Annotated in this window: 99 protein-coding genes, 3 tRNA genes, 3 rRNA genes and 1 riboswitch (2 of these 106 only partly in view); of the genes, 53 read left to right on the top strand and 52 right to left on the bottom strand. The window is 60.1% G+C overall.

The annotated features are described in order from the left end of the window. On the bottom strand, positions 1–1135 hold the 5' portion of the coding sequence (gene gpmM / locus EDY99_RS20850; RefSeq protein ID WP_123062046.1) for a 2,3-bisphosphoglycerate-independent phosphoglycerate mutase. It extends 410 nt beyond the left edge of the window; only the first 1135 of its 1545 coding nucleotides appear in the window; its start codon is at positions 1133–1135; the stop codon falls past the left edge of the window. 297 nt (positions 1136–1432) lie between these two features. Between gpmM and EDY99_RS20845 the strand changes: the two genes are divergently transcribed. From EDY99_RS20845 to cysE, 5 genes are all read left to right on the top strand, one after another. Next, complete coding sequence (locus tag EDY99_RS20845; protein ID WP_033645201.1) at positions 1433–1867, top strand: rhodanese-like domain-containing protein; 435 nt, start codon at positions 1433–1435, stop codon at positions 1865–1867. 28 nt (positions 1868–1895) lie between these two features. Continuing rightward, entirely contained in the window at positions 1896–2144 is a 249-nt protein-coding gene (gene grxC / locus EDY99_RS20840) for a glutaredoxin 3 (RefSeq protein WP_004931142.1), read from the top strand. A gap of 57 nt (positions 2145–2201) precedes the next feature. After that, complete coding sequence (secB, locus tag EDY99_RS20835) at positions 2202–2672, top strand: protein-export chaperone SecB (RefSeq protein ID WP_004931139.1); 471 nt, start codon at positions 2202–2204, stop codon at positions 2670–2672. Then, positions 2672–3691 (top strand): NAD(P)H-dependent glycerol-3-phosphate dehydrogenase, encoded by a 1020-nt coding sequence (gene gpsA, locus EDY99_RS20830; RefSeq protein WP_123062045.1) that lies wholly within the window; start codon positions 2672–2674, stop codon positions 3689–3691. The genes secB and gpsA overlap by 1 nt, the downstream gene beginning before the upstream one ends. 106 nt (positions 3692–3797) lie before the next feature. Then, positions 3798–4619: a serine O-acetyltransferase gene (gene cysE, locus EDY99_RS20825; protein WP_025304676.1), complete on the top strand. Its 822-nt coding sequence runs from the start codon at positions 3798–3800 to the stop codon at positions 4617–4619. A gap of 61 nt (positions 4620–4680) precedes the next feature. Here cysE and EDY99_RS20820 read toward each other — a convergent pair whose 3' ends face one another. The 5 genes from EDY99_RS20820 to cpxR all read right to left on the bottom strand — a co-directional run bounded on the left by EDY99_RS20820 (position 4681) and on the right by cpxR (position 8898). After that, positions 4681–5352: a DUF3313 domain-containing protein gene (locus EDY99_RS20820; protein ID WP_123062044.1), complete on the bottom strand. Its 672-nt coding sequence runs from the start codon at positions 5350–5352 to the stop codon at positions 4681–4683. 104 nt (positions 5353–5456) lie between these two features. Then, positions 5457–6230 carry a CHAD domain-containing protein gene (locus EDY99_RS20815; protein WP_123062043.1) on the bottom strand — a complete coding sequence of 258 codons (774 nt, stop codon included), beginning with the start codon at positions 6228–6230 and terminating at the stop codon, positions 5457–5459. A gap of 61 nt (positions 6231–6291) precedes the next feature. Beyond that, positions 6292–6765, bottom strand: a complete 474-nt coding sequence (gene trmL / locus EDY99_RS20810) for a tRNA (uridine(34)/cytosine(34)/5-carboxymethylaminomethyluridine(34)-2'-O)-methyltransferase TrmL (protein WP_033645205.1) — start codon at positions 6763–6765, stop codon at positions 6292–6294. Between the two features lie 43 nt (positions 6766–6808). Beyond that, a complete protein-coding gene (cpxA, locus tag EDY99_RS20805) occupies positions 6809–8203 on the bottom strand; it encodes an envelope stress sensor histidine kinase CpxA (RefSeq protein WP_015379421.1) in 1395 nt (464 codons plus the stop codon). Next, positions 8200–8898, bottom strand: a complete 699-nt coding sequence (gene cpxR / locus EDY99_RS20800) for an envelope stress response regulator transcription factor CpxR (protein ID WP_004931124.1) — start codon at positions 8896–8898, stop codon at positions 8200–8202. Before cpxR ends, cpxA begins: the two co-directional genes overlap by 4 nt. 148 nt (positions 8899–9046) lie before the next feature. On the opposite strand from cpxR, the gene cpxP reads away from it, so the two are divergent. From cpxP to EDY99_RS20780, 4 genes are all read left to right on the top strand, one after another. After that, positions 9047–9526 carry a cell-envelope stress modulator CpxP gene (gene cpxP / locus EDY99_RS20795; RefSeq protein WP_004931122.1) on the top strand — a complete coding sequence of 160 codons (480 nt, stop codon included), beginning with the start codon at positions 9047–9049 and terminating at the stop codon, positions 9524–9526. 131 nt (positions 9527–9657) lie between these two features. After that, positions 9658–10560 (top strand): CDF family cation-efflux transporter FieF, encoded by a 903-nt coding sequence (fieF, locus tag EDY99_RS20790; RefSeq protein ID WP_033631333.1) that lies wholly within the window; start codon positions 9658–9660, stop codon positions 10558–10560. A 231-nt stretch (positions 10561–10791) separates the two neighbouring features. After that, positions 10792–11754 (top strand): 6-phosphofructokinase, encoded by a 963-nt coding sequence (gene pfkA / locus EDY99_RS20785; protein ID WP_004931116.1) that lies wholly within the window; start codon positions 10792–10794, stop codon positions 11752–11754. 183 nt (positions 11755–11937) lie between these two features. Beyond that, positions 11938–12927: a sulfate ABC transporter substrate-binding protein gene (locus tag EDY99_RS20780; protein ID WP_033645235.1), complete on the top strand. Its 990-nt coding sequence runs from the start codon at positions 11938–11940 to the stop codon at positions 12925–12927. Positions 12928–12992: 65 nt separating this feature from the next. On the opposite strand, the gene tpiA is transcribed toward EDY99_RS20780, so the two are convergent. Together tpiA and EDY99_RS20770 are read right to left on the bottom strand one after the other, a co-directional pair. Further along, entirely contained in the window at positions 12993–13760 is a 768-nt protein-coding gene (gene tpiA / locus EDY99_RS20775) for a triose-phosphate isomerase (protein WP_033652212.1), read from the bottom strand. A 127-nt stretch (positions 13761–13887) separates the two neighbouring features. Next, complete coding sequence (locus EDY99_RS20770) at positions 13888–14472, bottom strand: DUF1454 family protein (RefSeq protein ID WP_033652211.1); 585 nt, start codon at positions 14470–14472, stop codon at positions 13888–13890. Positions 14473–14671: 199 nt separating this feature from the next. Between EDY99_RS20770 and EDY99_RS20765 the strand changes: the two genes are divergently transcribed. After that, on the top strand, positions 14672–15091 hold the full coding sequence (locus tag EDY99_RS20765) for a DUF805 domain-containing protein (RefSeq protein WP_016929710.1): 420 nt from the start codon (positions 14672–14674) through the stop codon (positions 15089–15091). Positions 15092–15102: 11 nt separating this feature from the next. On the opposite strand, the gene fpr is transcribed toward EDY99_RS20765, so the two are convergent. Continuing rightward, positions 15103–15849, bottom strand: coding sequence for a ferredoxin--NADP(+) reductase (fpr, locus tag EDY99_RS20760; RefSeq protein WP_033645208.1), 747 nt, complete (start codon positions 15847–15849; stop codon positions 15103–15105). Between the two features lie 3 nt (positions 15850–15852). Beyond that, positions 15853–16464 (bottom strand): metalloregulator ArsR/SmtB family transcription factor, encoded by a 612-nt coding sequence (locus tag EDY99_RS20755; RefSeq protein ID WP_123062042.1) that lies wholly within the window; start codon positions 16462–16464, stop codon positions 15853–15855. 298 nt (positions 16465–16762) lie between these two features. Between EDY99_RS20755 and emrD the strand changes: the two genes are divergently transcribed. Continuing rightward, a complete protein-coding gene (gene emrD / locus EDY99_RS20750) occupies positions 16763–17947 on the top strand; it encodes a multidrug efflux MFS transporter EmrD (RefSeq protein WP_033645209.1) in 1185 nt (394 codons plus the stop codon). A 192-nt stretch (positions 17948–18139) separates the two neighbouring features. Here emrD and glpX read toward each other — a convergent pair whose 3' ends face one another. From glpX to EDY99_RS20735, 3 genes are all read right to left on the bottom strand, one after another. Then, positions 18140–19150: a class II fructose-bisphosphatase gene (gene glpX / locus EDY99_RS20745; RefSeq protein WP_033645210.1), complete on the bottom strand. Its 1011-nt coding sequence runs from the start codon at positions 19148–19150 to the stop codon at positions 18140–18142. Positions 19151–19278: 128 nt separating this feature from the next. Continuing rightward, positions 19279–20787, bottom strand: coding sequence for a glycerol kinase GlpK (gene glpK, locus EDY99_RS20740; protein ID WP_025304664.1), 1509 nt, complete (start codon positions 20785–20787; stop codon positions 19279–19281). Between the two features lie 42 nt (positions 20788–20829). Then, on the bottom strand, positions 20830–21675 hold the full coding sequence (locus EDY99_RS20735; RefSeq protein ID WP_004931095.1) for an MIP/aquaporin family protein: 846 nt from the start codon (positions 21673–21675) through the stop codon (positions 20830–20832). A 524-nt stretch (positions 21676–22199) separates the two neighbouring features. Between EDY99_RS20735 and zapB the strand changes: the two genes are divergently transcribed. Next, positions 22200–22439, top strand: coding sequence for a septal ring assembly protein ZapB (zapB, locus tag EDY99_RS20730; protein ID WP_004931092.1), 240 nt, complete (start codon positions 22200–22202; stop codon positions 22437–22439). Positions 22440–22499: 60 nt separating this feature from the next. Here zapB and rraA read toward each other — a convergent pair whose 3' ends face one another. The 7 genes from rraA to priA form a co-directional block, all read right to left on the bottom strand. Further along, complete coding sequence (rraA, locus tag EDY99_RS20725; RefSeq protein WP_004931090.1) at positions 22500–22985, bottom strand: ribonuclease E activity regulator RraA; 486 nt, start codon at positions 22983–22985, stop codon at positions 22500–22502. Positions 22986–23060: 75 nt separating this feature from the next. Beyond that, positions 23061–23978, bottom strand: a complete 918-nt coding sequence (locus EDY99_RS20720; RefSeq protein ID WP_046687964.1) for a 1,4-dihydroxy-2-naphthoate polyprenyltransferase — start codon at positions 23976–23978, stop codon at positions 23061–23063. 96 nt (positions 23979–24074) lie between these two features. After that, a complete protein-coding gene (gene hslU, locus EDY99_RS20715) occupies positions 24075–25409 on the bottom strand; it encodes an HslU--HslV peptidase ATPase subunit (RefSeq protein WP_033645212.1) in 1335 nt (444 codons plus the stop codon). A 12-nt stretch (positions 25410–25421) separates the two neighbouring features. Next, positions 25422–25952, bottom strand: a complete 531-nt coding sequence (gene hslV, locus EDY99_RS20710; protein ID WP_004931085.1) for an ATP-dependent protease subunit HslV — start codon at positions 25950–25952, stop codon at positions 25422–25424. 102 nt (positions 25953–26054) lie between these two features. Further along, positions 26055–26987: a cell division protein FtsN gene (gene ftsN / locus EDY99_RS20705; protein ID WP_033645213.1), complete on the bottom strand. Its 933-nt coding sequence runs from the start codon at positions 26985–26987 to the stop codon at positions 26055–26057. A 65-nt stretch (positions 26988–27052) separates the two neighbouring features. Continuing rightward, on the bottom strand, positions 27053–28081 hold the full coding sequence (gene cytR / locus EDY99_RS20700) for a DNA-binding transcriptional regulator CytR (RefSeq protein ID WP_025304661.1): 1029 nt from the start codon (positions 28079–28081) through the stop codon (positions 27053–27055). A gap of 291 nt (positions 28082–28372) precedes the next feature. Further along, complete coding sequence (gene priA / locus EDY99_RS20695) at positions 28373–30568, bottom strand: primosomal protein N' (RefSeq protein ID WP_047573319.1); 2196 nt, start codon at positions 30566–30568, stop codon at positions 28373–28375. Positions 30569–30768: 200 nt separating this feature from the next. On the opposite strand from priA, the gene rpmE reads away from it, so the two are divergent. Further along, on the top strand, positions 30769–30984 hold the full coding sequence (gene rpmE / locus EDY99_RS20690; RefSeq protein WP_004931078.1) for a 50S ribosomal protein L31: 216 nt from the start codon (positions 30769–30771) through the stop codon (positions 30982–30984). A gap of 77 nt (positions 30985–31061) precedes the next feature. Here rpmE and metJ read toward each other — a convergent pair whose 3' ends face one another. Continuing rightward, on the bottom strand, positions 31062–31379 hold the full coding sequence (gene metJ / locus EDY99_RS20685; RefSeq protein ID WP_004931076.1) for a met regulon transcriptional regulator MetJ: 318 nt from the start codon (positions 31377–31379) through the stop codon (positions 31062–31064). 304 nt (positions 31380–31683) lie between these two features. Between metJ and metB the strand changes: the two genes are divergently transcribed. The 3 genes from metB (at position 31684) to metF (ending at position 36407) form a co-directional block, all read left to right on the top strand. Beyond that, positions 31684–32844 (top strand): cystathionine gamma-synthase, encoded by a 1161-nt coding sequence (gene metB, locus EDY99_RS20680; RefSeq protein ID WP_033645215.1) that lies wholly within the window; start codon positions 31684–31686, stop codon positions 32842–32844. A gap of 2 nt (positions 32845–32846) precedes the next feature. Beyond that, on the top strand, positions 32847–35282 hold the full coding sequence (locus EDY99_RS20675) for a bifunctional aspartate kinase/homoserine dehydrogenase II (RefSeq protein WP_033645216.1): 2436 nt from the start codon (positions 32847–32849) through the stop codon (positions 35280–35282). Positions 35283–35510: 228 nt separating this feature from the next. Then, the gene (metF, locus tag EDY99_RS20670) at positions 35511–36407 is read left to right on the top strand and encodes a methylenetetrahydrofolate reductase (protein ID WP_033645217.1); all 897 of its coding nucleotides are present in this window, start codon (positions 35511–35513) and stop codon (positions 36405–36407) included. 104 nt (positions 36408–36511) lie between these two features. Here metF and ppc read toward each other — a convergent pair whose 3' ends face one another. After that, positions 36512–39148: a phosphoenolpyruvate carboxylase gene (gene ppc, locus EDY99_RS20665; RefSeq protein WP_089195300.1), complete on the bottom strand. Its 2637-nt coding sequence runs from the start codon at positions 39146–39148 to the stop codon at positions 36512–36514. Positions 39149–39409: 261 nt separating this feature from the next. Further along, positions 39410–40555 (bottom strand): acetylornithine deacetylase, encoded by a 1146-nt coding sequence (gene argE, locus EDY99_RS20660; RefSeq protein WP_015379410.1) that lies wholly within the window; start codon positions 40553–40555, stop codon positions 39410–39412. Positions 40556–40771: 216 nt separating this feature from the next. On the opposite strand from argE, the gene argC reads away from it, so the two are divergent. From argC to argH, 4 genes are all read left to right on the top strand, one after another. After that, entirely contained in the window at positions 40772–41776 is a 1005-nt protein-coding gene (gene argC / locus EDY99_RS20655; protein ID WP_047025846.1) for an N-acetyl-gamma-glutamyl-phosphate reductase, read from the top strand. A gap of 20 nt (positions 41777–41796) precedes the next feature. Further along, positions 41797–42570: an acetylglutamate kinase gene (argB, locus tag EDY99_RS20650; RefSeq protein ID WP_033645219.1), complete on the top strand. Its 774-nt coding sequence runs from the start codon at positions 41797–41799 to the stop codon at positions 42568–42570. A gap of 25 nt (positions 42571–42595) precedes the next feature. Further along, a complete protein-coding gene (locus tag EDY99_RS20645; RefSeq protein ID WP_123062041.1) occupies positions 42596–43816 on the top strand; it encodes an argininosuccinate synthase in 1221 nt (406 codons plus the stop codon). Between the two features lie 69 nt (positions 43817–43885). After that, positions 43886–45259 carry an argininosuccinate lyase gene (argH, locus tag EDY99_RS20640; protein WP_123062040.1) on the top strand — a complete coding sequence of 458 codons (1374 nt, stop codon included), beginning with the start codon at positions 43886–43888 and terminating at the stop codon, positions 45257–45259. 33 nt (positions 45260–45292) lie between these two features. Here the strand turns inward: argH and EDY99_RS20635 are convergent, their stop codons facing one another. The 4 genes from EDY99_RS20635 to EDY99_RS20620 form a co-directional block, all read right to left on the bottom strand. Further along, positions 45293–45619 carry a type II toxin-antitoxin system HicB family antitoxin gene (locus EDY99_RS20635; RefSeq protein ID WP_033652204.1) on the bottom strand — a complete coding sequence of 109 codons (327 nt, stop codon included), beginning with the start codon at positions 45617–45619 and terminating at the stop codon, positions 45293–45295. Continuing rightward, positions 45606–45866 carry a toxin HicA gene (locus EDY99_RS20630; protein ID WP_033652203.1) on the bottom strand — a complete coding sequence of 87 codons (261 nt, stop codon included), beginning with the start codon at positions 45864–45866 and terminating at the stop codon, positions 45606–45608. Before EDY99_RS20630 ends, EDY99_RS20635 begins: the two co-directional genes overlap by 14 nt. 162 nt (positions 45867–46028) lie before the next feature. Further along, a complete protein-coding gene (locus EDY99_RS20625; protein ID WP_123062039.1) occupies positions 46029–47477 on the bottom strand; it encodes a dihydrolipoyl dehydrogenase in 1449 nt (482 codons plus the stop codon). A gap of 72 nt (positions 47478–47549) precedes the next feature. Further along, positions 47550–48281 carry a glutathione peroxidase gene (locus EDY99_RS20620; RefSeq protein ID WP_019452251.1) on the bottom strand — a complete coding sequence of 244 codons (732 nt, stop codon included), beginning with the start codon at positions 48279–48281 and terminating at the stop codon, positions 47550–47552. 151 nt (positions 48282–48432) lie between these two features. Between EDY99_RS20620 and oxyR the strand changes: the two genes are divergently transcribed. Next, the gene (gene oxyR, locus EDY99_RS20615) at positions 48433–49350 is read left to right on the top strand and encodes a DNA-binding transcriptional regulator OxyR (protein ID WP_033652202.1); all 918 of its coding nucleotides are present in this window, start codon (positions 48433–48435) and stop codon (positions 49348–49350) included. Here the strand turns inward: oxyR and sthA are convergent. Beyond that, positions 49333–50730, bottom strand: coding sequence for a Si-specific NAD(P)(+) transhydrogenase (gene sthA / locus EDY99_RS20610; protein WP_004931047.1), 1398 nt, complete (start codon positions 50728–50730; stop codon positions 49333–49335). The genes oxyR and sthA overlap by 18 nt on opposite strands. Positions 50731–50948: 218 nt before the next feature. Between sthA and fabR the strand changes: the two genes are divergently transcribed. Further along, complete coding sequence (gene fabR / locus EDY99_RS20605; protein WP_004931044.1) at positions 50949–51581, top strand: HTH-type transcriptional repressor FabR; 633 nt, start codon at positions 50949–50951, stop codon at positions 51579–51581. 15 nt (positions 51582–51596) lie between these two features. Next, on the top strand, positions 51597–51968 hold the full coding sequence (locus EDY99_RS20600; protein WP_042785555.1) for a YijD family membrane protein: 372 nt from the start codon (positions 51597–51599) through the stop codon (positions 51966–51968). A 34-nt stretch (positions 51969–52002) separates the two neighbouring features. Here EDY99_RS20600 and trmA read toward each other — a convergent pair whose 3' ends face one another. Then, complete coding sequence (gene trmA, locus EDY99_RS20595) at positions 52003–53106, bottom strand: tRNA (uridine(54)-C5)-methyltransferase TrmA (RefSeq protein WP_123062038.1); 1104 nt, start codon at positions 53104–53106, stop codon at positions 52003–52005. A 122-nt stretch (positions 53107–53228) separates the two neighbouring features. Then, a riboswitch (cobalamin riboswitch) is annotated at positions 53229–53442 on the top strand. A 68-nt stretch (positions 53443–53510) separates the two neighbouring features. Here trmA and btuB point away from each other — a divergent pair. The 8 genes from btuB (at position 53511) to EDY99_RS20555 (ending at position 61929) form a co-directional block, all read left to right on the top strand. After that, complete coding sequence (gene btuB, locus EDY99_RS20590; RefSeq protein ID WP_033645223.1) at positions 53511–55382, top strand: TonB-dependent vitamin B12 receptor BtuB; 1872 nt, start codon at positions 53511–53513, stop codon at positions 55380–55382. Further along, positions 55327–56190 carry a glutamate racemase gene (gene murI, locus EDY99_RS20585; RefSeq protein WP_025921004.1) on the top strand — a complete coding sequence of 288 codons (864 nt, stop codon included), beginning with the start codon at positions 55327–55329 and terminating at the stop codon, positions 56188–56190. The genes btuB and murI overlap by 56 nt, the downstream gene beginning before the upstream one ends. Before the next feature lie 373 nt (positions 56191–56563). Further along, positions 56564–58105: ribosomal RNA gene (locus EDY99_RS20580) — 16S ribosomal RNA — on the top strand. Between the two features lie 88 nt (positions 58106–58193). Next, positions 58194–58269, top strand: a tRNA-Glu gene (locus tag EDY99_RS20575). Between the two features lie 239 nt (positions 58270–58508). Then, a 23S ribosomal RNA gene (locus EDY99_RS20570) occupies positions 58509–61416 on the top strand. A 99-nt stretch (positions 61417–61515) separates the two neighbouring features. After that, positions 61516–61631, top strand: a 5S ribosomal RNA gene (gene rrf, locus EDY99_RS20565). Together the 16S, 23S and 5S rRNA genes with 3 tRNA genes alongside form the textbook arrangement of a ribosomal RNA operon. A 94-nt stretch (positions 61632–61725) precedes the next feature. Then, positions 61726–61802 (top strand) — tRNA-Asp (locus EDY99_RS20560). Positions 61803–61853: 51 nt separating this feature from the next. After that, a tRNA-Trp gene (locus tag EDY99_RS20555) sits at positions 61854–61929 on the top strand. A gap of 269 nt (positions 61930–62198) precedes the next feature. Here EDY99_RS20555 and hdfR read toward each other — a convergent pair. Then, entirely contained in the window at positions 62199–63026 is an 828-nt protein-coding gene (gene hdfR / locus EDY99_RS20550; RefSeq protein WP_033645382.1) for an HTH-type transcriptional regulator HdfR, read from the bottom strand. Between the two features lie 119 nt (positions 63027–63145). Here hdfR and EDY99_RS20545 point away from each other — a divergent pair, with 119 nt between their 5' ends. Beyond that, on the top strand, positions 63146–63484 hold the full coding sequence (locus EDY99_RS20545) for a DUF413 domain-containing protein (protein WP_004929946.1): 339 nt from the start codon (positions 63146–63148) through the stop codon (positions 63482–63484). A gap of 28 nt (positions 63485–63512) precedes the next feature. On the opposite strand, the gene EDY99_RS20540 is transcribed toward EDY99_RS20545, so the two are convergent. Next, positions 63513–65036 carry a YifB family Mg chelatase-like AAA ATPase gene (locus tag EDY99_RS20540; protein ID WP_101452725.1) on the bottom strand — a complete coding sequence of 508 codons (1524 nt, stop codon included), beginning with the start codon at positions 65034–65036 and terminating at the stop codon, positions 63513–63515. A gap of 341 nt (positions 65037–65377) precedes the next feature. Between EDY99_RS20540 and EDY99_RS20535 the strand changes: the two genes are divergently transcribed. The 9 genes from EDY99_RS20535 (at position 65378) to EDY99_RS20495 (ending at position 74653) form a co-directional block, all read left to right on the top strand. Then, on the top strand, positions 65378–66610 hold the full coding sequence (locus EDY99_RS20535) for an MFS transporter (RefSeq protein WP_089195298.1): 1233 nt from the start codon (positions 65378–65380) through the stop codon (positions 66608–66610). A 133-nt stretch (positions 66611–66743) separates the two neighbouring features. Next, positions 66744–66842, top strand: coding sequence for an ilv operon leader peptide (ilvL, locus tag EDY99_RS20530; RefSeq protein ID WP_013814970.1), 99 nt, complete (start codon positions 66744–66746; stop codon positions 66840–66842). Between the two features lie 142 nt (positions 66843–66984). Beyond that, a complete protein-coding gene (ilvG, locus tag EDY99_RS20525) occupies positions 66985–68631 on the top strand; it encodes an acetolactate synthase 2 catalytic subunit (protein WP_033645379.1) in 1647 nt (548 codons plus the stop codon). Next, positions 68628–68885, top strand: a complete 258-nt coding sequence (gene ilvM / locus EDY99_RS20520; protein WP_004929955.1) for an acetolactate synthase 2 small subunit — start codon at positions 68628–68630, stop codon at positions 68883–68885. Before ilvG ends, ilvM begins: the two co-directional genes overlap by 4 nt. 23 nt (positions 68886–68908) lie before the next feature. Next, positions 68909–69835, top strand: coding sequence for a branched-chain amino acid transaminase (locus EDY99_RS20515; RefSeq protein WP_033645378.1), 927 nt, complete (start codon positions 68909–68911; stop codon positions 69833–69835). 107 nt (positions 69836–69942) lie between these two features. Beyond that, positions 69943–71793, top strand: a complete 1851-nt coding sequence (gene ilvD / locus EDY99_RS20510) for a dihydroxy-acid dehydratase (protein ID WP_015379395.1) — start codon at positions 69943–69945, stop codon at positions 71791–71793. Positions 71794–71798: 5 nt separating this feature from the next. Continuing rightward, positions 71799–73343, top strand: a complete 1545-nt coding sequence (ilvA, locus tag EDY99_RS20505) for a threonine ammonia-lyase, biosynthetic (protein ID WP_123062037.1) — start codon at positions 71799–71801, stop codon at positions 73341–73343. A gap of 53 nt (positions 73344–73396) precedes the next feature. Further along, on the top strand, positions 73397–73930 hold the full coding sequence (locus tag EDY99_RS20500; RefSeq protein WP_050594465.1) for a hypothetical protein: 534 nt from the start codon (positions 73397–73399) through the stop codon (positions 73928–73930). A gap of 21 nt (positions 73931–73951) precedes the next feature. Continuing rightward, positions 73952–74653, top strand: a complete 702-nt coding sequence (locus EDY99_RS20495; protein ID WP_033645375.1) for a DUF2461 domain-containing protein — start codon at positions 73952–73954, stop codon at positions 74651–74653. Positions 74654–74663: 10 nt separating this feature from the next. On the opposite strand, the gene ilvY is transcribed toward EDY99_RS20495, so the two are convergent. Then, positions 74664–75554, bottom strand: coding sequence for an HTH-type transcriptional activator IlvY (gene ilvY, locus EDY99_RS20490; protein ID WP_123062036.1), 891 nt, complete (start codon positions 75552–75554; stop codon positions 74664–74666). Positions 75555–75722: 168 nt separating this feature from the next. On the opposite strand from ilvY, the gene ilvC reads away from it, so the two are divergent. After that, positions 75723–77198 (top strand): ketol-acid reductoisomerase, encoded by a 1476-nt coding sequence (gene ilvC, locus EDY99_RS20485; protein WP_033645374.1) that lies wholly within the window; start codon positions 75723–75725, stop codon positions 77196–77198. A 54-nt stretch (positions 77199–77252) separates the two neighbouring features. On the opposite strand, the gene EDY99_RS20480 is transcribed toward ilvC, so the two are convergent. After that, a complete protein-coding gene (locus EDY99_RS20480; RefSeq protein WP_033652696.1) occupies positions 77253–78188 on the bottom strand; it encodes a sugar kinase in 936 nt (311 codons plus the stop codon). Between the two features lie 236 nt (positions 78189–78424). On the opposite strand from EDY99_RS20480, the gene pdeH reads away from it, so the two are divergent. Continuing rightward, a complete protein-coding gene (pdeH, locus tag EDY99_RS20475; protein ID WP_069100633.1) occupies positions 78425–79216 on the top strand; it encodes a cyclic-guanylate-specific phosphodiesterase in 792 nt (263 codons plus the stop codon). Between the two features lie 91 nt (positions 79217–79307). After that, positions 79308–81347, top strand: a complete 2040-nt coding sequence (locus tag EDY99_RS20470; protein ID WP_123062035.1) for an AsmA family protein — start codon at positions 79308–79310, stop codon at positions 81345–81347. On the opposite strand, the gene EDY99_RS20465 is transcribed toward EDY99_RS20470, so the two are convergent. The 3 genes from EDY99_RS20465 to yhjD all read right to left on the bottom strand — a co-directional run bounded on the left by EDY99_RS20465 (position 81348) and on the right by yhjD (position 84887). Further along, entirely contained in the window at positions 81348–82115 is a 768-nt protein-coding gene (locus EDY99_RS20465) for a CDP-diacylglycerol diphosphatase (RefSeq protein ID WP_060660144.1), read from the bottom strand. Between the two features lie 100 nt (positions 82116–82215). Then, positions 82216–83538 carry an MFS transporter gene (locus EDY99_RS20460; RefSeq protein WP_016930463.1) on the bottom strand — a complete coding sequence of 441 codons (1323 nt, stop codon included), beginning with the start codon at positions 83536–83538 and terminating at the stop codon, positions 82216–82218. A 329-nt stretch (positions 83539–83867) separates the two neighbouring features. Beyond that, positions 83868–84887, bottom strand: coding sequence for an inner membrane protein YhjD (yhjD, locus tag EDY99_RS20455; protein ID WP_021505224.1), 1020 nt, complete (start codon positions 84885–84887; stop codon positions 83868–83870). Between the two features lie 341 nt (positions 84888–85228). Here yhjD and EDY99_RS20450 point away from each other — a divergent pair, with 341 nt between their 5' ends. Next, positions 85229–86095, top strand: a complete 867-nt coding sequence (locus EDY99_RS20450) for a crotonase/enoyl-CoA hydratase family protein (protein WP_033652699.1) — start codon at positions 85229–85231, stop codon at positions 86093–86095. Positions 86096–86111: 16 nt separating this feature from the next. Here the strand turns inward: EDY99_RS20450 and pdeR are convergent, their stop codons facing one another. After that, positions 86112–88106: a cyclic di-GMP phosphodiesterase gene (gene pdeR / locus EDY99_RS20445; protein ID WP_033645368.1), complete on the bottom strand. Its 1995-nt coding sequence runs from the start codon at positions 88104–88106 to the stop codon at positions 86112–86114. 542 nt (positions 88107–88648) lie between these two features. Between pdeR and spy the strand changes: the two genes are divergently transcribed. Then, positions 88649–89140 (top strand): ATP-independent periplasmic protein-refolding chaperone Spy, encoded by a 492-nt coding sequence (gene spy, locus EDY99_RS20440; RefSeq protein WP_033645367.1) that lies wholly within the window; start codon positions 88649–88651, stop codon positions 89138–89140. A gap of 91 nt (positions 89141–89231) precedes the next feature. On the opposite strand, the gene EDY99_RS20435 is transcribed toward spy, so the two are convergent. Continuing rightward, complete coding sequence (locus tag EDY99_RS20435) at positions 89232–90449, bottom strand: Tm-1-like ATP-binding domain-containing protein (RefSeq protein ID WP_123062034.1); 1218 nt, start codon at positions 90447–90449, stop codon at positions 89232–89234. A gap of 263 nt (positions 90450–90712) precedes the next feature. Here EDY99_RS20435 and EDY99_RS20430 point away from each other — a divergent pair, with 263 nt between their 5' ends. From EDY99_RS20430 to EDY99_RS20420, 3 genes are all read left to right on the top strand, one after another. Next, positions 90713–91351 (top strand): TetR/AcrR family transcriptional regulator, encoded by a 639-nt coding sequence (locus tag EDY99_RS20430; protein WP_033645365.1) that lies wholly within the window; start codon positions 90713–90715, stop codon positions 91349–91351. A 480-nt stretch (positions 91352–91831) separates the two neighbouring features. Then, positions 91832–94855 carry an autotransporter serine protease gene (locus EDY99_RS20425; RefSeq protein WP_123062033.1) on the top strand — a complete coding sequence of 1008 codons (3024 nt, stop codon included), beginning with the start codon at positions 91832–91834 and terminating at the stop codon, positions 94853–94855. Positions 94856–95311: 456 nt separating this feature from the next. Further along, positions 95312–96163: a helix-turn-helix domain-containing protein gene (locus EDY99_RS20420; protein WP_033645361.1), complete on the top strand. Its 852-nt coding sequence runs from the start codon at positions 95312–95314 to the stop codon at positions 96161–96163. Here EDY99_RS20420 and EDY99_RS20415 read toward each other — a convergent pair. The 4 genes from EDY99_RS20415 to EDY99_RS20400 all read right to left on the bottom strand — a co-directional run bounded on the left by EDY99_RS20415 (position 96153) and on the right by EDY99_RS20400 (position 100914). Then, positions 96153–97937 carry an ATP-binding protein gene (locus EDY99_RS20415; protein WP_116286893.1) on the bottom strand — a complete coding sequence of 595 codons (1785 nt, stop codon included), beginning with the start codon at positions 97935–97937 and terminating at the stop codon, positions 96153–96155. The genes EDY99_RS20420 and EDY99_RS20415 overlap by 11 nt on opposite strands. After that, positions 97934–98428: a molybdopterin-dependent oxidoreductase gene (locus EDY99_RS20410; protein ID WP_033645359.1), complete on the bottom strand. Its 495-nt coding sequence runs from the start codon at positions 98426–98428 to the stop codon at positions 97934–97936. Before EDY99_RS20410 ends, EDY99_RS20415 begins: the two co-directional genes overlap by 4 nt. Positions 98429–98588: 160 nt before the next feature. Next, a complete protein-coding gene (gorA, locus tag EDY99_RS20405) occupies positions 98589–99941 on the bottom strand; it encodes a glutathione-disulfide reductase (protein ID WP_033645358.1) in 1353 nt (450 codons plus the stop codon). A 130-nt stretch (positions 99942–100071) separates the two neighbouring features. Continuing rightward, positions 100072–100914: a 23S rRNA (adenine(2030)-N(6))-methyltransferase RlmJ gene (locus EDY99_RS20400; protein WP_033636386.1), complete on the bottom strand. Its 843-nt coding sequence runs from the start codon at positions 100912–100914 to the stop codon at positions 100072–100074. Positions 100915–101049: 135 nt separating this feature from the next. Here EDY99_RS20400 and EDY99_RS20395 point away from each other — a divergent pair, with 135 nt between their 5' ends. The 4 genes from EDY99_RS20395 to rsmJ all read left to right on the top strand — a co-directional run bounded on the left by EDY99_RS20395 (position 101050) and on the right by rsmJ (position 104848). Further along, complete coding sequence (locus EDY99_RS20395) at positions 101050–101454, top strand: ASCH domain-containing protein (protein WP_025304616.1); 405 nt, start codon at positions 101050–101052, stop codon at positions 101452–101454. Between the two features lie 16 nt (positions 101455–101470). After that, entirely contained in the window at positions 101471–101932 is a 462-nt protein-coding gene (locus EDY99_RS20390) for an HIT family protein (protein ID WP_033651785.1), read from the top strand. Between the two features lie 118 nt (positions 101933–102050). Continuing rightward, positions 102051–104093, top strand: a complete 2043-nt coding sequence (prlC, locus tag EDY99_RS20385) for an oligopeptidase A (RefSeq protein ID WP_033645356.1) — start codon at positions 102051–102053, stop codon at positions 104091–104093. Between the two features lie 8 nt (positions 104094–104101). After that, positions 104102–104848 carry a 16S rRNA (guanine(1516)-N(2))-methyltransferase RsmJ gene (gene rsmJ, locus EDY99_RS20380; protein WP_033645355.1) on the top strand — a complete coding sequence of 249 codons (747 nt, stop codon included), beginning with the start codon at positions 104102–104104 and terminating at the stop codon, positions 104846–104848. A 28-nt stretch (positions 104849–104876) separates the two neighbouring features. Here rsmJ and EDY99_RS20375 read toward each other — a convergent pair whose 3' ends face one another. The 10 genes from EDY99_RS20375 to EDY99_RS20330 form a co-directional block, all read right to left on the bottom strand. Continuing rightward, positions 104877–105476 carry an SIS domain-containing protein gene (locus EDY99_RS20375; RefSeq protein ID WP_033645354.1) on the bottom strand — a complete coding sequence of 200 codons (600 nt, stop codon included), beginning with the start codon at positions 105474–105476 and terminating at the stop codon, positions 104877–104879. Beyond that, positions 105476–107113, bottom strand: a complete 1638-nt coding sequence (locus tag EDY99_RS20370) for an FGGY-family carbohydrate kinase (RefSeq protein WP_004931001.1) — start codon at positions 107111–107113, stop codon at positions 105476–105478. Before EDY99_RS20370 ends, EDY99_RS20375 begins: the two co-directional genes overlap by 1 nt. A gap of 10 nt (positions 107114–107123) precedes the next feature. Next, complete coding sequence (locus tag EDY99_RS20365; protein WP_016930441.1) at positions 107124–108077, bottom strand: ABC transporter permease; 954 nt, start codon at positions 108075–108077, stop codon at positions 107124–107126. Between the two features lies 1 nt (position 108078). Then, complete coding sequence (locus tag EDY99_RS20360; RefSeq protein WP_015379367.1) at positions 108079–109068, bottom strand: ABC transporter permease; 990 nt, start codon at positions 109066–109068, stop codon at positions 108079–108081. Continuing rightward, positions 109061–110560: a sugar ABC transporter ATP-binding protein gene (locus tag EDY99_RS20355; RefSeq protein WP_123062032.1), complete on the bottom strand. Its 1500-nt coding sequence runs from the start codon at positions 110558–110560 to the stop codon at positions 109061–109063. The genes EDY99_RS20360 and EDY99_RS20355 overlap by 8 nt, the downstream gene beginning before the upstream one ends. A gap of 105 nt (positions 110561–110665) precedes the next feature. Then, positions 110666–111652: an autoinducer 2 ABC transporter substrate-binding protein gene (locus tag EDY99_RS20350; RefSeq protein ID WP_033636379.1), complete on the bottom strand. Its 987-nt coding sequence runs from the start codon at positions 111650–111652 to the stop codon at positions 110666–110668. Positions 111653–111981: 329 nt separating this feature from the next. Then, complete coding sequence (gene gdhA / locus EDY99_RS20345) at positions 111982–113325, bottom strand: NADP-specific glutamate dehydrogenase (protein ID WP_021505207.1); 1344 nt, start codon at positions 113323–113325, stop codon at positions 111982–111984. A 200-nt stretch (positions 113326–113525) separates the two neighbouring features. After that, positions 113526–113963, bottom strand: a complete 438-nt coding sequence (gene uspA / locus EDY99_RS20340) for a universal stress protein UspA (protein WP_004930988.1) — start codon at positions 113961–113963, stop codon at positions 113526–113528. 267 nt (positions 113964–114230) lie between these two features. Next, positions 114231–115139, bottom strand: a complete 909-nt coding sequence (locus EDY99_RS20335; RefSeq protein WP_042785536.1) for a LysR family transcriptional regulator — start codon at positions 115137–115139, stop codon at positions 114231–114233. A 104-nt stretch (positions 115140–115243) separates the two neighbouring features. Then, positions 115244–115343, bottom strand: the end of a protein-coding gene (locus EDY99_RS20330; RefSeq protein ID WP_033651782.1) for an SDR family oxidoreductase. It continues 674 nt past the right edge of the window; the window shows 100 of its 774 coding nt (coding positions 675–774); the start codon falls outside the window, past its right edge; its stop codon occupies positions 115244–115246.

Genomic DNA, 115343 nt, shown 5'->3' with positions numbered 1-115343 from the left:
CGGCGGCGCTCATCTCAGGCTGCAAATCGTAGGTGGCGACCTTCGGCGAATTGACCAGCACGCGGTCTTCCCCTTTGAACGGCGCTTCCACGCCGCCGTTATAGAAGAAGGTGACGTGGGCGTATTTTTCGGTTTCCGAGATGCGCAGCTGGGTTTTGTCGTGCTTCATCAGCCATTCGCCGAAGGTGTTGGCCAGCGACGCCGGCGGATAGGCGCAGGCGGTGTCGATGTCGGCGGCGTACTCGGTCAGCATCACGAAATCGCCGAACTGCACCTGTTTGGCGCGTGGGAAACCGTCGAAATCTGCGTTCACGAAGGCGCGGGTGATCTGGCGCGCGCGGTCAGCGCGGAAGTTCATGAAGATCAACGCATCGCCGTCCTGCATCGCGGCATCGGCCTCGCCGGCGGCGCGAATGACGGTCGGTTTGACGAACTCGTCGTTTTCACCGCGCTGGTAGGCGGCCTGCAAACCGGCTACCGCATCGTCGGCCACGTAGTCGCCTTTGGCCGCGGTCAGCAGGTCATAGGCCAGCTGCACGCGATCCCAACGGTTGTCGCGATCCATGGCGTAGTAGCGCCCAATGAGTGAAGCGATGCGCCCGACGCCCAGCGTGGCGAAGGCCTCGCGGCAGCGCTGCAACGGGGCTTCGGCGCTGCGCGGCGGCGTGTCGCGTCCGTCGAGGAAGGCATGCAGATAGACGGCTTTGGCGCCGCGCCGGGCGGCCAGTTTAATCATGGCCAGGATGTGCTCGTCGTGGCTGTGCACGCCGCCCGGCGACAGCAGGCCCATGATATGCACCGCTTTGCCGGCCGCCACGGCCTTATCGACGGCGGCGGTCAGGACTGGATTGGCGAAGAAGTCGCCGTCGGCGATCGCTTTGTCCAGCCGGGTCAGATCCTGGTATACGATGCGCCCGGCGCCCAGGTTGACGTGGCCGACTTCGGAGTTGCCCATTTGGCCGTCGGGCAGGCCGACATCCAGCCCTGAAGCGGCGATCAGCGTATGCGGCTGCTCCCGCCACAGGCGATCCATCACCGGGGTGCCGGCGTTCAGGATCGCGTTGTCCTGCCGCTCTTCACGGTGGCCGTAACCGTCCAGGATCACCAGTACCATCGGTTTTTTGTTACTCGACATTGCATTGACCTCTTATGAACTTTTTAAGCTGCGAATAGCCATGCGCCCGCCGGAAGCATGGCTGTTCGCCCTCGAAAAACCGGCTGATTTTACACCGCCGCCGGCGATAAATAGCCCAAAGAGATCAAGGTTGCGGCGAATCGCGCGGGCTTTTATGCTCTGACCTCGGGAATTTCTCAGCGCAGCCCGCAGTTTCTACAATCGCGCTTGCTTATTGGCTGTATTTGCCGCACTCGGCAGGTATACTCTGGAACCTTGACTTATTTATCCCTTAACTGACGGGAGTTGTTACACCCCATGCTGCAAGAAATTATGCCATTCGTAAGCAGACACCCTATTCTGAGCCTGGCTTGGATCGCTCTGCTGGTCGCCGTGATCGTCATGACCTTCAAAAGCCGTTTCTCCAAGGTCAAAGAGATCGCTCGCGGTGAAGCTATCCGCCTGATCAACAAAGAAGATGCCGTGGTGGTTGACACCCGCAGCCGCGACGATTTTCGCCGTGGTCACCTGGCCAGCGCCATCAACCTGACCGCCAGCGAAATCAAAAGCGGCAGCCTGGGCGAGCTGGAAAAACACAAAGCGCAGCCGATCATCGTCGTGTGCGCCAACGGCACCGCCTCCCGCGAACCGGCGGAGAACCTGAGCAAGGCCGGTTTTGAAAAGGTGACGATGCTGAAAGACGGCATCGCCGGCTGGAGCGGAGAAAACCTGCCGCTGGTGCGCGGCAAGTAACCGTTAAACCTATTTGAGGTGGCAATCCATGGCTAACATTGATATCTACACCAAAGCGACTTGCCCGTTCTGCCATCGCGCCAAGGCGCTGTTGAACAGCAAGGGCGCGGCGTTTAACGAGATCGCCATCGACGGCGATAACGCCAAGCGCGAAGTGATGATCGAGCGCAGCGGGCGCACCACCGTGCCGCAGATTTTCATCGACGGCCGGCATATCGGCGGCTGTGATGATTTATATGAACTCGATGCTCGCGGCGGCCTGGATCCGCTGCTTTAAGCAGCTTGCCGGTTCACCGAGTGTCAATAAGGACGTTTAACCAAGGGTATTACTCACATGTCAGAACAAAACAGCACTGAAATGGCTTTCCAGATCCAACGTATTTATACCAAGGACATCTCCTTCGAAGCGCCGAACGCGCCGCAGGTTTTCCAGCAGGAATGGCAGCCGGAAGTTAAACTTGATCTGGATACCGCGTCCAGCCAACTGGCTGACGAAGTGTATGAAGTGGTACTGCGCGTAACCGTGACGGCGACCCTGGGCGAAGAGACGGCGTTCCTGTGCGAAGTGCAACAGGCGGGCATCTTCTCGGTAGCAGGCATCGAAGGCACGCAGCTGGCGCATTGCCTGGGCGCATACTGCCCGAACATCTTGTTCCCGTATGCGCGCGAGTGCATCACCAGCCTGGTTTCCCGCGGCACATTCCCGCAGCTGAACCTGGCACCGGTCAACTTTGACGCGCTGTTCATGAACTATCTGCAGCAGCAGGCGGAAGGCGAAGGTGCCGCACCACATCAGGATGCCTGATGAACACCGTCAATGCTTCAATGACTGTCATCGGTGCCGGCTCGTACGGCACCGCATTGGCCATCACGCTGGCGCGTAACGGCCACACCGTGGTGTTGTGGGGGCATAACCCCGCGCAAATTCAAACGTTGCAGTGCGATCGCTGCAATCAGGCGTTTCTGCCCGACGTTCCTTTCCCCGATACCCTGCTGCTTGAAGCCGATTTGGCGCGTGCGCTGGCTGCCAGCCGCGACGTGCTGGTGGTGGTGCCGAGCCATGTGTTCGGCGACGTGTTGCGCCAGCTGAAGCCGCATCTGCGCCCTGACGCCCGCATCGTGTGGGCCACCAAGGGGTTGGAGGCCGAAACCGGCCGGTTGCTGCAGGACGTGGCGCGTGAGGCGTTGGGCGAGGCGATCCCGCTGGCGGTGCTCTCCGGGCCGACGTTCGCCAAAGAGCTGGCCGCCGGCTTGCCGACGGCGATTGCGCTGGCGGCGACCGATGCGCAGTTCGCCGACGATCTGCAACAGCTGCTGCACTGCGGCAAGAGCTTCCGCGTCTACAGCAATCCCGACTTCATCGGCGTTCAGCTTGGCGGCGCGGTGAAGAACGTGATCGCCATCGGCGCCGGCATGTCCGACGGCATCGGTTTCGGCGCCAACGCCCGCACCGCGTTGATTACGCGTGGGCTGGCGGAAATGAGCCGTCTGGGTTCTGCGCTGGGCGCCGATCCTTCGACGTTCATGGGCATGGCGGGGCTGGGGGATCTGGTGCTAACCTGCACGGACAACCAGTCGCGCAACCGCCGCTTCGGCATTATGCTGGGGCAGGGCAAAGGCGTGCAGGAAGCGCAGGACAGCATCGGTCAGGTGGTCGAGGGCTATCGCAATACCAAAGAGGTGTTGGCGTTGGCGCAGCGGCACGGCGTGGAAATGCCGATCACCGAACAGATCTATCAGGTGCTTTACTGCCACAAGGACGCCCGCGAAGCGGCGCTGAGCCTGCTGGGGCGAGCCCGAAAGGACGAAAAACCCAGCGCGTGACATAAAAAGATATGTCGGGGCAGCGGAATGCTGACCCCGCAAATGACCTGGGCCGCTCCGCGCCACCGTGTGAAGCGGCCCGTTTGGCAAGGCAAAGGGGTATGTGATGTCGTCAGAAGAGTTGGAACAGGTCTGGAACAGCATTAAATCAGAAGCGCGAGCACTGGCTGATTGTGAACCGATGCTGGCCAGCTTTTTCCATGCGACGTTGCTCAAGCATGAGAACCTGGGCAGCGCGCTCAGCTATATGTTGGCCAACAAGCTGGCGACGCCGATCATGCCCGCCATCGCGGTGCGCGAGGTGGTGGAAGAGGCCTACAAGTCCGACAATCAGATGATCGTTTCGGCGGCGCGCGATATTCTCGCGGTGCGGCTGCGTGACCCGGCGGTCGATAAATACTCCACGCCGCTGCTTTACCTGAAAGGGTTCCACGCGCTGCAGGCTTACCGCATCGGCCACTGGCTGTGGCAGCAAGGGCGGCAAGCGCTGGCGATCTACCTGCAAAATCAAATTTCCGTCGCCTTCGGCGTAGACATCCACCCGGCGGCGACCATCGGCTGCGGCATCATGCTCGACCACGCCACCGGCATCGTGATTGGTGAAACGGCGGTGGTGGAAAACAACGTCTCTATTCTGCAGTCGGTCACCCTGGGCGGTACCGGTAAAACCAGCGGCGACCGTCACCCGAAAATTCGCGAAGGGGTGATGATTGGCGCCGGCGCCAAAATTCTCGGCAATATCGAAGTGGGCAAGGGCGCCAAGATTGGCGCGGGCTCGGTGGTCTTGCAGGCGGTGCCGCCGCATACCACTGCCGCCGGCGTACCGGCGCGTATCGTCGGGCGCCCGGAGAGCGATACGCCGTCGATGGATATGGATCAATACTTCAACGGCACCAACCACGGATTCGAGTACGGCGACGGCATCTAAGCCGTGCCTGCGGGTCCATTCAGGGGGAGCTTCGGCTCCCCCTGTGTTTTTCAAGCGGCGGTCAGCCCTGTTTCGGGAACTGGGTGATATCGGTAACGATATCGTCGATCGCCGCCTTGACGTCATCCGCCGTGACCGGCGTGCTGTCGTTGTTGACGGTTTTACCGTAGGCCTTGCGCACCACTTCCATCACCGTTTTACCGGTATCCTGGTCGATCAACTCGCCTTCGATATACAGCGCGGTATTTTGCGTCCGGTGCCCGGTAGCCGCCATGGTGCTGGCAACCACCGCAGCGACCGGCACCACCTCATAGAACTTCATGTCTTCGTTTTCGGCCGAAACGGCGGTGATGGCGAGTTTGGCCACCAGCACGCGCGAGCCCGCCGGGCTTGGCAGAATGGTAAAGCGGTTCTGCAGCGCGGTTTTGATCCGCTGGGTCGCGTAGGCCTTAATCTTGTTCAACGTGTCCTGGCTGACGCGCGCCGTGGGTTTCTCCGCCGGGAAATAGACCACCGGTTGGAAATAGATGCCGCGATAGTTGGATTCCTTGTAGCTCGGATCTACCCAGCGCAGCGTTTTATGACCGCTTGGCGAGGTGGTTTCCTGCAGTTTGCTGTAATCGGACAAGAAGCCCGAATATTGCGACGTTTGGGTGACTTTGGACGAACAGCTCGCCAGCAACAGGCCCGCTGCCAGAACGGCCATGGCAACGCTCAAGCGTTGTTTTTTCATGTGGTTTCCTATGATGAGTGGTGATTACCCTTACAAAACATAGCGCATTATCTGCGGCGTAGCGGGCATTTTCGGGGCCGGGCGTGCCCTGTCGCGGCCTTTTTTCAGGATCGTGATGCGCCGCCGGTTTTTGTCGCCAGCGTCGGTGATAAGGCGGCGAGTGAGGCATCCGCTCTGGCCAGCGTCAGGCGTAGCTCAGCTTGCCACTGTGGCAACAATGGCCAGAGATCCGCCTGATGTTCGGCTTGCAGGCACCAAACCTCCCGGTCGTGCCAATCACCGAGGGCATTTTGCGCCGCTTTCAGGCTCGCTATCGCGGCGGGAGAAAGGGGAAGGCGTTGCGGGTAGGCTTCGGCCGCGTAACGCAGGCGTTTAACCAGCAGCCGCAGACGGTGGCGATCGTAGCCGGTATCAGCCAACGCCCGGCGCAATTGCCGTTGCTGGCGCTGCAGGCGTCGGTTCGCACGGTGTTTGGCGGCGCGTTGCGCGGTGCGGCGAAAGCGGTGCGGCCAGGCGTGCAATAGCGAAGGGAAGCGGATGAGCTGCGGGTTGGCGAGCAGTTGGCGGCAGCGGGCCTGAAAATCGCTCTGGCGCACGTTGGTCTGCCAATCCAGATGATGGTGCGCCAGTTCGGCGATCAGCACCTCGAGATCGCGCAGCGGCGTCGTGAGCCTGCCCAACTGGGCGGCGGCCCGATCGAGCCGCGTTGCGCCGGGGCAACCGTGCAACGGGCGGAGCAGGCTGCGGATACGGCGCAGACTGACGCGCAAATCGTGCAGCGCTTCACTGTCCGGCGCCTGTTGCAGCCGCTGTAGCGCCTCGTTCAGCGCCGACTCGAGCCGGCGAAGCTGGGTGACAATATCCTCGACGAAAGCCATGTGCCGTTCCTGGAGAGAGCATCGCAACGATGCCTCCTTCAGTATGGCGCGTCGTTGTGGATTACGCCTTGATCAGCGCGCCGGCATAGTCCAACTGCCGCCAGGCTTCATAAACCACCACCGCGACGGCATTCGACAGGTTCATGCTGCGGCTTTGCGCCTGCATCGGGATGCGGATTTTTTGCTGCGCGGGCAGTGCATCGAGGATGTCGGCGGGCAACCCGCGCGTTTCCGGGCCGAACAGCAGGTAGTCGCCGGCCTGATAGCTGACGGCGCTGTGCGCCGGCGTGCCTTTGGTCGTGAGAGCAAACAGCCGTTGCGGATCCTCGGCGGCGAGAAAAGCGGCGTAGTCGGCATGACGGTGGACGCGGGTGAACTCATGGTAATCCAGCCCGGCGCGGCGCAGACGCTTGTCGTCCCACGGAAAACCCAGCGGTTCGATCAGATGCAGATTAAAGCCGGTATTGGCGCACAGGCGGATGATATTGCCGGTATTGGGTGGAATCTCGGGTTCAAATAAAACGATGTTCAGCATGTTGCAGGCCCCTCGTGAACGAGGGGCGCAGGATAGCAAACTCTTACTGTTCTGTCTTAGACGATAGGCGTTGATGATGCAGCGGCAGCCACAGCACCAGCCGCAGGCCGCCGAGCGGGCTGTCTTCGGCCTTCACCCAGCCGCGATGCTGATTGACCGCCGCCTCGACGATCGCCAGACCAAGGCCGGTGCCGCCGGACTCACGGTCGCGCGCCTCATCGGTGCGGTAGAACGGGCGGAAAATCTGCTCGCGATCTTCGGCGCTGACGCCGGGGCCGTCGTCGTCAACCTGGATGGTCACGCCCTGATTGTCGGCGCTGAACGCCACGGCGATGCGGGTGTGCGAATAACGCAGGGCGTTGCGCACGATGTTTTCCAACGCGCTGTCCAGCGCGCTCGCGTTGCCGAACAGCGTCCACGGGCCGGGCGGCGCAGCGATCTCCAGCTGCTTGCCCATCTGTTCCGCTTCGAAACGGGCGTTGTCCAGCACGTCGGCCCACAGTTCGTTGGCCTTCAACTGCTCGCGCGCCAGCTCGCCCTTCTGCTGCCCGCGCGACAGCGCCAGCAGATCGTTGATCATCGAATCCAGCCGCTGCGCTTCGGTTTCGATGCGCGCCAGTTCGTGGCCTTCGCCGTGGCGGCGGCGCATCAGCGCGGTGGCCAACTGCAGGCGAGTCAGCGGCGTGCGCAGCTCGTGCGAGATGTCCGAGATCAGCCGCTGCTGCGCGTTCATCATGCGCTCCAGCGCGCTGACCATTTGGTTGAAGCTGGCACCGGTAGCCAGGAACTCCTGCGGACCGGCCTCCAGCTCCGGATGCTGCTTCAGGTTGCCGCGCGCCACGTCATCGGCGGCGTTCTTCAGCTTGCGCGCCGGCTTCGCCAGGCTCCAGGCCAGCCACAGCAGCAGCGGGGCGCTGATCAGCATGGTGACGATCAGCAGCAGCAGCGGCCGGTCGAACATCAGGTTGATGAAATCGGATTGCGGGCTGTTGGCGGGACGGATCAGGTACAGCTGGTAGTTGTCTTCGCCGTCGCGCACCGCGAACGGCCCGACCAGCTCGACGCGGCCGTATTTTTTCTTCTTCGGATGATCCGAGTTATCGGATTGGCCGATGAAGTTGCGGACGATCTGCATTTCGTTGCGCTGCGCGCCGATCACCCGGCCTTCGCTGGTGACCAGCAGCAGGCGTTGGCCCGGCGGTGCCCATTTGTCGATGGCGCGGAACAGGCGGCGCCACCACATCAGATCGTTGGCCGGATCGTTTTGCAGCTCGGCCTCGACGTGCTGTTCCAGCATCAACCCCTGCCGCTGCTCGCTGTCGAGCAGCGAGGTCATTTGGCGGGAGTCGAGCTTGGGCACCATCAGCACCAGCATTAGCACCAGGGCTAACGTGAACCAGAAAATGGCGAAGATGCGTGCCGTCAAACTGTTGATCATGTTGCAGATACCATCAAATAACCACGCCCGCGCAGGGTTTTGAACCACGGATGCCCGTCTTTGCGATCCGGCAGCTTACGCCGCAGGTTGGAGATGTGCATGTCGATAGCGCGATCGAACGGAGTCAGGCGTTTGCCCAGCACTTCCTGGCTCAGCAGTTCGCGCGACACCACCTGGCCGAGATGCTGCGCCAGCAGATACAGCAGGGTGAACTCGGTGCCGGTCAGATCCAGCACCTGGCCGTCGAAGCTGGCCTCCTGGCGGCCGGGGTTCAGCTGCAGGCCATCGACATCCAGCGTCGGGGCGCCGCTGTCGACCTGTTGCTGCTGTTCGCTCCAGTTAGAACGGCGCAGAATGGCGCGAATGCGCGCGACCAGCTCGCGATCGTTGAAGGGTTTCGGCAGGTAATCATCGGCGCCCAGCTCCAGGCCCAGCACGCGGTCCAGCTCGCTGCCGCGCGCGGTCAGCATGATGACCGGCGTTTGGTGATGTTGGCGCAGTTCTTTCAGCGTATCGATGCCGTTTTTCTTCGGCATCATGATGTCGAGCAGCAGCAGATCGACGGAGCTGTCCAGCAGCGACAACGCCTGCTCGCCATCGTGCGCGACGACGATATTAAAACCTTCCATTTCAAGCAGTTCTTTTAACAGCGAGGTCAACTCGCGGTCGTCGTCAACTAACAGAATCTTGTTCATTATGATTTACCTCCAGACGCAAAATACGTCATCAACTGTTGCCATTCCATGACTTTACGTAGTTTTACATGCACTGACGCAGGTTTTCAGGTGTGGCGGTACACTGCTCCTCGTTGATTCGCAAAGTGAGAAAGCTTGAGGAGTTGAAATGCGTAAGGTGACCGCATTAGTTATGGCATCACTGCTGGCAATTGGTTCGACCGCTGCCTTCGCTGCCGACACTATACCGGACACAGCCCAACCTCCCGGCAACGACGCGATGACCCGAATACCCGGCCAGCACCATATGTTCGACGGTGTCAGCCTCAGCGAACAGCAGCGCCAGCAAATGCGCGATTTGATGCGCCAGGCCCGGCACGATCTGCCTGGTGTCAATGTAGCTGAAATGGAAGCCATGCATAAACTGGTGACCGCAGAGAAATTTGACGAAGCCGCCGTGTACGCCCAGGCGGAAAAGATGGCCCAACAGCAGGTCAAGCGCCAGGTCGAAATGGCCCGGGTGCGCAACCAAATGTATAACCTGCTGACGCCAGAGCAAAAAAGTGTTTTAGACCAGAAACATCAGCAGCGCATGCAGCAGATGGAGCAACAAATTTCTGGTTTGCAGCAAGCTTCTGCCCAGAAGTGAAGTACGACTGAGTAGTCCCCTGTTTTTCCTTGCCATAGACACCATCCCTGTCTTCCCCGCCATGATGGCGGGGTTTTTTTTATCCGACATTTCGCTATATTGAGCGCCACACCTTTTGGCCGGGACCCCTTATGGAACAGCGCTATGCACGCCTGGTAAAGTCCGCCGCGTTGGCCGCAACCGCGCTGGCGTCGTCGCTGCTGTTGATTAAAATCGTCGCCTGGTACCACACCGGTTCGGTCAGCCTGTTGGCGGCGCTGGTGGATTCGTTGGTCGATATCGCCGCCTCGCTGACCAACCTTCTGGTGGTGCGCTATTCGCTACAGCCGGCCGATGCCGAGCACACCTTCGGCCACGGCAAAGCGGAATCTCTGGCGGCGCTGGCGCAAAGCATGTTTATTTCCGGCTCCGCCCTGTTTTTGTTCCTCACCGGCTTCCAGCACCTGTATGCGCCGCAAACGCTGCGCGATCCCGGCGTCGGGGTCGTGGTGACGGTGATCGCGTTGGTCAGCACGCTGATTCTGGTCACCTATCAACGCTGGGTGGTCAGAAAAACGCGCAGTCAGGCCGTACGCGCAGATATGCTGCATTATCAGTCAGATGTCATGATGAATGGTGCTATTCTTATCGCTCTTGGGCTAAGCTGGTACGGCTTCCAACGGGCGGATGCGTTGTTCGCGCTGGGCATCGGCGTTTACATCCTCTATAGCGCGTTGCGCATGGGCTATGAAGCGGTGCAGTCGCTGTTGGATCGGGCGTTGCCGGATGACGAGCGCCAGGCGATTATCGCCGTGGTTTCCTCCTGGCCCGGCGTGAAAGGCGCACACGATCTGCGCACGCGTCAGTCGGGGCCGACGCGTTTCATCCAGCTGCATCTGGAGATGGAGGACACGCTGCCGCTGCGCGAGGCGCACCGGTTGGCCGATCAGGTGGAACAAGCCCTGCGGCAACGTTTTGCGGGGGCGGACGTCATCATTCACCTGGATCCGTGCTCCGTGGTGCCGCCGGGTAGGCAGGGGCATTGGGAGCTATAATCATATAGAGGCATAGCGCAACGTATTATCATGAATATCTGAGTTAGCTCAGCGTGCCATGCGGTGTTTTAACCGTTATATTGCGTGACTTGAATCAATTCAGCTGGGTGTTTTTGATATAATATCCAGCAATAAGCCGTAAAGCTGGTTTTCTGCAGCCGGAGAGGTTTCAAGACGATCGGCGGAGACAGAATTCTTAAGAAATTGCATCTACACAGTTCAGAGGTAGTCATGATCAAGAAAATCGGTGTACTGACGAGCGGCGGTGATTCGCCGGGTATGAACGCTGCAATCCGCGGCGTTGTGCGTTCTGCGCTTTCAGAAGGTCTGGAAGTTTTTGGTATTTACGATGGCTACCTTGGCTTGTACGAAGATCGCATGGAGCAGCTGGACCGCTATAGCGTGTCCGACATGATCAATCGCGGCGGCACCTTCCTCGGCTCTGCCCGCTTCCCGGAATTCAGGGATGAAAACGTGCGCGCCAAGGCGATTGAAAACCTGAAGAATCGCGGTATCGACGCGCTGGTGGTGATCGGCGGCGACGGTTCCTACATGGGCGCCAAACGCCTGACGGAAGAAGGCTTCCCGTGCATCGGCCTGCCAGGCACCATCGATAACGATGTCGCCGGTACCGACTACACCATCGGTTACTTCACCGCGCTGGAAACCGTGGTGGAAGCGATCGACCGCCTGCGCGATACCTCCTCGTCGCACCAGCGCATCTCTATCGTGGAAGTGATGGGCCGTTACTGCGGCGATCTGACGCTGGCGGCGGCGATTGCCGGCGGCTGCGAATTCATCGTGCTGCCTGAAATCGAATTTAATCGCGAAGATCTGGTGTGCGAAATCAAGGCCGGTATCGCCAAGGGCAAAAAGCACGCCATCGTAGCGATAACCGAGCACATCTGCGACATCGATGAGTTGGCGCGCCACATCGAGCAGGAAACCAAGCGTGAAACCCGCGCTACCGTGCTGGGCCACATTCAACGCGGCGGTTCACCGGTCGCCTATGACCGCATCCTGGCCTCGCGCATGGGCGCCTACGCCATCGAACTGCTGCTGCAGGGTTACGGCGGCCGCTGCGTCGGTATCCAGAACGAAAAGATGGTGCATCACGACATCATCGACGCGATCGAAAACATGAAGCGTCCGTTCAAGGGCGACTGGCTGGAAACGGCGAAAAAGCTGTACTGATTCGCCGCTCACCGCGCGCCGAAAGCCTCCGCTTGCGGGGGCTTTTTTATGCTCGCCGGTGACATATTCCAGAATCATCTAGCCCAAAATTTTTTATTCTTTAATTGCCGGGAAAGTTTCTGGCAGGCTCTGATGCTAAATCAACCGATTGAGGTTGCGTTAATTTTCTGGGAGAGCCTGTCGATGCGTAAATGGGGTGTAGGTCTGACATTGGTGCTGTTGGCGTCCGGCGCCATGGCGAAGGATATTCAGTTGCTGAACGTGTCATACGATCCGACGCGTGAGTTCTATCAGGCTTACAACACGGCATTCAGCAAGCACTACCAGGCGGAAACCGGCGACAAGGTGACGGTGCGTCAGTCGCACGGCGGCTCCGGCAAACAGGCGACTTCGGTGATCAACGGCATCGAGGCCGACGTGGTGACGCTGGCGTTGGCATATGACGTCGACGCCATCGCCGAACGCGGGCGCATTGAGAAAGACTGGATAAAACGCCTGCCGGACAACTCGGCGCCTTACACGTCGACCATCGTCTTCCTGGTGCGCAAAGGCAACCCGAAACAAATTCATGACTGGCCTGACTTGATCAAGCCGGGCGTGTCGGTGATCACCCCGAATCCGAAAACCTCCGGCGGCGCCCGCTGGAACTACCTCGCCGCCTGGGGCTACGCGTTGCATCACAACAACAACGATAAGGCCAAGGCGCAGGCGTTCGTCAAAGACCTGTACAAGAACGTAGAAGTGCTGGATTCCGGCGCGCGCGGCTCGACCAACACCTTCGTTGAGCGCGGCATCGGCGACGTGCTGATCGCCTGGGAAAACGAAGCGCTGCTGGCGGAGAAAGAGCTGGGCAAAGACAAGTTCGAGATCATCACCCCGAGCGAATCGATTCTGGCCGAACCGACGGTGTCGGTGGTGGATAAGGTGGTCGATAAACGCGGCACCCGCGACGTGGCGACCGCCTACCTGAAGTATCTGTATTCGCCGGAAGGGCAGACTATTGCGGCGCAGCACTATTATCGCCCGCGCGATGCGGCGGTGGCGGCCAAGTTCGCCGGTCAGTTCCCGCAGCTGAAGCTGTTCACCGTGGATGACACCTTCGGCGGTTGGACCGAAGCGCAGAAGGTGCACTTCGCCACCGGCGGCGTCTTCGACGAGATAAGCAAACGCTGATCCCGTTTGAGCGGCAATAAAAAACCCCGGCTTGCCGGGGTTTTTTTATGGCAAGCCTAAGACAATCAGGCTTTTTTCGCTGCGGCAGCGGCTTTGACGATCACGGCGAAAGCGTCGGCTTTCAGCGAGGCGCCGCCCACCAGCGCGCCGTCGATGTCCGGCTGGGAGAACAGCTCTGCGGCGTTCTTGTCGTTCACCGAACCGCCGTACTGGATGATGATTTCAGCGGCGACCGCGGCATCGTGTTTGGCGATGTGATCGCGGATAAATTTGTGCACGGCCTGCGCTTGCGCAGGGGTGGCGGATTTGCCGGTACCGATGGCCCAGACCGGCTCATAGGCGATCACGGTGCCTTTCATCGCCGGTGCGCCCAGCGTTTTCAGTACGGCGTCGATCTGGCGCGCACACACTTCTTCGGTTTTGCCCGCTGCGTTTTCCGCTTCGGTTTCACCGATGCACAGCACCGGGATCAGACCGGCTTCTTTCAGCACGGCGAATTTCTCGGCGATCACTTCGTCGCTTTCTTTGTGGTAGGTGCGACGCTCGGAGTGGCCGATGATGATGTATTGAGCGCCGACGTCTTTCAGCATGTTGGCGGAAACTTCACCGGTGAAGGCGCCGGACAGGTTAACGTCCACGTTCTGCGCGCCCAGCGCGATGCGGCTGCCGGCCAGCGCGTGCTTGGCCTGATCCAGATACATCACCGGCGGGGCGATGGCGACGCCACAGCCGTCAACGCTGCTCAGCTCACTGCGCAGACCGGCGATCAGTTCGTTGACCATGTGGGTGCTGCCGTTAAGCTTCCAGTTACCCATAACTAATGGATGACGCATGTTTTTTCCTCCAACTAGGGAACGCGAGAGTCGAAATGACAACTGCCGGACCGGCAGTTTACCTGCCCAACAGTATAGAGATCATTAAGCGCGAAGGCTTTGCTTTTCGTCATTAAATGCCGCGCCGTTACGGCTCGGAAAGCGCCAGCTTAATCGGTTCAACCGCGAAGGTGACCCCTTTATCGCCGTTGTCCGAGACGACATAGCGAATGGCGCCGACTTGCTGTTGGTAAAAACGCGATCCTTTGCCTTTTTCCAGCAGGCTGTTCACCTTGTTCTGACTCTGTTCCACCGTCAGCGCCGGTTCGAACTGACGCATCAGCGCCGCCATGTAGTTGATGGCGATGGTGCGCGCGGCTTTTTCTTCATTGGCCTGCTGCAGCGGCAGATGTGTGATCTGCAACGTTTTGATTTTACCGGTACCTTTCTCCAGTGCGGTGGAGGCGTACAGGTTTTCGTTAAGTTTACTGGCGGCGCGCGTCAGCAGCGGCGAATCGTCTTCGGCGGCGGGAATGGCGCGGAATTCGCCAATCGGCAGCTTCGGGTTATCGCGGTTGTACTTTTCACGGAATTTAATCACCGTCAGGTCGAACGTCGGCGCGCCGGCCAGCAGGTAAGGCGCGGTCGGTTTCGCTTCGGCGGCGGGCGGTTCGGCCCAGGCGCTGGCGGCGGCCTGCAGCAGGCAGGCGATGGCGAGGGTTTTTCTCAGCATGGCGTATGGCATCAAGGACAAAGATGGCTCCGATTAAAGCGATAACCCGCAGGCCTTGTCAAAGATCCCACGCCATTATCGGTTCGCTGACGAGAAAGCTGTGCGGCGCGCCGCGTTATGCGAGGCGGAAAACTCGGCCCGGCAGCGCCTATGTTACACTGCGGCGCAGAATATGGGCAGGCTTAGAGCGCAGGAATCGATGACGTTACAACAGTGGTGTTTTTCTTTTAAGGGCCGCATCGGGCGGCGCGACTTCTGGATCTGGATGGGGCTGTGGCTGGTGCTGATGGCGGCGGCGTTTACGCTGGCCAACTATCAGCTGATCGCCATCCAATCCATCGCTTTCTTTATCGTGGCGCTGCTGTGGCCGACGGCGGCGGTGCTGGTCAAGCGCCTGCACGATCGCAACAAGGCCGGCTGGTGGGCGCTGCTGCTGATCCTGGCGTGGATGCTGGCGGCGGGGAACTGGCAGATGCTGGCGCCGATCTGGCAATGGGGCGTCGGGCGTTTCATTCCGACGCTGATTATCGTGATGATGATGATCGATTTGGGTGCCTTCGTCGGCACGCCGGGAGACAATCGGTTCGGCCCGGAAGCCGAACCGGTGAAGTTCCGCTGATCCCCGCCGGGTTACCAGTAGTGTTCGCTGGTGATATGGCCCGGCTTGCGGCGCAGGTGCTTGCGCATCTGGCGTTGGTCTTTCAGCGTTTGCTGCGTATCTCGCACCATTTGCGGGTTGCCGCACAGCATCACGTGGCTGGTTTCGGCGTCGATGGTTAAGCCGATCGCCGCTTCCAGTCGGCCGTCCTCGATCAGCGCCGGCACGCGGCCGGTCAGTGAGCCGGGCGTCTCTTCACGGCTGACGACGGTCTGGATGCGCAGCTTGCCGTTGTAGCGTTGCTGCAGTTGCTGCATCAGCGGCAGGTAGCTCAGGTCGCGCGCAAAACGCGCGGCGTGCACCAGCACCAGGTTGTTAAAGCGCTCAAGGCCGGCGCCTTGCTGCAGAATCGATAAATAGGGGCCAATGGCGGTGCCGGTCGCCAGCATCCACAGCGTGTCGCAGTCGGGCACCTCGTCCAGCACGAAGAAGCCGGCGGCTTCTTTGGTCACCATCAGGTCCGATCCCGGCTGCAGCTGATTGAGGCGCGGGCTCAGTTTACCTTCCGGCACCGTGACCAGATAGAACTCCAGGTTGGCGTCATCGGGGGCATTGACGTAGGAGTAGGCGCGCTGCACCCGTTCACCGTCGATCTCCAGCGCCAGCTTGGCGAATTGCCCGGCGGTGAAAGGATCGATGGGGGCATTGACCACCAGGCTGAACAGCCCGTCGGTCCATTGTTTTACCTGCGTAACCTTGCCGTTTACCCATTCAGCCATACTCTAAAGCTCCCGTGGTCGAATCAAATAAGCACAATGTCGTGAGCCGGAAATGGCGTGCGCGGTGCGCTCTACCCGGTAGTCGTTGCCGAACAGCCGGTGAAACAGCTGCAGCTCGGAATTGCACAGGCTGCTGCAGTTGGAACCGGCCACGCCGATCGGACAGTGGTTTTCCACCAGCAGCGCACCGTGCGGATGATCGAGCAATTCGGCCATGTAACCGTCGTGTTGCCGCAGGCGAACCAGGCGGGTTAGCCGATCCTGATGGCTGCGCTCGGCGGACAGCTCTTCGGCATAGCGCAGATAAAGCTGCTCTTCGCGCGCGATGAGCAACGGTTCCACGCCGGCGCCGCCAAACAGCTGCAGCGCGGATTCCCGCAGTCGCTCCTGATCGTCGGCCGTGTAGGCGTGCCCCCGCTCGGTCAGCGACCAGTAGCGCGTCGGGCGGCCGACCTTGCTGCGCGCTTCTTCGTAACAAACCAGCTCACGTTTTTCCAGGAATTGCAGATGTTGTCGGATGCCCATCGGCGTGATGTCCAGACGCTCCGCCAGCATTTTGGCGGAGTGCGGGCCGAGAACCTTTAACTGCAATAAAATCAGCTCAGGTGTTTTCATGAACCAAATCCCTATGGTGTTATTTTATTTCAAGTTGATGAAAATAATTATCGATTAAATGCTAAAGCGCAGCTACTGCAAACGCGCTAATTTTTACCCCCAAAGCGTTAGACGTACAGTTTAATTTACGAGCCTGGTCGGGTTTGCTGCCAGTGTGACCTGGATCAATATTTGTCTGAAACTCGATAAAAAAATCAGATTTGATTAGCTTATGCCGCCATAGAGGGCTGCTCGCCGTTCTGGCTGCTGCAACGGCCATACCGGGACGCTGTGACGAGTTGAAACGTTAACGAAGATAATGAGAAAACTAGAGAACTTTCACCTGCTGGTGATGCTTATCCTGTTGGTCGCCGTCGGTCAGATGGCGCAAACCATTTATGTTCCCGTCATTGCTGACATCGCTCACGATCTGTCGGTGCGCACCGGCGCCGTGCAGCGGGTGATGGCGGCGTATCTGCTGACCTACGGTTTCTCCCAGCTGATTTACGGGCCGATATCGGATCGTATCGGGCGTCGTCCGGTGATCCTGACCGGCATGATGATCTTCCTGGTGGGGGCGCTGGGCGCGCTGCTGTCCACCAACCTGACGATGCTGGTCGCCGCCAGCGCCATCCAGGGCATGGGCACCGGCGTGGCGGGCGTGATGGCGCGCACCATGCCGCGCGATCTGTATGCCGGCACCGCGCTGCGCTATGCCAACAGCCTGCTGAATATGGGGATTTTGGTCAGCCCGCTGTTGGCGCCGGTGATCGGCGGCGCGCTGGCGATGGTGTTCGGCTGGCGAGCCTGTTACGCCTTCCTGCTGGCGCTGTGCGCCTGCGTCGCCTTCGCGATGTTCCGCTGGCTGCCGGAGACCCGTCCGGTCCAGACAGAAAAACGCCGCATGCTGGCCAGTTTCCGCCAGCTGTTGAGCGACAGCACCTTCAGTTGCTATCTGGTGATGCTGATCGGCGCGCTGGCGGGGATTGCGGTATTTGAAGCCAGCTGCGGCGTGTTGATGGGCGGTGTGTTGGGGCTGAGCGGCCTGACCGTCAGCATCCTGTTCATTCTGCCGATCCCGGCGGCGTTTTTCGGCGCCTGGTACGCCGGGCGCGACGGCAAGACCTTCCACACCCTGATGTGGCATTCGGTGATTAGCTGCCTGCTGGCGGGAGCGATGATGTGGATCCCGGGCTGGTTCGGCGTAATGAACATCTGGACGCTGATCGTGCCGGCTGCATTGTTCTTCTTCGGCGCCGGCATGCTGTTCCCGCTGGCGACCACCGGGGCGATGGAGCCGTTCCCTTACCTGGCCGGCGCGGCGGGCGCGTTGGTGGGCGGCATGCAGAACATGGGCTCCGGTCTGGCGACCTGGCTTTCCGCCATGCTGCCGCAAACCGGGCAGTTTAGCCTCGGCTTGCTGATGTTCGCGATGGCGGTGCTGATCCTGCTTTGCTGGTGGCCGCTGTCCAACCGGATGCAGCATCAGGGACACACCGCATAACGACAGGGCGCTTCGGCGCCCTCATACCGTTGACAAAGGGGAGAAAAAGCGTGGTTTTTCCCCCCTTTGCGGGGATCAGCCGAAAATCAATGAATTGATTTTCCTTGTTTTCTATTCGCTGCTCTCTGCCAACCCGGCAAGGGCATGAGGTTTGTCATCAATCATCAGGGCGCCCTTCGGCGCCCTGTTTCGTTACAGCAGAAACTCGTGCAGCGCCGGGTCTTTGCGATCCAGATAGTGGGTCGAACGGATACGGCGAAGGGTGCGCGACTTGCCGCGGATCAGTAACGTTTCGGTCGTGGCCATGTTGCCCTTGCGGCTGATGCCCTCCAGCAAATCGCCCTTGGTGATGCCGGTGGCGGAGAAGATGACGTTGTCGTTGCGCGCCATCTGGTCCAGGCGCAAGACCTGACCGGCCTCGATGCCCATCTCACGGCAGCGCGCCAGCTCCTGCTCGCCGAGGCGGCGGTTCTCGGGGCTGTCGCCTTTCACTTCATGGCGTGGCAGCAAACGCGCCTGCATGTCGCCGTCCAGCGCGCGGATCACCGCGGCGGAGATCACCCCTTCCGGCGCGCCGCCGATGCCGTACATCACATCGACCTCGCTTTCCGGCATGCAGGTGAGAATGGAGGCCGCCACGTCGCCGTCAGGAATGGCGAACACCCGCACGCCCAACTGCTGCATCTGCGCGATGACGCCGTCGTGGCGCGGTTTGGCCAACACGATGACCGTCAGCTGTGACAAGGGTTTGTCCAGCCGCGCGGCGACGTTCCGCAGGTTCTCCGCCAGCGGCAGATTGAGATCGATGGCGCCGCGCGCCGCCGGGCCGACCACCAGCTTCTCCATGTACATGTCCGGCGCGTGCAGGAAGGTGCCGCGATCGCCCACCGCCAAGACCGCCAGCGCGTTGGACTGGCCCATGGCGGTCATGCGGGTGCCTTCGATCGGATCGACCGCGATGTCGACCGCGTCGCCCTGGCCGCTGCCGACCTGCTCGCCGATATACAGCATCGGCGCTTCGTCGATCTCGCCTTCGCCAATCACGATGCGGCCATCGATATCCACCTTGTTGAGCATGATGCGCATGGCGTGGACCGCCGCGCCGTCGGCGGCGTTCTTGTCGCCGCGTCCCAGCCATTTGTAGCCCGCCAGCGCGGCGGCTTCGGTAACGCGGGAAAATTCGATGGCTAATTCACGTTTCATGGCAAACCTGTCTGTGAGAAAGGGAAGAAAATATCGGCAAAGTCTATCACAGCGCGGCGGGGCGGGGCGGGGCAAAAAAAAGCGCCGCCCGCAGGCAGCGCAATTTTGGGGTAACGGCAAGGCTGGGTTTAGTCGTGATCTTCCCACGCCTGCGCGCGAGCCACCGCTTTTTTCCAGCCGCTGTAGCGGTAGTTGCGTTCGGTAGTTTCGATGCTTGGACGGAATTCACGCTCAATCACCGCTTTGCTCTTCACTTCATCCAGATCGTTCCAGTAGCCGATGGCCAGGCCCGCCAGGAACGCGGCGCCCAACGCCGTCGATTCACGCACTTCAGGGCGCTCTACGCGGGTGCCGAGGATATCGGACTGGAACTGCATCAGGAAGTTGTTGGCGACCGCGCCGCCGTCCACGCGCAGCGATTGCAGGCGGGTGTTGGCGTCGGCCTGCATGGCGTCCAGCACGTCGCGCGTCTGGAAGGCGATGGATTCCAGCGTGGCGCGGATGATGTGGTTGCTGTTGGCACCGCGGGTCAGGCCGAAGATGGCGCCGCGGGCATACGGATCCCAGTAGGGCGCGCCCAGGCCGGTGAAGGCCGGCACCACATAGACGCCGTTGCTGTCTTTCACCTTGGTGGCGAAATATTCGGAGTCGGCGGCGTCGCTGATCAGTTTCAGCTCGTCGCGCAGCCACTGGATAGACGCACCGCCGATGAACACCGCGCCTTCCAGCGCATAGTTCACTTCGCCGCGCGGGCCGCAGGCGATGGTGGTCAGCAAACCGTTTTTCGAGCGCACCGCTTCTTTGCCGGTGTTCATCAGCAGGAAGCAGCCGGTGCCGTAGGTGTTCTTCGCCATGCCCGGTTGAACGCACAGCTGGCCGTACAATGCCGCTTGCTGGTCGCCGGCGATACCGGCGATAGGAATACGCGTGCCGCCCTTGCCGCCGATGTTGGTCTGGCCGTATACCTCGGAGGAAGGACGGACTTTCGGCAGCATGGCGCGCGGAATGTCCAGCACTTCCAGCATGCGTTCGTCCCAGTCCAGCTCGTGGATGTTGAACATCATGGTGCGTGAGGCGTTGGTGTAATCGGTGACGTGTACGCGCCCCTGGGTCATCTTCCACACCAGCCAGGTATCGACGGTGCCGAACAGCAGTTCGCCGCGCTTGGCGCGCTCGCGGGCGCCTTCGACGTTGTCCAGGATCCATTTCACCTTGGTGCCGGAGAAGTAGGGGTCAACCACCAGGCCGGTGTTGTGACGGATATACTCTTCCAGGCCGTCGCGCTTGAGCTTCTCGCAGATGTCGGCGGTGCGGCGGCACTGCCAGACGATGGCGTTGTAGACCGGCTTGCCGGTCTCTTTTTCCCAGACGATGGTGGTTTCGCGCTGGTTGGTGATGCCGATGCCGGCGATCTGATCGGAATTGATGTCGGCCTTCGCCAGCACTTCTACCAGCGTCGAGCTTTGCGACGCCCAGATCTCCATCGGGTCGTGCTCAACCCAGCCGGCCTTTGGATAGATCTGCGGGAATTCGCGTTGCGATACCGCAACGATGTTGGCGTCGTGATCGAGCACGACGGCGCGTGAGCTGGTGGTCCCTTGGTCGAGTGCGACAATGTATTTTTTTTCTACAGTCATGGTAATTATCCTGCTGTTGTTAACCGTTTAAAACTGCACCCATCACGCTTTACGCTGCTGGGTCTTGGCGTCGGGCTCTTCTTCCGTCACGCAGACGTCGCACGGCAGGTGGCGGCCAATCAGCGCGCGGTAACCGAAAGCGCCCAGGCCACAGCCGACGATAGGGGCGAAGATCGGCACCAGGAAGTACGGGATGTCGCGCGCGCCGGTGAAGGCGACTTTGCCCCAGCCGGCCAGGTAGGCGAACAGTTTCGGCCCGAAGTCACGCGCCGGGTTCAACGCAAAGCCGGTCAATGGTCCCATGGAGGCGCCGATCACGGCAATCAGAATACCGATCAGCAGCGGCGCCAGCGGGCCGCGCGGAATGCCGTTGCCGTCGTCGGTCAGCGCCAGGATCAGGCACATCAGGATCGCAGCGATCACCATTTCTACCAGGAAGGCCTGGCCGACGGAGATGTGCGCGTTAGGGTAAGTCGAGAAGATGCCGGCCAGTTCAAGGCTTTCGTTGCTGCCGCGCACCATATGGTGAGCCGCTTCGAAGTCGAAGAACAGGTTGTAGTACAGCCCGTAGACCAGGGCGGCGGCGCAGAAGGCGCCGGCGATCTGCGCAATGATGTAAGGCACCACTTTGCGCCCGTCGAAGCAGGCGAACAGCCACAGGGCGAGGGTGACCGCCGGGTTGAGATGCGCGCCGGAAATGGCGGCGGTCAGATAGATGGCCATGGCGACGCCGAGGCCCCAAATGATGCTGATTTCCCACTGGCCGAAGCTGGCGCCCGCCAGTTTCAGTGCGGCAACGCAGCCTACGCCAAAGAAGATCAGCAGCGCCGTGCCGAGGAACTCGGCGATGCACTGGCCTTTTAATGTCGGACTGGTGGTTTGGCTCATAATGTTGGTGTCCTGCAAAACGGCGGTTGTTGGTTTATAGGCTCAGCCAGGTATACATCTGACCTATGGGCACAGTTTTTTTCATCTCGTCCAATTATTGAATGAGGACGTGATGTAAATTTATCGTTAACGAACATAAACGAGAAATAGCGAAATCAAAATGTGTGTGGCGCGTCATAAAATTGAGCGATTTCGCGTCGTTCAGTGTTCTTTCTGAGCCATAAAAGTGTGATCTGACCAGTGGTTTGGCGAGGGGCGTTAACAACTCGCGGCGGCGGCGGCGGGGATTTTCAGTTTTTACTGATGGCGAGGGCAGGAAAATTGCAACAGACTGCGCGATGATCCGGTATGTTGCTAGACAGGCGGAGACTGGCTACTTACAATCGTTTTTAACGAATCGAGACTGGCGCGCCTTCCGTAACGGCGCGCGTCACTGAGCGCGATGCAATATTCGCAGTAGCTGCAGCCGACGTTGCGGCCGCTACTTATAGATGTACGCCTTGCTATCATGAGGGGACTGAAGCATGTCATTTGAAGTATTTGAGAAACTGGAAGCAAAAGTACAGCAGGCGATTGATACCATCACCTTGTTGCAGATGGAAATTGAAGAGCTGAAAGACAAAAACAACTCTCTGTCGCAGGAAGTGCAGGCTGCCTCCGGCAACCACGAAGCGCTGGTGCGCGAAAACCAACAGCTGAAAGAAGAACAGCACGTATGGCAAGATCGCCTGCGCGCGCTGCTGGGCAAAATGGAAGAGGTTTGATTCCTTACGCCATGCAGCAACGAAAAGGGCGCCTGAGGCGCCCTTTTTCATGTCCGAAAATCACTCGATGTCGAGCGGGTCTTCGGAGAGGATGATGCCGGTGTTGTCGGCATACAGGTGGTCGCCGGAGAAGAAGGTGACGCCACCGAAGTTGACGCGGATATCGCTTTCGCCCACGCCTTCGCTTACGGCACCCGCCGGGATCGCCGCCATCGCCTGAATGCCGATGTCGAGCTCTTCCAGATCGTCCACCTGGCGCACCGCGCCGTACACCACGATGCCTTCCCATTCGTTCTGGGCGGCCAGGCGCGCCAGTTCGGCGTTGATCAGCGCCCGGCGTACCGAACCGCCGCCGTCGACCAACAGCACGCGGCCGCGACCGTTTTCTTCAAGCAGATCGAATAACAGGCCGTTATCCTCAAAGCATTTCACCGTGGTGATCTGCCCGCCAAATGAAGTACGCCCGCCAAAATTGGAGAACAGAGGTTCAACAACGTTCACCTCTTCATGATAGATGTCGCAAAGTTCGGAAGTATCGTATTTCATAGGATTTTACGTCTGTTTGCCGCAGGAATGTTCAGTATATCCCTTTATTCGCCCTGTTGGCAAAATCATCAGTTTTTAACTGAGCGCCACGCCGATGGCGAACAGCAGGTTGGCCAGCAACGCCGCCTTGACCATATGCTCCAGCATCGGCCGCATGCCGACCGGCGTCGGATCGCGCAGCACGCGCAGGCCGTGGCGCACCAGCAGCGGGATCGCCAGCACGAACAGCCAACCCCACAGGCTGTGGAGGTTGAACAGCGTAAACAGCGCGAAACACAGCACCGCGCCGCCGAGCAGCAGGGCGTGGTAAATGCGCGCCTTGTGCGGGCCGAGACGCACCGCCAGCGTATTCTTGCCGTTTTCGCGATCGCTTTCGATATCGCGCAGATTGTTGATGTTGAGTACCGCCGTCGCCAGCAGGCCGCAGGCGGTGGCCGGTAGCATCACGACGCTGTCGAAGGTGTGCGTCTGCAAATAGTAGGTGCCGGCCACGCTCAGCCAGCCGAAGAACACCAGCACCGAGATGTCGCCCAGCCCCAAATACCCGTAGGGTTTGTTGCCGACGGTGTAGGTGATGGCCGCCACGATAGACAGCCCGCCCAGCACCAGGAAGCCCACCACGTCGCTGGGTTGCTCGCAGGCGACGGCGATCAGCGAACAGCCGGCGAGGGCGATCAGCACTACCGTCACCACCAGCGCCCGTTTCATCTGCGCCTGGGTGATCATGCCCTTTTGCATGCCGCGCAACGGCCCGATGCGATCTTCTTTGTCGCTGCCTTTGACCGCATCGCCGTAGTCATTCGCCAGGTTGGAGAGGATCTGCAGCAGACCGGCGGTCACCAGCGCCAGCAGCGCCACTTCAGGTTTCAGGCTGCCGTGCCAGGCGGCGATCGCCGAGCCGACCACGATGGAGGCAAAGGCCAACGGCAGGGTGCGGGGGCGTAGACTTTCGAGCCAGGCGGAAATCGGGGTGGTGGAGGTTGATGAGCTCATGTTTCGCTTCTGTCAGTAAGTTGCGGTGTCCGTTAGAAATAATTGTGGGAGGCAATGCCTCCCACACAGATGACTGACAAGACAATGATTGAGCGATTATAGGATAAAACGACTCAAATCTTCATCCGCCACCAGTTCATCCAGATGACTGCGCACGTAATCCGCATCAATTGTAATGGATTGGCCATTAATTTCACTCGCATCGTAGGAAATATCTTCCATCAGACGCTCCAGCACGGTGTGCAGACGACGCGCGCCGATGTTCTCGGTGCTTTCGTTGACCTGCCACGCGGCTTCGGCGATGCGGCGGATGCCGTCGGCGGTGAACTCGATATTGACGCCTTCGGTGCCCATCAGCGCTTTGTACTGTTCGGTCAGCGACGCGCTCGGCTCGGTCAGGATGCGCTCGAAGTCTTCGGTGGTCAGCGCCTGCAGCTCAACGCGGATCGGCAGACGGCCCTGCAGTTCCGGGATCAGATCCGACGGATTGGCGGTCTGGAACGCGCCGGAAGCGATGAACAGAATGTGGTCGGTTTTCACCATGCCGTGCTTGGTGGACACGGTGCACCCTTCCACCAGCGGCAGCAGATCGCGCTGCACGCCTTCGCGGGAGACGTCCGGGCCGGAGCTTTGGCCGCCGCGCTTACAGATTTTGTCGATCTCATCGATAAACACGATGCCGTGCTGCTCAACCGCTTCGATCGCCTGCTCTTTCAGCTCTTCCGGGTTCACCAGCTTGGCGGCTTCTTCTTCCACCAGCAGCTTGAAGGCTTCTTTGATCTTCAGTTTGCGCGGTTTTTGCTTTTGGCCGCCGAGGTTCTGGAACATCGACTGCAGCTGGTTGGTCATCTCCTCCATGCCCGGAGGCGCCATGATTTCCACGCCCATCGGCGCGGCGGCCAGATCGATTTCGATCTCTTTGTCATCCAGCTGGCCTTCGCGCAGTTTCTTGCGGAATGCCTGGCGGGCGGCGGACGGTTCCTGGCCTTCTTCCGGCTGGCCCCAGTTGTTTTTGGCCGGCGGGATCAGCACGTCGAGAATGCGCTCTTCGGCCAACTCTTCGGCACGGGTGCGGTTTTTCTCGATCGACTGCATGCGCACCATTTTGATGGCGGCATCGGTCAGATCGCGAATGATGGAGTCCACTTCTTTGCCCACATAGCCCACTTCGGTGAACTTGGTGGCTTCAACCTTGATGAACGGCGCGTTGGCCAGCTTCGCCAGACGGCGGGCGATTTCGGTTTTACCGACGCCGGTCGGGCCGATCATCAGAATGTTTTTCGGGGTCACTTCGTGACGCAGCATCTCGTTGAGCTGCATCCGGCGCCAGCGGTTGCGCAGGGCAATGGCGACAGCGCGTTTGGCCTTGTTTTGGCCAATGATATAGCTGTCCAGTTCGCTGACGATCTCGCGCGGGGTCATTTCAGACATGGTATTCGATCCTTACGCTTTGGAAGGCAATTCTTCAATGGTGTGGAAATGGTTGGTGTAAATACAGATGTCGCCGGCGATGTTGAGGGATTTCTCAACGATGTCGCGGGCGCTCAGCTCGGTATTTTCCAACATGGCGCGGGCGGCGGCCTGGGCGTACGGGCCGCCGGAGCCGATGGCGATCAGATCGTTTTCCGGCTGCACCACATCGCCGTTGCCGGTGATGATCAGCGAGGCGGTTTCATCGGCGACCGCCAGCAGCGCTTCGAGCTTGCGCAGCATGCGGTCGGTGCGCCAGTCTTTCGCCAGCTCGACGGCGGCTTTCACCAGGTGGCCCTGATGCATTTCCAGTTTGCGTTCAAACAGTTCAAACAGCGTGAAGGCGTCAGCGGTGCCACCGGCGAAACCGGCGATCACTTTGTCGTTATACAGGCGACGCACTTTCTTGACGTTACCCTTCATCACCGTATTACCCAGGGTTGCCTGGCCATCACCACCGATGACGACCTGGCCGTTGCGGCGTACGCTTACAATTGTTGTCACGAGCAGACCCTCGTTAAAGACGGAAAGAAGTCCCCGCAGCGCCTGCTTTCGCAGACGCTACGAGGCATATTGAGAGTATAGATGGGGGGGGATTGACGCTTTTCAACCCCCAACGGAGAGGGGAATGCAACTCGACATGCCGACGCCCTTCAGGCGCGAAAGGGTTTTGTCCGCTGCGGCGCGGCTGCTGTAGGGGCCGAGCACCACGCGATTCCAACCGCCACCGGCGGTGATGCGGCTCTCGATGCCCTCGAACGCCAGGCGCGCACGCACGGATTCAGCCTGATCGGTGGCGCGGAACGAACCGCATTGCACCATCCACTTCTGTTTCGATTCCGGTTTGGTGTCCTGCTTGGCCGTTTCCTGTTTCACTTCCGGTTTGGGCTCCGGCTTCGGTTGCGGCTTCGGCTCAGGCTGTTTCACCTGCGCCGGCGGCGGGGTGACTTGCTTCGGCTGCTGGTGCTGCTGCACCGGCGCGGTGGTGGCCCCGTTGTTGAACGGGTTGCGCGGCGCCTGAGTGACCTGCTGCTGTTGCTGTACCGGCTGCTGCTGCATTTGCGGTTGTTGCATCTGCTGCTGGCGGTTGCCGCGCGCGTTGGCCTGGCCCGGATCGTTATACGGCACTTCATTCAGCTGCGTCGGGCGCTGTTGCATGTCGGCCTGCATCTGCTCCAGCAGTTGCCGTTGTTCGGCGGTCAGCTGAGTTTTGGAATTGAGCTCGCCGCCGGCCGTCGGTTCGGTCGGGGTTTGCACGCCGATCTGTCGGTTTTCCAGCTCTTTGATATAGCGCCAGCGCTCTTCCGGCTTCGGCGGCAGGCCGTTGCCTGGGCGAGTGGTGTGCGCAGGCAACAACGGCGCGTCTTCCGGCTTGTTGTGCGTAATGAAATAGAGGCCACCGACAAAGACAACCAGCAACGCGACGGCTAACGCCAGCACGGTTTTGGAAACCTTCGGAGAACTGCGTTTTTTACGGCTGGGGGTTTTGCGCTTAGCTCCTGCTGCGCGCCCACGGCTTACATAGTCTTTTTGTGCCACTATTATTCCGCTGTGTCCTGATGAGAGGATAAGTCCGTCATGTTACTGAACCCTAAAATATTTGACTAGCGTTTCGGAGCAGCGGTGCTGCCTCTGATAATCAATTCACTGTCCAAGAGTCGGGAGCCGCTGGCCACCGTCTGGCCGTTCAACTGCTCCAACAGCAACAACATCGCCTGCTGGCCGATCTGGAAGCGCGGCTGCGCCACCGTGGTCAGCGGCGGATCGCAATACTGCGCCAGCTTGAGGTCGTCAAAGCCGACGATCGACAGATCCTGCGGTACCCGCAGCCCCATTTTCTTCGCCTGGGACAGCACGCCGATCGCCATGACGTCGCTGTGGCAGAACACCGCCGTCGGCGGTTTCGGCTGAGCCATCAACTGGGTCAGCGCTTGCGCGCCGGCTTCGTAGGTAAAATCACCCCGGGTAATATAGCTGCTTTCGACGGTAATGCCATTACGGCGTAGCGCTTGAACATAACCTTGCAGCCGATAATGGCTCAGCGGCATCTGTTCCGGCCCGGCGACGCAGGCGATCTGCCGGTGGCCCAATTGATGCAAATAATGCACGGCTTCAAAGGCGGCGGTCAGGTTGTCGATATGCACCGTCGGCAGTTCCAGCTCGGGCGCGAACTCATTGGCCATCACCATCGGCGGCAGGTTGCGCTGCTCTTCCTTGCTGGCGTCGAACGGTAGATTAGAGCCCAGCAGCAGCATGCCGTCGATCTGTTTGGTGATGATCAGATTGACGAAGGTGCGTTCTTGCTGGTTCTGCTGCGCGCAGTCGCCGATCAGCACCAGATAGCCTTGTTGGGCGGCGGTCTGTTCGATCCCCTGGATCACATCCGCGAAAAACGGATCGCAGATGTCGGGCACGATCACCAGGATGGTGCGAGATTCGTTGCGTTTGATATTGCGTGACAGAGCATGAGGAGAATAACCCACGGCCAGCACGGCCTGTTCCACTTTCTGACGCGTTGGCGTTGACACCTTTTCCGGATTCATCAGCGCACGCGATACGGTAGCCGTTGAAACGCCCGCCATTTCGGCGACGTCTTTCATGGTCGCCATGGATAACTCTTTCTTGTGTTCCAACGCCTTTCTCCTTGCGTCAGCCCCATGCCGACGCCACTACTGCTGTTTGCTCACAATGTCCGGCATGCGGTGGCGGGATTGTTGTCATTGAGCGCCACTCGCGTTCGAGCACTCCGTCGCGCTGCGATGTGGCGACAAAATTTGCCCTCGCAGACATTCTAAACAGAATACGCCCCGCCTTTGTTACCTAATTTGCATAAAAAATGTGACCTGAGAAGGTTTTTTAGCGTTCACTCGCAATTTAAAGGGTAAACGTTTGCATGACGGCAGCTAAATCGGACTTTTCCGGGATCAGCTGTCGATCGGATCGACATCCAGCGTCCATTTCACCTTGCGCGTTTGCGGCAGGGTGCCGATCAGCGGCAGCGAGCTTTTCATCAGCTGTTGCAGGACGCGCCGTGTCGGATGCTGCAGCAGCAGCTGCCAGCGGAAACGGCCGCCGCGTTTGGACTGCAGCGCCGGCACCGGGCCCATCACCCACAGCGAATCGTCCTTAAGCGGACTGGCTTCCAACAGATTGCGCAGCTGCTGCAGGAACAGCGGGGCCTGTTGGTTATCGTGATCTTCGGCGCGCACGATGATGTGGCTGGTGTAGGGCGGCAGAAACACGCTGTTGCGCTCCGCCAGCGTCTGTTTGGCGAAGGCGTCGTAACCTTGTTGCAGCAGCACCTGCAATAACGGGTGCTCCGGGTGGTGGGTTTGCAGCAGCACTTCACCCTGTTTGCCCGCTCGCCCCGCGCGCCCGGAGACCTGGGTATAGAGCTGAGCGAAACGCTCGGCGGAGCGGAAGTCGGCGGAGAACAGCGCGCCGTCCACGTCCAGCAACGCCACCAGCGTGACGTCGGGAAAATGGTGGCCCTTGGCCAGCATTTGCGTGCCGATCAGAATGCGCGCTTCGCCGCGATGAATATCCGCCAGGTGCTGTTCCAGCGACCCTTTGCGGCTGGTGGTGTCGCGATCGATGCGGGTGATCGGCGTGTCGGGGAACAGCGGCGCCAGCTCATGTTCCAGCTGTTCGGTGCCGACGCCGACCGATACCAGGTGGGTGGAGCCGCACTGCGGGCATTGGTGCGGCACCGGTCGCTGGCTGTCGCAGTGGTGACAGCGCAGCTGGCGCTGATGCTGGTGGAAGGTGTAATAGTGATCGCAGCGCTGGCACTCGGCGATCCAGCCGCACTCGTGGCACAGCAGCGCCGGGGCGTAACCGCGGCGGTTGAGGAACAGCATCACCTGATTGCCGGCTTTTAAATGGTGCTGCATGCTTTTCAAAAGCGGCTGCGACAGGCCGACCTTCAGCGGCAATCCTTTCAGATCGATCAGATGCTGCGCCGCCGGTTTGGCGTTGCCCGCGCGTTGGGTGAGCTTCAACTGGCGATATTTGCCCAGCTGCACGTTGTGCAGCGTTTCCAGTGCTGGCGTGGCGGAGCCCATCACCATCGGGATATCTTCTTCCCGGGCGCGGAACACCGCCAGATCGCGGGCGTGGTAGCGCCAGCCTTCCTGCTGTTTATAAGAGCTGTCGTGCTCTTCGTCGATGATGATAACGCCCAGTTGCCGGAACGGCGTGAACAGCGCCGAGCGGGTGCCGATGACGATCGCGGCTTCGCCGCTGCGCGCGCGCAGCCAAACCGCCAGCCGTTCGCTGTCGTTCAGCCCGGAGTGCAGCACGTCCACCGGCGCGTTGAAGCGCTCGCGAAAGCGGGCGATGGTTTGCGGCGTCAGGCCGATTTCCGGCACCAGCACCAGCGCCTGCCGGCCTTTGGCCAACACGTTTTCCAGCACGCTGAGATACACCTCGGTCTTGCCGGAGCCGGTGACCCCGGCCAGCAGCCAGGCGGCAAACTGCTCATCTTCGCTTCGGATCGCCCCGACGGCGGTGGCCTGTTCGGTATTCAGCCGCAGCCGCTCGCCGAGCACCGCAAAGTTGGGGCGCCAGTCCGGCGTGGCCGCGACCTGAGCGCGCAGATCGATCAGCCCTTTGGCGCGCAGCGCCTGCAGGGCGCTTTCCGTCAGCTCAAGCTGGCTGACCTGATGGCGATAGACCGGGCGTTGCAACAGCGCCGCCAGCGCCTGCTGCTGTTTCGGCGCGCGTTTCAGGCTTTCGGGCGGCGTGGCGCGCCCCTCTTCGGTGGCGAACCACTGCCACAGCGGCGCGGCCTCGGCCGGTTTGCCTTGGCGCAGCAGGATCGGCAGCGCGTGGAACAGCACTTCGCCGATGGGATAGTGGTAGTAATCGCTGGCCCAGCGCAGGATGCGCCACAGGCTGGGGGAGAACAGCGATTCCGTGTCGATCACGCTGTCGATCGGTTTGAGTTTGTCCAACGGCAGTTCGCTGGTGTCGCTGCAGCCGGTGACGATGCCGATTGCATGCTGCCTGCCCCAGGGCACGCCCACGCGCGCGCCGGCCACCGGCTGCATGCCGGGCGGCAGCAGATAGTCGAAGGTGCGGGCGAGGGGGACCGGCAAAGCAACGTGTACGACGGGCATGATCTCATCCAAATTGAAAAAAAGTGGGCATCAGTTTACACGGCGCATCGGCAAATGTACGGTTCCGATTGCGCGCCCCGACTAATGCTGTATAATTTGCCGCCTTTGGTATAATTCGATACCAAAATTCTATTATCAACCACGTGTGGTGTCTGGCGAAACAGGGCTGGATAGCGACACGGCCTTAACTGAGGTTTCCCATGAAACAAGGTATCCACCCAAAATACGAAGAAGTTACTGCTAACTGCTCTTGCGGTAACGTGATGAAGATCCGCTCCACCGTGGGCCACGATCTGAACCTGGACGTTTGTGGCGCATGCCACCCGTTCTACACTGGCAAGCAGCGTGACGTTGCTACCGGTGGCCGCGTTGACCGCTTCAACAAGCGTTTCAGCGTACCAGGCGCTAAGAAATAAGATTTCTTATCGACCGATGAAAAAGGCGCCCTGGGCGCCTTTTTTCTTTTCTGCCGCCGGCGTTCGCCGGGCGGTTCTCAATATTCCCAGGTATCGGGATCGACACCCAGTTCGCGCATCAACGCTTTTGCGGCTTCCGGGATTTCATCGCTGCGCTCTTTGCGCAGGTCTTCATCGTTCGGCAGCGGCTGGCCGGTAAAGGCATGCAGAAACGCTTCGCACAGAAGTTCGCTGTTGGTGGCGTGGCGCAGGTTGTTCACCTGGCGACGGGTCCGTTCGTCGGTGAGGATTTTCAGGACCTTCAGCGGAATGGATACCGTGATCTTTTTGACTTGCTCGCTTTTTTTACCGTGTTCAGCGTAAGGGCTGACATACTCGCCGTTCCACTCAGCCATGGGACACCTTAACTTTGTCAGAAAAATTACAAAATTCTAAAAACCGGCCAATTATGCCCGATCTTCACTGTTCTCACTAAATAAATGTCAATTTTACGCGACCAGGGTCACTGAATGCCCCGCTTCGGCCAGGCATTGCCGCTTAACATCTTATCGTCATGTCATATCGGCATAATTTTAGCGGGTATTGTGTCATTGCTCAATCTATACGCAAAGAAGTTTAGATGTCCAGATGTATTGACGTCTATCAATCCTGCGATTACTCTTTAGGCCTCATTCACCGAACCGAGAGCCGAGCGAGCCCATGACGCGTAAACCAGCCACGATTGCCGTACGCAGCGGCCTGAACGACGACGAACAGTACGGCTGCGTTGTCCCGCCGATTCATCTGTCCAGCACCTATAACTTTACCGACTTCAATCAACCCCGAGCTCATGACTACTCGCGCCGCGGCAACCCGACGCGCGACGTGGTGCAGCGCGCGTTGGCGGAGCTGGAAGGCGGCGCCGGCGCGGTGATGACCGGCAGCGGGATGTCGGCGATCCATCTGGTGACCACCGTACTGCTGAAGCCCGGTGATCTGCTGGTGGCGCCGCACGACTGTTACGGCGGCAGCTATCGGTTATTCGACAGCCTGAGCAAGCGCGGCGCTTATCGCGTGCTGTTCGTCGATCAAGGCAATGAGGCCGCCCTGCAACAGGCGCTGGCGCAAAAGCCGAAGCTGGTGTTGATAGAAAGCCCCAGCAATCCGCTGCTGCGGGTGGTGGACATCGCGGCGATCTGCGCTGCCGCGCACGCGGCGGGCGCGTTGACGGTGGTGGACAACACGTTCCTCAGCCCGGCCCTGCAACAGCCGATCGAACTCGGTGCCGATCTGGTGGTCCATTCTTGCACCAAATACCTGAACGGGCATTCGGACGTGGTGGCCGGCGCGGTGATCGCCAAAGATCCTGAGCTGGCGGTCGAGCTGGCCTGGTGGGCGAACAACATCGGCGTGACCGGCGGCGCGTTCGACAGCTATCTGTTGCTGCGCGGCATGCGCACGTTGTCGCCACGCATCAAGGCGGCGCAACAAAACGCTGAAGCGATTGTTGACTATTTACAGCAGCAACCGCTGGTGAAAAAGCTGTATCATCCTTCCCTGCCGGAGAATCCGGGGCATGAGATCGCCCGTCGTCAGCAGCGCGGTTTCGGCGCGATGCTGAGTTTTGAACTGGACGGCGATGAAGCGGTGCTGCGCCGTTTTCTCTCTGCCCTTGAGCTGTTTACTCTGGCAGAATCGTTGGGCGGCGTAGAAAGCCTGATCTCGCATGCAGCGACCATGACTCACGCCGGCATGGCGGCGGAGGCGCGGGCAGCGGCCGGCATCTCCGAGAGCCTGCTGCGCATTTCCGTGGGTATTGAAGACAGTGAAGATTTGATTGCCGATCTGGAACGCGCTTTCCAGGCGGCGGCAACGAGGTAAGCATGAATGCAATTGCTGTAGCAGGGCCGGTGAGCGGGCGTCAACTGCACAAGTTTGGCGGCAGCAGTCTGGCGGATGTGAAGTGTTATCTGCGTGTGGCCGGGATTATGGCGGAATACAGCCAGCCGGGCGACATGATGGTGGTATCGGCCGCCGGCAGTACCACCAACCAGTTGATCAACTGGCTGAAGCTCAGCCAGAGCGATCGCCTGTCTGCGCACCAGGTGCAGCAGACGTTGCGTCGTTATCACAGCGATCTTATCAGCGGCCTGTTGCCGCCGGAAAGCGCCGAGCCGCTGATCGCCGAGTTCATTCAGGATCTGGAACGCCTGGCGGCGCTGCTGGACGGCAATGTCGACGAGGTGTGCTACGCCGAAGTGGTCGGGCACGGCGAGATTTGGTCGGCGCGCCTGATGGCGGCGGTGCTCAACCACCTGGACATGCAGGCGGCCTGGCTGGATGCGCGTGACTTCCTGCGCGCCGAGCGCGCCGCGCAGCCGCAGGTGGATGAAGGCCGTTCTTACCCGCTGTTGCAACAATTGATGGCCCAACACCCGGGTAAACGCCTGGTAGTGACCGGGTTCATTTCGCGCAACGACGCCGGGGAAACCGTGCTGTTGGGGCGTAACGGCAGCGACTACTCCGCTACTCAGGTCGGCGCGCTGGCCGGCGCTGCGCGCGTCACCATCTGGAGCGACGTGGCCGGGGTTTACAGCGCCGATCCGCGCAAGGTGAAAGATGCCTGCCTGCTGCCGCTGCTGCGTCTGGACGAAGCCAGCGAGCTGGCGCGTCTGGCTGCGCCGGTGTTGCACACCCGTACCCTGCAGCCGGTCTCCGGTAGCGATATCGATCTTCAGCTGCGCTGCAGCTATCAGCCGGAGCAGGGCTCGACGCGCATTGAGCGCGTATTGGCTTCCGGCACCGGCGCCAAGATTGTCACCAGCCACGACGATGTGTGCCTGATTGAACTGCACGTTGCCGCTCAGCATGACTTCAAACTGGCGCAGAAAGAGTTGGATCTGGTGCTCAAGCGCGCGCAGATCAAACCGCTGGCGGTGGGCATCCATCCAGACCGCAACCTGGTGCAGCTGTGCTACACCTCCGAGGTGGTCAACAGCGCGCTGGCGACGCTGCAGGCCGCGGTGCTGCCAGGCGAGCTGCGCCTGCGCGAAGGATTGGCGCTGGTGGCGATGGTCGGCGCCGGGGTGTGCAAGAACCCGCTGCACAGCCACCGTTTCTATCAGCAGCTGAAAGATCAGCCGGTCGAGTTTATCTGGCAGGCGGAAGATGGCATCAGCCTGGTGGCGGTATTGCGCCAGGGGCCGACCGCGCTGCTGATCCAGGGGCTGCACCAAAGCCTGTTCCGCGCCGAGAAGCGCATCGGTCTGGTGCTGTTCGGCAAGGGCAATATCGGGTCGCGCTGGCTGGAGCTGTTCGCCCGTGAGCAGACCAATATCTCCGCGCGCAGCGGCTTCGAATTTATCCTGGCGGGGGTGGTGGACAGCCGCCGCAGCCTGCTGAACTATGACGGGCTGGACGCCAGCCGCGCGCTGGCATTCTTTGAGGACGAAGCGCAGGAGCTGGATGAAGAATCGCTGTTCCTGTGGATGCGCGCGCACCCGTTCGACGATCTGGTGGTGCTCGACGTGACCGCCAGCGAAGAGCTGGCCGGGCAGTATCTGGATTTCGCCAGCTACGGTTTCCACGTGATCAGCGCCAACAAGTTGGCGGGGGCCTCGTGTAGCGACAGCTATCGCCAAATACGCGACGCCTTCGCCAAAACCGGCCGCCACTGGCTGTATAACGCCACCGTCGGCGCCGGCCTGCCGGTCAACCACACGGTGCGCGATCTGCGCGACAGCGGCGACAGCATTCTGGCGATCAGCGGTATCTTCTCCGGCACGCTCTCCTGGCTGTTCCTGCAGTATGACGGCACGGTGCCGTTCACCGAGCTGGTGGATCAGGCCTGGCAGCAGGGGCTGACCGAACCGGATCCGCGGGTCGATCTCTCCGGCCAGGACGTGATGCGCAAGCTGGTGATCCTGGCGCGCGAGGCGGGCTACGACATCGAACCGAACCAGGTGCGGGTCGAGTCGCTGGTGCCGGCGGGGTGCGAGCTGGGCTCCGTCGATCAGTTCTTCGAGAACGGTGAGGCGCTGAATCAGCAGATGCAACAGCGCTTTGAGGCCGCCAGCGAAATGGGCCTGGTGCTGCGCCATGTGGCGCGTTTCGACGCCAACGGCAAGGCGCGGGTCGGCGTAGAGGCGGTGCGCCCTGAGCATCCTCTGGCCTCGCTGCTGCCGTGCGACAACGTGTTCGCCATCGAAAGCCGCTGGTATCGCGATAATCCGCTGGTGATCCGCGGGCCGGGCGCCGGCCGCGATGTGACCGCCGGCGCGATCCAGTCAGACCTTAACCGATTGGCGCAGCTGCTTTAATCCTCTGCGGGCGCGGGCTCACCGCGCCCCTTGGCTTTTCCTGCCATACTTATCTTTGTCGCGATCATGAAATTCCCTCGTTGAGCGGGTGAGGATTAATCATCTTATTCCCCTCATTTTCCTGTTGACTCTTTAGCCAACATGCGGCATTTTCTATCTAGACGTCTAAACGTATAGACGCTCATCAAGATGAAATAAAAACAGTGATCGATAAGAGGTGAGCAGGGTATGAGTTTTTTCCACGCAAACCAGCGGGAAGCGCTGAATCAGAGTCTGGCGGAGTTGAACGGCCAGATTAACGTATCATTCGAGTTCTTCCCGCCACGCACCAGCGAGATGGAAGAGACCCTGTGGCAGTCGATCGATCGTCTGAGCATCCTCAAACCTAAATTCGTTTCCGTCACCTACGGCGCCAACTCCGGCGAGCGCGATCGCACCCACAGCATCATCAAAGGGATCAAGGAACGCACCGGCCTGGAGGCGGCGCCGCACCTGACCTGCATCGACGCCAGCCCGGCGCAGCTGCGCGACATCGCGACCGATTACTGGAACAGCGGCATCCGCCATATCGTGGCGCTGCGCGGCGATCTGCCGCCGGGCGGCGGCAAGCCGGAAATGTACGCGACCGATCTGGTGGCGCTGCTGAAAGACGTGGGTGACTTCGACATTTCCGTCGCCGCTTACCCGGAAGTGCACCCGGAGGCGAAGAGCGCCCAGGCCGATTTGATTAACCTGAAACGCAAGATCGATGCCGGCGCCAGTCGCGCGATTACCCAGTTCTTCTTCGACGTTGAGAGCTACCTGCGCTTTCGCGACCGCTGCGTCGCCGCCGGTATCGACGTGGAAATCGTGCCGGGCATTCTGCCGGTGTCCAACTTCAAGCAGCTGCAGCGCTTCGCCACCATGACCAACGTGCGGGTGCCAAGCTGGATGACCAGCATGTTCGAAGGGCTGGACGACGATGCGGAGACCCGCAAAATGGTTGGTGCCAACATCGCCATGGACATGGTGAAGATCCTGAGCCGCGAAGGGGTGAAAGATTTCCACTTCTATACCCTGAACCGCGCCGAGATGAGTTACGCCATCTGCCACACGCTGGGCGTGCGACCGGTGGCCGCCGCCTGACGGGTCTGTTCCATTTAAAAGGGCGCCGCTTTACCGCGGCGCCCTTTTTTTGTGGGGGAGACATAAAAAAACGGCCCCGATAAACGGGGCCGCGATGAGGCTCACTAGCCGGTGTTGCGCATCCCGGCGGCGACGCCGGCGATGGTAACCATCAGCGCCTGCTCCACGCGGGCGTCCGGCTGCTCCTGCTGGCGCGAACGGTGCAGCAATTCGGCCTGCAAGACGTTCAACGGGTCGGTATAGACGTTGCGCAGCGCGATGGATTCGGCGATCCACGGCAGGTCTTCCATCAGGTGCGCATCGTTGGCGATGGTCAGCACCACCTTGATGTCGCTTTCCAGCTGATCGCGCAGCTGTTGGCCCAGCGGCCACAGCGATTTATCCACCAGGCGCTGATCGTAGTATTCCGCCAGCCACAGGTCGGCTTTGGCGAACACCATTTCCAGCATGGCGATGCGGGTGGAGAAGAACGGCCAGTCGCGACACATCGCCTCCAGCTCCGCCTGTTTGCCGGCTTTCACCGCTTCCTGCAATCCGGCGCCGGCGCCGAGCCAGGCCGGCAGCATCAGGCGGTTCTGCGTCCAGGCGAAGATCCACGGAATGGCGCGCAGGCTCTCTACGCCGCCGTTCGGCTTGCGCTTGGCCGGGCGCGAGCCCAGCGGCAGTTTGCCCAGCTCCAGCTCCGGCGTGGCCGCGCGGAAGTAAGGCACGAAGTCCGGGTTTTCACGCACGTAGCCGCGATACATTCGGCAGGAGGTCTCGGATAGGTCGTCCATCAGCGCCCGCCATTCTTTCTTCGGTTCCGGCGGCGGCAGCAGGTTGGCCTCGAGGATCGCGCCGGCATACAGCGCCAGGCTGCTGATGGTGACTTCCGGCAGGCCGAACTTGAAGCGGATCATCTCGCCCTGTTCGGTGACGCGCAGGCCGCCCTTCAGGCTGCCCGGCGGCTGCGACAGCAGCGCCGCATGCGCCGGAGCGCCGCCGCGGCCGATGGAACCGCCGCGGCCGTGGAACAGCGTCAGCGCCACGCCGGCCTTTTCACAGGTTTTGATCAGCGCGTCCTGCGCGCGGTACTGCGCCCAGGAAGCGGCCATCACGCCGGCGTCTTTCGCCGAGTCGGAATAGCCGATCATCACCATCTGTTTGCCCTGGATGAAGCCGCGATACCAGTCGATGTTCAGCAACTGGGTCATTACGTCGTCGGCGTTGTTCAGGTCGTCGAGGGTTTCGAACAGCGGGGCGACCGGCAGCGCGAACGGGCAGCCGGCCTCTTTCAGCAGCAGGTGCACCGCCAGCACGTCGGAAGGCGTGCGCGCCATCGAAATCACATAGGCGGCGATCGAGCCCTGCGGCGCTTCGGCAATCACCCGGCAGGTTTCCAGCACTTCCTGCGTGTCGGCGCTCGGTTGCCATTTCAGCGGCACCAGCGGGCGTTTGGAGTTCAGTTCGCGGACCAGGAACGCCTGTTTATCGGCTTCCGACCAGCTTTCATAATCGCCCAGCCCCAGATAGCGGGTCAGCTCGGCGATGGCTTCGGTATGGCGGGTGCTCTCCTGACGCACGTCGATGCGCACCAGCGGCACGCCGAAGCAGCGCACGCGGCGCAGGGTATCCAGCAGTTGACCATTGGCGATGATGCCCATGCCGCAGGCCTGCAGCGACTGGTAGCAGGCATACAGTGGCTCCCACAGCTGCTCGTTGTTCACCAGCAGGTCGTGCGGTTTCAGCACGCGCTCGCCCTTCAGGCGACCTTCAAGATAAGCCTGGGAACTCATCAGCTGGCTGCGCAGCTGCTTCATGATTTCGCGGTAAGGCTCCTGCACCTCATCGCCGCCGGCGCGGGCGCGCAGCTCAGGGGTGCACTCGGTCATCGACAGCTCGGAGACCAGCACCTGGATGTCGCGGGTAAACAGGTCGCAGGCTTTCCAGCGGCTGAGCAGCAGCACATGGCGGGTAATTTCGGCGGTGACGTTCGGGTTGCCGTCGCGGTCGCCGCCCATCCAGGAGGTGAAGCGCACCGGCACCGCTTCTACCGGCAGGCTGTAATCGATGGAGTTTTCCAGCTGTTCGTTGAATTCGCGCAGGAACGCCGGCACGCCTTCCCACAGGCTGTTTTCCACGACGGCAAAACCCCATTTGGCTTCGTCGATCGGGGAAGGGCGGTGTTTGCGAATTTCATCGGTGTGCCACGACTGGGCTACCAGCTGGCGCAGGCGGCGCATGATCTTGTTGCGCTCGTAGTCGGCCAGATCGTTGTGATCGAGCTGGCTGAGGCAGGTGTTGACCTCCACCAGCTTGTGGATCAGGGTGCGGCGGGTGATCTCCGTCGGGTGCGCCGTCAGCACCAGCTCGATGGAGAGTTGCGACACCGCGTGCTGCAGCTCTTTGTCGCTGAGCTTTTTGTCTTTGAGGCGGCTGAACAGTTGGGCCAGCGCTTCCGGGTTGCTGGCGGCTTCGCCGTTGGGCGAAATGCTGTGGTACTGCTCGGCGACGTTGGTCAGGTTGAGGAACTGGCTGAAGGCGCGCGCCACCGGCAGCAGCTCGTCGTTGGACAAGTTCTGCAGGGTGGAGAGCAGCTCCTGGCGATGCGCTTCGTTGCCGGCGCGTGAGGATTTGGAAAGCTTACGGATGGTCTCAACGCGATCGAGAATATGCTCGCCCAGCGCTTCTTTGATGGTATCGCCGAGCAATTTGCCGAGCATACTGACATTACTGCGCATTGCCGAATATTGTTCGTTCATATAACCCCTGACCCAGTTCTGTATGTATGATTTTTATCTTGTAAATAAATTTCACGCGTCAGGCGCAGACCGCCTGCCTGATCCCATCGCGTTCCTGTCCAATCGTCAATTGACACTATTTTTAGCAAAAAAACATCAAAATCGGCGCATTTTCTGAAATTTAATTACGCCGCGTGGGTTATCAGCGTGGCTTATTTCGCTGCTTTCTACTTATTTTGAGTTAGGGGAAGCATAAAGCATTTCCCCTGTTAAATGTCGGGTTTATTGCCGGCAAAAGTGATTGACCAGCTGGCCCAACAGTTTGCGCGTCGGTTCGATAAACGCGGTGTCGATGTATTCGTCCGGCTGGTGGGCCTGATCGATGGAACCGGGGCCGAGCACCAACGTCGGGCAGACCTGTTGCACAAACGGCGCTTCGGTGCAGTAGTTGACCACCTGCGTGCGGGTGCCCAGCAGTTCCTCGATCACCGCCACCATGCGGTGGTCGGTCGGGCATTCGTAGCCCGGCACCGACGCGTGCAGCTCTTCGATGGTCAGGCGGCCCGGCCAGCGTTGGCTCACTGGCTCCAGCGCCTGATGCATCAGTTCGTTGATGTTGTCGAGCGTCATGCCGGGCAGCGGGCGGATATCCAGGTGCAGTTCGCAACAGGCGCAGATGCGGTTGGCCGCGTCGCCGCCGCTGATATGGCCGAAGTTCATGGTGGGATAAGGCACGGCGAACGCCGGGTTGTTGTAGCGCTCCTGCAGGGTCTTGCGCAGCTCCATCAGGCGGCCGATGGACTCGTGCATCAGATCGATGGCGTTGACGCCGCGCGCCGGATCGCTGGAGTGGCCGGACTGGCCGACGATGCGAATGGCGTTGGCCATGTGGCCCTTGTGCGCGCGCACCGGCTGCAGCGAGGTCGGCTCGCCGATGATGGCGAAATCCGGACGAATGGCGGTAGAGGCGGCGAAGTAACGCGCGCCGGCCATCGTCGTTTCTTCATCTGCGGTGGCTAAAATGTACAACGGCTTGGTCAGCTTGCTCGCGTCGATATCGCGCACCGCATCCAGAATAAAGGCGAAGAAGCCTTTCATGTCGGCGGTGCCCAGCCCGTAGAGCTTGTTGTCGTGCTCGGTCAGGGTGAAGGGATCGCGCGTCCAGCGGCCTTCGTCGTAAGGCACCGTATCGGTGTGCCCGGCCAGCAGCAGGCCGCCGCTGCCTTCGCCGATGCTGGCCAGCAGGTTGAATTTGTGGCGCGACTCCGGCACCGGCTGTACGTCGACGCGAAAGCCCAGGTCGGCAAACCATCCGGCCAGCAAGTTGATTAACGCCTCATTGCTCTGATCGAGGCCGGCATCGGTGGCGCTGATTGACGGAGTGGCGATCAACGCCCGGTACAGCTCAATAAATGGAGGTAATTTCATCTTCACTGTTGACAGCCTTAGGTTAGGATAGTATCAATATTCATGCATTTATTTTGAATAAAAATACAGTAAGCCGAAGCGTAAGGGAACCCGATGCCCGGATGTTTATAAAAGCATCAACGCCTGGCTCCGTGGGTGAACGGCGCAACAACGCTGGCTAGCCCTGTTACCTGGGTCGCAAGCGACCGCACGTCAGTTTAGAAGGTGAAAGGCCACATGTTGAATACGCTGATCGTTGGTGCCAGCGGTTACGCCGGAGCGGAGCTCACGGCTTACCTGAATCGCCACCCACACATGAACATAACCGCTTTAGCGGTTTCAGCGCAAAGTGCAGATGCAGGAAAGTTGCTTTCCGATCTCCATCCCCAGTTGAAAGGCATCGTCGATCTGCCGCTGCAGCCGTTGACCGACGTCGCCAAGGCGGCGCAGGGCATCGATGTAGTGTTCCTCGCCACCGCCCATGAAGTCAGCCACGATATCGCACCGGCTTTCCTGGCGGCGGGCTGCGTGGTGTTCGATCTGTCCGGCGCCTTTCGCGTGCAGGACGCCGGTTTTTATAGCCAGTACTACGGTTTCGAGCATCAGCATGGCGCTCTGCTGGAGCAGGCGGTGTACGGCCTGGCGGAGTGGCAGAGCGACAAGATCAAACAGGCGCAGCTGATCGCGGTGCCGGGCTGTTACCCGACGGCGGCGCAGCTGGCGCTGAAACCGTTGATCGAAAAACAGCTGCTGAACCTCGACCAGTGGCCGGTGATCAACGCCACCAGCGGCGTCAGCGGCGCCGGGCGCAAGGCCAGCATGACCACCAGCTTCTGCGAAGTGAGCCTGCAGCCGTACGGTATTTTCACTCATCGGCACCAGCCGGAGATCGCCGCGCACCTCGGCGTGCCGGTCATCTTTACGCCGCACCTGGGCAATTTCCCGCGCGGCATCCTTGAAACCATCACCTGCCGTCTGAAAGCCGGGGTGACCGCGCAGGACGTCGCGGCCGCCTATCATGCCGCCTATGACGACAAGCCGCTGGTGCGGCTGTACGACCAGGGCGTGCCGGCGCTGAAATCGGTGGTGGGGCTGCCGTTCTGTGACATCGGTTTTGCGGTGCAGGGCGAGCATCTGATCGCCGTGGCGGTGGAAGACAATCTGCTGAAAGGCGCGGCGGCGCAGGCGGTGCAATGCCTGAATATCCGTTTCGGCTTCCCGGAAACCCAATCACTCCTTTAAACCAGCGTGAGTAAACAGCAATGAACCCGTTAATTATCAAGTTAGGTGGCGTGTTATTAGACAGTGAAGAAGCGCTGGAGCGTCTGTTTACCGCGTTGGACAGCTATCGGCAGCAGCACCAGCGCCCGCTGGTGATCGTGCACGGCGGCGGCTGCGTGGTGGACGAACTGATGAAGCAGCTCGCTTTGCCGGTGGTGAAAAAGAACGGCCTGCGGGTCACGCCGGCCGATCAGATCGACATCATCACCGGGGCGCTGGCCGGCACCGCCAACAAAACGCTGCTGGCGTGGGCGATTAAACATCAAATCAACGCCGTCGGCCTGAGCCTGGCGGACGGCGGCAGCGCGGTCGTGACCCCGCTCGATCCGGCATTGGGCCACGTCGGCAACGCGCAGCCCGGTTCGCCCGCACTGCTCAATACCCTGCTGGGCGCCGGCTACCTGCCGGTTGTCAGCTCCATCGGCATCACCGCCGAAGGGCAGTTAATGAATGTGAACGCCGATCAGGCGGCGACGGCGCTGGCGGCGACGCTGGGGGCGGACCTTATCCTGCTGTCGGACGTCAGCGGCATCCTCGACGGCAAGGGCCAACGCATTGCGGAAATGACGGCGCAAAAAGCGGAACAACTGATCGCGCAAGGCATCATCACCGATGGTATGGTGGTGAAGGTGAATGCGGCGCTCGACGCTGCCCGCACCCTCGGCCGCCCGGTGGATATCGCCAGCTGGCGCCATGCCGATCAGCTTCCTGCTTTGTTTAACGGCGTGTCGATTGGCACCCGGATCCTCGCTTAATTTTAGAATTAGAAAGGAATAGATCATGCAAAACCAAGGCATCAAAAAAATCGTTCTGGCGTACTCCGGCGGCCTGGATACCTCGGCCATCATTCCATGGCTGAAAGAGAACTACGGCGGCTGTGAAGTGGTGGCGTTCGTGGCGGACATCGGCCAGGAGCGCAGCGATCTGGAAGGCGTGGAGCAAAAAGCCCTGCAGTCCGGTGCCTCTGAATGTCACGTGGTCGATCTGCGTGAAGAATTTATCCGTGATTACGTTTATCCGGTGCTGCAGACCGGCGCCCTGTACGAGGGCAGCTATCTGCTGGGTACCTCGATGGCGCGGCCGATCATCGCCAAGGCGCAGGTCGAGCTGGCGTTGAAACTGGGCGCAGACGCGCTGTGCCACGGCGCGACCGGCAAAGGCAACGATCAGGTGCGTTTCGAAACCACCTACACCGCGCTGGCGCCGCAGCTGAAAGTGGTAGCGCCGTGGCGCGAGTGGAACCTGCGTTCCCGTGAAGCGCTGCTGGATTACCTGAAAGAGCGCAATATCCCGACCACCGCATCGCTGGAGAAAATCTACAGCCGCGATGAGAACGCCTGGCACATCTCCACCGAAGGCGGCGTGTTGGAAAGCCCGTGGAACGCGCCAAACAAGGATTGCTGGGTATGGACCGTCGATCCGCAGGAAGCGCCGGACCAGCCTGAGCAGGTGACCGTTACCGTCGAGAAAGGCCGCGTCGTGGCGGTTAACGGTAAAGCGCTGTCGCCGTACCAGTGCCTGGAAACCCTGAACGCGCTGGGCGCCAAGCACGGCGTCGGCCGTATCGACATCGTGGAAAACCGTCTGGTGGGCATCAAATCCCGCGGCTGCTATGAGACCCCGGGGGGCACCATCATGGTGGCGGCGCTGCGCGCCATCGAGCAGCTGGTGCTGGATCGCGACAGCTTCAAATGGCGCGAGCAGCTGGGCCTGGAGATGTCCTATGTGGTGTACGACGGCCGTTGGTTCGCGCCGCTGCGCCGCTCGCTGCAGGCCTCTGCCGAAGCATTGGCTGAAGAGGTGAACGGTGAAGTGGTGCTGCAGCTGTACAAAGGCCAGGTGACGGCGACCCAGAAAAAATCCGCCAACAGCCTGTACTCCGAAGAGTTCGCCACCTTCGGCGAAGACGAAGTTTACGATCACAGCCACGCGGGCGGCTTTATCCGCCTGTTCTCTCTGTCTTCACGCATCCGCGCGTTGAACGAGAAAAAGAATAAATAACCGATTGGCGTGATTCTGCAAGGGCGCAGCATGCTGCGCCCTTTCGCATAAAAATTCAGGAGTAAAGGTATGGCACTTTGGGGCGGACGGTTCACTCAGGCGGCGGATCAGCGGTTCAAGCAACTCAACGATTCACTGCGGTTCGATTATCGCCTGGCGGAGCAAGATATCGTGGGCTCGGTGGCCTGGTCGAAGGCGCTGGTGACCGTTAACGTGTTGACGGCAACGGAGCAACAGCAGCTGGAGCAGGCGCTGAATGCCTTGCTGACGGAAGTCCAGGCCGATCCTTTGGCGATCGTCCAAAGCGATGCCGAAGACATCCACAGCTGGGTGGAGCAGAAGCTGATCGAGAAGGTCGGCGATTTGGGCAAGAAGCTGCACACCGGCCGCAGCCGCAACGATCAGGTCGCGACCGATCTGAAGCTGTGGTGCAAAAAGCAGATCGGCGATCTGCATCAGGCGATCGTCCAGCTGCAGCAGGCGCTGATGGAGACCGCCGAAGCCAACCAGGATGCGGTGATGCCGGGGTATACCCACCTGCAACGCGCGCAGCCGGTGACTTTCGCGCACTGGTGCCTGGCCTATGTCGAGATGCTGGCGCGCGATGAAAGCCGCCTGCAGGATACCCTGAAACGGCTGGACGTCAGCCCGCTGGGCAGCGGCGCGCTGGCCGGCACCGCGTATCCTATCGATCGCGAGCAGCTGGCCGGCTGGCTGGGTTTTGCCTCGGCGACCCGCAACAGCCTGGACAGCGTATCCGATCGCGATCACGTGCTGGAGCTGCTGTCCAACGCCGCCATCAGCATGGTGCACCTGTCGCGCTTCGCCGAAGATCTGATCTTCTTCAACAGCGGCGAGGCGGCGTTTGTCGAGCTGTCTGACCGCGTGACCTCCGGCTCTTCGCTGATGCCGCAGAAGAAAAACCCGGACGCGCTGGAGCTGATCCGCGGCAAATGCGGCCGCGTACAGGGCGCGCTGACCGGCATGATGATGACGCTGAAAGGCCTGCCGCTGGCGTACAACAAAGACATGCAGGAAGACAAAGAAGGGCTGTTCGACGCGCTCGACACCTGGATGGACTGCCTGCAGATGGCGGCGCTGGTGCTGGACGGCATTCAGGTTAAGCGCCCGCGCTGCCGGGAAGCGGCGGAGCAGGGTTATGCGAATGCCACCGAGTTGGCGGACTACCTGGTCGCCAAAGGCGTGCCGTTCCGCGAAGCGCACCATATCGTCGGTGAGGCGGTGGTAGAAGCCATTCGCCAGGGCAAACCGCTGGAAGCGCTGCCGCTGGCGGATTTGCAGCAGTTCAGCGCGACGATTGGCGACGACGTCTATCCGATCCTGGCGTTGCAATCCTGCCTGGACAAACGTGCGGCCAAAGGCGGCGTCGCGCCGCAGCAGGTGGCCGCGGCCATCGCCGCAGCGAAACAGCGTTTGGCTTGACGACGAGGGCGGCCTGGCGCCGCCCTTGAACCTTTACCCCGCCAGGCGTGCGCAGAGATAACGGTTCAGGCTCACGCCTTCTTCCATCGCGCCGATCGCCAGCCGGCGATGCTGTTCCGGCGTCATGCGCAGCACCAGTTTGCCGCTGAAATTTTTCTCCGCCAACGCCTGCGGCGGCGTTTCGCCTTGTGCCAGCATGTCGGCGATCGTTTCGCTCACCACTTTCTCGATACCCTCCAATGCGCCGGTACGCGTGGCGGCCAGCCAGGACAACGAGGGGAATTCGGCGCACAGCCCGACATATTCACGGTCTTGCGCTGACCAGGTGATGCGATAGGTATAGTGTTCATGCTTTTCCATGTTCTTCCTCCATTCTGGCCAGTGCGGCGATGACCTGCTTAACCTGATATGCCTTGGCCGCGCCGTTGTTGCCGCGTTGGATATTGATGCGCGGATCGCCTGGCCAGGGCATGCGATAAACGTGATGGCTGCTACCGTTTATGCGCGGCGGCCCAAACCATCGCACGCAGATTTTCGCTAACTCGGCGAATTTGATGCTGTTCTGCCGCTGTTGCAAATCAGCGATGTCATCCCTGATCTCGTTCATGTTGCCTCCATTTTAGTATTATTATTGATATCACTTCAATATCAAAGCATAAAAAATGAGCGCAGGAGGGCCGTGAGGCAAGAGGAGGGAGGAAAATCTGGAAAGCGCTGCGCAAAAAAACCGGGCCTGAAGGCCCGGTAGGTGTGAACGGAGAAGGAGGCGTTATTCGCCCGGACAGCGCTGACAGCGCTCGATTTCGGCCGTGCCGAGTTTGAGCTTCGCCTGCAGGTCGCGCAGCGCAGTGCGCAAGCCTTCTTCAATCACCGGATGATAGAACGGCATGTCCAGCATCTGATCGACGGTCATCTGCTGTTGGTGCGCCCAGGCTAACAGGTGCGCAATGTGTTCGGCGTCCGGGCCGATCATTTCCGCGCCGAGGAAACGGCCGGTGCCTTGCTCGCAGTAAACGTGCAGAACGCCCTTGTTGCGCAGCATCACCCGCGAGCGGCCCTGATTCTCAAACGAGACCTTGCCCACTTCAAAACATCCGCAGGCGCTGAACTTCTCGCTCAGCTCGCGGAAGGTCGAGCCGACCATGGCGATCTGCGGATCGGAGAACACCACCGAAATCGCGCTGCGGCGCAGACCCGGATTGATCTCCGGGAAGCTGCCGGCATTGGCGCCGGCGATGCGTGCCTGATCGCTGGCCTCATGCAACAGCGGCAGTTGGTTGCTGGCGTCGCCGGCGATAAAGATATGCGGCACGCTGGTTTGCATCGTCAGGCGGTCGGCCAGCGGCACGCCTCGAGCGTCGAGCTGCAGGCCGGTGTTTTCAAGACCCAGCCGATCGACGTTGGGGCGGCGGCCGGTGGCGGCCAGCACGTAGTCCACCAGGATCTCCTGCGACTGGCCCTGCAGATCCTGATAGCGGATAAATACGCGGTCGCCTTCGCGCTGCATCATCTCCACTTTCACGTCGGCGTCGAGGTAGAATTCTTCCCCCAGCGCCTTCGCAGCGTAATCGCGCACGGCGCTGTCGGTCAGCGGCCCGACGGCGCCGCCGATGCCGAAGACCTTGGTGTCGACGCCGAGGCGGTGCAGCGCTTGCCCCAACTCCAGCCCGATCACGCCAGGGCCGAATACCGCCACGGACTGCGGCAAGTCATCCCAGTTGAACAGATCGTCGTTGACGATCAGGCGATCGCCCAATTCATTCCACGGCGCCGGCCAACTGGGGCGAGAGCCGGTGGCGATCACGATGCGCTGCGCCACGATGCGCGTATGGTCATCGACCTGCAGCGTGTTGTCGTCGATAAAGCGGGCATAGCCCTGAATTTTGTCGGCGGCCGGGATCTCGTCCACGCCTTCCAGCACGAAGCCGACGAAACGATCGCGTTCGCGTTTGACGCGCGCCATCACCTCGCGTCCGTCGATACGCGTTTTGCCGGTTGGGTGCACGCCAAAGCCCGGCGCACGTTCGATTTGATGCACCGCTTCGGCGGCGGCGATCAGTAATTTGGATGGCATGCAGCCAACGCGCGCACAGGTGGTGCCGTAAGGCCCGCCTTCAATCATCACCACGCTGGGGGTAGACAGTTTGGCCGCGCGATAGGCGCCGAGCCCTGCGGTGCCGCCGCCGATGACCGCGACATCAACGTTCAACAGTTTCATATCCGCTCCTGAAAGGTAAAAAAAGGGCGGGCCGTAGCCCGCCAAAGTTCACGTTGGCTTTGTTATTACTTATTAAGCTGACAGGAATGTTTCCAGATCGTCGCTGCCGCCAATGTGACGGCCGCCGATGAAGACCTGCGGCACCGTGGCGCGGCCGCTGACGGCGCGCAGGCTGACGGTGGTAGCGTCTTTGCCCAGCACAATCTCTTCATACTGAATGCCGCGCTCTTGCAGCATCTGCTTGGCTTTGGCGCAGAATGGGCAGCCTGGTTTGGTGAACAGGGAGACCGACTCTTGCACTTTGAATTCCGGCGCCAGGTATTTCAGCATGGTGTCTGCGTCGGACACCTCAAACGGGTCGCCCGGTTTGTTCGGTTCGACGAACATTTTCTCGACCACGCCGTCGCGCACCAGCATCGAGTAACGCCATGAACGCGGGCCAAAGCCCAGATCCGCTTTCTCGACCAGCATGTTCATGCCTTTGGTGAATTCACCGTTGCCGTCCGGCACGAAGGTGATGTTTTCCGCATGCTGATCGGCTTTCCAGGCGTTCATCACGAAGGTGTCGTTCACCGAGACGCACAGAATGCCGTCGACGCCGTGCTGTTTGAATACGCTGGACAGCTCGTTGTAGCGCGGCAGATGGCTCGAAGAGCAGGTCGGCGTGAACGCGCCCGGCAACGAGAACACGATGACCGTTTTGTTTTTGAACAGGTCATCAGTGGTCACATCAATCCATTGGTCGCCCTGACGGGTGTGGAAAGTAACCTGAGGAACTTTCTTGCCTTCTTGACTGGTAAACATTGATTAACCCCTTAATTAGGAAAAGTAATTTTTAGCATTTAGCGCGATATCGCTTCGTTGGGACACATTATTGTCGCTGGGGCTTGATAGATCTAATCGCTCATTGCTATCTTATCTATCGCCATGAGCTATCATGGAATGGAGGGAAACAATGAATATTCGTGATTTAGAGTATCTGGTCGCCTTGGCCGAGCACCGGCACTTCCGCCGCGCGGCCGATTCATGCCATGTAAGCCAACCCACGCTGAGCGGGCAGATCCGCAAGCTGGAAGACGAGTTGGGCGTCATGCTGCTCGAACGCACCAGCCGCAAGGTGCTGTTCACCCAGGCGGGCCTGTTGCTGGTGGAGCAGGCGCGCACCGTGCTGCGAGAAGTGAAAGTATTGAAGGAGATGGCCAGCCAGCAGGGCGAAGCCATGTCCGGACCGTTGCACATCGGCCTGATCCCGACCGTGGGGCCTTATCTGCTGCCGCAGATCATCCCGACGCTGCACAAAACGTTCCCGAAACTGGAAATGTACCTGCACGAAGCGCAAACCCATCAGCTGCTGGCGCAACTCGACAGCGGCAAACTGGACTGCGCCATTCTGGCATTGGTGAAGGAAACCGAGGCATTTATCGAAGTGCCTTTGTTCGATGAACCGATGAAGCTGGCGGTGTACTCCGATCACCCGTGGGCGCAGCGCGAGCGCGTGCCGATGCCGGATTTGGCGGGTGAGAAACTGCTGATGCTGGAGGATGGCCACTGCCTGCGCGATCAGGCGATGGGCTTCTGCTTCCAGGCGGGCGCGGACGAAGATACCCACTTCCGCGCCACCAGTCTGGAAACGCTGCGCAATATGGTCGCGGCCGGCAGCGGCATTACCCTGCTGCCGTCACTGGCGGTACCGCCGCAGCGCGAACGCGACGGCGTCTGCTATCTGGATTGCTACAAGCCGGAGCCGAAGCGCACCATCGCGCTGGTGTACCGCCCCGGCTCCCCTTTGCGCAGCCGTTATGAGCAACTGGCCGAGGCGATCCGCGAACACATGCAGGGCTACATCGACAGCGCGTTAAAACAGGCGGTTTAAGCCGTTTAGCGCCGCCACCCGGTAGGCTTCGGCCATGGTCGGATAGTTGAAGGTCGTATTAACGAAATACTCGATAGTATTGCCTTCACCTTTCTGTTCCATGATCGCCTGGCCGATGTGGATGATCTCCGCCGCACGCTCGCCGAAGCAGTGGATCCCAAGGATCTGCAGGGTGTCGCGATGGAACAGGATCTTCAGGCTGCCGACGTTCATCCCGGCTATCTGCGCGCGCGCCAGATGCTTGAACTGGGCGCGGCCCACTTCATACGGCACCTTCATCGCGGTCAGTTCCTGCTCGGTTTTGCCGACGGAGCTGATTTCCGGAATGGTGTAGATGCCGGTCGGGATATCTTCGATTAAGTGACCGCTGGCTTCGCCGGAGGCGATCGCTTGCGCGGCGATGCGGCCCTGATCGTAGGCGGCGGAAGCCAGGCTCGGATAGCCGATCACGTCACCGACCGCATAAATGTGCGACAGCGCGGTTTGATACATGCTGTTCACTTTCAGCAGCCCGCGGCTGTCCGACTCCAGGCCGACGTTCTCCAACCCCAGCGAATCGGTGTTGCCGGTACGGCCGTTGGCGTACAGCAGGCAGTCCGCTTTCACCTTCTTGCCGGACTTCAGGTGCACGATCACGCCGTCTTCGGTGCCTTCGATCTTCTCGAATTCTTCGTTGTGGCGGATCACCACGCCGTTGTTCCAGAAGTGGTAAGAGAGCGAATCCGACATCTCCTGATCGAGGAACGCCAGCAGACGATCGCGGGTGTTGATCAGATCGACCTTGACGTTCAGGCCGCGGAAGATGGACGCATACTCGCAGCCGATCACCCCGGCGCCGTAAATGATCACGTGGCGCGGCTCATGGCTCAGCTCGAGAATGGAATCGCTGTCGTAGATGCGCGGATGGTTGAAGTCGACGCTGGCCGGATGGTAAGGACGCGAGCCGCAGGCGATCACGATGTGATCGGCGCGGATGGTGTCCTGGGTGCCGTCCATGTAGCTGACGCTGACGGTGTTGGCGTCGATGAAGCGCGCGTCGCCGGCGAACAGTTTGCACTGGTTCCGCTCATAGAACCCTTGGCGCATTCGGGTCTGCTGGCTGATGACGTTATCGGCGTGGCGTAAAATGTCAGGGAAGGTCGCGCTGAGCGTGCGCGAGTTGTTGTAAAGCGGGTTCTGGTTGAATTCGATAATGCGGCTGACGGCGTGGCGGAGGGCTTTGGAGGGGATGGTGCCCCAATGGGTACATCCGCCGCCTACGTTATTGTACCGTTCGATAACGGCCACGCGGGCGCCTTGTTTCACCAGCCCCATGGCGGCACCTTCACCACCAGGGCCCGAGCCAATCACAATGGCATCAAATTGATAGTGCTGTTGCATGTAGGAGAGACCTGTTTTTTTATACAAGATTACAACGGTATCTTAACATCATAGCGCTGCTCACCCAATCACCATTAGGCTTTTTGAGTCAAAGCACAATCGGCTCAGGGCGGAAGTGTGATAGAGCGCGTTAGTATAAATGCTGTTGCAATAAAATTTGCTATATTGCCGAGTCTAGGGCGTTAGACTGAGAAAATGGAACCTATCCGGATATGCATATGGGCGTCAGAGCACAACAAAAAGAACGGACTCGTCGTTCCCTGATCGAAGCCGCTTTCAGCCAGCTGAGCGCCGAACGCAGCTTCGCCAGTCTGAGCCTGCGGGAAGTTTCACGTGAGGCGGGCATCGCGCCCACGTCGTTTTATCGCCATTTCCGCGATGTGGACGAGTTGGGGCTGACCATGGTGGACGAAAGCGGCCTGATGCTGCGTCAGTTGATGCGCCAGGCGCGCCAACGCATCGCCAAGGGCGGCAGCGTGATCCGCACCTCGGTGTCCACCTTTATGGAGTTTATCGGCAACAACCCGAACGCCTTCCGCCTGCTGCTGCGCGAGCGCTCCGGCACGTCGGCGGCATTCCGTGCGGCGGTGGCGCGCGAGATCCAGCATTTCATCGCTGAACTGGCGGACTACCTCGAGTTGGAAAATCACATGCCGCGCAGCTTTACCGAAGCGCAGGCGGAAGCGATGGTCACCATCGTGTTCAGCGCCGGCGCGGAAGCGCTGGATATCGACGTCGAGCAGCGGCAGCAGCTGGAAGAACGGCTGGTGCTGCAACTGCGGATGATCTCCAAAGGGGCGTATTACTGGTATCGTCGCGAACAAGAAAAAGCTTCTGTGTCCCATGTATAAAAAAGGTAAAAAATGATGGAAAAACCAGGCCGTGAAAATGGCACCTTACTGCTGGCGTTGATTGCCGGCCTTTCGATCAACGGTTCCTTTGCCGCGCTGTTCAGCTCGGTGGTGCCGTTTTCGATCTTCCCGCTGATCGCGTTGGTGCTGGCGGTGTACTGCCTGCATCAGCGTTACCTGAACCGCGCCATGCCGGATGGCATGCCGAAGCTGGCGGCGGCCTGTTTCCTGCTGGGGCTGCTGCTGTACAGCGCCATCGTGCGCGCCGAGTATCCGCAGATCGGCTCCAACTTCCTGCCGTCGGTGATCTGCGTGGCGCTGGTGCTGTGGATCGGCATGAAACTGAAGGCGCGCAAGGCGCCGGATGTGCCGACTCAAGAATCGTAATGAAACGGGGCGCCATCACGGCGCCCCTGTCATATCAGCGGTGCTTTTCCAGCAACACGCCGCATTCCATGTGATGGGTATAAGGGAACTGATCGAACAGCGCCAGACGGCTGACCCGGTGGGTGGCCTGCAGCGTTTCCAGGTTGGCGCACAACGTTTCCGGATTGCATGAAATATACAGAATGCGCGGGTAAGCCTGCACCATCTTCACCGTTTCATCGTCCAGCCCGCTGCGCGGCGGATCGACGAAAATCGTCTCGCAGTTGTAGCCGCTCAGATCGATGCCTTTCAACCGGTTGAATTCGCGTACTCCGTTCATCGCCTGAGTGAAGTCTTCCGCCGCCATGCGGATGATCTGCACATTGTCGATATGGTTGGCGGCGATGTTGTACTGCGCCGCCGCCACCGACGGTTTGGCGATCTCGGTCGCCAGCACGCGCTCGAAATTGCGCGCCAGCGCCAGCGAGAAGTTGCCATTGCCACAGTACAGCTCCAGCAAATCGCCTTTGGAACCGGCGGTGACCGCCAACGCCCACTCCAGCATCTGCACGTTCATGGCCGCGTTGGGCTGAGTGAAGCTGTTTTCCACCTGGCGATAAATCATGTCGCGGCCGGCGACCGGCAGCACTTCGTCAACATAATCCTGGTCGAGCATGATCTTGGTCTTCGACGCTCGGCCGATCAGCTGCAGGTCGAAACCCTGCGCGCGCAGCTCGTCGCGCAACTGCTCGGCGCGCTGTTGCCAAACGTCATCCAGCTTGCGGTGATACAGCAGCGAAGCGATGATTTTGCCGCTTCGCGTCGACAGATAATCTATCTGGAACAGCTTGTGGCGCAGGATCGGCTCCGGTTTCAGCGCGGCGATCAGGGCGGTCATCAGGCGGTTGATCAGCTCGCTGGCCGCCGGGAACTGATCGACGCGAATACGCTGCTTGGTCTGCTGATCGAAAATGATGTGATACATGTCTTCCGCGTCGTGCCAGATGCGGAATTCGGCGCGCATGCGGTAGTGGTCGACTGGCGAGCGGAACACTTCCGGCTCGGGCGCCGCGAACGGTGACATCAACGTCTTCAGGCGGGCGACTTTCTCCGCCAGTTGGTCATCGTAACGTTCAATAGGCAAATTCTCGGGCGTCATGTGTTTCTTCTCGTCAGGCAAATTTGATCAGCGGGGATTGTAGGGAATCAGCCCGTGAAGTCCAGTTTTGTCGCGTTTATTATTTGTAACATTAATGGCAGTCTAGACATCTATTTGCATTGATCGTAGCATTGCCGTCCGGCCTCAAGCAGCGAGTGAAAAGGGAATCCGGTGTGAATCCGGAGCTGACGCGCAGCGGTAAGGGGAAGTCACGGCGATAGCGTTTCGACGCAGACACTGTCCACTGCAGGATGGGAAGTCATCGCCCGTTGCCGGTCGCGCCCTGCGGCCCGCAAATCCCAAGCCCGAAGACCTGCCGGTGTTACGTCGCAATGTCCGTGGCCGTCGCGAACTACCGGCCATGATCCTGCGGCATCCGCCAATTAAGTTTGGATGCTTTTCTCATGACAATTACAAAAAATACGCTGCTGGCGGTGGTCTCTTCCGTCACGGCTTTTTCTGGATGGGCGCAAGACAACACCACAGCCACGAATGGCGATAACCTGGTGGTTACCGCCAACCGTTTCCCGCAGCCGGTTTCTTCCGTGCTGGCGCCGACCACCATCGTCACCCGTAACGATATCGATCGTTGGCAGGCCAAGAGCCTGACCGACGTGATGCGCCGTTTGCCGGGCGTGGACGTTGGCCAAAACGGCGGGTTGGGGCAAAAGAGCTCGCTGTTTATTCGCGGCACCAACTCCAGCCACGTGCTGGTGCTAATTGACGGCATTCGCCTTAATCAGGCGGGCGTCAGCGGCTCTTCTGACCTTAGCCAAATCCCGATTTCGTTGGTGCAGAAAGTCGAATACATCCGCGGCCCGCGCTCGGCGGTATACGGTTCCGACGCCATCGGCGGCGTGGTCAACATTATTACCACCCGCGAAAAGAACGGTACTACGCTCTCAGCCGGCGTCGGCTCCAACGGCTATCAATCCTATGACGCGTCGACTCAACAGCAGTTGGGCGACAGCACCGTGGCGACGGTGGCGGGTGACTACACCTACACCAAAGGGTATGACGTGGTGGCCTACGGCAGCACCGGCATGCAAAGCCAACAGGATCGCGATGGCTTTATGAGTAAGTCGCTGTATGGTGCGCTTGAGCACCAGTTCAGCGAATCGGTCAGCGGTTTTGTGCGCGGGTATGGTTACGACAACCGCACGGCGTATGATAGTTATTATTCCTCACCGACCAGCCCTCTGCTGGATACGCGCAAACTGTATAGCCAAACCTGGGATACCGGATTGCGCTATAAAGAAGGCATTTACGCAACACAAGTGATTGGCAGCTACAGCCATAGCAAGGATTACGATTACGATCCTCGCCTCGGCATGCATGACAGCTCGGCCAGCCTGGTGGATTCCGAACAGTACAACCTGCAGTGGGGCAATACGCTGCAGGTTGGACAGGGTACCGTAAGCTCTGGCGTCGACTGGCAGCAACAGAAAATCAAACCGGATTCCACCACCGTGAAGGGTGAAAAAAGCCAACGTGATGCAGGCATCTATCTGACTGCGCAGCAACTGGTTGGCCCGGTAACGTTGGAAGGTGCGGTTCGAGGTGACGATCATTCCGAGTTTGGCTGGCATGGCACCTGGCAAACCAGCGCGGCCTGGGAATTCGTCGAGGGATACCGTTTTATCGCATCGTATGGCACGGCGTTCAAAGCACCGAATATGAGCCAGCTATACGGCAACTTCGGTAACAACACCGATCTGAAACCGGAAGAAAGCAAGCAGTGGGAAGGTGGCTTTGAAGGGCTGACCGGCCCGGTGACCTGGCGCATCTCCGGTTATCGCAACGACATCGACAATTTGATCGATTCCACGGGGGAAACCAACTACGTCTATTACAACGTGGGTAAGGCGACCATCAAAGGGATTGAAGCTACGGCCTCGTTTGATACCGGCCCGTTGACGCATCAGATTGGTTATGACTATGTCGATCCTCGCAACGCCAAGACCAATGAAGTGCTGCTGCGGCGCGCCAAGCAGCAGGTGAAATATGAGCTGGACTGGCAGCTGTATGACTTTGACTGGGCGGTGACTTATCAATATCTGGGTCAACGTTATGACAAGGATTACAGTACCTATCCGGAACAAAGCGTTAAACTTGGCGGCGTGAGCCTGTGGGATCTCGCAGTTTCGTATCCGGTCACATCTCATCTGACAGTTCGTGGTAGAATTGCCAACCTGTTTGATAAAGATTATGAGACGGCCTATGGCTACGCTACTCCAGGAAGAGAATACTACCTCACTGGAAGCTATACCTTCTAACAGCACCGCCACACCTCGCCCGACGGTGCTGGTTTTCGATTCCGGCGTCGGCGGGCTGTCGGTGTATCAGGAGATTCGGCAGTTGCTGCCGGATCTCCACTATATATACGCGTTCGACAACGTGGCGTTCCCCTACGGCGAGAAGTCCGAAGAGTTTATCGTTGAGCGCGTGCTGGAGATTGTCGGCGCGGTGCAGCAACGTCATCCTCTGGCGATTGTCGTCATCGCCTGCAACACCGCCAGCACGGTCTCCTTGCCGGCCCTGCGCGAGCGTTTCAGTTTCCCTGTCGTGGGCGTGGTGCCCGCCATCAAACCGGCGGCCCGTCTTACCGTTAACGGCATTGTCGGCCTGTTGGCGACCCGCGGCACCGTACAGCGCAGCTACACCCACGAACTGATTTCCCGTTTCGCCACCGACTGCAAGATTGAACTGCTGGGCTCTTCAGAACTGGTGGAGCTAGCGGAAGCCAAGCTGCATGGCGAAGCCGTGCCGCTACCGGTGCTGAAGAAGATCCTGCATCCGTGGCTGAGCATGCGCGAGCCGCCGGATACCGTCGTGCTGGGCTGCACCCATTTCCCTCTATTAGCTGAAGAGCTGATGCAAGTGTTGCCGGAAGGCACCCGATTGGTGGATTCCGGCGCGGCGATTGCCCGTCGCACCGCCTGGCTCATCTCTACGCAGGAAAACCTGGTCTCGAGCCAGGAAGAGAATCTGGCGTATTGCATGGCGTTAAATGAAGATACTGACGCTTTATTGCCCGTTTTGCAGGGCTATGGCTTTAAATCGTTGAAAAAACTGCCGCTTTAACGGTGTTTTGGTTAAACATTCAACGGTCAGAAAAAATATTGAAAATAGGGGTTGCGGCCCGCCGAGAACTCCCTATAATGCGCCTCCACTGACCGGGAACAACGACTGACAAGCCGCCGGGTCAGCGAGAAGAAAGCGAAATAAACGCTTGACTCTCCGGGTGAAAAGCGTAATATACGCAGCCCGCGCCGATGAGTTTCTCGGCACTGCTCTTTAACAATTTATCAGACAATCTGTGTGGGCACTCCACAAGACGATATCCAGTATCTTCGGATGCAAAAAAATATCAAGTCTTGAAGAGTGACTAACTGAAGTAAAATTCATGCAGTAAATCTTTGAGCATCGCTTCTCGAGTGGAAGCAAATCAAGCTTTTAATTGAAGAGTTTGATCATGGCTCAGATTGAACGCTGGCGGCAGGCTTAACACATGCAAGTCGAGCGGTAGCACAGGGGAGCTTGCTCCCTGGGTGACGAGCGGCGGACGGGTGAGTAATGTCTGGGAAACTGCCTGATGGAGGGGGATAACTACTGGAAACGGTAGCTAATACCGCATAACGTCGCAAGACCAAAGAGGGGGACCTTCGGGCCTCTTGCCATCAGATGTGCCCAGATGGGATTAGCTAGTAGGTGGGGTAATGGCTCACCTAGGCGACGATCCCTAGCTGGTCTGAGAGGATGACCAGCCACACTGGAACTGAGACACGGTCCAGACTCCTACGGGAGGCAGCAGTGGGGAATATTGCACAATGGGCGCAAGCCTGATGCAGCCATGCCGCGTGTGTGAAGAAGGCCTTCGGGTTGTAAAGCACTTTCAGCGAGGAGGAAGGTGGTGAGCTTAATACGCTCATCAATTGACGTTACTCGCAGAAGAAGCACCGGCTAACTCCGTGCCAGCAGCCGCGGTAATACGGAGGGTGCAAGCGTTAATCGGAATTACTGGGCGTAAAGCGCACGCAGGCGGTTTGTTAAGTCAGATGTGAAATCCCCGGGCTCAACCTGGGAACTGCATTTGAAACTGGCAAGCTAGAGTCTCGTAGAGGGGGGTAGAATTCCAGGTGTAGCGGTGAAATGCGTAGAGATCTGGAGGAATACCGGTGGCGAAGGCGGCCCCCTGGACGAAGACTGACGCTCAGGTGCGAAAGCGTGGGGAGCAAACAGGATTAGATACCCTGGTAGTCCACGCTGTAAACGATGTCGATTTGGAGGTTGTGCCCTTGAGGCGTGGCTTCCGGAGCTAACGCGTTAAATCGACCGCCTGGGGAGTACGGCCGCAAGGTTAAAACTCAAATGAATTGACGGGGGCCCGCACAAGCGGTGGAGCATGTGGTTTAATTCGATGCAACGCGAAGAACCTTACCTACTCTTGACATCCAGAGAACTTTCCAGAGATGGATTGGTGCCTTCGGGAACTCTGAGACAGGTGCTGCATGGCTGTCGTCAGCTCGTGTTGTGAAATGTTGGGTTAAGTCCCGCAACGAGCGCAACCCTTATCCTTTGTTGCCAGCGGTTCGGCCGGGAACTCAAAGGAGACTGCCAGTGATAAACTGGAGGAAGGTGGGGATGACGTCAAGTCATCATGGCCCTTACGAGTAGGGCTACACACGTGCTACAATGGCGTATACAAAGAGAAGCGACCTCGCGAGAGCAAGCGGACCTCATAAAGTACGTCGTAGTCCGGATTGGAGTCTGCAACTCGACTCCATGAAGTCGGAATCGCTAGTAATCGTAGATCAGAATGCTACGGTGAATACGTTCCCGGGCCTTGTACACACCGCCCGTCACACCATGGGAGTGGGTTGCAAAAGAAGTAGGTAGCTTAACCTTCGGGAGGGCGCTTACCACTTTGTGATTCATGACTGGGGTGAAGTCGTAACAAGGTAACCGTAGGGGAACCTGCGGTTGGATCACCTCCTTACCTAAAGATATTAGTTCGAGTGGCGTGCTCACACAGATTGTCTGATGAAAAAGTAACGAGCAAAAGCGTCATAAAAGTACGGTGTCGTGTCCCCTTCGTCTAGAGGCCTAGGACACCGCCCTTTCACGGCGGTAACAGGGGTTCGAATCCCCTAGGGGACGCCAAGCTTCCGACCCACCCGGTGAAAGCGGCGGTCTCAAGTATCTGACGATACACCATATCTTAAAGATGACTTCCGAGTCATGTTTAAGATATTGCTCTTTAACAATCTGGAACAAGCTGAAAATTGAAACATGACGGCTGAAATTTATCCCTCCGTAGATGTATTGGGATGAAGAGTAACCTGTCATAGAGTCTCTCAAATGTTTGCAGCGCGAACGATGGAAACATCTTCGGGTTGTGAGGTTAAGTGACTAAGCGTACACGGTGGATGCCTAGGCAGTCAGAGGCGATGAAGGGCGTGCTAATCTGCGAAAAGCGTCGGTAAGGTGATATGAACCGTTATAACCGGCGATACCCGAATGGGGAAACCCAGTGTGTTTCGACACACTATCATGTCATGAATACATAGTGGCATGAGGCGAACCGGGGGAACTGAAACATCTAAGTACCCCGAGGAAAAGAAATCAACCGAGATTCCCCCAGTAGCGGCGAGCGAACGGGGAGGAGCCCAGAACCTGAATCGGCTTGTGTGTTAGTGGAAGCGTCTGGAAAGTCGCGCAGCAAAGGGTGATAGCCCCGTACACTAAAATGCACAGGTCGTGAGTTCGATGAGTAGGGCGGGACACGTGACATCCTGTCTGAATATGGGGGGACCATCCTCCAAGGCTAAATACTCCTGACTGACCGATAGTGAACCAGTACCGTGAGGGAAAGGCGAAAAGAACCCCGGCGAGGGGAGTGAAATAGAACCTGAAACCGTGTACGTACAAGCAGTGGGAGCACCTTCGTGGTGTGACTGCGTACCTTTTGTATAATGGGTCAGCGACTTATATTTTGTAGCAAGGTTAACCGTATAGGGGAGCCGTAGGGAAACCGAGTCTTAACTGGGCGACTAGTTGCAAGGTATAGACCCGAAACCCGGTGATCTAGCCATGGGCAGGTTGAAGGTTGGGTAACACTAACTGGAGGACCGAACCGACTAATGTTGAAAAATTAGCGGATGACTTGTGGCTGGGGGTGAAAGGCCAATCAAACCGGGAGATAGCTGGTTCTCCCCGAAAGCTATTTAGGTAGCGCCTCGTGAACTCATCTTCGGGGGTAGAGCACTGTTTCGGCTAGGGGGCCATCCCGGCTTACCAAACCGATGCAAACTCCGAATACCGAAGAATGTTATCACGGGAGACACACGGCGGGTGCTAACGTCCGTCGTGAAGAGGGAAACAACCCAGACCGCCAGCTAAGGTCCCAAAGTCATGGTTAAGTGGGAAACGATGTGGGAAGGCATAGACAGCCAGGATGTTGGCTTAGAAGCAGCCATCATTTAAAGAAAGCGTAATAGCTCACTGGTCGAGTCGGCCTGCGCGGAAGATGTAACGGGGCTAAACCATGCACCGAAGCTGCGGCAGCGACGCTTAGGCGTTGTTGGGTAGGGGAGCGTTCTGTAAGCCGTTGAAGGTGGCCTGTGAGGGTTGCTGGAGGTATCAGAAGTGCGAATGCTGACATAAGTAACGATAAAGCGGGTGAAAAGCCCGCTCGCCGGAAGACCAAGGGTTCCTGTCCAACGTTAATCGGGGCAGGGTGAGTCGACCCCTAAGGCGAGGCTGAAAAGCGTAGTCGATGGGAAACAGGTTAATATTCCTGTACTTGGTGTTACTGCGAAGGGGGGACGGAGAAGGCTAGGCTGGCCGGGCGACGGTTGTCCCGGTTTAAGCGTGTAGGGGGTGTGACCTGGTAAATCCGGTTGCATACTAACCCTGAGGCGTGATGACGATGCACTACGGTGCAGAAGTAGTTGATGCCCTGCTTCCAGGAAAATCCTCTAAGCTCCAGGTAACATTAAATCGTACCCCAAACCGACACAGGTGGTCAGGTAGAGAATACCAAGGCGCTTGAGAGAACTCGGGTGAAGGAACTAGGCAAAATGGTGCCGTAACTTCGGGAGAAGGCACGCTGGCATGTAGGTGAAGTCCCTTGCGGATGGAGCTGAAGCCAGTCGAAGATACCAGCTGGCTGCAACTGTTTAATAAAAACACAGCACTGTGCAAACACGAAAGTGGACGTATACGGTGTGACGCCTGCCCGGTGCTGGAAGGTTAATTGATGGGGTCAGCCGCAAGGCGAAGCTCTTGATCGAAGCCCCAGTAAACGGCGGCCGTAACTATAACGGTCCTAAGGTAGCGAAATTCCTTGTCGGGTAAGTTCCGACCTGCACGAATGGCGTAATGATGGCCAGGCTGTCTCCACCCGAGACTCAGTGAAATTGAACTCGCTGTGAAGATGCAGTGTACCCGCGGCAAGACGGAAAGACCCCGTGAACCTTTACTATAGCTTGACACTGAACATTGAGCCTTGATGTGTAGGATAGGTGGGAGGCTTTGAAGCGTGGACGCCAGTCTGCGTGGAGCCATCCTTGAAATACCACCCTTTAATGTTTGATGTTCTAACTCGGCCCCATAATCTGGGGTGAGGACAGTGTCTGGTGGGTAGTTTGACTGGGGCGGTCTCCTCCCAAAGAGTAACGGAGGAGCACGAAGGTTAGCTAATCACGGTCGGACATCGTGAGGTTAGTGCAAAGGCATAAGCTAGCTTGACTGCGAGAGTGACGGCTCGAGCAGGTACGAAAGTAGGTCTTAGTGATCCGGTGGTTCTGAATGGAAGGGCCATCGCTCAACGGATAAAAGGTACTCCGGGGATAACAGGCTGATACCGCCCAAGAGTTCATATCGACGGCGGTGTTTGGCACCTCGATGTCGGCTCATCACATCCTGGGGCTGAAGTAGGTCCCAAGGGTATGGCTGTTCGCCATTTAAAGTGGTACGCGAGCTGGGTTTAGAACGTCGTGAGACAGTTCGGTCCCTATCTGCCGTGGGCGTTGGAAGATTGAGAGGGGTTGCTCCTAGTACGAGAGGACCGGAGTGAACGCACCACTGGTGTTCGGGTTGTCATGCCAATGGCATTGCCCGGTAGCTAAGTGCGGAAAAGATAAGCGCTGAAAGCATCTAAGCGCGAAACTTGCCTCAAGATGAGTCTTCCCTGGGCCTTCAAGGCCCCTGAAGGAACGTTTAAGACTAAGACGTTGATAGGCTGGGTGTGTAAGTGCAGCGATGCATTGAGCTAACCAGTACTAATGATCCGTGAGGCTTAACCTTACAACACCGAAGGTGTTTTTAGAGAGATTTTCAGCGACGTTCCAAGATTGGTTCTGATGGCTTCATGGAAGTGAGGCGGTTGGAATGAAACAGAATTTGCCTGGCGGCAATAGCGCGGTGGTCCCACCTGACCCCATGCCGAACTCAGAAGTGAAACGCCGTAGCGCCGATGGTAGTGTGGGGTCTCCCCATGCGAGAGTAGGACACTGCCAGGCATCAAATAAACGTTATCAGTGTGACGACTGGTAATGCGCAAGTCGCAGAGCGCGATATTGCCGGTATCGAAAGATACAACGTAAAAGAATCGGTGGAGCGGTAGTTCAGTTGGTTAGAATACCTGCCTGTCACGCAGGGGGTCGCGGGTTCGAGCCCCGTCCGTTCCGCCACTTATTTAATTGTGCCTGCTTTTTTAGCAGGCATAATGTTAAGCGAGATTTAGGGGCGTAGCTCAGTTGGTAGAGCACCGGTCTCCAAAACCGGGTGTCGCGAGTTCGAGTCTCTCCGCCCCTGCCATATTAAGAACCCTTTGCGAAAGCAAAGGGTTTTTTTTTACCTACTATCCCTTCCCTTGGAGCATTCCCGCTTTGGAAAAGAGCACATTAGATGCTCTATGCTGATGTCTATCTGATCCGAGTTGCCTTATGATCTTTCGATCTTTACCCCCGCAGACCTCCTGATTCTCCTACCGTTTTGCATTTTCTTCTCTCAGAAGGCGATGGGCGGTTTTTGGTATGATAGACAGCCATGACCACGGCGGCGGCTTTTAAGGCCGCCATAGCGCTTTAGGCTGCGGTATTTAAAGGTATTTTAAGTAATTGCCGAATCAAAGGCTGTTGATCGCTGTTTTGCAACCAGACGGCATACAGTGGGCGGACAATCGGCGGGATCTCGGCGGCGGCAAGCAACTGCGGATACTCTTTTTCCCACTGGCTGGGCAGGAAAGCGCATCCGCCTGTGGTTTCCAGCAACTGACGCGTCAGGTGTGCCGAGGTGGTCGTGAGTACCGGCACGTTATCACCTTCCAACATGCGGTTTTCCTGTTGGTGGAAGTCGGCCCCCCATTCCAGCTTGATGTACGGCATGGGGGATTGCTTGTCACGACGCGCGGATGAGAACAGGCGTAATGAGAAATTGCCCAGCTGCTGGCTGGCCAGTTCGTCCATCTTTGGCGGCTCAGTGGTGATCAGTAAATCGAGCTGCCTTTCATGCAGTTGCTTTACCAAAGAGTGCCTTAAGGCCACCCTGGCTTCGAGCTGCAGCGCCTCTCTTTGTTGATAGAGAGATTGCAACCAGGGGGTCAAATAAGCCTCCCACAACGAGGCAGTCGCGCCGATCGACAGCTCGGTATGTTGCAGTGAACGCACGACCTCTTTCTTCGCCAACTGCCAGGTGTTCATCAGGCTTTCGGCATAGGGAAGAAGCCGCTCGCCGGCAGGCGTCAGGCGGATGTTATTGCGATGACGGGTAAATAAATTTGCGCCCAACTGGTTTTCTAACTGACGGATGCGGAAACTGACCGCGGACTGCGTTAAGTACAAAGATTCTGCGGCTCTGCCAAAGTGACGCGTTCTACTGACCTCCAAAAAGGTTTTCAGTAATTCGGTATCCACACCTATCTCCAAAAAAATTTGTCGTTAAGATTTAAATGTTTTGTTTTACACGCTGTCAAGCCTATCTAATACTCCGCGCCATAAACAGCACGGCCATAAGAGAATTAGGAGCGTGTCAGATGGCGGATAGCTTCACCACGACCAATCGTTTTTTTGATAATAAACATTACCCTCGCGGGTTCTCCCGTCACGGCGATTTCACCATTAAAGAGGCGCAATTGCTAGAGCGCTTCGGCTACGCGTTTAACGAGCTGGACTCGGGCAAACGCCAGCCGGCCACTGAAGAAGAACAGCTGTTCGTCGCAGTGTGCCGCGGTGAGCGCGAAGCGGCTACCGAGCAGGAAAAAGTATGGGCTAAATATCTGGCGCGCACACGTCGCCCGAAGAAATTCCATACGCTGTCCGGCGGTAAGCCGCAGGCTGACGCAGTAGAAGATTACAGCGACAGCGAAGACTAAAGACGATGGGGCCTTCGGGCCCCATTTTCTATTCCAGACTACGATGCAGTTGTAACAGCAGACGGTCCATACTGCGATAGCTCAGCGCTTCGCTGAGGTGGCGCCTGCCGATCTCGGCATCCCCCGCCAAATCCGCCAGCGTGCGCGCCACTTTCAAGATGCGCTGCCAGGCGCGGACCGATAACCCCAACGCGTTTAATGTCACTTCCAAAAACTCGGCGTCTGCCGCCTGCAACACGCAATCCCGTTCCACTTCACGGTTGTTTAACAGCGCGTTGATTTTACCGGCGCGTTCGAGCTGCCGGGTGCGTGCCTGTCGCACTCTTTCCCGCACCTGCTCGCTGCTTTCTCCCTGAGTTTGCCGCTTACTGAGCGTACCTGGAGGTAACAGCGGCACTTCGATAGACAGATCGAAACGATCGAGAAAAGGCCCTGACAGCCGGGCCAGGTAGCGCAGCACCTGCTGCGGCGAGGCGCGATTATGCATGCCCTGGTAATGCCCGGTTGGGCTGGGATTCATCGCCGCGATCAATTGCACCTTGGCCGGGAAGCAGACCTTGGCGTTGGCGCGTGAAATCACGATCTCGCCGGATTCCAGCGGTTCACGCAGCGCATCCAGCACCTTACGCTCGAATTCCGGCAGCTCATCCAGAAACAGCACGCCGTTATGCGCCATAGATATCTCACCCGGGCGCGGCAGTGAGCCGCCGCCGACCAACGCCGCCATCGATGCGCTGTGATGCGGTGCGCGAAATGGCCTCTGGCGCCATGGCAAAGCGGTGAGAACAGGATGCTGCAAGCTGGCGACCGCCAGGCTTTCCAGCGCCTCAGGTTCCGTCAGCGGCGGCAGTAAGCCCGTCAGTCGGCTGGCCAGCATGGTTTTACCGGTGCCCGGCGGCCCAATCAACAATAGGTTATGCCCGCCGGCGGCAGCGATCTCTAATGCCCGCTTGGCCTGCTCTTGGCCGATGATGTCGCGCAGATCGGCGTTTTCATGCGGGTTGTCTGCCGCGGGAGGCGTGATGGCTACCGGCAGCTCGCCCTGACCGAGCAAAAAGGCACAGACCTCCAACAGGTGTTGGGCTGTATGGGATTGTGACTGCGCAATCAGGCCGACCTCGGCGGCGTTGTCCGTGGAGAGGACCAATTGTCGCCCGGCGTCAGCCGCCGCCAGCGCCGCCGGGATGGCGCCTCTGACCGCGCGCAGCGCGCCGGACAGCGCCAGTTCGCCAAGAAACTCGTAGCGTGCCAACGGGGCGAGGGGCAGTTGCTCGGAGGCGGCGAGGATCGCCAGCGCAATCGGCAGATCGTAGCGCCCGCCTTCTTTCGGCAGATCGGCCGGCGCCAAATTGACGGTGATGCGGCGGGCGGGAAAGGTGAAACCGTTGTTGATCAGGGCGCTGCGCACCCGATCGCGCGCCTCTTTTACCGTGGTTTCCGGCAGGCCAACCAGCGTCAGGCCGGGCAGGCCATTGCTGATATGCACCTCTACCGTTACGGAAGGGGCCTGAACGCCGATGATGGCGCGGCTATAGATTACCGCCAGTGACATATCGCTCTCCTTGCTGAGGGCGGCATGATGCGCGATTTATCCAGGTGCCGCGCGGCGTTCTTGGCATTTTTTCCATGAAACTCGCAGCATAATCACTGATTTTCATCGAATTGAAAAAGATTGTGCGAACCGCCTCGCAGCCTGTGGCAATACCCATTAACAATTCGCTGAAGCCTGCAACACATTAGCGGCCTGTACGCATTGCAGCCATAGGCTTGATGGGTGTATTTAACAATTGATTAAAAGAAAAATCACTTCTTTAACACACTCCGACCGCCGCGGCAGTCTGCCCGGCAGCCGCTAAATCTCCTGACTTCGTACTCTACGGTAGGGATAACACTATGTTTGGTTGGACCCCGCTGCAACGCAATGCGGCAATCGCCAGTTTTTCAAGCTGGACGCTCGACGCTTTCGATTTTTTCGTACTGGTATTCTTACTCAGCGACATCGCACAATCCTTTCACGTCGGCCTGGAACAGGTCACGTTGGCGATTCTGCTCACGCTGGCGGTGCGGCCGATCGGCGCGCTGATCTTCGGGCGCGCTGCGGAAAAGTATGGCCGCAAACCGATCCTGATGCTGAATATCGTCTTCTTCTCGGTGTTTGAGCTGCTCTCCGCCGCCGCGCCCTCGCTGACGGTCTTCTTGCTGTTACGAGTGTTGTACGGCGTTGCGATGGGCGGTATCTGGGGCGTGGCGTCATCATTGGCGATGGAAACCATACCGGACCGCTCGCGCGGCTTGATGTCGGGCATTTTCCAGGCCGGCTATCCGTTCGGTTATCTGCTGGCGGCGGTGGTGTACGGCCTGCTGTTCGAAACGGTCGGCTGGCGCGGCATGTTCGTCATCGGCGCGGCGCCGATCCTGCTGCTGCCGTTTATTTATTATTGCGTGCAGGAGTCGCCGGTGTGGCTGGCGGCGCGTGAACGTAAAGAAAGCAGCACCTTGCTGCCGGTGTTGAAGAGCCACTGGAAGCTGTGCTGCTATCTGGTGCTGCTGATGGCGGCGTTCAATTTCTTCTCTCACGGCACGCAGGATCTGTATCCGGTATTTCTGAAAGTTCAGCACGGTTTCGATCCGAAAACCGTCAGTATCATCGCCATTAGCTACAATATCGCGTCAATTATCGGCGGCGTTTTCTTCGGTTCGTTATCGGAAAAAATCGGCCGCAAAAAAGCGATTATCATCGCCGCATTGTTGGCGTTACCGGTGATCCCGCTGTGGGCGTTTTCCAGCGGTTCGCTGATGCTCGGGATCGGCGCTTTCCTGATGCAATTCATGGTGCAGGGCGCCTGGGGCGTGGTGCCGACCTACCTGACCGAGCTGGTGCCGGCCAACACCCGCGCGGTGCTGCCGGGGTTCGTGTATCAGCTGGGCAACCTGATCGCTTCGGTCAACGCCACGCTGCAAGCCACCCTGGCCGAGCATCATGGGCATAATTACGGCCTGGCGATGGCCATGGTTGCCGGGACGGTGGCGGTGGCGATCGCTCTGTTGGTGTTCTTCGGCAAGGATACGCGTGGCAAGGCCATCACCGGCGCGGTGAAAAATCCAGGTATGCGCGCCAACGTGTGAAATCCGGGCGATTCGCGTGAGGTATGACCAGATTGCGCCGAATAATAACGCAAAAAAAGTGTTGTCATGTCGCGCGCGGCTGTGGTACCTCTGTAAGCATTAGTTCTGAATGAGCACAGTGAACAAACCCATTATGAAAGCCTTTGCCCAAGTGATTAGCCTAGTCGTGATTAGCGTGGTGGTGATTATTATCCCACCGTGCGGGGCTGCACTTGGACGAAGAAAGGCTTAGCAAACAAGCCGGAATCGCAAGAGAACCCCCGCACCGTCAGGTCCGGGGGTTTTTTATTGGCAAGAGAAAAGTGGAGCAAGGGGCAGAGCATGAAAAACAGAACAAAATCCTGCGATTGTCGAAGTAAGGCGGGGAAATAACTATGAATGGCGCTCAGTGGGTAGTTCAAGCGTTGCGTGCGCAGGGTGTGGATACCGTATTCGGCTATCCGGGCGGGGCAATCATGCCGGTGTACGATGCGCTGTACGACGGCGGCGTGGAACACCTGCTGTGCCGCCATGAACAGGGCGCCGCCATGGCCGCCATCGGTTACGCCCGCGCCACCGGCAAAGTCGGTGTCTGTATCGCCACTTCCGGTCCCGGCGCCACCAACCTGATCACCGGGCTGGCGGATGCGCTGCTCGATTCCGTTCCCGTTGTCGCCATCACCGGTCAGGTGGGATCCGCGCTGATCGGCACCGATGCCTTTCAGGAGATCGATGTTCTCGGCCTGTCTCTGGCCTGCACCAAGCACAGCTTCCTGGTGGAATCGCTGGATGCCTTGCCGGGCATCATGGCGGAAGCTTTCGCCATCGCCGCCGGCGGCCGTCCTGGCCCGGTGCTGATCGATATCCCGAAAGACATCCAGCTGGCGCAAGGCGACCTGCATCCGCATTTGATGCCGGTCGATGAAGCGCCGGCGTTACCGACGGCGGCGTTGGCCGAGGCGGCTGAGCTGCTGGCGCAGGCGCATAAACCGATGCTGTACGTCGGCGGCGGCGTGGGCATGGCGCAGGCGGTGCCGGCGCTGCGCGAGTTCATCGCCGTGACCCGCATGCCGAACGTCGCCACCCTAAAGGGGCTGGGCGCGCCGGATGCGCAAGATCCGCTGTACCTTGGCATGTTGGGCATGCACGGCACCAAGGCCGCTAACCTGGCAGTACAGGAGTGCGATCTGCTGATCGCCGTCGGCGCGCGTTTCGATGACCGCGTGACCGGCAAGCTGAATGCCTTCGCGCCGCACGCCAAAGTGATCCACATGGACATCGACCCGGCGGAGATGAGCAAGCTGCGCCAGGCGCATGTGGCCCTGCAGGGCGATCTGAAAGCGTTGCTGCCGGCGTTGCAGCGCCCGCTGAACATCGCCGCCTGGCGGCAACGGGTGACGGCGCTGAAAGCCGATCACGCCTGCCGCTACGATCATCCCGGCCAGCCGATTTACGCGCCGCTGTTCTTGCGCCAGCTGTCCGCCCGCAAGCCGGCCAACAGCGTGGTGACCACCGACGTCGGCCAGCACCAGATGTGGAGCGCGCAGCACATGACGTTCGAGCGCCCGGAGAATTTCATCACCTCCAGTGGCCTCGGCACCATGGGATTCGGCGTGCCGGCGGCGGTCGGGGCCCAGATCGCGCGTCCGCAAGATACGGTGATCTGTGTCTCGGGCGATGGCTCCTTCATGATGAACGTGCAAGAACTGGGCACCATTAAGCGCAAACAGCTGCCGCTGAAGATCGTGCTGCTGGACAACCAGCGCCTCGGAATGGTGCGCCAATGGCAGCAGCTGTTCTTCGACGGCCGCTACAGCGAAACCAACCTGTCCGATAACCCCGACTTCCTGATGCTGGCCGCTGCCTTCGGCATTCCCGGCCAGCGCATCAGCCGCAAGGATCAGGTGGAGGGCGCGCTCGAGGCGCTGTTCAACACCGAAGGCCCTTATCTGCTGCAGGTCTCTATCGACGAACTCGAAAACGTCTGGCCGCTGGTGCCGCCGGGCGCCGGCAACGAAACCATGTTGGAGGAAATATCATGATGCAGCATCAACTCTCGATCCAGGCGCGTTTTCGCCCCGAAATGTTAGAGCGCGTATTGCGGGTCGTGCGTCATCGCGGCTTTCAGGTTTGTGCTATGAATATGGTTTCCCCGGCCAACGCCGACAGCATCAATATCGAATTGACCGTTGCCAGCCCGCGTCCGGTCGCCCTGTTGTCATCTCAATTAAGCAAACTGATGGACGTCTCCTGCGTCGAGATCCAGCAGCCAACATCACAACAAATACGCGCCTGAGGCGCCGAGAAGGATAAATAACAATGACAAAGAAAGCCGATTACATTTGGTTCAATGGTGAGATGGTTCCTTGGGCCGAGGCCAAAGTGCACGTGATGTCGCACGCGTTGCATTACGGCACGTCGGTGTTTGAAGGCGTACGCTGCTATGACTCGCACTTGGGGCCGGTGGTATTCCGTCATCGCGAGCATATGCAGCGCCTGCACGATTCGGCGAAAATCTACCGCATGCCGGTGTCGCAAAGCGTCGACGAGCTGATGGAAGCCTGCCGCGCTACGCTGCGCAAGAACAACCTGGTCAGCGCGTACATTCGTCCGCTGGTGTTCGTCGGCGATGTCGGCATGGGCGTCAACCCGCCGGCCGGTTATAAAACGGACGTGATTATCGCGGCGTTTCCTTGGGGCGCTTATTTGGGTGAAGAAGCGCTGGATCAAGGCATCGATGCGATGGTCTCCTCCTGGCACCGCGTCGCACCAAACACGATCCCCACTGCGGCCAAGGCCGGCGGCAACTATCTTTCCTCCCTGCTGGTGGGCAGCGAAGCGCGCCGCCACGGCTATCAGGAAGGCATCGCGCTCGACGTGCACGGCTACATTTCCGAAGGGGCGGGCGAGAACCTGTTTGAAGTGAAAGACGGCGTGCTCTATACCCCGCCGTTCACCTCGTCGGCGCTGCCGGGCATCACCCGCGACGCGATCATTAAGCTGGCGAAAGACATGGGCTTCGACGTGCGCGAGCAGGTGCTGTCGCGCGAATCGCTGTACCTGGCCGACGAAGTGTTCATGTCCGGCACCGCGGCGGAAATCACGCCGGTGCGCAGCGTGGACGGCATTCAGGTCGGTATCGGCAAATGCGGCCCGGTGACCAAACAGATCCAACAGGCGTTCTTCGGCCTGTTCAGCGGCAAGACCGAAGACAAATACGGGTGGCTGGATCCGGTAAACCCGTAACGACAAGGCTCGCCGCGCAGCGTGGCGGACGACAAGACAGACAAGATAAGAAATATCCAGGCGGTTCGTTCGCCGCCTGCCATAAATACATTTGGAGTGAAAAGAGCATGCCTAAGTACCGTTCCGCCACCACCACCCACGGCCGCAATATGGCGGGTGCCCGCGCATTGTGGCGCGCGACCGGGATGACCGACGCCGATTTCGGCAAGCCGATCATCGCCGTGGTCAACTCCTTTACCCAGTTCGTGCCGGGCCACGTGCATCTGCGCGATCTGGGCAAACTGGTCGCCGAACAGATCGAAGCTTCAGGCGGCGTGGCCAAAGAGTTCAACACCATCGCGGTGGATGACGGCATCGCCATGGGCCACGGCGGCATGCTCTATTCCCTGCCGTCGCGCGAGCTGATCGCCGACTCGGTCGAATACATGGTGAACGCCCACTGCGCCGACGCGATGGTGTGCATCTCCAACTGCGACAAAATCACCCCGGGCATGCTGATGGCGGCGTTGCGCCTGAACATTCCGGTGATCTTCGTTTCCGGCGGCCCGATGGAAGCCGGCAAAACCAAACTCTCCAACCAGATCATCAAGCTGGATCTGGTGGACGCGATGATCCAGGGCGCGAACCCGAACGTCAGCGACGCCGACAGCGAGCAGATCGAGCGTTCCGCCTGCCCGACCTGCGGCTCTTGCTCCGGCATGTTCACCGCCAACTCGATGAACTGCCTGACCGAAGCGCTGGGCCTGTCGCAGCCGGGCAACGGTTCGCTGCTGGCCACCCACGCCGATCGTAAGGAACTGTTCCTCAACGCCGGCAAGCGCATTGTCGAGCTGACCAAACGTTATTACGAGCAGGATGACGAAAGCGCGCTGCCGCGCAATATCGCCAACAAGGCGGCGTTCGAAAACGCCATGACGCTGGATATCGCCATGGGCGGTTCGACCAACACCGTGCTGCACCTGCTGGCTTCGGCGCAGGAAGGCGAGGTGGACTTCACCATGGAAGACATCGATCGTCTGTCGCGCAAAGTGCCGCACCTGTGCAAGGTGGCACCGAGCACGCAGAAATATCACATGGAAGACGTGCACCGCGCCGGCGGCGTGATCGGCATCCTCGGCGAGCTGGATCGCGCCGGCTTGCTGAACCGCGAGGTGAACAACGTATTGGGGCTGACCCTGCCGCAGACGCTGGAAGCTTACGACGTGATGCTGACCCGCGACGAAAGCGTCAAGAAAATGTACTCCGCCGGGCCGGCCGGTATCCGCACCACGCAGGCATTCTCTCAGGACTGCCGTTGGGATTCGCTGGACACCGACCGCAAGGAAGGCTGCATCCGCACCCGTGAGCACGCCTACAGTCAGGACGGCGGATTGGCGGTGCTGTACGGCAACCTGGCGGAAAACGGCTGCATCGTCAAAACCGCCGGCGTGGATAAAGAAATCCTCACCTTCCGCGGCCCGGCCAAAGTGTATGAAAGCCAGGATGACGCGGTAGAAGCGATCCTCGGCGGCAAAGTGGTGGCGGGCGACGTGGTCGTTATCCGTTACGAAGGGCCGAAAGGCGGGCCGGGCATGCAGGAAATGCTTTATCCAACCACCTACCTGAAATCGATGGGGCTGGGCAAAGCGTGCGCGCTGATCACCGACGGGCGTTTCTCCGGCGGCACCTCCGGGTTGTCCATCGGCCACGCTTCGCCGGAAGCGGCTAACGGCGGCCTGATCGCCCTGGTGCAGGACGGCGACATGATCGCGATCGACATTCCTCATCGCGGCATCCAGCTGGATGTCAGCGAGCAGGAGTTGGCGGCGCGGCATGAGGCGGAACTGGCGCGCGGCGACGCGGCCTGGACGCCGAAAAATCGTGAACGTCAGGTGTCCTTCGCGCTGCGCGCCTACGCCTCGTTGGCCACCAGCGCCGACAAAGGCGCGGTGCGCGACAAGAGCAAACTGGGGGGATAAGCAGCATGGCGGTCTCTCAACCCCTACCCAGCGCCCCCTGCGGCGCGGAATATCTGCGAGCGGTACTGCGCTCGCCGGTTTACGAGGTGGCGCAAGTCACCCCGTTGCAGGCCATGAGCAAAATCTCTTCGCGCCTCGGCAACACCATTTTGGTGAAGCGCGAAGATCGCCAGCCGGTGCACAGCTTCAAGCTGCGCGGGGCCTATGCGATGATCGCCGGGCTGGACGAAGAGCAGAAGGCGCGCGGCGTCGTGACGGCTTCGGCCGGCAACCACGCGCAGGGCGTCGCCTTCTCCGGTAAACGGCTGGGCATCAAAACGCTGATCGTGATGCCGGTGTCCACCGCGGACATCAAGGTGGATGCGGTGCGCGGCTTAGGCGGCGAAGTGTTGCTGCACGGCGCCAATTTCGACGAGGCAAAAGCGAAGGCGATCGAGCTTTCCCAACAGCAGGGCATGACCTTTGTGCCGCCGTTCGATCACCCGACGGTGATCGCCGGGCAGGGCACGCTGGCGATGGAGCTGCTGCAGCAAGACGCGCATCTGGATCGGGTTTTCGTGCCGGTCGGCGGCGGCGGCCTGGCCGCCGGGGTGGCGGTGCTGATCAAACAGCTGATGCCGCAGATCAAAGTGATCGGCGTCGAAGCGGAAGACTCCGCCTGCCTGCGCGCGGCGCTGGATGCCGGCCATCCGGTGGATCTGGCGCGCGTCGGGCTGTTCGCCGAAGGCGTGGCGGTGAAGCGCATCGGCGACGAAACCTTCCGCCTGTGCCGTGAGTATCTGGACGACGTGATCACCGTGGACAGCGACGCCATCTGCGCGGCGGTCAAAGATCTGTTCGAGGACGTGCGCGCCATTGCCGAACCTTCCGGCGCGCTGGCTTTGGCGGGGCTGAAAAAGTACGTCCAGCAGCACAACATTCAGGGTGAGCGTCTCGCGCACGTGCTGTCCGGCGCCAATCTCAACTTCCACGGGCTGCGCTACGTTTCCGAGCGTTGCGAACTGGGCGAACAGCGCGAAGCGCTGCTGGCGGTGACCATTCCGGAACAGCAGGGCAGCTTCCTCAAGTTCTGCCAACTGCTGGGCGGGCGCTCGGTGACCGAATTCAACTACCGCTACGCCGATGCCGACAACGCCTGCATTTTCGTCGGCGTGCGGCTGACGCGCGGCCACGCCGAACGGCGGGAGATCATCGACGAACTCAACGCCGACGGTTATCAGGTGGTGGATCTGTCGGACGACGAGATGGCTAAACTGCACGTGCGCTACATGGTGGGCGGGCGTCCGTCGAAGCCGCTGCGCGAACGGCTGTACAGCTTTGAGTTTCCGGAGTCGCCGGGCGCGCTGCTGAAGTTCCTGCAGACGCTGGGCACGCACTGGAACATCTCGCTGTTCCACTATCGCAGCCACGGCACCGACTTCGGCCGGGTGCTGGCGGCCTTCGAACTGGCGCAAAGCGAGCCGGAATTCGAGCGGCACCTGCAGGCGCTGGGCTACGATTGCCACGACGAAACCGACAACCCGGCGTTCCGCTTCTTTTTGCAGGGGTGAGTCCGGTGGGTTTATCCGACCGGTTGTCCCGTTTAGCGGCAGAAGGCCGGGAGATGGAAAGCCAAATCGCGGCGCGCGATCGTGCGCTTTTCGCCGGCGTGGATGCGCAGCTCGAGCAGCATTTCATGACGCCGGGCCAGCGGCTGTCACCGCCGGGCGTCGGCAACGTCATGCTGCTGATGGTGTGCCTGATGCTGGGCCTGGCGGGCGTGATGGGTCTGGTCACGGATGTGGCGGCCGCCTGGAGCGGCAAGACCTCCGCCGCCGTGTTGATGGGCAGCGGCGCGATCGTGGCGGTGTGGATGACGCTGATCCTGTTCCAACTGGTGCAGGGTAAAAACAGCGGGGTGGTATTGCTGCAATATTACCTTGGCATGCTCGGTCTGTGTTGCCTCGGCGGCGCGGCGGCGTGGGCGGCGGGCATGACCGGCATCGCCACCGGCGCCCTGCTGCTGGGGGGCGCGGTTGGCGGGGCGCTGTTCAGCAACCGGGCGGCGTTCTACCTGTATGTCGCCTATTTCCGCACGCGTCGGCGCGTGTTTATCAAACGCCGTTGGCAGAGGGAAGATCTGCGCAATACCCGATAAACCGTCAGAACGGAAAAACTTATGACGCAACCTTTCTCCGGCTTTAGCCAGCAGGGCCTGAATTTCCTGCAGCAGGTGCGGATCGAGAACGATAAGGCGTGGTTCGACGGCAACCGCGATATCTACGATCGCGAGCTGCTGGCGCCGTTTCGCGCGCTGGTGGAACAGCTTGCTCCCGGCATGCTGGCGATCGATCCGCAGTTCGAGACTCGCCCGGCGATCGGCAAAACGCTGTCGCGCATTCATCGCGATACGCGGTTTTCTCACGACAAGTCGCGCTACCGCAGCCGCATGTGGCTCACGTTCAAGCGCCCGAGCAAAGACTGGAAAGATGCGCCGGTCTACTTTTTCGAACTGGGGCCGGACATGCTGCGCTATGGGCTCGGTTACTACAGCGCCAACAAGCCGACCATGGATCTGTTCCGCCATACGCTGAAACAGCGGCCGCAGCTTTTCCTGGAGGTGGCCGCCTGTTGCCGGCCGCCGTTCGAGCTGGTGGGCGAGAGCTACAAGCGTCCGCTGGTCAAGGAGCAGGCGGCGGAGATCGCCACCTGGTACAACCGCAAATCGTTCGCGGTGATGGTGACGGACAGCGAAGTGGAAAAGCTGTTCAACGCCGATCTGGCGCCGCTGCTGGCCGGGGCATTTTTGCAGCTTGAGCCGCTCTATCACTGGCTGATGCAGGTGGAGGCGATGAAGCAGGTCGATCCGGCCGACCTGTAAAAACCCCGCGTCAGCGGGGATGCAACAATCGCCAAAAGGCGTCGATCAGCGGATCGGTGAGGCGTTTTTTCTGGACGCAGACCCCCAACTCGAACGGTTCGACCATCGAGATGTTATCCAACTGCGAGATGCGGTTGCGCACCGGTTCCGGGCTGTTGTCCACCACTACGCTCGGGATCAGCGCGATGCCGCAGCCCAGGGCCACCATCGACACGATGGCTTCGTGGCCGCCGACGGTGGCGTAAATCAGCGGATTGCTGATGCGGTGACGGCGGAACCACAGTTCGATGCGTTTTCGCGAAGGGCCGTGCTCCGGCAAGATGAAGGGGATCTCGGCCCAGTCGGGCTTGTCGGCGAACGCCTGGCTGCGCACCGCGCAGGGCAGCGCCGGCGCGATCAGCACCAGCGGAATTTCGCCGATTTTGGTGAACGCCACGCTGGCGGGCAGCGTTTCCGGCCGGCCGGCGATGCCGAGATCGGCCTCGTTGGACTGCACCTTGTCGACCGCGTCGGCGGCGTCGCCGGTGGTCAGCTTGATCTCTACCAGCGGGTGCTGCGCGCGGAAGCGGTCGAGGATCGGCGGCAGGTGGCTGTACGCGGCGGTCACCGAGCAGAACAGCCGCAGTTCGCCGCTCAGCGAAGGGCCGTGCTGGCCGAGCGAGTGCTTCAGCTGCTGATATTGCAGCAGCGTTTGCTGGGCGAATTCTTTCAGCTGTTCGCCGGCGTCGGTGAGCTGCACGGTGCGGTTATCGCGCAGGAACAGCGGCTGCCCGAGGATCTCTTCCAGCCGCTGGATCTGGCGGGAGAGCGTCGACGGGCTGACGTGCATCGCCTTGGCGGTGCGCCCGAAGTGATGGCTTTCGGCCAGATGCAGGAACAGCTTTAAATCACGTAAATCCATATCGATACGCTCGCAGTGAGAGTGTTGCAAAAATTGCAATATCACGTTCTCAATATATCAATTTAAGCAACGCATTTCCTGTTATACATTGAGTTTAACGAATCTCCGCACAGACAGGGCGGGGAATGAAAATAACAATGCAAGACAACATCAAACCGGAGTACCACCATGGCTAACTATTTCAACACATTGAACCTGCGTCAGCAGTTGGCGCAATTGGGTAAATGCCGCTTTATGGCGCGCGACGAATTTGCTGACGAAGCCGGCTACCTGAAAGGTAAAAAAGTGGTGATTGTCGGCTGTGGCGCCCAGGGGCTGAACCAGGGTCTGAACATGCGCGATTCCGGTCTGGATGTCGCCTATGCCCTGCGCAAAGAAGCGATCGACGAGAAGCGCGCTTCCTGGCGCAAGGCGACCGAAAATGGCTTCAAGGTCGGCACCTACGAAGACCTGATCCCGCAGGCAGATCTGGTGGTCAACCTGACGCCGGACAAGCAGCACTCTTCCGTAGTGCGCGCGGTGCAGCCGCTGATGAAAGACGGCGCGGCGCTGGGTTACTCCCACGGCTTCAACATCGTTGAAGTGGGTGAGCAGGTGCGTAAAGACATCACCGTGGTGATGGTCGCGCCGAAATGCCCGGGCACCGAAGTGCGTGAAGAGTACAAGCGCGGCTTCGGCGTGCCGACCCTGATTGCGGTTCACCCGGAAAACGATCCGAAAGGCGAAGGCATGGCGATCGCCAAGGCCTGGGCGGCGGCGACCGGCGGCCACCGCGCCGGCGTGCTGGAGTCTTCCTTCGTTGCCGAAGTGAAATCCGATTTGATGGGCGAGCAGACCATTCTGTGCGGCATGCTGCAGGCGGGTTCGCTGCTGTGCTTCGACAAGCTGGTTGCTGAGGGCACCGATCCGGCTTACGCCGAGAAACTGATTCAGTTCGGCTGGGAAACCATCACCGAAGCGCTGAAGCAGGGCGGCATCACCCTGATGATGGATCGCCTGTCCAACCCGGCCAAGCTGCGTGCCTATGCGCTGTCCGAACAGCTGAAAACCATCATGGCGCCGCTGTTCCAGAAGCACATGGACGACATCATTTCCGGCGCGTTCTCCAGCGGCATGATGGCCGACTGGGCGGAAGACGACGTGAAACTGCTGACCTGGCGCGAAGAGACCGGCAAAACCGCATTCGAGAATGCGCCGCAGTTTGAAGGCAAGATCAGCGAGCAAGAGTACTTCGATCACGGCGTGCTGATGGTGGCGATGGTGAAAGCGGGCGTTGAGCTGGCGTTCGAAACCATGGTCGATGCCGGCATCATCGAAGAGTCGGCTTACTACGAGTCGCTGCACGAGCTGCCGCTGATCGCCAACACCATTGCGCGTAAGCGTCTGTATGAAATGAACGTGGTTATCTCCGATACCGCAGAGTACGGCAACTACCTGTTCGCCAACGCGGCGGTGCCGCTGCTGAAGGACTTCATGACCACCCTGCAGGCGGGCGATTTGGGCAAAGCTGTGACGGGTACGGCGGTGGACAATGCGCAGCTGCGCGACGTGAACGAAGCGGTGCGCAGCCACCCTATCGAAACCGTCGGCCGTAAACTGCGCGGCTACATGACCGATATGAAACGCATCGCCGTCGCGGGCTGATTTTCCGCAAGGCAAAGCACAAAGAGAAAGAGCCGGCAGCGATGCCGGCTTTTTTTATGCCTCCGGCATCATTGCGGCGGGAATGATGGCGCCGCGATGCTGGATCACCGTAGCGGCCAGCAGATGGCCGCGCTGCGCCGCCCGTTGGGCGCTGCCGCCGTTCAGGCGGGCCGCCAGGTAACCGGCGCTGAAAGAATCGCCCGCTGCGGTGGTGTCGACGACACGCTCTGGCGGCAGCGCGATCGCCGGCACCTCAAGCTTCTCCCCTGCCATACTGAACACCAGACAGGCGTGCGCGCCGCGTTTGATGACGATCTCGCCGACGCCGAGCGCCTGTGTGCGAGCTACCGCCTGTTCGATAGGCTGCGCTCCCCACAGCAATTCTTCGTCATCCAGCGTCAGAAAAGCGATGTCGGTACAGGCCAGCACCTCGCGGTAGGTCTGCTGCGTTTCCTCACGGCTTTGCCACAGGCGCGGACGGTAATTGTTGTCGAAGATCACCTTGCCGCCGTTGGCGCGACAGCGGCGCAGCAGCGCCAGCAGTTTCATGCGATCGGCAGGCGCGAGGATCGCCAGGCTAATGCCGCTGAGGTACAAGTAATCGAACTGCGCCAGCCGTTCGCACAGTGCGTCGGCCTGCGGTCCCGCAAGCCAATACCGGGCGGCGGCGTCATTGCGCCAGTAGTAGAAAGTACGTTCGCCGGCGGCGTCGGTTTCGATGAGGTACAGGCCCGGCAGCTTGTTGTCGAATTGCTGAATCAACCCGGTCTCGATCTTCTCCTGCCGCCAGGCCTGCAGCATGTCGCCGCTGAAACTGTCGGTGCCGAGTGCGGTGACATAATGCACCCGTAGCGTCTGTTCCGGCATTTGGCGGGCGAGGTAGACGGCGGTGTTGAGGGTATCGCCGCCAAAGCCGCGCGTCAGCTGTGCGCCCTGCTGCGACAGCTCGATCATGCATTCGCCGATCACGGCGAGATTTCGGATAGTCATCGTCAATAAGCCCTGGCTAAAGAAGAAGCAATAGCTGTCAGTCTCCACGCAAGGCGGTCAGGGAGTCAATAAATTAAAACGGCGTTTTAATTTTTTATGATCGCGATCGGCGAACGCGGGCAGGACGGAGGCGAAACGGGCGGCAATTCGGCTTAAAGTTTTACGCTGCGTTGCCGATAAGCTGGGTAAAGAAACAGCGGCAGCGCTCTCATTTCCCCGCCACGGCGATAGTACCGATGATAACCAATCTGATCTCTGGTCTGCTGGCGCCTTGTTTTGCCCTCTATGCCTGCGCCAAATCGCGGCGCTACTGGCGGCAATGCCGGCGCTTGTATACCTTCCAGCCGATTTATCGCACCAGCGGCGCGCTGTTGGCGGTGGAACTGCTGACGGCGGTGTATCACCCGAATGAGCCGGACAAGCGGCAATCCCCGGAGCATTATTTTTCCTCGCTCGGCGTCGCCCAGCGTTTGCAGGTGATCCAGGAACAGCTGGCGCTGTTGCAGCGCTGGCAGGCATTGTTCATTCGTCACGCGGTGATGGTGTCGGTCAATATCGACGGCATCGCGCTGCAAGCGTTGCAGCGCCATAGCGCGTTGCAACGGCAGATCGCCGAGATGCCCTATCTGCGCTTCGAGCTGGTGGAGCACGCCGAAACGGCGTCAAACCGCCCGCTGCAGCAGATCGTCGGCGGCGAGCGGCTGTGGCTGGACGATTTCGGCAGCGGGCTGGCCAACTTCTCCGCCGTCGGCGCCTGGCGTTATCAATACATCAAGGTGGCGCGCGAATTGTTTACCTTGCTCAAACAGTCGGAAGAGGGCGTCCAGCTGCTCGGCACCCTGATCAAGATGATGAACCAGCACAGCGACGGGGTGATCGTCGAGGGTGTGGAAACCGAACATGAGTGGCGGCTGGTGCAGCGTTCCGGCGCGTTGGCCGCTCAGGGCTACTACCTTTCCCGCCCGGCGTGCTTTGAAACTCTGCACAGCGTGCCGACGTTGTTCGCCGCGCCCGGCACGCCGGCGTGAACTCCGGCCTATCCTCAGCTAGGCTTAAACGGGGCTGCTAACTCCTTTTCCTTTCATTCGGCAGCCCGATTTATGCGCTGAGGGAGCCGCTATGACAAGAACAGGAAAGGTTTTCAGCTGGCTGGGCGGCATTGTGCTGCTACTGATCGTCGCGCAGGCGATCTTCATTGCTACCTTCGACTGGAATCGACTCAAGCCCACCATCAACGACAAAGTGTCGGCCGAACTGCGGCGACCGTTCGCCATTCGCGGCGATCTGGGCGTCGACTGGTCGCGCAATCCGGATGAGGGCGGCTGGCGCGCCTGGGTGCCCTGGCCGCATATTCACGCCGAAGACGTGTGGCTGGGTAACCCGAAAAACATGCCCGGCGACAGCATGGTGACGCTGCAGCGCGTCGACGCCAGCATTGCGCCGCTGGCGCTGCTGGGTAAAGAGCTGCTGATCCCGCGCATCTGGCTGAAGCAGCCGAATGCTTCGTTGCAACGTCTGGCCAACGGCGACAACAACTGGACGTTTGACCTGGCTGCCGGCCAGGATCCCAAGCAGCCGCCTTCCGACTGGTCGTTCACCGTTCACGACATCGTATTCGACAAGGGGCAGATCGCCTTTAAAGACGCCACGCTGAAGGCGGATTTCCGCGCCGTCATCGATCCGCTCGGCAAGCCGTTGCCGTTCAGTGAAGTGACCGGCAAACAGGGCGGCGACAAGACCGCGACCCCCGATTACGTTTTCGGCTGGCAGGTGAAGGGCAAATATAACGGCGAACCGTTGAGCGGCAGCGGCAAGATTGGCGGCATGCTGTCGCTGCAGAGCGCCGATTTGCCGTTCCCGCTGCAGGCCGATGTGCGCTCCGGCAGCACCCGGGTGGTGGTCGCGGGCACCTTGTCCGATCCGCTGAACCTCGGCGGCCTGGATGTACAGCTGAAATTTTCCGGTGAAAGCCTGAGCAACCTCTATGGCCTGACCGGCGTGTTGTTGCCGAATACCCCGCCGTATGCGACCGATGGTCATCTGACCGCCCGTCTGCATCAGCCGGGCGGCGCGGTGTTTGAGTACCAGAAATTCGACGGAAAAATCGGCGACAGCGACATTCACGGCAGCTTGAAGTACGTTGCCGGTAAACCGCGGCCCACGCTGAGCGGTGCGGTGAACTCCCGGCAGCTGAGGTTGGCGGATCTGGCGCCGCTGATCGGCGCCGACTCCAACGCCGCCAAAGCCGGGCGCGGCGAGAAAAGCCGTCAGCCGGCGGATAAGGTGCTGCCGGTCGAACAGTTCGATACGCAAAGCTGGAGCAAGATGGATGCGGACGTGAAGTTTGCCGCCGCGCGCATTGAACGCGGCAGCGATTTGCCGCTGAGCGATCTGGCCACGCACCTGAAGCTGAACAATGGCGAACTGCGCCTGGATCCGCTGCGCTTCGGCATGGCGGGCGGCAGCCTGAACGCTGTCGTGCGCCTCGACGGCGGCAAAAAGCCGATGCGCGGGCAGGTGGATATGCATGCACGCAAACTTCAGCTTAAACAGCTGTTGCCGAACGTGGAGGCGATGAAGCGCAGCCTCGGGCAGATGAACGGCGACGCCAGGCTGACGGGCAGCGGCAATTCGGTGGCCGAGCTGCTGGCGACCAGCAACGGCGATCTGCGCCTGCTGATCAATAACGGGGTGATCAGCCGTAGCCTGATGGAGATCCTCGGTCTGAACGTCGGTAACTATCTGGTGGCGCAGCTGTTCGGTGACGACGTGGTGGGCATCAACTGCGCGGCGGCGGACGTCGGCATCCGCAGCGGCGTCGCCGCGCCGCGACTGTTCGTGTTCGACACCGAAAACGCGGTGATCAACATCACCGGCAACACCAACCTCGCCACCGAACGGCTGGATTTGTCCATCGATCCGGAAAGCAAGGGGATGCGCGTGCTGACCCTGCGATCGCCGCTGTACGTGAAAGGCACCTTCAAGCATCCAGACGCCGGGGTCAAAGCCGGGCCGCTGATCGCGCGCGGCGCGGCGGCGGTGGCGTTGGGGGCGGTGCTGACGCCGGCGGCGGCGCTGCTGGCGTTGGTCTCGCCCAGTGAAGGCGGCGAGGAGAACCAGTGCGGGCAGATCCTGCGGGAGATGAAAGGCAAAAAATAGTCAGGCGCGCGGCGGCGGCGTGAGCAGCCGGCAGTCGTGATCCTGGATCTCTTCCGCCGAGGCCAGGGTGAACGGCAGCAGGCTGCGCTCGGTTGCCAGCAGCAGGAAATCCCCGTCCGGCAGCGCGGTCATCGCCAGGCCGAAGCTGCCCATGCGCCCGTCGGCGCGCGGCAGGCCGGAGGCCAGCAGGCGGAAGGCGCCCTGTTGTTCCAGTTCGGCGGGGGTCACCCGCCGCCCCAGATAGTCATGCCCCAACAGGCCGCCGGGCAGCGGTTGCCATTGCTCGATGAAATGGGGGCCGATCTGCGCCAGCCGCTGTTTTACCGCCGGCAGCAGGCAGGAGATATGAATGTGCAGCTGGTTTTGCGTGCGGCCATATTCCGAATTGATCGCCAGTGAAATATCGCCGTCGTCGATCGGTTTGCCATAGCGTTCCGCCATCACGTGGCGCGCGCGCCAGGCCTGGGCGAAGAAATTCGGCGTGGCGGCGTCCAGCACCGCCGGGCTTTCGATACCGGTGATTTTGGCGCTGGGCATCAGCAGGTATTGCAGCGGCCCGTTGCGATCTTTAAACACCACGAAACCGGCCTGCACATCCACCTGCGCGCAGGGCGCCGGGTTGTCATGCGCCTGCTGATTGGGCAGACATTGCTGGCTGACGATGCGCCACAGCGCATCGGGATGGTCGGGTTTCAACCCGTAATAGAGCGCGATGGCGAGAGCCGCCAGCAGCACCACGCAGACAAATACCCCACGACGCAGAGACATCGGCCGATCCTGTTACCGAGAGAAACGTCCAGCATAGCCCGGTTTTATGACAGGAAACGAACAACGCGTGCGGCCCCCCGCAGTGAGGGGCCGCAGAGGATCACAGCGACTGGTGGCGGGTTTCTTTCATCAGCAGGAGGGCCAACAGCGTCAGCCCGGCCATCGCCGCCAGGTACATGCCGACGTAAAACAGCCCGTAGTGGGCCGCCAGCCAGGTGGCGATGTAAGGCGCCACGGACGCGCCGAGAATCGACGCGACGTTGTAGGAGAACGATGCGCCGGTATAGCGCACTTCGGTGGGGAACAGCTCCGGCAGCAGCGCGCCCATCGGGCCAAAGGTCAGCCCCATGATGCTCAGGCCGCACAGCAGGAAGCCCATCACCAGCGCCTGGTTGCCGGAACCCAGCAGGGTCGGGAACAGGAACGCGAAGCCGATCATCAGCAGGGTAATGGCGATCATGGTCTTGCGACGGCCGAACGCGTCCGCCAGCAGGCCGGCGATGGGCACCATCACGCCGAAACCGATCACCGCCACCATCAGCATCCACAGGAAGCTGTTGCGGGAGTAACCGAGCCCCAGCGGCTGCGGCGCAGTGCCGTAGGTCATCGAATAGACCGTCATCAGATAAAACAGCGTGTAGGTCGCCAGCATGATGAAGGTGCCGAGGATGGTGGCTTTCAGATGCTTGCTCAGCAGCGTGCCGAGCGGCACTTTCACCTGTTTGCCGGCCTTGGCCGCTTTGGCGAACACCGGCGTTTCATGCAATGACACCCGGACGTACAGGCCAATCAGCACCAATGCGGCGGAGAGGATGAACGGCACGCGCCAGCCCCATTCCATAAATTGCTGGTCGCTCAGCAGCCACGAGAGCAGCAGGAAGGTGCCGTTGGCGAAGAAGAAGCCGATCGGGGCGCCCAACTGGGGGAAGGAGCCGTACAGCGCACGTTTTTTGGCCGGCGCGTTCTCCGTCGCCAGCAAGGCGGCGCCGCCCCATTCGCCGCCCAGCCCCAGCCCCTGGCCAAAGCGCGCCAGCGCCAGCAGGATAGGGGCGAAGATGCCGATGGTTTCATAGCTCGGCAGCAGGCCGATCAGCACGGTGGAAATCCCCATGGTCAGCAGCGAGGCGACCAGCGTCACCTTGCGCCCCACGCGATCGCCGAAGTGGCCGAACAGCGCAGAGCCGATAGGGCGCGCGACAAAGGCGACGGCGAAGGTGGCCAGCGACTGCAGCGTCGCGGTGGTCGGGTCGCCCTGCGGGAAGAAGATGTGCGGGAACACGATCACCGCGGCGGTGGCGTAGATGTAAAAGTCGAAGAACTCGATGGCGGTGCCGACCAGCGAGGCGACGATGACTTTCCCGCGGGAATTCACCGGTGTAGACGCGTCGTCGGCGTCGAGTGGGGGTGCGATGGTGGCTTGCATATCTATTTCTTATTGTTGGAGGGGGTAAAAATCCATCTTAGTGACAGCATTCCGCCTTTTCAACGCTGGAACTCTGGGCAGCGCCGCCGCTAACCGGTTAAAAAGACTAATGTTTTCCCTGACTTCTTTTCTGTAGCGTTAAACGTTGAGAAATGGGGTTCATACAGTGTGAATGGCTGTAAAAACGGGAAAGAAAAGTGACTGGGTAGTTTGTTATGCTGGTTTTTCGAATGCCATGCCGCATGATTTAGAGAGATTGACTGGTTTTTTGCTTGTTAACCAGAGGAAAGTGCCGGCGCGTGCGATAACACCGGCACGATTGCATGGCTTCAGCGTGCCGGCGGCTCGCGTTCCGGCAAGGCTTTGTCGCCTTTGTAGTCGGCCGTTGCGATCCAGGCGGCGCAAAACAGCGTCAGGCGGGCGAAGAAGTAGAAGAACGCCATCAGCCCGATCACCGAGCCGAAGGCCGCGCCGGAGGGCGATTTCGCCACCTGCGGCAGCGTCATCGTCATCACGAACTTGATCACCTCAAAGCCGATAGCCGCAAGCAAGGTGCCGCGCAGCAGCGCTTTTTTCTTCGGTTTGTGGCGCGGCAGCATCCAGAAAATCCACAGGAACAGCAGATAGTTGGCGAAAATCGAGATCGACAGCGCGATCGTCGTCAGCGCCGGCCGCAGCCATTCGATGCCGTCCAGCCCCAGTGCGTTGACGATCGCCGCCTGCGCCGAGCCGGCGACCGAGGTCAGCGACAGCGTGATAATCAGTGCGACCACCAGGCCGGTCAGCGAGATGAAGTCGCGGGTGTACTTGAAATAGATTTTCTCCTGATCCTGCGGATTGCGCTCCCAGACGTCACGCGATTGCGCGCGGATCGCTTCGCGCAGGTTGCCCATCCAACTGATGCCGGAATAGAGCGCCAGCGCCAGGCCGGTCAATCCCACGGTGGTGCGCTGCTGAATGGCGGTGTTGACGGTGTTCTTCAGCGTGCTGGCCAGCGTCGGATCGCTGATGCTGCCGACGATCCGGTTGATCAAACGGGCCAGCAGATCCGGGTTGGAAGCCAGCACGAAACCGGCGGCGGCGAACGACACCATCAGGATCGGGATCAGCGAGAGGAATGAAAAATAGGTGATGGCGGCGCCGAACTGGCTGCCCAGCCGATCGTTAAAGCGTTCGGCGGCGCGCAGCAGGTGCGCAACGCTCGGCCAGGCTTTGATGCGTTCAATCAGACGTGAAAAACCGCTGATGCGGCGGTCGAGCGTTTCATGGCCGGTCTTGATGGCGATAAGCGGCTTCGGCGGCGTGTCTTGTGCGGGCTGGCGGCGTTCCTGGTCTGGTCCTGTAGGCATTACTTCACGATTTCCTTAACGTTAAACGGCATGTATCCGCGTTGATTATAGCCAAAGCCCCGCGGCGTTTTGAGCGCCGGGGCGGCAAACGGTCATTTTCCGAGCTTAACGCGTTAGCGCCCGGCATGAAATGCCAGGAGGCGGCCGATAGGTAAAATTCCTATGAAAACCCCGCCGCGCCTCGGTTTTTTTCACTTCCCTACCTCCAATTTTTATCTGTTTCGTCGGCGAGAAAGCGTTTACTCATGATGTGGCGCCACGCGTTGCCGAGCGCCGCTCCGCTGCAGCCGTAGGGGCTGGAACGGTCTCACCCGTCATCAACAGAAAAACTGGAAGGTCTTATGAAATTGCTTAATCACCCCACCTGCCGTCCGTTTACCGAAGCGGGCAATCTGTCGCAGCTTTCCGCCTACTATGAAGAGGAGAGGCATATCATGTGGATGCTGCTGCGCGCTGCGCCGCGTCCTTGCTTTAATCAGGCGCTGATCGAAGACATCATGACGCTGGCGCAGGCGGCGAAAGAGTCTTCGCTGCGGTTCGATTTCTGGGTCACCGGCTCGCTGGTGCCGAACATGTTTAACGTCGGCGGCGATCTGCAGTTCTTCGCCGAAGCCATCAAGAACCGCAAACGCGAGGCGATGATGGCCTACGCGCGTGCCTGCATCGACTGCGTGCATGCGGCGGCGCGCGGTTTCGATACCGGCGCGGTCAGCATTGCGATGGTCGAAGGCAGCGCGCTGGGCGGCGGCTTTGAAGCGGCGCTGGCGCACCATTTCGTGTTGGCGCAGAACAATGCGCGCATGGGGTTCCCGGAGATTGCGTTCAACCTGTTTCCCGGCATGGGCGGTTACTCGCTGGTGGCGCGCAAGGCGGGCATGCGCTTGGCCGAAGAACTGATTTGGGGCGGCGAGTCGCACACCGCAGAGTGGTTCGAGAGCCGTGGGCTGGTGGATCAGCTGTTCCAGCCCGGCGACGCCTACATGGCGACGCGCACTTTCATCGATACCATCCGGCCGAAGCTCAACGGCATGCGCGCCATGTTGCGGGCGCGTCAGCGCGTGCTGCAGCTGACGCGTTCCGAGCTGATGGACATTACCGAGGATTGGGTGCACTCGGCCTTCACCATTGAGGAAAAAGATCGCGCCTACATCGAGCGGCTGGTGATGTTGCAGGATCGCCACACCCTGAACCTGCGTCGTGCCGGCTAACGTTAACGCGCCCGCCTCACGCGGAAGGTGAGCGCGGGCGATAGGACTGCAGCCAATGCTCCAGCTGTTCCGGGAGCATTGGCCGCGCAAACAGAAAGCCCTGCTTTTCGTCCACGCCGACCTCGTCGAGGAACTGATTTTCGCTCTCGGTCTCCACCCCTTCGGCGATCACGCGGAAGGCCAGCGCCTCCGCCGCCGCGACGATCGCGCGCACCAGCGATTGCGAAACCGGGTTGAAATTCACCCCGCGCACGAAGCTTTTATCCAGCTTGATGGCGTCCAGCGGAATACGCGCCAGCTGCGCCAGCGACGAATAGCCGGTGCCGAAGTCGTCGAGATGCACCTGCGCGCCCAGCTCGCGTAGCCGGGTGATCAGCACGCGCGCGCGGTTTTCGTCTTCAATCAGGCTGCTCTCAGTCAACTCGAAGTCCAGCAGGCAAGGGGCCATGCGGTGACGGCGCAGCACCCCGAGCAGATCGTTGACGATGCCGTCGTCGGCCAGCTGCCGGGCGGAGAGGTTGACCGCCACCCGCAGATTCAATCCCCGCTCTCGCCACTGCGCCGCCTGGCAGGCGGCGGTCTGCAACACCCATTGGCCCAGCGGGCCGATCAGGCCGGACTCCTCGGCGTAGGAGATGAACTGCAGCGGCGGGATCAGGCCGCGCTCCGGTGAATCCCAGCGCACCAGCGCTTCCACGCTGTGCACTTCACCGCTGCGCGCGTCGATTTTAGGCTGGTAATACAATACCAGCTGATTTTGCTCCAGCCCTTTACGCAGGTTGGTGTCCAGCCACATGTATTCGGCGACGCGCTTGTTCATCTCCGGCGAGAAGACGGTATAGGTGCGCTTGCCGTGCTCCTTGGCGACGTACATGGCGGTATCGGCGCTGCGGATCAGGCTGTCGAGATCGTTGCCGTGCTCCGGGCACAGCGCGATGCCGATCGAACAGCCGGTATACACTTCGATCAGGCCGATGCGGAAAGGGGTCTTCAGCCGATCGATGATGCGCTGCGCCAGCGTTTGCAAACGTTCGCGATCGGTCTGAGGCGCCAGCACCAAAAATTCGTCGCCGCCGAGGCGGGCGAGCACCTGATCCGGGCTCAGGCAGCCGAGGATCGCCAGCGAGACCTCAACCAGCAGCCGATCGCCGAACATATGGCCGTAGGCGTCGTTGACCTTTTTGAAGTTGTCGAGATCGAGGTACACCAGGCCGAAACTCTCTTCGCCGCGCGTGGCGATGGCGTGGTTGATCTTGTCCTGGATGGCGTTACGGTTCGGCAGGCCGGTGATGATATCGGTGTTGGCCAGCACCCGCAGCCGTTCCTGCGCGCGACGCTCTTCGGTGATGTCGGTTCCTGAGCAGATCAGAAACACCTCGTTCTTGCCGCTGCCGCTGTGCACGAACTTATTGCGAAACAGGAACAGCCGCTCGCCCTTGACCGTCTTTACCCAGCGTTCCACCTCATACGAAGAGCCGTTGCGGAAGAAGCCGGCGATGTTGCGCCGCGAGGCGGCGGCTTCTTCCGGGCTCATAAACAGCTGGAAAACGTTCTTGCCGATCACCTCGTGTTCGTGCAGCCCGGTGTACTCCTCGCTCAGCCGATTGAAGCGCTGGATGCGGCCGTGCTGGTCGACGATCACGATCACCGAGTTGGCTTCGGACACCACCTGCTCGGCGAAGGAGAGCCCATGCACCAGATCGCGCGCCACGGATTGGGTATCGCTGAACGCGGACGCGGTGCCCGCCCATTCGAGGTTATTGACGCGGCGCCCGACCAGATGCAGATGCAGCGGTTCGCCGGCCAGCGTGATGGTGAGTTCAAGGCTGGCGGTCACGCCGGTCAAACGGCGAATTTTCGCCGCGTCCATGGCGCTCAGCGCCACCGCGACGTGGGCTTTGCCCTTAACGGCGGACAGCTCCAGGGCATTGCTGTCAAACGCCAGCCGCCAGTGGGGGCTCTGGGTGCCGAAGTGGGCGTTAAGAAGCTCAGGGCCTTGGTCTGCGGACATGATGATTCCTCAAAAGAGCACGGGCGGCCGGTCAGCACGAAGAACCGCTGGCGGCCTGTGGGCCCGAAAGTGGTCGCCGTGCGCGTCTGTGCATCATATAACAGGTTTTCACAGGCGGGGCGGGTAATGGAAACTATTCTATAAGCAATGATTAGTTTTGCGGTGTACGCGCCACCCGGCGACCGGTTGCCTTAAAGTGTAGGAGGAGAACATCGGGTCGTGCGAAGTTTGTACCGGCTTCCCCGCTAACGAAAAACGGTTTATGCAAGGTTGCCTTGTGGGCGAGTAAATTATAGCGGTGAGAGGGCGGCTGAAAAATAACCCTGTCGGGGAGATTTTTGCCGGGAAATTAAAATTTCCATTAAATAAACGCCTTCTTCATAGTTTTCTCATAATTGGTGAATAAACCCGTGACGGGTTTTAAAAAGTTTACACACCCTCGCATTACTTGAATTTTATCAGCCTATTATTATCTTCGACGAACGAATGAGCCTGTTAACGTACAGCGCTCCTGATGAAGAAAAATTTTTAAGGAAATGATTATGCGTAAATTGACGGCTTTATTTATTGCTTCCACGCTGGCTCTGGGTTCTGCTTCTGCGGCGTTCGCCGCTGATACGACGGCGGCCCCGGCTGCGGATGCCGCGCCGATGAAAATGATGCATCACAAGGGTGAAGGTAAAGGCGGCCCGTTCGCCGGGCTGAACCTGACCGAGCAGCAGCGCCAGCAAATGCGCGATATCATGAAAGAGTCGCACTCGAAACGCGGTCCGGGCATGAAAGAGGAACGCCAGGCGCTGCATAATCTGGTGGCTTCCGACAGCTTCGATGAAGCGAAGGCGAAGGCGCAAATTGACGCGATCGGCAAAGCGCAATCCGAACGCATGCTGGAACGCGCCAAGGCGGAAAATAAAATGTATAACCTGCTGACCCCTGAGCAGAAAAAACAATACAATGAGAATTATCAGAAACGTGAGCAAAAGATGATGGACCATATGAATAAAATGAAGGAGCAGATGTCCTCCGGTCAGTAATATACGCTCGCGGTAAATAAAAAAGGGCCAGACTATTTGTCTGGCCTTTTTTTTCGGCGTTATCTCCGGCAGACCCGGCAGCGAGTGATTATCATTCCCCACCGGCAATATGTCGGAACTGTTCGGCAACGGCCTGCGCAAAGCGCGGATCGTTAATATGGTAAGGCGTTTTTATTAACCGGCGCTTATGGGGGGCGTGCACCGTCTCCTCCAGCGTTTGCGTAAAGGCGGCCAGCGCTGCGGGATCCCAGAACGGTTGCCCAGGGGCATCCAGCGCCGACACGCCGCCCGCCGGGATCACGAAGCGCACTTCGCCCGCGCAGGCGTTGATTTTCTCGCCAATCCAATGTCCGATTAGCGCATTTTCCCGCGGGCTGGTGCGCACCAGCGTCACTTGCGGATTGTGATGATGGCGCAGGCGGTTCGCGTAGCGAGCCGGCACCGTATTCAGCGCGCCGAAGTTGATCATGTCGATCGCGCCGCAGGAGAGTACGCACGGGATGCCGGTACGCGCGATAGCACCGAAACGATCTGCATTGCAGGGCAGCACACCGCCAAACAGGTAATCGGTCACTTCGGTGGTGGTCAAATCGATGGCGCCGTGCAGTTGCCGGCTATCGATCAGTTTTTCCAGCGCTCTGCCACCGCTGCCGGTCGCGTGAAACGTCAGGCAGTCCCATTGCGGCTCAAGATCGGCAACCAGCGCCTGAATGCAGGGGGTGGTGACGCCAAACATCGTCAGGCCGATTGCGGGCTTGTCGTCGTGATGATCGACAGCGGCGAAGCGGACTGCGCCGGCTATCTGGCGCGCCGCATTGCCCAGCACCCGGCGCGAGATACGGTTCAGGCCGGCGAGATCGGTGACCGAATACAACATGCTGATATCACTGGCGCCGACATAGGCGGAAACGTCTCCCGCCGCCATGCTCGAGACCATCAATTTCGGCAGGCCAATCGGCAACTGCTGCATTGCCGGCGTGATGATGGCGGTGCCGCCGGAGCCGCCCAGGCCAAGCAGGCCGGCGATATCGCGGCGCGTCAGGATAAAACGTTCGAAAGCGGTCGCCATGGCGGCGATTGCCTGGCCGCGGCTGGCTAGAAAGACCGCGCCTGCGCCCGCCGGATGGTGGCGAGCGACCTCTTCTGGGCCGATATCGGCCGGGGAGTCAAACGGCAAGCTTCGGGTGGAGAGATCGACGGTTCGCGTGGGTAAATTCAGGCTGGCAATCAGCCGCCGCACATACTCCAACTCTTGTCCTTTCGTATCTGCTGTGGTAGCAATATAGACAAAATTTGAAGTATCTTTCATGGATTTTTCCGGGGTGTTTCTAATTTTTATTTAAAAATTAATGTATTATGTTTTTTTAGGTGCCCTGGTGTTGGCATTTAAATTAAATTGGTTAATGTATTTATATAATGAGACGGCAGTATCATTTTTGCAAGGGCAGCTCAGTGCAAAATGGGACTCCTGTCTCATTTTTGAGCTTTTTGCGCGGCCAACCCTTTGTCGTCAACCTGTCGGCAGTGGCGTCTCGCCTGTCGCGCAAGCGTGTACAGATGTATGAGGTTTAAGTGCCGATAAATGCTTTTCCCACCCCGTCCGACCTTTCTCTGACCTCCGCCCGGGCGAAAACACATCGTTTGTTGCTGGCCAGCGCAATGACGCTGTATGGCGAGGGCGCGTTTCCATCGATCACCGATCTGGCGGCGCATGCGCAGGTATCGCGCGCGACCGCCTACCGCTATTTCCCGACCCAAAGCGCATTAATTACTGCGGTGGTGGCGGAAAGTCTGGGGCCTATTCTGGCGTGGCGCCCGCAGGACGACGATGCCCTGAAGCGCATCCAGCAGTTGCTGACGTTGGCCTATCCTCAGATGGAGCGACACGAAGGGGCGCTGCGCGCCGCATTGCAGCTCTCTTTGCAGCAGTGGGCGCACGCCACGCCGGGCGAAAAGTTCGTGCGCGGCAACCGCAAGCGGCTGCTGGCGCTGGCGGTAGAGCCGTTGCAGGGTAAACTGCCGCCAGATTCTTTACAGAGAGTGATTCATGCTTTCTCGCTGATTTACGGTTCTGAGGTGTTCCTGGTGCTGAAAGATATCTGGGGGCTGGAGCTTGAGGGTATCCAGGATGTCACGCAATGGATGGCCAAAGCCATCCTGCGTCAGGCGGAAGAGGATGCGATGAACAGCAAAAAAACATCAGCAGGATAATCCAATTTTTGCCGCTGCCTGAGTGAAAAATCAGCATAATTCACTGAGTAAATATTGGCAAAAGTTATAATTAAAAGTGATAAAAAGCGCCTGTTAAGCACTTTTCAGGCGACGCTTTCTTTGGTTGTCTTTTAATTAAATATCATTATTTATCATTGTATTAATTTAATTATCCCCCGCGAATAAATGCCGCCTCAGCGCTGAGCGAGATCATTCTCTTTCCTTATCGTCCCCCGTCTGATTCATCCCTGAAACGTTCTCTCCGCCCACCGAACTGCCGAGTGACACATTAAGCGCACTTGAGATTGTTGTGCTTTATTTATTTGGTGTTACCAAACTGTTACACAAAAAATCTTATAAAACATTTGCAAACAACAACGGACGGTATCTGGGATGGAGAAGAAACTTAGAGGAGTTAAATCCGCTCGGGCGGCCTTCGGCTGGCCTGAAATCGGAGTTCATCGCGCACAATGGAGCGCGATGCTGATCTGCCTGACGGCGATCGGCGGCGCGCAGGCCTCCAGCTATATAGAGAACGGCAAAGCGGGCGATCCGGCCAGCTGGCGCAGCAGTGAGTTCAACGCGGAATGGGGGCTGGGGGCGATCCACGCCGACCAGGCCTACGCCGCCGGTTATACCGGAAAAGGCATCAAACTTGGCATTTTCGATCAGCCGGTCTACGCCAAGCACCCGGAGTTTGCCGGTGAGAATAAGGTGATCAATCTGGTTACCGAAGGCATCCGCGAATACACCGATCCCTATATTCCGGTGAAAAAAGGCGACACTTTCCGCTATGACGGTACGCCGAGCGTGGACTCCGATGGCACGCTCGGTTCGCACGGTACCCACGTGGGCGGCATCGCCGCCGGCAGCCGCGACGGCGGCGCCATGCACGGCGTGGCGTTCAATGCGCAGATCATCAGCGCGGAAAACGGCGATCCCGGCCCGGAGGACGGCATCATCCTCGGCAACGACGGCGCGGTGTACCAGGCCGGTTGGGATGCGCTGGTGGCCAGCGGCGCGCGCATCATCAACAACAGCTGGGGCATCGGCATTACCGAAAAGTTTGATGAGGGGGGTTATGACCCGGCTTATCCGCATTTCACAGTAAACGATGCGCAAAAGCAGTTCGATCAGATCAAAACGATCCTGGGCACCAAGCCCGGCGGCGCCTATCAGGGCGCGATCGACGCGGCGCGCAGCGGCGTGGTCACCATCTTCGCCGCCGGTAACGACGGCAATCTGAATAACCCCGATGCCATGGCCGGCCTGGCCTATTTCGTGCCGGAGATTGCACCGAACTGGCTGTCGGTCGCCAGCTTGCAGGATCCCACCAATACCGGCGACTACAGCATCAGCACCTTCTCTTCCCGCTGCGGCTACACCGCCAGCTTCTGCGTTTCGGCGCCGGGCACCCGGGTATACAGCTCGGTGATTGAAGGCACCAGCGTGGAGAATCTGACGACCGGCTACGCCAAATACAGCGGCACCTCGATGGCGGCGCCGCACGTGGCCGGCAGCGTTGCGGTGCTGATGGAGCGTTTCCCGTATCTGAGCGGCGCACAGGTGGCGGAAGTGCTGAAAACCACCGCCACCGACATGGGCGCGCCGGGCATCGACGCGCTCTACGGCTGGGGGATGATCAACCTGGGCAAGGCTATCAACGGCCCGGGCATGTTCTATACCGTCGAGGATATTCCCGCAGAGTTCCGCATCCCGGATCCGACGGGCGTGGCCTACGGCCCGACCCAGTTTGTCGTCAATATTCCGGGACTGGGCGCCGAGGTGGATGCCGGTACGTTGCATGCCAGGAAGTGTGACGATATCAGCTGTGAGTTGGACGTTTACTCCAATAACATCTCCGGCCACGGCGGCCTGACCAAGGAAGGGATGGGCACGCTGGTCATGACCGGTAACAACACCTATTCCGGCCCGACGCTGGTCAATCAGGGGCGGCTGGCGATCAACGGCTCGGTCACCTCGGACGTCAGCGTGCAGAGTGGCGGCATCGTCGGCGGCAGCGGCACGGTCGGTTCGCTGACCGCCCGCCGCGGCGGCACCGTGGCGCCGGGCAACTCGATCGGCACCTTGAACGTGGCGGGCAACGTCAGCTTCGAGCCGGGTTCGCGCTACGCGGTGGAAGTGGGGCCGAATGGCCAGAGCGATCGGATCCAGAGCAGCGGCTCGGCGACGATTGGCGGCGGTGAGGTGGCGGTGACGCTGGAGAACAGCGCCAACCTGCTGACGCAAAGCGAGGTGCGCAGCCTGCTGGGCCAGCAGTACACCATCCTGAGCGCGCAGCAGGGGGTGAGCGGGCAGTTTGACGCGGTGGCGCCGAACTACCTGTTCCTCGGCACCGGGCTGAGCTACCAGCCGGCCGGGGTGACGCTGAGCGTCGGGCGCAACGGCACGAGCTTCGCCAGCGTGGCGCAGACGCCGAACGAGCGGGCGGTGGCGGCGGCGGCGGATGCGCTGGCGGCGGGCAACCCGGTGTACGAAAGCGTTCTTAACAGCGGTACGGCGGGCGAGGCGCGGCAGGCGTTCCGTCAGCTGTCGGGGCAAATCCATGCGGATATCGCGTCGGCGCTGGTGAACGACAGCCGCTACCTGCGTGAGGCGCTGAACGGGCGGCTGCGTCAGGCGGAAGGGCTGGCGAGCTCGTCGGCCATCAAGGCGGACGAGGACGGCGCCTGGGCGCAGCTGCTGGGGGCGTGGGACCACGCGTCGGGCGACGCCAACGCCACCGGCTATCAGGCCTCGACCTACGGGGTACTGGTGGGGCTGGACTCGGCGGCGGCGGCCGACTGGCGGCTGGGGGTGGCGACCGGCTACACCCGCACCTCGCTGCACGGCGGCTACGGGTCGAAGGCGGACAGCGACAACTACCACCTGGCGGCGTACGGCGACAAGCAGTTCGGGGCGCTGGCGCTGCGTGGCGGGGCGGGCTACACCTGGCACCGCATCGACACCAAACGGTCGGTGAACTACGGGATGCAGTCGGACCGTGACACGGCGAAGTACAGCGCGCGCACCGAACAGCTGTTCGCGGAAGCGGGCTACAGCGTGCAGGGCGAGTGGCTGAACCTGGAGCCGTTCGTCAACCTGGCGTACGTGAACTTCGAAAACAACGGCATCGCGGAAAGCGGCGGCGCGGCGGCGCTGCGCGGCGACAAGCAGCACACGGATGCGACGGTGTCGACGCTGGGGCTGCGTGCGGACACCGCGTGGCAGGTGACCCCGGGCACGACGGTGGCGCTGCGTAGCGAGCTGGGATGGCAACACCAGTACGGCGGGCTGGCGCGTGGCACCGGGCTGCGGTTCAACGGCGGCAACGCGCCGTTCGTGGTGGACAGCGTGCCGGTATCGCGTGACGGTATGGTGCTGAAGGCGGGGGCGGAAGTGGCGGTGAACGAAAACGCCTCGCTGTCGCTGGGCTACGGCGGGCTGCTGTCGCAGCACCATCAGGATAACAGCGTCAACGCCGGCTTCACCTGGCGCTTCTGACGTTCAGCGGTCATTACAACGACAACGGAGCCGGCATGCCGGCTCCGTTTTTATTTGCGGCGGTAGGGGGAGAACGTATGATGGCGCGGCGTCAGGACAATAAAAAACCGGGACCCTGACGGATCCCGGCTCAAAAGTGGGTAAAACAGATTAGCGCTAAAGGCTCAAGCCCCGTTTTGCTTATGCAGTCCGAGCGATGTGGACATCGTCTCAGTAGCGGCAACGGAACAAATTTTCCCTGGTGTTACTATGGTTATTATTAAAAAACGTGCTGGTGTTGTTTTTTTATAGTGTATTGCTGTATGTCTCTTTTGATACCATGTTTGACGATGCAACATGGTATGTCAAGCAACGTTTTTAACGCATAATTGCATGGGATGCTAGTTTTAGATGTGGCTTTTTCAGCAGAAATAATCAAAACGACTGATAAATCAGTAAAAAAAATCGAAGGAACAAATGGATAACAATCACCAAAAATTCGATTCACAGTCGATTGCCAATCGGGTCAGAGAGCTGTTTTTACATTACGGGATTGGAAAACGTCAGCATGCCCGAGAGCTCAGCCGCATCTTGGATCTGAGTTTTTCACATGCGCACCGCAAATTGAAAGGGCAAAGCCCCTGGACGCTGGAACAGATCAACAGCGTCGCGGCCGCGCTCGGAGAAACGCCGGCGGCGATCGCCGATTTGAGCGCCGAACACGAGGCGGCCGAACCGAACATGGCGCGCGATGCCATCTTTTTTGTGGCAGGGGTCGCGATGCCTTGCGTCGGGCACATCGGCGACGAGCTTCCCGCCGGGCGGCCGGCGGAATTTGTGGCGCTGCGCATCGAGGGGCAATGGCATATCTATCGCGCCGATGAGGCGCCGGCAGGGCCGCGTTATGGCGTCGAGCTGATCGAAATCCGGCCCGGCTATGGCGACGACGAGCGTCTGAGCATTGCGGTATTGGACGATTCGCATCAGGCGGCCGATGAGTTGGCCAAGTATCTTGGTGGCTGCGGTTTCAACGCGGTGGCGTTTTACGACGTCGACAGCTTCTGTCAGGCGTTGCAGCAAAGCCTGTTCGACGGTTACGTGGTGGACTGGCTGATCGGTGAAGAAACGGCGGATCGCTGTATCGCCACCATCCGCGCCTCCGACAACCCGGACGCGCCGGTACTGGTGCTGACCGGTGAGCTGGGCACCGATCGACGCGAATCGGAAATCGCTCAGGCGATGCGCGAGTACGATGTGCTCGGCCCTTATGAAAAACCGGTGCGGCTCCATGTGATCGAAGCCGCACTGCAACGCTGTTTTAATCTTTAGCGGGGAACACCTCGGCCAGCGCGTTCGACAGCGCATCCAGCCGAACCGGCTTCATCAGGTAGTTGTCGAACAGCGCGCGCTGATCCGCCGTGAGTTGCTCCGGCGTGTAGGCGCTGATGCCGATGATCGGCACATGGCGGTTGGGGCCGCGACGATTGCGCAGCTGCCTGGCCAGGGCGGCGCCGTCGATGCCCGGCATCTGCAGATCCAGCAACAGCGCGTCGTAAGGGCGTCTGAGCAGTTTCTGCAGCGCGCGCTCCGGCGAGTCGCACAGTTCGTGCTGGTAACCCAGCTTATCCAGCAACGCCGCAAAGGCGTCACCCACCGACTTGTTGTCATCCACCACCAGCACCTGCTGCGGTTTCTGCTGCAGAGAGGTATTGGCGGTGGCGGGCTCGTCGGCGCGTTCTTCTTCACTGATCTGCACCGGAATGCTGACGATAAAGGTGCTGCCCTTCTTGATTTCGCTGTACACCGTGATGGTGCCGTCGAGCAGCGTCACCAGGCCATGCACGATCGCCAACCCCATCCCCACGCCGGCATATTGCTTGGTATGCGACTGATCCAACTGGGTAAAGGGTTTGAAGATCTGATCGAGCTGGTCTTTTTCGATACCGATGCCGGTGTCGGTCACTTCGATAATCAACGAACTGCCGCCGGGTTGACGGCGCAGACAGCTGTGCAGCGTAATGCTGCCGCTTTCGGTGTATTTGTAGGCGTTGGTCAGCAGGTTGACGATAATCTGCCGGATGCGCAGCGGGTCGGAATGCACCAACAGGTGGCTGCACTCCACCTCGCAGCTCAGTTTGACCTGTTCTTTGCGGGTCAAAGTAGCGATTTCGTTGGCGGTCTCCGCGATCAGCTTCTGCGCGTCGAACGGCACGATGCGCAGCTCCATCATGCCGCTGTCGAGGTGCGCGTAGTCGGTCAGATCTTTCATTTGGCTTTCGATCTGCTGCGCGGCGGTCTCCAGCCGCTGGAAGGTGTCCGCATGCTCCGCCGATACCCGGGTATTCACCAGCACGTCGATGGCCGACATCACGCTCTGCAATGAGGTGCGCAGCTCGTGGCCGATGGCGCCGAGGAAGGCGTTTTTGGTGCGGGTCGCTTTCTCCGCCTCGATCGCCTTGGCCTGCTGGCGAATGGTCAGCCGCTGCTGACGGAACACGATCAGGGTGATGGCGATCAGCGCGATCACCGAGAACATGACAATCACCAGCCCATAGAAAATGATGTGCCGTTTCTCGATGTAGTCCTCATAGGCGGCGGTGCGCTGCTTCACCTCGGCGTGGTCGGTCAGGTTGGCCATTTCGATGGCGTAAGGCTTAATGGCCTTCATGGCCGCGAAAACCTGATTGAAGTCGATTTTCGGGTTATCCAGCAGTTTATCGATGCGATCCATCTGCAGGCGCATCTGCTTGACCACTTCCGGGTAGCCCGGCTCGGCGTACAGCGGTTGCGTGGATTCGGAGACGGTTTCCAGCACGTAAAAGCGCGAATAGAGGATTTCGAACCGCAGCCGCAGGTTGTCGTTGTCCACCTGCGGCGCGTGGCTCTGCTGCTCGACGAACGTGTCGAATTCCGCCAGCTTGATGGAGAACTTGGCGATCGACCAGGAGTAGTTCTCCTGCGTGCCGGCGATGGCATACAGCCCTTTCTTCGACAGGGTGGCGCTGTAGTAATAGAGCGTGACGGTCGAAGCCACCAGAAACAGCGCGGCGAAGATGGCCGGTATCGCCAGCCTGCTGCCGTTCTTAAAGGTCGTCAGCTTCATTTGATCACGATCCTGTCGACTTGCCAGATAAAGCGCGAGTTGTACAACGGCGAGTTCAGCTCAGGCCCGGCGGCGTCACGCGGGTAAACCAGGAACAGCGGGCCGAAGTTTCTGAGCTTCAGCATCTCCCCGTCCATCTTGTAGGCCAGGATCATGTTGTACTTCTTGACGTCGGACAACGGCACGTCGATGTAATAATCGTTCAGCGCGTAGAAGGTCAGCGTCTCGCCCTTGGCGCCGACGCGCTCCAGGATGTCGGCCACCGAAATCCCTTCAAACTTCCTCTGCGGCGTCCAGGAGGTGGAGGTCGTGATGCTGTGCACCGGCATCGCCAACAGCTGTTTATCGGTGAACAGATAGCTTTTTTTGACCGGATCGGTCACGTTGTCGATCTTGCCCGCCACTTCCAGGGTAAAGCTGAGCGCGCTGCTCTGGGCGATAATCAGGGCCACGCAGGCCATCGCAAGGGTTTTGCATAGTTTGAACAGCATCGGCGTTCTCCAGAGGCGCGGGGAGGTTTGTATCAGTCCCGCTAATTTATCAGGCAGAATAATGGCAGAAAAAGCAGGCGGGTGCGAAGGGAATAGTAAACCGCACAAAAAGAACAGGCCGGTATTTACCCCGGCCTGAGAGAGGGATAAACGTAGCGCCTCAGCGCATGGTGACGAACTCTTCCGCCGCAGTCGGGTGGATAGCCACGGTGTTGTCGAAGTCCTTCTTGGTGGCGCCCATCTTCACCGCCACCGCGAAGCCCTGCAGGATCTCGTCCATGCCGAAGCCGATGCCGTGCAGGCCGACGATTTTCTCTTCTTTACCCGCGCACACCAGCTTCATGCGGCACGGCTGGCGGTGCTGCGTCACGGCGCTGTACATGGCGGTGAAGGAGGACTTGTACACCTTCACGTTGTCCGCGCCGAATTTCTCGATGGCTTCCGGCTCGGTCAGGCCGACGGTGCCGATCGGCGGGTGGCTGAACACCACGGTGGCGATGTTGCTGTAGTCCAGGTGCTCGTCCGGCTTGTTGTTGAACAGGCGCTCGGACAGGCGGCGGCCGGCGGCCACGGCGACCGGGGTCAGCTCTACCGCGCCGGTGTTGTCGCCCACCGCGTAGATGCCTTTGACGTTGGTGTTCTGGAACTTATCGACGTCGATGTAGCCTTTCTCATTGGTTTTCACCCCGGTCACGCCGAGGTTCAGGTTGTCGGTCGCCGGTTCGCGGCCGATGGCCCAAATCAGGCAGTCGACGGTGAATGCTTTGCCGTTTTCCAGCTGCAGCGTCAGGCTGCCGTCGGCGTTCTTGACGATTGCTTTCGGCACCGATTCGGTATGCAGGCTCGGCCCCTCGGTGTTCATCACTTCCACCAGGGTGTCGACGATCATCGGATCGAAGGTGCGCAGCGGCGCGTGCTTGCGCACGAACAGGTGCGTTTCCGCGCCCAGCGCGTTCAGCACGCCGGCGATCTCTACGGCGATATAGCCGGCGCCCACCACGGCGACGCGTTTCGGCATGGCGTCCAGCTCAAAGAAGCCGTCGGAGTCGATACCGTATTCCGCGCCCGGAATAGCCGGATGGCTCGGGCGGCCGCCGGTGGCGATCAGGATGTGATCGGCGGTGATGGTTTCGCCGTTCACTTCCACGGTGTGCGCATCCACGAAGCGCGCGAACCCTTTGATCACGTCAACCTTGTTCTTGCCCAGCACGTTATCGTAGGAGTTGTGAATGCGGTCGATATAGGCGGTGCGGTTGGCGACCAGCTTTTTCCAGTCGAAGGCGTTGACGGTGGTGTCGAAGCCGTAGTCCGGGCCGTACTGATGGATGGCCTCGGCGATCTGCGCCGCGTGCCACATGACTTTTTTCGGTACACAACCCACGTTTACACAGGTGCCGCCCAGCTCTTTGGCTTCAATCAGCGCACACTTTTGGCCGTACATGGCTGCCCGGTTGATCGATGCGATACCGCCGCTGCCGCCGCCTATTGCTAGATAATCGTAATGTTTCGTCATCTGGGATTTCCATGAGTTGTGAATTTGAAGAGGGTAAGAGTTTAACGCCTGACCGGGGTTTGTCGCAAAGATTGCGTCGATGGCTGCGATAGGCGGACGCAGGGCGCGGCAAAGCGCGCCCTGCCGGGGATTATTCCGGTACCACCCAGTTGACCAGATGGTGGCCGATGCCCGACGGCACCAGCACCTTGTGCAGCCACGGCAGCACGTTTTTCATCTGCTGTTCCAGCTTCCACGGCGGGTTGATGACGATCATGCCGGAAGCGGTCATGCCGCGCTGATCGCTGTCGGGTTTCACCGCCAGCTCGATCTGCAGGATGCGGCGAATGCCGGTGGCTTCCAGATCGCGCAGCATGCGTTTGATCTGCTGGCGCATCACCACCGGGTACCACAGCGCGTAGGTGCCGGTGGCGAAACGCTTGTAGCCTTCCTGAATGCCTTTGACCACGTCCTGGTAATCGGTCTTCATTTCATACGGCGGGTCCATCAGGATCAGGCCGCGGCGCGACGGTGGTGGCAGCTGGGATTTCAGCTGCTGATAGCCGTCGGCGCGCTGCACTTTGGCGCGCTCGTCTTTCTGGAACTCGCTGCGCAGCAGCGGGTAATCGCTCGGGTGCAGCTCGGTCAGGTGAATTTTATCCTGCGGGCGCAGCAGCTGGCGGGCGATCAGCGGCGAGCCGGGATAGTAGCGCAGCGTGCCGGAACGGTTGAAGTTGTGCACCACGCTCATGTAGGCCGCCAGCTCCTCGGGCAGATCGTCGCGTTGCCACAGCAAGCCGATGCCTTCCAGGTATTCGCCGGTGCGCTCGGCGTGTTCGCCGCTGAGCTGATAACGGCCCGCGCCCGAGTGGGTATCCAGATACAGGAACGGCTTCTCTTTTTCCTTCAGCGACTCGATGATCAGGCTCTGAACGGTGTGTTTGAGCACGTCGGCGTGGTTGCCGGCGTGGAAACTGTGGCGATAACTTAACATGACGGGTGGCGGTTCCTTGTGCTCCGCAGACGGAGCATTCAATGCAATAAGGCTTATAATCTGCACAGTATAAACTGTCTGGCCGGGAAAAACCGGACTCCGTTGCCGCAGACGTTAACAGAAAGGGACAGGACGATGAGCAAACAGGCGATTTTGGCGAATTACCCCGACGCGGCGCGCTGGGCGTTCGGCGACGGCCCAGCGTTAGCCGACGAACTGCTGGGGTTGGTGCTGAGCGGGGATAAAACCGCCACCTGCAGTTCCTATGCGAGCTATCGTCGGGAACAAACCCCGAGGATCGGCGATTACAGCATCGTTCTCGATGGCCGCGGCGAACCGGCCTGCGTGATCAGGACCCTGGCGCTGCGCCTGGTGCGCTACGACCAGGTGACCGCCGAGATGGCGGCCAAAGAGGGCGAAGGCGACAAAAGCCTGGCATTTTGGCGCGAGGGGCATCAGGCATTCTTTACCCGCGAGGGGAGCTTTGCGCCGGACATGTGGCTGGTATTCGAAGAATTCGAACGGGTTGAAACGCTGTGAATCACAAGGAGAAAGGATGAGCTGCATTTTTTGCGACATCGTGGCGGGCAAGGCGCCGTGCCATAAAATCTGGGAAGACGACGACCATCTGGCGTTCCTGTCCATCTTTCCCAACACCGACGGCTTCAGCGTGGTGATCCCCAAGGCGCACCACCCGAGCTACGCGTTTGACCTGCCGGACGAGGTGCTGAGCGCGTTGATGCTGGCGACCAAGCGGGTGGCAAAGCAGCTGGATCGCGCGTTCGACGACGTCGGCCGCTGCGGCATGGTGTTTGAGGGCTACGGCGTTGACCATGTGCACGCCAAACTGATCCCGCTGCACGGCACCGCGTCGCTGGAGCAGTGGCGGCCGATCGAATCGACCTCGCCGAAGTTTTTCACGCGTTACGAAGGTTATATCTCCTCCCACGATGCGGCGCGCGCCGACGACGAACAGCTGGCGGCGCTGGCCGCCCGCATTCGCCAATGCGCCGTTTAAGGCACGAACGATCAACGCCGGGCATTGATTTTCCTGTTGCCTGGCTCCATGTTAGAGGTTCATACGCATTTTAAGGCTCGCCCCCGTGGCGGGCCCCAACGCTAATCAGGACTGCCCTATGACAAATCCGTTGCTGACCCCGTTTTCCCTGCCGCCGTTTTCGGCGATCCGCCCTGAAGATATCGTGCCTGCGGTGCAATCCGCGCTGGCGGACTGCCGCGCTGCGGTAGAGCGCGTGGTCGCGCAGCCGGGGCCGTTCACCTGGGACAATCTGTGTCAGCCGTTGGCGGAGTCGGACGATCGCCTGTCGCGCATCTGGTCGCCGATCGGGCACCTGAACTCGGTGAAAAACAGCCCGGAGCTGCGCGCCGCCTATGAGCAGGCGCTGCCGCTGCTGTCCGAGTACGGCACCTGGGTCGGCCAGCACGAAGGGCTGTACCAGGCCTACCGCAGCCTGAAAGAGGGCGCGGCGTTCGAGACGCTGAGCGTGCCGCAGCGCAAGGCGGTGGACAACGCGCTACGCGACTTCGAGCTGTCGGGCATCGGCCTGTCGGCGGACAAACAGCAGCGCTACGGCGAGATCGTCGCGCGCCTGTCCGAGCTGGGTTCCACCTACAGCAACAACGTGCTCGACGCCACCATGGGCTGGAGCAAACTGATTACCGACGAAGCCGAGCTGAGCGGCCTGCCGGAAAGCGCGCTGGCGCAGGCCCAGGCGATGGCGCAGGCCAAAGAGCAGGACGGCTGGCTGCTGACGCTGGACATGCCGAGCTACCTGCCGGTGCTGACCTACGCCGACAACCGCGCGCTGCGCGAAGAGATGTACCGCGCCTTCGCCACCCGCGCCTCCGATCAGGGGCCGAATGCCGGCAAATGGGACAACAGCGAAGTGATGGCGGAAACGCTGGCGCTGCGCCATGAGCTGGCTCAGCTGCTGGGCTTTGACACCTACGCCGACAAGTCGCTGGCGACCAAGATGGCGGAAAGCCCGGAGCAGGTGATCGGCTTCCTGAGCGATCTGGCCAAACGCGCCCGCCCGCAGGCCGAGCAGGAGCTGGCACAGCTGCGCGCCTTCGCCAAACAGCACTATGGCGTGGACGAGCTCGACGCCTGGGACATCACCTATTACGGCGAAAAACAAAAGCAGCACCTGTTCTCCATCAGCGACGAGCAGCTGCGCCCGTACTTCCCGGAACAGCGTGTGGTGGAAGGGCTGTTCGAAGTGGTGAAACGCATCTACGGCATCACCGCCAAAGAGCGTAAAGACGTGGATACCTGGCATCCGGACGTGCGCTTCTTCGATCTGTTCGACGCCGACGGCGAACTGCGCGGCAGCTTCTACCTCGATCTGTACGCCCGCGAAAACAAACGCGGCGGCGCCTGGATGGACGACTGCGTCGGCAGCCTGCGCAAGGCCGACGGCACGCTGCAAAAACCGGTCGCTTACCTGACCTGCAACTTCAACCGCCCGCTGGGCGACCAGCCGGCGCTGTTCACCCATAACGAAGTGACGACGCTGTTCCACGAGTTCGGCCACGGTCTGCACCACATGCTGACGCAGATCGATACCGCCGGCGTCTCCGGCATCAACGGGGTGCCGTGGGATGCGGTCGAGCTGCCGAGCCAGTTTATGGAAAACTGGTGCTGGGAGCCGGAAGCGCTGGCGTTTATCTCCGGCCACTACCAGAGCGGCGAGCCGCTGCCGAAGGCCATGCTCGACAAGCTGCTGGCGGCCAAGAATTACCAGGCGGCGCTGTTCATTCTGCGCCAGCTGGAGTTCGGTCTGTTCGATTTCCGCATGCACTTCGAATACAGCCCGGAGAAAGGGGCGCAGATCCTGCCGACGCTGGCGGAAGTGAAGAAAATGGTGGCGGTGGTGCCTTCGCCGAGCTGGGGCCGCTTCCCGCACGCCTTCAGCCACATCTTCGCCGGCGGCTACGCGGCGGGTTACTACAGCTACCTGTGGGCGGAAGTGCTGTCGGCCGACGCCTACTCGCGCTTCGAAGAAGAGGGGATTTTCAACGCCGAGACCGGCAAATCCTTCCTCGACAACATCCTGTCGCGCGGCGGTTCGGAAGAGCCGATGGCGCTGTTCAAACGCTTCCGTGGCCGCGAGCCGCAGCTGGATGCTATGCTGCGCCATTACGGCATTAAAGGATAACCCGACACGTGAGCGTGTGTTTATTGTGTGAAGCAGGCGCCGATCCCGGCGCCTTGTCTGTTTTGGCGCAGCGCTGGCGGCTGACGTCCGACGACGACGCGCCGATGGCGCTGGTACTGACCCCGCAGCGGCTGGAGCTGCGCAAGCGCGACGAGCCGAAGCTTGGCGGGATCTACGTCGATTTCGTCTCCGGCGCCATGGCGCACCGGCGCCGTTTCGGCGGCGGCCGCGGCGAGGCGGTGGCCAAGGCGGTCGGCATCAAGGGCAGCTACCTGCCGGACGTGGTGGACGCCACCGCCGGGCTGGGGCGCGACGCCTTCGTGCTGGCGGCGCTGGGCTGCCGGGTGCGGATGCTGGAGCGCAATCCGGTGGTGGCGGCGTTGCTGGACGACGGCCTGCAGCGCGGCTATCAGGATGCGGAAATCGGCCCATGGCTGCGCGATCGTCTGACGCTGCTGCACGCCTCCAGCCTGACGGCGCTGGCGGATCTCAGCCCGCGCCCGGAGGTGGTGTATCTCGATCCGATGTTCCCGCACAAGCAGAAAAGCGCGCTGGTGAAGAAAGAGATGCGGGTGTTCCAATCGCTGGTGGGCAGCGACGATGACGCTGACGGCCTGCTGGAACCGGCGCGCCGTTTGGCGACCAAGCGCGTGGTGGTGAAACGCCCGGACTACGCGCCGCCGCTGGCCGATGTGCCGGCGCACGCCGCCACGCTGACCAAAAGCCACCGTTTCGATATCTACATGCCGCTGTAATGTCTGCCGGGCCCGCGGTGTCGGGCCCTCAGTTTTCCTCCCGCAAACTTTTCCCCACGCCGCCGCCCGGATGCACCGCCAGCAAGGTGTCCTTATCGTAACCGCTGCGCGTCATCAGGCAGGTGCAGGCGGCGTCGAAGATCGCCAACACCAGCACAATTGAGGTGGTGGCCAGCATGTTCAGCGGATCTATCTCCTTTTGCACCCCGGTGGCGATCGTCAGCTGCGCCGCCTGCGCGATGGCGGAATGCGGGTTTTCCGTCACCGCGATCAGCGTCACCCCCTTGGCCTGCAGCGTCGGCAGCAGGCGGGTCAGCTCGTCGGAATTGCCGCCGCGCGAGATCAGGATCAGCAGATCGTCGGCGCGCAGAAAACCCAGATCGCCGTGCGCAGCGCCGGTGGCGTCGAGGTAGACCGCCGGCCGCTCCACGCAGGCCAGCATATGGGCTATCTTGCGCGCCGCAATCCCCGAGGTGCCGACGCCGGTGACGGCGATTTTACCGCGGCAGTCGGCCAGCAGCGCCAGTAGCCGTTGCCAGGTGCGCGCATCGAGGCGTTCGCCCAGCTGCGCCAGCTCCTGGCTGTAGGTTTGCCAGCCCTGCACGGCCTGCCGCCACTCTTGCTGCATCACGCCTCCTCCTGCATCAACCGGCGGTATTTCATGTGGTCGTTGTACAGCTCGTGGAACACCCGGTATTTGCGATCGTAGTAGCTTTTTATCTGGTTGGTCTGCGGCGTCACCGTCTTGCCGATGCGGCTCATGGCGCTCATCGCCTCCGGCAAGGTGTCGAACACGCCGGCCGCCACGGTGCCCATCATCGCGCCGCCCAGCAGCATCGCTTCGCTCTCCTCCGGCAGCAGCATGGCGCAACCGGTAGCGTTGGCGTGCTCTTGCACGAAGATCGGGTTCTTGGTGCCGCCGCCGCTGGCCATGATGGTGTCGATGCTGTAGCCGCTGTGGTTCATGGTTTCGATGATGTGGCGGGTGCCGAGCGCGATGGCCTGAATGGTGGCCAGGTAGTGCAGCGCCATGTCCTCCGGCGTGCGCGACAGCTTCAGCCCGGTCAGGATGCCGGTCAGCGTCGGGTTGGCGCGCGGCGAGCGGTTGCCGTGGAAGTACGGCAACATGTGAATGTCCTGCGTCAGGAAGGCGATGTTCTCCGGCTCGCCGGCCATGCGGCGCAGAATGGCGTTCAGCACCTCATAGATGGTCTGGCCCTGAGTTTTCGCCTGCGCCAGCAGCTCCTGATAGCACGGGTGCGACTGGATGACGTGGTCGATCAGCGCGCCGGTGGCGGACTGGCCGCCTTCGTTCAACCAGTATTCCGGCAGGATCGCCGAGTAATACGGCCCCCAAACGCCGCCGATAAAGCGCGCGGTGCGCGACATCGCCATATGACCGGTGGAGGTGCCGCCGATCAGCGCGACGCGGCGGTTGAAGTCGGCCACCTCGCCGGAGACGCCGGTGGCGCCCAGCGTGCCGAGGGTGCCGGCGTGGGCATCGATGATTGACACGCTCACCGCCGTGCCGGCGATCAGCCCCATCTCGCTGGCGGCGCGCTGAGTCAGGCCGTGGCCCAGCGGCTCGCCCATCATTTTAACGTCGCTGCCGATCTTGGCGGCGTCGTGTTCCAGCACGTCTTCCAGCCCGATCTGCTGGAAGTAGCTCTTGTCCCAACGCTGCTCGTGGCCGAGATAGGTCCACTTGCACACCGTCGAGCACAGCGAGCGGGTGGCGTCCTGGGTGGCGCGCCAGGTGAGGAAGTCCGGCAGATCGAACAGGTAACCGGCGTTGGCCCAGGTGGTGGGCATGTGTTGCTTCAGCCACAGCAGTTTCGGCGTCTGCATCTCCGGCGAAATGATGCCGCCGACGAAGTCCAGCACCCGGTGTTTGGTGGCGTTGATGCGCTCGGCCTGGGCGATCGCCCGGTGATCCATCCACACGATGATGTTCTGCTCGGTGCGGCCGGAGGGGCTGACGGTCAGTGGTTTGCCTTCTTTATCCAGCACCACCAGCGAACAGGTGGCGTCGAAGCCCAGCCCTTTGACCTGGATCGGGTTGATGTCGGCCTGGTTGACCGCATCGCGCACCGCATTGCACACCGCCTGCCAGATGTTATCCGACGACTGCTCGACGAAATCCGCCTTCGGCCGGTACAGATCGATGGCCCGGCTGGCCTGGCCGACCATGCGGCCATTGAGATCGAATACGCCTGCGCGCGCGCTTCCGGTGCCCACATCTACGCCAATAAAATAGCTCGCCATTATTTTCTCCTCAGGCTTTTCGATTCTGTAACGCGATAAACAGGATCAGCACGCCGCCCCACAGGGCCATGGTCAGGTAGCTGCTGACCCCCAGCAAATTGAGGCCGCTTTCCAACATTTGCAGCACGATCAGCGCCAGCACCAGCCCCAGAATGCGGCCGAAGCCGCCGTCCGGGTTAATGCCGCCCAGCACCGAGGCCAGAATGGTCACCAGCAGATAAGATTCGCCGTAGCCGGCCTTGGCCGAGTTGAACTTGGCCATCATCAGCAGGGCGGCGCCCCAGCCGAGCAGTGCCGACAGGATGTACACCGCGATCTGCACCCGCGCGGTGTTCACGCCGCTGAAGCGGGTGGCCTGCTCGTTGGAGCCGATCAGGTACAGGCTGCGCCCCAGCGTGGTGTGCTCCAGCAGCAGCCACAGACCCACCGCCACCAGCAGGAACAGGATCAGCGCCACCGGCACGCCGAGCACGGCGCCGTTGCCGAGAAATTGAATCGCCGCCGGGAAGCCGGAGATCACCGCGCCGTTGGACAGCAGAATATTCAGGCCGGTGATCAGGGTCATGGTGCCGAGCGAGGCGAGGATGGGCGAGACGCCTATCCAGGCTACCAGCGCGCCGTTGAGCGCGCCGATCGCCACCGCCACCAGCAGGCCGGCCAACAGCGCCAGCGCCAGAAACAGCGGCTGGTCGGGATGGCTGACGATGATCGCCGCCATCACCAGCGAACAGGCGTTGGCGCCGGCGATGATCGACAGGTTGATGCCGCCGGTCAGCATGGTGATGCCCATGCCGAGCGCCAGCAGGCCGAGGATCGGCAGCTGCGAGGCGATCGACTGGAAGTTGCCGAGGCTGAAGAAGCGCGATCCGAGCAGCCCGGCGAACAGCAGCGCCACCGCGATGATGATCGCGCCCTGCAGGCGAATGATCCGATCGTTTGGGATCAACCGAGTTAACTGCGTCATGTCAGATCTCCTTGAGCAGCTTGCGTTTTTCGTTCCAGGCGGTGGTGCTGATGCTGATCAAAATGATCGCGCCGCTGAATACCTGGTGCCAATAGGCCGAGACGCTGAGCAGCGTCAGCCCGTTTTGCAGGAAGGCCAGCAGCACCACGCCGAGCAGGGTGCCGGTCAACGATCCGCGGCCGCCGCTCATGCTGGTGCCGCCCAGCACCACCGCCGCCAATACCGTCAGCTCGAAGCCGAGCAGCGAGTTGGGCGCCACCGACTGGGTGATCTGCGCCTGCACCACCGCCGCGACGCCGGCCAGAATGCCCATATAGCCGTAGACGCAGAAGTGCAGCCGCAGCAGGTTCAACCCCAGGCGCGACGCCGCGTCGCGGTTGCCGCCCATGGCGTAGATCTGGCGCCCCAGCCGGGTGCGGTTCATCAGCACGCCGGTGACGACGATGGTCGCCAGCAGGCACAGCAGCGGCAGCGTCAGGCCGTAGTCGTAACCGTCGGCGCCCTGGAACGAGAACCAGTTGATGCCGTTCATGAACCAGTCCGGGAAGCCGTACAGCCAGGTGCCGTTGGTGGCGTACACCAGCAGGCCGTAGAACAGGTTAAGGGTAGCGATGGTGATGATGATCGCCGGCACCTTCAGCCAGTACACCAGGAAACCGTTCACCAGCCCGAGCAGCAGGCCGACGCCAATCGCCAGGGCGAACGCCAGCGGGAAGCTGCCGCCGTGCTGGATCACCCAACTGGCCATCACATACTGCGCGATGGCGGTGACCGCCGGGAACGAAATGTCGATGCCGCCGGCGATCAGCACCACGAACAGCCCGCAGGCCAGGATGCCGAGAATGGCGTAGCTGGTGGCGACGTCGGTCAGGTTGCCGAGCGTCAGAAACTCATCGGTGCCGGCGCTCAGGCCGATCGCCAGCAGCAGCACCAGCAGGCCGAGATAAAACTCGTGCCGCCCGGCCAGGCGGGCCAATAATGACTTATCCATTCACCACCTCGGCGATCTGTTGTTCGGTACTCTGGTGCGGCGCGAATTCGGCGATCAGCTCGCCTTTGCGCATCACCATCACCCGATGGCTGTTGTAATAGGCTTCCGGGATCTCGTCGCAGATCATCAGCACCGCCATGCCCAGCTGCGCCAGATCGCGGGCGATCTGATAGATCCCCTCTTTGTTGGCGATGTCGACGCCGACGGTGGGCGAGTCGAGGATCAGGATCTTCGGCTGGGTCGCGACCCATTTGGCGATGGCGATGCGCTGGGCGTTGCCGCCGGACAGGGTTTTCACCGGCAATGCGCTGTCGGACACCTTGATGTTCAAATCGCGGATCAGCCGGTTGACCAGCTCGGTCGCCTTGGCGTGATCCAGCAGCCCGAGCGAGGTATGCAGCCGATCGAAGACGGTGACGATGGTGTTGTCGTAGATCGATTGCTCCATGATCAATCCCTGCGTCAGACGATCTTCCGACACGTAGCCGATGCCGTGGCGCACCGCTTCGCGGTTGTTGTGCAGCTGCACCGACCGGCCCTCGATGCGGATCTCGCCGCTGTCCGGCCGCGTCATGCCGAACAGGCTGAGGCACAGTTCGGTACGGCCGGCGCCGAGCAGGCCGACGATCGAGACGATCTCGCCGCCGCGCAGCGCCAGATTGACGTTGCGGTATTTCTCGCCGCGGCTGAGGTTGCGCACCTCGAGCAGCGGCGCCTGTTCGGCCGGCGGCAGCGGGGGCAGCGGGCTGTAATGAAAGCGTTGGCCGGTCATCAGGAACGCCAGTTCATGGCTGTCCAGTTCGCTGGCCGGCCAGGTGCCCACCAGCTTGCCGTCGCGCATCACGCTGATGCGATCGGCGACTTCCATCACTTCATCCAATCGGTGGCTGACGAACACCACGCAGATGCCGGCCGCCTTCAGTTCGTTGACCACCCGCAGCAGGCCGTCGACTTCCTGGCGGGTCAGCGAGGCGGTCGGTTCGTCCATGATAACCAACCGCGCTTCGGCGGCGATGGCGCGGCAAATCGCCACCAGCTGCCGATCGGCGATCGACAGTTTTTCCACTTTTTTATCGGGATCGATGTGTACGCCGACCCGCGCCATGGCGTCCAGCGCCGTCTGGCGCATCACCCGCTTGCGCACCCAGAAGTGGCCGCCGGGCAGGTAACGGTGGATGGCGATGTTTTCCGCCACCGTCAGGTTAGGGAACAGCGACAGGTCCTGGTAGATCACCTGTATGCCGTAATAACCGGACAGCTGCGGCGTCAGGGCGTGGAAGAGTTTGCCTTCCAGCGAAATATTGGCGCCTTTTTCCGGCTGATAGACGCCGGAGATGATTTTAATGATGGTGCTTTTGCCGCAGCCGTTTTGCCCGGCCAGGCAGTGCACTTCGCCTTTATTCAGCGTCAGGTTGATCTGGTCTAATGCCAGCACGCCTGGGAATCGCTTGCTGATATTCTCCAGGGTGATAAATGCGGGGGAGGCTGTCATAACGTTAACCTGTGCTTGCGTAGCGGCCGAAGCCCTGGGCGCAGCGTTGCTGCGCCCCTACGAGGGTTTAACTACTTTCCCGGTGTGGCGAAATTACGCGAAAAATCAGAATCCGAGCGATTGGGCGTTGTCTTTGGTCACTTCCAAAATCTTATTAAACCGAATCACTTTGTGTTCCATATCGACGTCGGCTTTGCCGAGGCCCTCGATCGACAGGTCTTTGTTCACTTCTTTGCCCTGCAGCAGCTGGTCGGCCACCGTCACCAGCGCATAACCGGCGTCTTTCGGATCCCACAGCAGCGCTTTCTTGATGTCGCCGCGCATCAGGTAAGGAGCGGCCTGCGCCGGCATGGCGATGCCCACCACCGCGATTTTGTCCTTGGCGCGTTTCTTGGCCACCGCCTGGCCGGCGCCGATTGGGCCGAGCGAACCGAAGCCGATGATGCCCTTCATCTGCGGATAGGTTTTCATCAGATCCAGCGTGGTGGCGTAGGATTTGTCGATGCTTTCCGCCACCGGCAAGCGCGAGGTGACTTCAAACATGTCCGGGTATTTTTCTTTCTGGTATTTGATGGCGGAATCGGCCCAGGCGTTGTGCAACGGCACAGTCAGCGAGCCGACGTAGATCGCGTAGCCGCCTTTGCCGCCCATGTCTTTCGCCAGCTCATCGACGTTGGCCTGCGCGTATTTCTCGCTGTCGATGGTCTCGATGTCCCACTGGCCGATCTGCTGGTCCGGGGATTCATGGGTCAGCACCACGATGCCTTTGTCGCGCGCTTTTTTCAGCACCGGCTCCAGCACCTTGGCGTCGTTCGGCACCACGATGATGGCGTTGACGTTCTTGGCGATCAGATCCTCAATCACCTTGACCTGCGCAGCCGGATCCGGCGTAGACGGGCCGGTCTGGTAAGCGTTGACGTCGAGTTTTTTCGCCGCTTCGTTGACGCCCACTTCCATGCGGTTGAACCACGGAATGCCGGTCACTTTGGCGACCACGGCAATCTCATATTTATCAGCGGCGAACACAGGTGTTGTCGATAACATGCACGCAGAAACCACACATGCATTTAATAATGCGAGGTTAAATTTCATTAGCTGTACCTTTTTTTATCTGTAGGGGTGGCGGTTTTTCCACCGCTGCAGATTACAAAGGAATGGAAGAGGGAGCGTAGCCGAAGTTAATGAAATGTGATCTGCGCACATTTAAGTAAAATACTGGCGTATTTAGTGTTAAATAAATGTTTAATTATTTGGTGGTGGTAAACTTACTACCAATTAAACGGCCATAAATAACTTTTTATTAACTTTAAATTAACGTTCTCGCATCATTTTGATGGCTTGGGCGCGGAAAAAAATGCCGGCGAAGGAGCCGGCATTGAAGCATTTAATCGATGTGTGAACAAGATCACCTTTGCGCCCGATTACAGCACGCCCTGGGCCAGCATCGCCTCCGCAACCTTAACGAAACCGGCGATATTCGCGCCGTGTACATAGTGGGTTTGCTTGCCCTCGCCGCCGTATTCCACGCAGGCATGGTGAATATCCGCCATGATATGTTGTAAACGTACATCCACTTTTTCCGCCCGCCAGCCGATGCGCGCGGCGTTTTGCGCCATCTCCAGCCCCGAGGTGGCCACGCCGCCGGCGTTGGCCGCCTTGCCGGGCGCGAACAGCACCCCGGCGTCGAGGAAGGCGTCGGTGGCCTGGATGGTGGTCGGCATGTTGGCGCCTTCCGCCACCGCTTTCACCCCGTTGCGGATCAGCGTCTGCGCCGCCTCGAGATCCAGTTCGTTCTGGGTGGCGCACGGCAGGGCGATATCCACCGGCACGTTCCACGGCTGCTGGCCCGCCAGGTAGGTCAGGCCGCGTTCGCGGGCGTAGTCCGCCACCCGGCCGTAGCGCTGGTTTTTGATCTCCGCCAGGTGCGCCAGCTTCTCGGTGGTGAAGCCGTCTTCGTCCACCAGAGTGCCGCCGGAATCCGACACGGTGATCACGCGCGCGTCCAGCTCCAACGCTTTCTCGATGGTGTACTGCGCCACGTTGCCGGAGCCGGACACCGCCACCCGCATGCCCTCAAAGCCCAAGCCGTGGCGCTGCAGCATGGCGTCGGTAAAGTACACCAGGCCGTAGCCGGTCGCCTCGGGGCGGATCAGGCTGCCGCCGAAGGAGAGCCCTTTGCCGGTAAACACGCAGGCGGTGTTGTTGGACAGTTTCTTCATCATGCCGGCCATAAAGCCGACTTCACGGCCGCCGACGCCGATGTCGCCGGCCGGCACGTCGGTGTCCGGGCCCAAGTGGCGATACAGTTCGGTCATCAGCGCCTGGCAGAAACGCATGATCTCGCCCTGGCTTTTGCCCTTCGGATCGAAATCGGAGCCGCCTTTGCCGCCGCCCATCGGCAGGGTGGTCAGCGCATTCTTGAAGGTCTGCTCAAAGCCGAGGAACTTCAGGATCGACAGGTTCACCGACGGGTGGAAGCGCATGCCGCCCTTGTAGGGGCCGATGGCCGAGTTGAACTGGACACGAAAGGCGCGATTGACCTGCACCTGGCCGCGATCGTCCACCCAGCTGACGCGGAACTGAATGATGCGCTCGGGCTCCACCAGGCGCTCCAGCAGCGCCTGTTCGCGATAGCGCGGGTTGCGCTCGATAAATGGCCACAGCGAGGTGAACACTTCGCGCACGGCCTGCAGATATTCCGGCTGGTGGGGGTTATGGCGTTGTAACGAGGACAGGAAAGACTCTACCGATACGGCATATTCCATGGATAACTCCTTTTAGCATTAAATTTTCCCCCGCTATTTCTTATAGATTTGGGTATAGATGATGCTCGGGGGAGGATGTTGTGTCTTTAGCGACTATATCATCGGAGGGCGGTTGATTATCAAGCGATTAATCGGCGTAGCGGCATGAAAAACGCCCGCAGGGCGCGGGCGTTGGGCAGTTAAGTTAGCAAGCGCTTACTTTATTCGTCTTCTTCGTCGCGCAGCGGCACGATCAGCATATCGATGTGCACGGTATTGATCAGCTGGCGAGCGGAAGACATCAGTTTGCTCCAGAAGTCCTGGTGGTGGCCGCACAGCACCAGGTCCATGTCGTATTTCTTGATGGCGTCCACCAGCACCTGCGCCAGATCGCCGCTGCCGCTCAGGGTCTCGGTGATCGGGTAGCCGGCGTTTTGCGACAGCTCGGTCAGCGCCTGGTGGGTTTCTTCAGAGATGCGCTTTTGCATGTCGCCGAGATTGACGTCGATAAGGCCAGTATAGAGATCGGAATAGTTGACATCGACGTGGATCAGAGAAACTTTGGCGTTATACGGCCGCGCCATAGAGACGGCTTTTTCTACCAGGATCTTGCTTTCCGGGGATAGGTCTACCGCGATCAATATGTGTTTGTAAGCCATAAGAATACTCCTTCCATAAACATGCCGATTAAAAAGGGTTAGCAGGCGTTCCGTGTACCCGCCTGGCGCTTTTGGTTCCATAGTATCATTCGGATAACGCAATGATATGTTGGGGCGATCACACTGCGCCGCATCGAAAATCTCTGCGCACGATACCTTTCGTTGTACACCCGCGCGGCGTAAAAGCCTAAGGGTTATGCGGGTTTTAACGGTCTGACCGCTTGAATTATAAGCGTTATTAAACAAAGTATAGCGCTAAATGTGCAATCAGCGCTCCAGATGCGGTTGCAGCAGGCTTTCAAACCACTCGTGAAACACCGCCAAACGGCGGGAACGCTGGCGGCGATGGGGGTAGATCAGGGCGATCGGCATGGAGGCGGCGCGGTAACCGGGCAGGACTTCCACCAGTTCACCGGCGTCGAGCAGGTGTTGCACGTCGTAGCGCGGGATTTGCATCAATCCCAGCCCGGCGCGGCAGCAGGCGATATAGCTTTCGGCGTTGTTGACCACCACCCGGCTGGGCAAGTCGAGCCGCTGGGTGTGGCCGTCGCCGGTCAGGTATTCCCAGGGGGATTCGCGGCCGGTTTTGGGCGAGGCGTAGCCGATGCTCCAGTGCCCCTCGGCGAGATCGGCGGGATGAAGAGGATGGCCGAATTCGCTCAGGTAGGCGGGGCTGGCGCAGTTGATCAGCGCGATATGGCCGAGCGGGCGCATCACCAGGCTGCTGTCGTGCAGATCGCCGACGCGCACCGCGCAGTCGACCCCTTCCTGCACCAGATCGATGGCGCGATCGGCGGAGCCGAGCACCAGCTGCAGATGAGGGTGGCGCCGCAGCAGGCTGGGCAGCGCCGGCGCGATCAGCCGACGGGCGATGCGGCTCGGCACATCGACGCTGAGCCGCCCGGAGGCCTGCCGTTGGCTGGCCTGAAACGACTGATCGATATCCTCCACCTCGGCCAGCAGCGGGCGCAGCCGTTCGAGCAGCTGTTCGCCGTCGGCGGTCAGCCGCACTTGCCGTGTGGTGCGGTGCAGCAGGCGCACGCCCAGCTGCGTTTCCAGTTGCTGAACGGCGGCGGACACCGAGGCGCGCGGCACCTCCAGCGCATGGGCCGCCCGGATAAAGCTGCCCATCTCCGCCACCTGCACGAATACGCGGTATTGATTGAATCTGTCCATCTCGTTGACCTGCTGTTCCTTGGCGCCGTTTCTGACAGAGAGTGTAGCCGCATGGCGCGGTTGCGCGCGAGCAGGTGCGGGGGCGATAGGTGCCCCCGCCGGGTTTATTTGGTGGTGTAGCCGCCGTTGATCAGGATGGTTTGGCCGGTTACCCACCAGCCGTCGCTGACCAGATGACGGATGAACGGCACCACGTCTTCGATA

The sequence above is a fragment of the Serratia sp. LS-1 genome (genome assembly GCF_003719595.1).
GTDB lineage: Bacteria > Pseudomonadota > Gammaproteobacteria > Enterobacterales > Enterobacteriaceae > Serratia > Serratia ureilytica.
Note: the sequence above shows the minus strand (reverse complement) of the source record. Positions and strands in the feature narration are given on the sequence as shown.

Bases quoted from the DNA above. Each gene is read 5' to 3' on its own strand.
- EDY99_RS20845 (WP_033645201.1), top strand. From the start codon at position 1,433: ATGCTGCAAGAAATTATGCCATTCGTAAGCAGACACCCTATTCTGAGC.
- grxC (WP_004931142.1), top strand. From the start codon at position 1,896: ATGGCTAACATTGATATCTACACCAAAGCGACTTGCCCGTTCTGCCAT.
- secB (WP_004931139.1), top strand. From the start codon at position 2,202: ATGTCAGAACAAAACAGCACTGAAATGGCTTTCCAGATCCAACGTATT.
- gpsA (WP_123062045.1), top strand. From the start codon at position 2,672: ATGAACACCGTCAATGCTTCAATGACTGTCATCGGTGCCGGCTCGTAC.
- cysE (WP_025304676.1), top strand. From the start codon at position 3,798: ATGTCGTCAGAAGAGTTGGAACAGGTCTGGAACAGCATTAAATCAGAA.
- EDY99_RS20820 (WP_123062044.1), bottom strand. From the start codon at position 5,352: ATGAAAAAACAACGCTTGAGCGTTGCCATGGCCGTTCTGGCAGCGGGC.
- EDY99_RS20815 (WP_123062043.1), bottom strand. From the start codon at position 6,230: ATGGCTTTCGTCGAGGATATTGTCACCCAGCTTCGCCGGCTCGAGTCG.
- trmL (WP_033645205.1), bottom strand. From the start codon at position 6,765: ATGCTGAACATCGTTTTATTTGAACCCGAGATTCCACCCAATACCGGC.
- cpxA (WP_015379421.1), bottom strand. From the start codon at position 8,203: ATGATCAACAGTTTGACGGCACGCATCTTCGCCATTTTCTGGTTCACG.
- cpxR (WP_004931124.1), bottom strand. From the start codon at position 8,898: ATGAACAAGATTCTGTTAGTTGACGACGACCGCGAGTTGACCTCGCTG.
- cpxP (WP_004931122.1), top strand. From the start codon at position 9,047: ATGCGTAAGGTGACCGCATTAGTTATGGCATCACTGCTGGCAATTGGT.
- fieF (WP_033631333.1), top strand. From the start codon at position 9,658: ATGGAACAGCGCTATGCACGCCTGGTAAAGTCCGCCGCGTTGGCCGCA.
- pfkA (WP_004931116.1), top strand. From the start codon at position 10,792: ATGATCAAGAAAATCGGTGTACTGACGAGCGGCGGTGATTCGCCGGGT.
- EDY99_RS20780 (WP_033645235.1), top strand. From the start codon at position 11,938: ATGCGTAAATGGGGTGTAGGTCTGACATTGGTGCTGTTGGCGTCCGGC.
- tpiA (WP_033652212.1), bottom strand. From the start codon at position 13,760: ATGCGTCATCCATTAGTTATGGGTAACTGGAAGCTTAACGGCAGCACC.
- EDY99_RS20770 (WP_033652211.1), bottom strand. From the start codon at position 14,472: ATGCTGAGAAAAACCCTCGCCATCGCCTGCCTGCTGCAGGCCGCCGCC.
- EDY99_RS20765 (WP_016929710.1), top strand. From the start codon at position 14,672: ATGACGTTACAACAGTGGTGTTTTTCTTTTAAGGGCCGCATCGGGCGG.
- fpr (WP_033645208.1), bottom strand. From the start codon at position 15,849: ATGGCTGAATGGGTAAACGGCAAGGTTACGCAGGTAAAACAATGGACC.
- EDY99_RS20755 (WP_123062042.1), bottom strand. From the start codon at position 16,464: ATGAAAACACCTGAGCTGATTTTATTGCAGTTAAAGGTTCTCGGCCCG.
- emrD (WP_033645209.1), top strand. From the start codon at position 16,763: ATGAGAAAACTAGAGAACTTTCACCTGCTGGTGATGCTTATCCTGTTG.
- glpX (WP_033645210.1), bottom strand. From the start codon at position 19,150: ATGAAACGTGAATTAGCCATCGAATTTTCCCGCGTTACCGAAGCCGCC.
- glpK (WP_025304664.1), bottom strand. From the start codon at position 20,787: ATGACTGTAGAAAAAAAATACATTGTCGCACTCGACCAAGGGACCACC.
- EDY99_RS20735 (WP_004931095.1), bottom strand. From the start codon at position 21,675: ATGAGCCAAACCACCAGTCCGACATTAAAAGGCCAGTGCATCGCCGAG.
- zapB (WP_004931092.1), top strand. From the start codon at position 22,200: ATGTCATTTGAAGTATTTGAGAAACTGGAAGCAAAAGTACAGCAGGCG.
- rraA (WP_004931090.1), bottom strand. From the start codon at position 22,985: ATGAAATACGATACTTCCGAACTTTGCGACATCTATCATGAAGAGGTG.
- EDY99_RS20720 (WP_046687964.1), bottom strand. From the start codon at position 23,978: ATGAGCTCATCAACCTCCACCACCCCGATTTCCGCCTGGCTCGAAAGT.
- hslU (WP_033645212.1), bottom strand. From the start codon at position 25,409: ATGTCTGAAATGACCCCGCGCGAGATCGTCAGCGAACTGGACAGCTAT.
- priA (WP_047573319.1), bottom strand. From the start codon at position 30,568: ATGCCCGTCGTACACGTTGCTTTGCCGGTCCCCCTCGCCCGCACCTTC.
- rpmE (WP_004931078.1), top strand. From the start codon at position 30,769: ATGAAACAAGGTATCCACCCAAAATACGAAGAAGTTACTGCTAACTGC.
- metJ (WP_004931076.1), bottom strand. From the start codon at position 31,379: ATGGCTGAGTGGAACGGCGAGTATGTCAGCCCTTACGCTGAACACGGT.
- metB (WP_033645215.1), top strand. From the start codon at position 31,684: ATGACGCGTAAACCAGCCACGATTGCCGTACGCAGCGGCCTGAACGAC.
- EDY99_RS20675 (WP_033645216.1), top strand. From the start codon at position 32,847: ATGAATGCAATTGCTGTAGCAGGGCCGGTGAGCGGGCGTCAACTGCAC.
- metF (WP_033645217.1), top strand. From the start codon at position 35,511: ATGAGTTTTTTCCACGCAAACCAGCGGGAAGCGCTGAATCAGAGTCTG.
- ppc (WP_089195300.1), bottom strand. From the start codon at position 39,148: ATGAACGAACAATATTCGGCAATGCGCAGTAATGTCAGTATGCTCGGC.
- argE (WP_015379410.1), bottom strand. From the start codon at position 40,555: ATGAAATTACCTCCATTTATTGAGCTGTACCGGGCGTTGATCGCCACT.
- argC (WP_047025846.1), top strand. From the start codon at position 40,772: ATGTTGAATACGCTGATCGTTGGTGCCAGCGGTTACGCCGGAGCGGAG.
- argB (WP_033645219.1), top strand. From the start codon at position 41,797: ATGAACCCGTTAATTATCAAGTTAGGTGGCGTGTTATTAGACAGTGAA.
- EDY99_RS20645 (WP_123062041.1), top strand. From the start codon at position 42,596: ATGCAAAACCAAGGCATCAAAAAAATCGTTCTGGCGTACTCCGGCGGC.
- argH (WP_123062040.1), top strand. From the start codon at position 43,886: ATGGCACTTTGGGGCGGACGGTTCACTCAGGCGGCGGATCAGCGGTTC.
- EDY99_RS20635 (WP_033652204.1), bottom strand. From the start codon at position 45,619: ATGGAAAAGCATGAACACTATACCTATCGCATCACCTGGTCAGCGCAA.
- EDY99_RS20630 (WP_033652203.1), bottom strand. From the start codon at position 45,866: ATGAACGAGATCAGGGATGACATCGCTGATTTGCAACAGCGGCAGAAC.
- EDY99_RS20625 (WP_123062039.1), bottom strand. From the start codon at position 47,477: ATGAAACTGTTGAACGTTGATGTCGCGGTCATCGGCGGCGGCACCGCA.
- EDY99_RS20620 (WP_019452251.1), bottom strand. From the start codon at position 48,281: ATGTTTACCAGTCAAGAAGGCAAGAAAGTTCCTCAGGTTACTTTCCAC.
- oxyR (WP_033652202.1), top strand. From the start codon at position 48,433: ATGAATATTCGTGATTTAGAGTATCTGGTCGCCTTGGCCGAGCACCGG.
- sthA (WP_004931047.1), bottom strand. From the start codon at position 50,730: ATGCAACAGCACTATCAATTTGATGCCATTGTGATTGGCTCGGGCCCT.
- fabR (WP_004931044.1), top strand. From the start codon at position 50,949: ATGGGCGTCAGAGCACAACAAAAAGAACGGACTCGTCGTTCCCTGATC.
- EDY99_RS20600 (WP_042785555.1), top strand. From the start codon at position 51,597: ATGGAAAAACCAGGCCGTGAAAATGGCACCTTACTGCTGGCGTTGATT.
- trmA (WP_123062038.1), bottom strand. From the start codon at position 53,106: ATGACGCCCGAGAATTTGCCTATTGAACGTTACGATGACCAACTGGCG.
- btuB (WP_033645223.1), top strand. From the start codon at position 53,511: ATGACAATTACAAAAAATACGCTGCTGGCGGTGGTCTCTTCCGTCACG.
- murI (WP_025921004.1), top strand. From the start codon at position 55,327: ATGGCTACGCTACTCCAGGAAGAGAATACTACCTCACTGGAAGCTATA.
- EDY99_RS20545 (WP_004929946.1), top strand. From the start codon at position 63,146: ATGGCGGATAGCTTCACCACGACCAATCGTTTTTTTGATAATAAACAT.
- EDY99_RS20540 (WP_101452725.1), bottom strand. From the start codon at position 65,036: ATGTCACTGGCGGTAATCTATAGCCGCGCCATCATCGGCGTTCAGGCC.
- EDY99_RS20535 (WP_089195298.1), top strand. From the start codon at position 65,378: ATGTTTGGTTGGACCCCGCTGCAACGCAATGCGGCAATCGCCAGTTTT.
- ilvL (WP_013814970.1), top strand. From the start codon at position 66,744: ATGAAAGCCTTTGCCCAAGTGATTAGCCTAGTCGTGATTAGCGTGGTG.
- ilvG (WP_033645379.1), top strand. From the start codon at position 66,985: ATGAATGGCGCTCAGTGGGTAGTTCAAGCGTTGCGTGCGCAGGGTGTG.
- ilvM (WP_004929955.1), top strand. From the start codon at position 68,628: ATGATGCAGCATCAACTCTCGATCCAGGCGCGTTTTCGCCCCGAAATG.
- EDY99_RS20515 (WP_033645378.1), top strand. From the start codon at position 68,909: ATGACAAAGAAAGCCGATTACATTTGGTTCAATGGTGAGATGGTTCCT.
- ilvD (WP_015379395.1), top strand. From the start codon at position 69,943: ATGCCTAAGTACCGTTCCGCCACCACCACCCACGGCCGCAATATGGCG.
- ilvA (WP_123062037.1), top strand. From the start codon at position 71,799: ATGGCGGTCTCTCAACCCCTACCCAGCGCCCCCTGCGGCGCGGAATAT.
- EDY99_RS20500 (WP_050594465.1), top strand. From the start codon at position 73,397: ATGGAAAGCCAAATCGCGGCGCGCGATCGTGCGCTTTTCGCCGGCGTG.
- EDY99_RS20495 (WP_033645375.1), top strand. From the start codon at position 73,952: ATGACGCAACCTTTCTCCGGCTTTAGCCAGCAGGGCCTGAATTTCCTG.
- ilvY (WP_123062036.1), bottom strand. From the start codon at position 75,554: ATGGATTTACGTGATTTAAAGCTGTTCCTGCATCTGGCCGAAAGCCAT.
- ilvC (WP_033645374.1), top strand. From the start codon at position 75,723: ATGGCTAACTATTTCAACACATTGAACCTGCGTCAGCAGTTGGCGCAA.
- EDY99_RS20480 (WP_033652696.1), bottom strand. From the start codon at position 78,188: ATGACTATCCGAAATCTCGCCGTGATCGGCGAATGCATGATCGAGCTG.
- pdeH (WP_069100633.1), top strand. From the start codon at position 78,425: ATGATAACCAATCTGATCTCTGGTCTGCTGGCGCCTTGTTTTGCCCTC.
- EDY99_RS20470 (WP_123062035.1), top strand. From the start codon at position 79,308: ATGACAAGAACAGGAAAGGTTTTCAGCTGGCTGGGCGGCATTGTGCTG.
- EDY99_RS20465 (WP_060660144.1), bottom strand. From the start codon at position 82,115: ATGTCTCTGCGTCGTGGGGTATTTGTCTGCGTGGTGCTGCTGGCGGCT.
- EDY99_RS20460 (WP_016930463.1), bottom strand. From the start codon at position 83,538: ATGCAAGCCACCATCGCACCCCCACTCGACGCCGACGACGCGTCTACA.
- yhjD (WP_021505224.1), bottom strand. From the start codon at position 84,887: ATGCCTACAGGACCAGACCAGGAACGCCGCCAGCCCGCACAAGACACG.
- EDY99_RS20450 (WP_033652699.1), top strand. From the start codon at position 85,229: ATGAAATTGCTTAATCACCCCACCTGCCGTCCGTTTACCGAAGCGGGC.
- pdeR (WP_033645368.1), bottom strand. From the start codon at position 88,106: ATGTCCGCAGACCAAGGCCCTGAGCTTCTTAACGCCCACTTCGGCACC.
- spy (WP_033645367.1), top strand. From the start codon at position 88,649: ATGCGTAAATTGACGGCTTTATTTATTGCTTCCACGCTGGCTCTGGGT.
- EDY99_RS20435 (WP_123062034.1), bottom strand. From the start codon at position 90,449: ATGAAAGATACTTCAAATTTTGTCTATATTGCTACCACAGCAGATACG.
- EDY99_RS20425 (WP_123062033.1), top strand. From the start codon at position 91,832: ATGCTGATCTGCCTGACGGCGATCGGCGGCGCGCAGGCCTCCAGCTAT.
- EDY99_RS20420 (WP_033645361.1), top strand. From the start codon at position 95,312: ATGGATAACAATCACCAAAAATTCGATTCACAGTCGATTGCCAATCGG.
- EDY99_RS20415 (WP_116286893.1), bottom strand. From the start codon at position 97,937: ATGAAGCTGACGACCTTTAAGAACGGCAGCAGGCTGGCGATACCGGCC.
- EDY99_RS20410 (WP_033645359.1), bottom strand. From the start codon at position 98,428: ATGCTGTTCAAACTATGCAAAACCCTTGCGATGGCCTGCGTGGCCCTG.
- gorA (WP_033645358.1), bottom strand. From the start codon at position 99,941: ATGACGAAACATTACGATTATCTAGCAATAGGCGGCGGCAGCGGCGGT.
- EDY99_RS20400 (WP_033636386.1), bottom strand. From the start codon at position 100,914: ATGTTAAGTTATCGCCACAGTTTCCACGCCGGCAACCACGCCGACGTG.
- EDY99_RS20395 (WP_025304616.1), top strand. From the start codon at position 101,050: ATGAGCAAACAGGCGATTTTGGCGAATTACCCCGACGCGGCGCGCTGG.
- EDY99_RS20390 (WP_033651785.1), top strand. From the start codon at position 101,471: ATGAGCTGCATTTTTTGCGACATCGTGGCGGGCAAGGCGCCGTGCCAT.
- prlC (WP_033645356.1), top strand. From the start codon at position 102,051: ATGACAAATCCGTTGCTGACCCCGTTTTCCCTGCCGCCGTTTTCGGCG.
- EDY99_RS20375 (WP_033645354.1), bottom strand. From the start codon at position 105,476: ATGCAGCAAGAGTGGCGGCAGGCCGTGCAGGGCTGGCAAACCTACAGC.
- EDY99_RS20370 (WP_004931001.1), bottom strand. From the start codon at position 107,113: ATGGCGAGCTATTTTATTGGCGTAGATGTGGGCACCGGAAGCGCGCGC.
- EDY99_RS20365 (WP_016930441.1), bottom strand. From the start codon at position 108,077: ATGACGCAGTTAACTCGGTTGATCCCAAACGATCGGATCATTCGCCTG.
- EDY99_RS20360 (WP_015379367.1), bottom strand. From the start codon at position 109,068: ATGGATAAGTCATTATTGGCCCGCCTGGCCGGGCGGCACGAGTTTTAT.
- EDY99_RS20355 (WP_123062032.1), bottom strand. From the start codon at position 110,560: ATGACAGCCTCCCCCGCATTTATCACCCTGGAGAATATCAGCAAGCGA.
- EDY99_RS20350 (WP_033636379.1), bottom strand. From the start codon at position 111,652: ATGAAATTTAACCTCGCATTATTAAATGCATGTGTGGTTTCTGCGTGC.
- gdhA (WP_021505207.1), bottom strand. From the start codon at position 113,325: ATGGAATATGCCGTATCGGTAGAGTCTTTCCTGTCCTCGTTACAACGC.
- uspA (WP_004930988.1), bottom strand. From the start codon at position 113,963: ATGGCTTACAAACACATATTGATCGCGGTAGACCTATCCCCGGAAAGC.
- EDY99_RS20335 (WP_042785536.1), bottom strand. From the start codon at position 115,139: ATGGACAGATTCAATCAATACCGCGTATTCGTGCAGGTGGCGGAGATG.